The 81,051-nt window shown below is 66.4% G+C and carries 67 protein-coding genes (1 of these 67 running past the window's edge); 34 read left to right on the top strand and 33 right to left on the bottom strand.

All coding sequences use genetic code 11. From position 1 onward, the window contains the following. Together IE191_RS01980 and IE191_RS01975 are read left to right on the top strand one after the other, a co-directional pair. The coding region (locus IE191_RS01980) for a DNA-3-methyladenine glycosylase I (RefSeq protein WP_191322647.1) at positions 1-241 on the top strand (241 nt) is incomplete at its 5' end. Positions 242-259: 18 nt separating this feature from the next. Then, complete coding sequence (locus IE191_RS01975) at positions 260-1,033, top strand: SDR family NAD(P)-dependent oxidoreductase (protein WP_191322646.1); 774 nt, start codon at positions 260-262, stop codon at positions 1,031-1,033. A 46-nt stretch (positions 1,034-1,079) separates the two neighbouring features. Here IE191_RS01975 and IE191_RS01970 read toward each other — a convergent pair whose 3' ends face one another. From IE191_RS01970 to IE191_RS01935, 8 genes are all read right to left on the bottom strand, one after another. Continuing rightward, entirely contained in the window at positions 1,080-3,059 is a 1,980-nt protein-coding gene (locus IE191_RS01970) for an alpha/beta hydrolase domain-containing protein (RefSeq protein WP_191322645.1), read from the bottom strand. Continuing rightward, positions 3,052-3,360, bottom strand: coding sequence for an AtuA-related protein (locus tag IE191_RS01965; protein ID WP_191322644.1), 309 nt, complete (start codon positions 3,358-3,360; stop codon positions 3,052-3,054). Before IE191_RS01965 ends, IE191_RS01970 begins: the two co-directional genes overlap by 8 nt. Further along, a complete protein-coding gene (locus IE191_RS01960; protein WP_191322643.1) occupies positions 3,360-4,685 on the bottom strand; it encodes an acyclic terpene utilization AtuA family protein in 1,326 nt (441 codons plus the stop codon). The genes IE191_RS01965 and IE191_RS01960 overlap by 1 nt, the downstream gene beginning before the upstream one ends. A gap of 11 nt (positions 4,686-4,696) precedes the next feature. After that, complete coding sequence (locus IE191_RS01955) at positions 4,697-6,040, bottom strand: CitMHS family transporter (RefSeq protein ID WP_191322642.1); 1,344 nt, start codon at positions 6,038-6,040, stop codon at positions 4,697-4,699. Then, entirely contained in the window at positions 6,040-6,930 is an 891-nt protein-coding gene (locus IE191_RS01950) for a LysR family transcriptional regulator (protein WP_191322641.1), read from the bottom strand. Before IE191_RS01950 ends, IE191_RS01955 begins: the two co-directional genes overlap by 1 nt. Before the next feature lie 143 nt (positions 6,931-7,073). Continuing rightward, the gene (locus IE191_RS01945; RefSeq protein ID WP_191322640.1) at positions 7,074-9,911 is read right to left on the bottom strand and encodes a TonB-dependent receptor plug domain-containing protein; all 2,838 of its coding nucleotides are present in this window, start codon (positions 9,909-9,911) and stop codon (positions 7,074-7,076) included. Positions 9,912-10,081: 170 nt separating this feature from the next. Beyond that, a complete protein-coding gene (locus tag IE191_RS01940) occupies positions 10,082-11,431 on the bottom strand; it encodes an ATP-binding protein (protein ID WP_191322639.1) in 1,350 nt (449 codons plus the stop codon). Beyond that, positions 11,428-12,099: a response regulator gene (locus IE191_RS01935; protein WP_191322638.1), complete on the bottom strand. Its 672-nt coding sequence runs from the start codon at positions 12,097-12,099 to the stop codon at positions 11,428-11,430. Before IE191_RS01935 ends, IE191_RS01940 begins: the two co-directional genes overlap by 4 nt. A gap of 108 nt (positions 12,100-12,207) precedes the next feature. On the opposite strand from IE191_RS01935, the gene IE191_RS01930 reads away from it, so the two are divergent. Further along, positions 12,208-12,843 carry a hypothetical protein gene (locus tag IE191_RS01930; protein ID WP_191322637.1) on the top strand — a complete coding sequence of 212 codons (636 nt, stop codon included), beginning with the start codon at positions 12,208-12,210 and terminating at the stop codon, positions 12,841-12,843. A gap of 45 nt (positions 12,844-12,888) precedes the next feature. Here the strand turns inward: IE191_RS01930 and IE191_RS01925 are convergent, their stop codons facing one another. After that, a complete protein-coding gene (locus tag IE191_RS01925) occupies positions 12,889-15,000 on the bottom strand; it encodes a TonB-dependent siderophore receptor (protein WP_191322636.1) in 2,112 nt (703 codons plus the stop codon). Between the two features lie 86 nt (positions 15,001-15,086). Between IE191_RS01925 and IE191_RS01920 the strand changes: the two genes are divergently transcribed. Next, positions 15,087-16,250, top strand: a complete 1,164-nt coding sequence (locus IE191_RS01920) for a PepSY-associated TM helix domain-containing protein (RefSeq protein WP_191322635.1) — start codon at positions 15,087-15,089, stop codon at positions 16,248-16,250. On the opposite strand, the gene IE191_RS01915 is transcribed toward IE191_RS01920, so the two are convergent. Then, on the bottom strand, positions 16,229-17,134 hold the full coding sequence (locus tag IE191_RS01915) for a LysR family transcriptional regulator (protein WP_191322634.1): 906 nt from the start codon (positions 17,132-17,134) through the stop codon (positions 16,229-16,231). The genes IE191_RS01920 and IE191_RS01915 overlap by 22 nt on opposite strands. A gap of 89 nt (positions 17,135-17,223) precedes the next feature. Here IE191_RS01915 and IE191_RS01910 point away from each other — a divergent pair, with 89 nt between their 5' ends. After that, positions 17,224-18,174 (top strand): NAD-dependent epimerase/dehydratase family protein, encoded by a 951-nt coding sequence (locus tag IE191_RS01910; protein WP_191322633.1) that lies wholly within the window; start codon positions 17,224-17,226, stop codon positions 18,172-18,174. A 111-nt stretch (positions 18,175-18,285) separates the two neighbouring features. On the opposite strand, the gene IE191_RS01905 is transcribed toward IE191_RS01910, so the two are convergent. Both IE191_RS01905 and IE191_RS01900 read right to left on the bottom strand, forming a co-directional pair. Beyond that, positions 18,286-20,016: a phospholipase D-like domain-containing protein gene (locus tag IE191_RS01905; RefSeq protein WP_191322632.1), complete on the bottom strand. Its 1,731-nt coding sequence runs from the start codon at positions 20,014-20,016 to the stop codon at positions 18,286-18,288. A gap of 192 nt (positions 20,017-20,208) precedes the next feature. Beyond that, a complete protein-coding gene (locus tag IE191_RS01900; RefSeq protein WP_373299210.1) occupies positions 20,209-20,946 on the bottom strand; it encodes a VIT1/CCC1 transporter family protein in 738 nt (245 codons plus the stop codon). 421 nt (positions 20,947-21,367) lie between these two features. Between IE191_RS01900 and IE191_RS01895 the strand changes: the two genes are divergently transcribed. Genes IE191_RS01895 through IE191_RS01880 form a run of 4 tightly spaced genes read left to right on the top strand, consistent with a single transcriptional unit; the run spans position 21,368 to position 26,821 of the window. Then, a complete protein-coding gene (locus IE191_RS01895; RefSeq protein ID WP_191322631.1) occupies positions 21,368-22,933 on the top strand; it encodes a DUF389 domain-containing protein in 1,566 nt (521 codons plus the stop codon). After that, entirely contained in the window at positions 22,930-24,207 is a 1,278-nt protein-coding gene (locus tag IE191_RS01890; protein ID WP_191322630.1) for a cation:proton antiporter, read from the top strand. Before IE191_RS01895 ends, IE191_RS01890 begins: the two co-directional genes overlap by 4 nt. After that, a complete protein-coding gene (locus tag IE191_RS01885; RefSeq protein WP_191322629.1) occupies positions 24,204-25,616 on the top strand; it encodes a DUF2254 domain-containing protein in 1,413 nt (470 codons plus the stop codon). The genes IE191_RS01890 and IE191_RS01885 overlap by 4 nt, the downstream gene beginning before the upstream one ends. Beyond that, on the top strand, positions 25,613-26,821 hold the full coding sequence (locus IE191_RS01880; RefSeq protein WP_191322628.1) for an Aq_097 family APC-type transporter: 1,209 nt from the start codon (positions 25,613-25,615) through the stop codon (positions 26,819-26,821). Before IE191_RS01885 ends, IE191_RS01880 begins: the two co-directional genes overlap by 4 nt. 98 nt (positions 26,822-26,919) lie before the next feature. Here the strand turns inward: IE191_RS01880 and IE191_RS01875 are convergent, their stop codons facing one another. Then, positions 26,920-27,402 (bottom strand): Lrp/AsnC family transcriptional regulator, encoded by a 483-nt coding sequence (locus IE191_RS01875; RefSeq protein WP_168557438.1) that lies wholly within the window; start codon positions 27,400-27,402, stop codon positions 26,920-26,922. A gap of 181 nt (positions 27,403-27,583) precedes the next feature. On the opposite strand from IE191_RS01875, the gene IE191_RS01870 reads away from it, so the two are divergent. Continuing rightward, positions 27,584-28,879, top strand: a complete 1,296-nt coding sequence (locus IE191_RS01870; RefSeq protein ID WP_229815034.1) for an aminotransferase class V-fold PLP-dependent enzyme — start codon at positions 27,584-27,586, stop codon at positions 28,877-28,879. Next, complete coding sequence (locus IE191_RS01865; protein ID WP_191322627.1) at positions 28,876-29,856, top strand: ornithine cyclodeaminase family protein; 981 nt, start codon at positions 28,876-28,878, stop codon at positions 29,854-29,856. The genes IE191_RS01870 and IE191_RS01865 overlap by 4 nt, the downstream gene beginning before the upstream one ends. Positions 29,857-29,933: 77 nt before the next feature. Here the strand turns inward: IE191_RS01865 and IE191_RS01860 are convergent, their stop codons facing one another. Next, positions 29,934-32,201, bottom strand: coding sequence for a TonB-dependent receptor (locus IE191_RS01860; protein ID WP_191322626.1), 2,268 nt, complete (start codon positions 32,199-32,201; stop codon positions 29,934-29,936). A 303-nt stretch (positions 32,202-32,504) separates the two neighbouring features. Here IE191_RS01860 and IE191_RS01855 point away from each other — a divergent pair, with 303 nt between their 5' ends. Then, complete coding sequence (locus IE191_RS01855) at positions 32,505-34,004, top strand: M61 family metallopeptidase (protein WP_191322625.1); 1,500 nt, start codon at positions 32,505-32,507, stop codon at positions 34,002-34,004. Then, a complete protein-coding gene (locus IE191_RS01850) occupies positions 34,001-35,494 on the top strand; it encodes a S10 family serine carboxypeptidase-like protein (RefSeq protein ID WP_191322624.1) in 1,494 nt (497 codons plus the stop codon). The genes IE191_RS01855 and IE191_RS01850 overlap by 4 nt, the downstream gene beginning before the upstream one ends. Here IE191_RS01850 and IE191_RS01845 read toward each other — a convergent pair. The 7 genes from IE191_RS01845 to IE191_RS01815 form a co-directional block, all read right to left on the bottom strand. Continuing rightward, positions 35,425-36,729, bottom strand: a complete 1,305-nt coding sequence (locus IE191_RS01845) for an APC family permease (protein WP_191322623.1) — start codon at positions 36,727-36,729, stop codon at positions 35,425-35,427. The two genes, IE191_RS01850 and IE191_RS01845, sit on opposite strands and share 70 nt — an antisense overlap. After that, positions 36,726-38,222: a S10 family peptidase gene (locus IE191_RS01840; protein ID WP_191322622.1), complete on the bottom strand. Its 1,497-nt coding sequence runs from the start codon at positions 38,220-38,222 to the stop codon at positions 36,726-36,728. Before IE191_RS01840 ends, IE191_RS01845 begins: the two co-directional genes overlap by 4 nt. Then, a complete protein-coding gene (locus IE191_RS01835; protein ID WP_229815033.1) occupies positions 38,212-40,287 on the bottom strand; it encodes an amidohydrolase family protein in 2,076 nt (691 codons plus the stop codon). The genes IE191_RS01840 and IE191_RS01835 overlap by 11 nt, the downstream gene beginning before the upstream one ends. 23 nt (positions 40,288-40,310) lie before the next feature. Further along, the gene (locus IE191_RS01830) at positions 40,311-41,819 is read right to left on the bottom strand and encodes a S10 family peptidase (RefSeq protein WP_191322620.1); all 1,509 of its coding nucleotides are present in this window, start codon (positions 41,817-41,819) and stop codon (positions 40,311-40,313) included. A 14-nt stretch (positions 41,820-41,833) separates the two neighbouring features. After that, positions 41,834-43,591, bottom strand: a complete 1,758-nt coding sequence (locus IE191_RS01825) for a M61 family metallopeptidase (RefSeq protein ID WP_191322619.1) — start codon at positions 43,589-43,591, stop codon at positions 41,834-41,836. Between the two features lie 26 nt (positions 43,592-43,617). Next, on the bottom strand, positions 43,618-44,799 hold the full coding sequence (locus IE191_RS01820; RefSeq protein ID WP_229815032.1) for a pyridoxal phosphate-dependent aminotransferase: 1,182 nt from the start codon (positions 44,797-44,799) through the stop codon (positions 43,618-43,620). A gap of 277 nt (positions 44,800-45,076) precedes the next feature. Continuing rightward, positions 45,077-45,997, bottom strand: coding sequence for a LysR family transcriptional regulator (locus IE191_RS01815; protein ID WP_191322618.1), 921 nt, complete (start codon positions 45,995-45,997; stop codon positions 45,077-45,079). Positions 45,998-46,231: 234 nt separating this feature from the next. Here IE191_RS01815 and IE191_RS01810 point away from each other — a divergent pair, with 234 nt between their 5' ends. The 3 genes from IE191_RS01810 to IE191_RS01800 are packed head-to-tail and all read left to right on the top strand — an operon-like array spanning position 46,232 to position 50,704. Next, positions 46,232-48,418: a TonB-dependent receptor gene (locus IE191_RS01810; protein WP_191322617.1), complete on the top strand. Its 2,187-nt coding sequence runs from the start codon at positions 46,232-46,234 to the stop codon at positions 48,416-48,418. A 28-nt stretch (positions 48,419-48,446) separates the two neighbouring features. Beyond that, the gene (locus tag IE191_RS01805) at positions 48,447-49,463 is read left to right on the top strand and encodes a Rieske 2Fe-2S domain-containing protein (RefSeq protein WP_191322616.1); all 1,017 of its coding nucleotides are present in this window, start codon (positions 48,447-48,449) and stop codon (positions 49,461-49,463) included. Positions 49,464-49,468: 5 nt separating this feature from the next. Then, positions 49,469-50,704 carry an MFS transporter gene (locus tag IE191_RS01800; protein WP_191322615.1) on the top strand — a complete coding sequence of 412 codons (1,236 nt, stop codon included), beginning with the start codon at positions 49,469-49,471 and terminating at the stop codon, positions 50,702-50,704. A gap of 126 nt (positions 50,705-50,830) precedes the next feature. Here IE191_RS01800 and IE191_RS01795 read toward each other — a convergent pair whose 3' ends face one another. From IE191_RS01795 to IE191_RS01785, 3 genes are all read right to left on the bottom strand, one after another. Further along, positions 50,831-52,183, bottom strand: a complete 1,353-nt coding sequence (locus IE191_RS01795; protein ID WP_191322614.1) for an amidohydrolase — start codon at positions 52,181-52,183, stop codon at positions 50,831-50,833. A 14-nt stretch (positions 52,184-52,197) separates the two neighbouring features. Then, positions 52,198-54,513 carry a TonB-dependent receptor gene (locus IE191_RS01790; protein WP_191322613.1) on the bottom strand — a complete coding sequence of 772 codons (2,316 nt, stop codon included), beginning with the start codon at positions 54,511-54,513 and terminating at the stop codon, positions 52,198-52,200. Positions 54,514-54,642: 129 nt separating this feature from the next. Further along, positions 54,643-57,138, bottom strand: a complete 2,496-nt coding sequence (locus IE191_RS01785; protein WP_191322612.1) for a TonB-dependent receptor — start codon at positions 57,136-57,138, stop codon at positions 54,643-54,645. A 139-nt stretch (positions 57,139-57,277) separates the two neighbouring features. Between IE191_RS01785 and IE191_RS01780 the strand changes: the two genes are divergently transcribed. From IE191_RS01780 to IE191_RS01770, 3 genes are read left to right on the top strand one after another with little or no spacing between them, the layout of a single operon-like run. After that, the gene (locus IE191_RS01780) at positions 57,278-57,796 is read left to right on the top strand and encodes an RNA polymerase sigma factor (protein WP_191322611.1); all 519 of its coding nucleotides are present in this window, start codon (positions 57,278-57,280) and stop codon (positions 57,794-57,796) included. Continuing rightward, positions 57,793-58,767, top strand: coding sequence for a FecR family protein (locus IE191_RS01775; RefSeq protein ID WP_191322610.1), 975 nt, complete (start codon positions 57,793-57,795; stop codon positions 58,765-58,767). The genes IE191_RS01780 and IE191_RS01775 overlap by 4 nt, the downstream gene beginning before the upstream one ends. 50 nt (positions 58,768-58,817) lie before the next feature. Next, a complete protein-coding gene (locus IE191_RS01770) occupies positions 58,818-60,137 on the top strand; it encodes a metal-dependent hydrolase family protein (RefSeq protein ID WP_191322609.1) in 1,320 nt (439 codons plus the stop codon). Positions 60,138-60,172: 35 nt separating this feature from the next. On the opposite strand, the gene IE191_RS01765 is transcribed toward IE191_RS01770, so the two are convergent. Then, positions 60,173-60,832 carry a TetR/AcrR family transcriptional regulator gene (locus IE191_RS01765; RefSeq protein WP_229815031.1) on the bottom strand — a complete coding sequence of 220 codons (660 nt, stop codon included), beginning with the start codon at positions 60,830-60,832 and terminating at the stop codon, positions 60,173-60,175. 262 nt (positions 60,833-61,094) lie between these two features. On the opposite strand from IE191_RS01765, the gene IE191_RS01760 reads away from it, so the two are divergent. The 13 genes from IE191_RS01760 to IE191_RS01700 all read left to right on the top strand — a co-directional run bounded on the left by IE191_RS01760 (position 61,095) and on the right by IE191_RS01700 (position 75,128). Next, the gene (locus tag IE191_RS01760) at positions 61,095-62,180 is read left to right on the top strand and encodes an amine dehydrogenase large subunit (RefSeq protein ID WP_229815030.1); all 1,086 of its coding nucleotides are present in this window, start codon (positions 61,095-61,097) and stop codon (positions 62,178-62,180) included. A 26-nt stretch (positions 62,181-62,206) separates the two neighbouring features. After that, positions 62,207-62,668 carry a MauE/DoxX family redox-associated membrane protein gene (locus tag IE191_RS01755; protein ID WP_229815029.1) on the top strand — a complete coding sequence of 154 codons (462 nt, stop codon included), beginning with the start codon at positions 62,207-62,209 and terminating at the stop codon, positions 62,666-62,668. Further along, a complete protein-coding gene (locus tag IE191_RS01750) occupies positions 62,668-63,258 on the top strand; it encodes a redoxin family protein (RefSeq protein WP_229815043.1) in 591 nt (196 codons plus the stop codon). Before IE191_RS01755 ends, IE191_RS01750 begins: the two co-directional genes overlap by 1 nt. A 3-nt stretch (positions 63,259-63,261) precedes the next feature. Then, a complete protein-coding gene (locus tag IE191_RS01745) occupies positions 63,262-63,828 on the top strand; it encodes a methylamine dehydrogenase light chain (protein ID WP_191322605.1) in 567 nt (188 codons plus the stop codon). Further along, positions 63,825-64,298 (top strand): c-type cytochrome, encoded by a 474-nt coding sequence (locus IE191_RS01740; RefSeq protein ID WP_229815028.1) that lies wholly within the window; start codon positions 63,825-63,827, stop codon positions 64,296-64,298. Before IE191_RS01745 ends, IE191_RS01740 begins: the two co-directional genes overlap by 4 nt. Next, positions 64,295-64,762, top strand: coding sequence for a cytochrome c family protein (locus tag IE191_RS01735; protein WP_229815027.1), 468 nt, complete (start codon positions 64,295-64,297; stop codon positions 64,760-64,762). Before IE191_RS01740 ends, IE191_RS01735 begins: the two co-directional genes overlap by 4 nt. 30 nt (positions 64,763-64,792) lie before the next feature. Further along, on the top strand, positions 64,793-66,991 hold the full coding sequence (locus tag IE191_RS01730) for a TonB-dependent receptor (RefSeq protein ID WP_191322604.1): 2,199 nt from the start codon (positions 64,793-64,795) through the stop codon (positions 66,989-66,991). 74 nt (positions 66,992-67,065) lie between these two features. Beyond that, a complete protein-coding gene (locus IE191_RS01725) occupies positions 67,066-68,469 on the top strand; it encodes an aldehyde dehydrogenase family protein (RefSeq protein ID WP_191322603.1) in 1,404 nt (467 codons plus the stop codon). After that, a complete protein-coding gene (locus IE191_RS01720) occupies positions 68,466-70,115 on the top strand; it encodes an AMP-binding protein (RefSeq protein ID WP_191322602.1) in 1,650 nt (549 codons plus the stop codon). Before IE191_RS01725 ends, IE191_RS01720 begins: the two co-directional genes overlap by 4 nt. A 103-nt stretch (positions 70,116-70,218) precedes the next feature. After that, complete coding sequence (locus IE191_RS01715) at positions 70,219-70,491, top strand: PadR family transcriptional regulator (RefSeq protein ID WP_229815026.1); 273 nt, start codon at positions 70,219-70,221, stop codon at positions 70,489-70,491. Further along, the gene (locus tag IE191_RS01710; protein ID WP_191322600.1) at positions 70,488-71,117 is read left to right on the top strand and encodes a hypothetical protein; all 630 of its coding nucleotides are present in this window, start codon (positions 70,488-70,490) and stop codon (positions 71,115-71,117) included. Before IE191_RS01715 ends, IE191_RS01710 begins: the two co-directional genes overlap by 4 nt. Before the next feature lie 46 nt (positions 71,118-71,163). Beyond that, the gene (locus tag IE191_RS01705; protein WP_191322599.1) at positions 71,164-72,753 is read left to right on the top strand and encodes an alpha/beta hydrolase; all 1,590 of its coding nucleotides are present in this window, start codon (positions 71,164-71,166) and stop codon (positions 72,751-72,753) included. A gap of 158 nt (positions 72,754-72,911) precedes the next feature. Continuing rightward, positions 72,912-75,128 (top strand): hypothetical protein, encoded by a 2,217-nt coding sequence (locus tag IE191_RS01700; protein WP_191322598.1) that lies wholly within the window; start codon positions 72,912-72,914, stop codon positions 75,126-75,128. 47 nt (positions 75,129-75,175) lie between these two features. Here the strand turns inward: IE191_RS01700 and IE191_RS01695 are convergent, their stop codons facing one another. From IE191_RS01695 to IE191_RS01685, 3 genes are read right to left on the bottom strand one after another with little or no spacing between them, the layout of a single operon-like run. Then, positions 75,176-76,024, bottom strand: a complete 849-nt coding sequence (locus tag IE191_RS01695; RefSeq protein ID WP_191322597.1) for a ZIP family metal transporter — start codon at positions 76,022-76,024, stop codon at positions 75,176-75,178. A gap of 31 nt (positions 76,025-76,055) precedes the next feature. Continuing rightward, on the bottom strand, positions 76,056-76,571 hold the full coding sequence (locus IE191_RS01690) for a ferritin-like domain-containing protein (protein ID WP_191322596.1): 516 nt from the start codon (positions 76,569-76,571) through the stop codon (positions 76,056-76,058). 1 nt (position 76,572) lies between these two features. Further along, a complete protein-coding gene (locus IE191_RS01685; RefSeq protein ID WP_191322595.1) occupies positions 76,573-77,580 on the bottom strand; it encodes a manganese catalase family protein in 1,008 nt (335 codons plus the stop codon). A 265-nt stretch (positions 77,581-77,845) separates the two neighbouring features. Here IE191_RS01685 and IE191_RS01680 point away from each other — a divergent pair, with 265 nt between their 5' ends. Together IE191_RS01680 and IE191_RS01675 are read left to right on the top strand one after the other, a co-directional pair. Further along, the gene (locus IE191_RS01680) at positions 77,846-78,034 is read left to right on the top strand and encodes a hypothetical protein (protein WP_191322594.1); all 189 of its coding nucleotides are present in this window, start codon (positions 77,846-77,848) and stop codon (positions 78,032-78,034) included. Positions 78,035-78,120: 86 nt separating this feature from the next. Next, positions 78,121-78,798, top strand: a complete 678-nt coding sequence (locus tag IE191_RS01675; protein ID WP_191322593.1) for a hypothetical protein — start codon at positions 78,121-78,123, stop codon at positions 78,796-78,798. A 21-nt stretch (positions 78,799-78,819) separates the two neighbouring features. Here the strand turns inward: IE191_RS01675 and IE191_RS01670 are convergent, their stop codons facing one another. The 5 genes from IE191_RS01670 to IE191_RS01650 form a co-directional block, all read right to left on the bottom strand. After that, a complete protein-coding gene (locus tag IE191_RS01670) occupies positions 78,820-79,053 on the bottom strand; it encodes a hypothetical protein (RefSeq protein ID WP_229815025.1) in 234 nt (77 codons plus the stop codon). Positions 79,054-79,165: 112 nt separating this feature from the next. Next, positions 79,166-79,420, bottom strand: coding sequence for a translation initiation factor IF-1 (infA, locus tag IE191_RS01665; protein WP_191322592.1), 255 nt, complete (start codon positions 79,418-79,420; stop codon positions 79,166-79,168). 4 nt (positions 79,421-79,424) lie between these two features. Then, complete coding sequence (locus tag IE191_RS01660; RefSeq protein ID WP_191322591.1) at positions 79,425-79,631, bottom strand: cold-shock protein; 207 nt, start codon at positions 79,629-79,631, stop codon at positions 79,425-79,427. A gap of 182 nt (positions 79,632-79,813) precedes the next feature. Continuing rightward, positions 79,814-80,389, bottom strand: a complete 576-nt coding sequence (locus IE191_RS01655) for a DUF4142 domain-containing protein (protein ID WP_191322590.1) — start codon at positions 80,387-80,389, stop codon at positions 79,814-79,816. 263 nt (positions 80,390-80,652) lie between these two features. Further along, on the bottom strand, positions 80,653-81,051 hold the end of the coding sequence (locus tag IE191_RS01650; protein ID WP_191322589.1) for an HWE histidine kinase domain-containing protein. It continues 549 nt past the right edge of the window; only the last 399 of its 948 coding nucleotides appear in the window; the start codon falls outside the window, past its right edge; the stop codon is at positions 80,653-80,655.

Genomic DNA, 81,051 nt, shown 5'->3' with positions numbered 1-81,051 from the left:
TACGCCTTGGGAATCCCAAAAATCACACTTCTGCCAAAGTAGTGCTAGGCAGGCTGGGCCTTTTGGCGTTAAACCGGCCAGCCACGCTCGCTCGCTCGCCCTGTCCAAGGACTTGAAACAGAGCGGTTTCGAGGTTGCCGGCGCGGTCACGGTCCATGCGTTCATGCAGGCAGTTGGCATGGTCGATGACCACGCGCTAGCATGCCCGCGCCGGGCGGCATGCCGCGATGCGGCCCACTGAAGCGGGAGAGGTCTGGGCATGGGGGCTTTTTCGTGTGATCTGACCGGGCGGACCGTGCTGGTCACCGGGGCATCATCGGGCATTGGCCGGCGCTTTGCCGTGATCCTGGCGGCCGCTGGCGCCAAGGTGGTGGCTGCCGCGCGGCGTGGCGAACTGCTGGACGCCGTGTGTGCCGAGATCGCGGCTGCCGGTGGCGAGGCGCAGGGCGTGGTGCTCGACGTCAGCCAGGAGGCATCGGTGATTGCCGCGTTTGACGCGGCGGAGGCGCGCTTTGGTCCGGTCGATACCGTTGTCGCCAATGCCGGGATCAGCCTGCCGGGCAGCGCGCTGGGCCTGGGCGTTGACGATTTCGATGCCACGATGGCGGTCAACGTGCGTGGCCCGTTTCTGACTGCGCGTGAAGGCGCCAGGCGGATGGTGGCGCATGGCATTGGTGCGGCGGGGAGAGGGCGGATCGTGCTGATCGGGTCGATCACTGGCCACCATGCCTATCCCGGCATTGTCGCCTATGGCGCGGCCAAGGCGGCGGTTGCGCAAATGGGACGCTTGCTGGCGAAGGACTGGGCCAACAAGGGCATCAACGTCAACACGCTTGCCCCTGGCTACATGGCGACAGACATGACCAGCGCCCTGTGGGACATCGCCAAGGGGCGCCGCCTGCGCGAAAGCTTCGCGCGCCGGCGGATCATGCCGATCGATGCGCTCGACCCCATGCTGCTCTATCTTTGCAGCGACGCCAGCGCACCCGTTACCGGTGGCGTGTTCACCATCGATGATGGCCAGACCCTTTAACGGGCTGACAGGCCACGCAGCGCAGGGCCGCATTGCCCCGCATGTGTCAGTGGCTAGCTGCCAAGACTGCGCTGGCCTCCGCCTCGGCCACCAGCCGCGCGGCATCGTCTGGCAGGAGCCAGCCTTGCCGCACCCGTTCCGCCGCAACGGATTTCACCCGCGCCACAAAACCGGCGTGGCTGCCATAGCGTTCTTCCAGCGACAGGCGTGGGTCGCCCTTGGCCAAGCGTTCCGCCTTGGTCGCGGCAAAGGGAATGAACCCGCCGGCAAAGCCGCAGGGGCCGCCTGCGCCATATCCCTTGGCCAGCACGTTCCAGCCCAGATAGGTGCCCAGCGGTACGAGATGCTGCACCGAGGGTACGCCGCCGCCCGTCTCGTTGCCATCGCGGTCCACGCGCGGCACCAGCGATGGGATCGTGCGGCGAATGGCGGGTGGCTGCTGCGTGATCACGCCAGACAGATCGGGATAGTCGAACCCGGGACCATAATCGTAATCGAGGAGATCGTTCATCTTGCCATCGGGCACAGGCGCGCCGGGTATGGCCGGCCAGTGCATGGCCGCGGCATGGGGCGGGACAAGATCGCCATGGGCCAGGGTGGGATACTGGCTGGGCGGCGGCGCGCGGCCGGTGCTGACCCATTCGACCAGCCGCTTCAGCAGCGCGCGCATGGTGGGCAGCGACGGATTGGGATTGTTGGGCAGGGCGCATACTGGCGCGCCGGGCCAGGGCTTGTCCCCATCGAGCGAGATGCCGCCGGTGTAGGAACCGCCATGCGTCACGCCAGGGAAGTAATAGCGCCGCACATTGGCCGGGATCGGCACATCGGCGCGGGCATCGGTGCCGACCAGTGCGGGCGACAGGCGCAGCCCCCAGAGTTCGGTGGAGCCGAAGGTTTCCATGATCTTGGGGCAGGTCTGCGTTGCCGTGCAGCGGTCGAGCAGGCTGTGCGTGCCCCGGCCGCGCACCCGATCGGCATAGCGGCTCCACCACAAGGTGCCTTCGCTGCCCGGCTCGAACAGGGTTGCTGCCCCGCCCGGCACGGCAAAGCGCAGGTTGAGCGGCACCTGGCGTGCCGCGATATTGGGATTGGCGCCGTCAAACACGCGATGGCCCGCTTCATCCTGGTTGAAGCCCAGGTTGATGAAGCTCTTGACGAAATTGCCCGATTGCGACGTGCCGCTGACCACGCTCCAGCGCACTTGGCCGGCAAGCGGATTGGGCGTGCCATGATCGTCAGCCTTGGCATGGCGCAGGAAGCTGACGAGATCGCGCGTGGCGGCAAAGCCGATGCCCAGAACCAGCGGATCGCGCGCCTGATAGACCAGCGTGTAGGCGAGCGCCGGGTCAAAGCCGCCCTTCAGGCAGATGCGTGCGGGATCGGGCGAGCCGGGAAACGGCACGGTGCGGCAATCGGCAAAGGCCCATTGGCCCGGTGCGATCGGCTCCAGCGGCGCGGCGTCGCTTGCCTGGCGATAGAGCCTGGCATGGGCGGGGTCGAGATCGACCGGAAGCGGCCGCGGCACGGGGCGGCCGATCCCGCCGGTCAGGCTCCAGGTGCTGCCGGAAAGATCGGTCACGCGGGCCAGCGCCGGCCCGGTCAGCCCCTTGGCGACGGGCACGGTGGCGGTTTGCAGGCCGGGCGCTGGCGCGAGGTCACCCTGCCAGCCGCTGATGACGCGGATGTGGCCATCTTCATCGGGCGCCACTTTGCCGTTACCCCGGTTGGGCACGTCGTAGAACAATACCCCGGAGCCGCGCGCCAGGGGGCGGGCGATGGCAAACGTCGCGCTATAGCCGACGCGGTCGTTTGCCCGGCGGGGGGCCTGGGCAATGTCGGTGATGATCGCATCGCGGCTTGGCGATAGGTCACCATCGAATGTGCCGGAGATGATCTCGTAAGGGCGCTCGCCCGGCTTGGTCGGCGCGGGTGTGCGCGTCTCGATATGGATCGCGGTAACCCGCGCCTGCGCGCTGGTGGCCAAGGCGAGCAGCGCAGCCCCGCCCAACAAGCAGAACCTACGCATCGTCGATCTCCATATCCAGCAGTTGCGCGCCCAGCGTCTTGCCATGGGCATCGAGCGCGAGGGAGCGGGTGACGCCGCCCGAAAGCACGCCATGCAGCACGAAATTCACCGCCTGAAGATTGGGCAGCACGAAGCGCTCGATCCGTCGCGGGCGTAGCGTGGCGAGGTGGGAGGCAACCCGCTCGGTTGTCAGGGTGCGCTCCAACTGGCTGAACTGCGCCGGGCCGCGGGCGAAGACGCAAATCTGCGAGGTATCGCCCTTGTCGCCCGTGCGGGCATGGGCCAGATCACGAAGGCGCATCAACTCACTCCATGGACGATGGAGGGCACCACCGCGCCGCGCGGGACAAGGATGGACGCGACCGCGACCACCTCGCGCAGGGTGGTGGTCACGCCCCCGCCACCCGACGGGCCATTGAGGTAGAGCGCCTCGACCTCCGCACCGATCTCGGCGGCCGTGGCACGATCGGCACAGCGGGCGGCAACGCGCGCGCGCACTTCGGCCGGCTCGGGCGCGCGGCCCGTGGCATTGACCGCGTTCACGCCGATGAGGTCATAGCGGATATCATCCACTGCCAGGCGCTGCATCGCCACCCGTTCGGCCACGATATCGAGCGCCAGTTGCCCACGCGCTGCGGCGCCCGGCCCGGCATAGCTGATCTGCCCTTCGCCGATGAAGCCGTCGCGATAGCCGACCGACACCTTGAGAGTGTCGGGGCGGGGGTGGCCGGTGGCGCCCGATACGGCAATGCGATCGGGGCCTGTCTCCGCCAGGTTCAGCGTGGTGAAGTCAGCCACCACATCGGCTTGCAGATAGCGTGACGGATCAAGTATTTCGTACATTGCCTGTTCGCGGGCATTGGCAAGCGAGAGGCGCCCGCCCGTGCCGGCAATCTTGGTGAGCATGGCAGTGCCATCTTCGTTCACTTCGGCCAGCGGAAAGCCCAGGCGGGCAAGGTCGGGCACGTCGTTGTAGCCAGGATCGGCGAAATAGCCGCCGGTCAACTGGCCTGCGCATTCCAGCAAATGGCCAATGGCGGTGCCGCCGGCCAGCCGCGTCCAATCGTCTTCGGCCCAGCCGAAGGCATGGATCATCGGCCCGAGAAACAACGCCGGGTCGCACACCCGCCCGGTGAAGATCACCTGCGCCCCTTCGGCCAGCGCCTGGGCAATGGGAAACGCGCCGAGATAGGCATTGGCCGATATCGGCTTGATATCGGACAGCGAACCCGTGCGGTCCAGCAGCGCGCAGTCTTCGCCCGCGATGCCGGCCAGCACATCGTCACCCAGCACTGCTGCCATGCGGATGCCGGTCAGGCCCTGCTCTCGCGCGACGGCGAGCGCGGCTTCCATGGCGGCGAGCGGGTTGGCCGCGCCCATGTTGGACACGATGCGCACGCCCCGCGCCATGGCCGGGCCGAGCACGGCACGCATGCGTCGCTCCAGCCGGGGATCATAGCCGGCGGCCGGATCGCGCTGACGCGCCAATTGCGCCAGCGCAATGGTGCGTTCGGCCAGGCATTCAAAGCACAGGAAATCGAGTTCGCCCTGCTCGACCAGTTCAACGGCCGGCTCGATTCGATCGCCGGCAAAGCCGGCACCGGCACCGATGCGTATGGATTTCATGAAAGTCTCACTCATAGGCCGATCAGGCCGATGGCCAGCGCCGCCAGAGTCATCACCAAGGTGGCGCCCAGCAGCCAGGGAAAGGCAAACCGCTGGTGCGCGCCCAAATCGATGCGGCTCAGGCCGGCGACCAGGAATGTTGCGGGGGTCAAGGGGCTGATCGGAAAGCCAACGGTGTGCATGCCCAGCAGCGCTGCCTGCGCCACCTGCACCGGCGGCACGCCAAAGTGGCCGGCCACTTGCGCCACCACCGGCAGCACCCCGAAGTAAAAGCTGTCGGGATCGAATACCACGCTCAGCGGCATGCTGGTGACCGCCACCAGCAGGGGCAGGCTGCGGCCCATGCCGGGCGGCACCAGCGCCACGCTGGATTGGGCCAGCGCGTGGATCAACCCCGCACCGTTCATGATGCCAGTAAAGGCGCCAGCGGCAAACAGCACGCCGGCCATCATCATCGCGGGGCGGGCATGGGCCTCGATCCGGGCGCGCTGTTCTTCGGCATTGGGATAGTTGATGGTCAGCACCAGGGCAAAGGCCACCATGAAGATCACTGCCGGTTCAGCCACGCCGCCGACCATCAGGCCGATGACCGCCAGCGTGATGACCAGGTTGAACCAGAACAGACGCGGGCGATGCAGCGGATCGGCGCCGGTAGCGGTTGGTCCCATTCCTGTTGCCACGGCATGTGCCGCCCCATCCTGCGCCAGGGGCAGGGCTGCAAGGCGGCGTTCTTCCCGCCGGCCCAGCCACCACGCCGCGCCGAACACGAATACCAGGCCCACCAATTGAACCGGCAGCATCGGCGTGAAGATCTGCACCGTGGGAATGTGCAGCGCCGCGCTGGCGCGCAGCGTCGGCCCGGTCCAGGGCAGGAAATTGACCCCGGCGGCAAGCGAGGCACAGCAGGCGAGCACGCGGCGGTCCATGCCCAGTTGATCGTAAAGCGGCAGCATCGCCGGCACGGTGATCAGGAAGCAGACCGCACCAGAGCCATCGAGATGGATCAGCAAGGCCAGCAAGGCCGTGCCCATAGTGATCCGCGACGGCTTGCGCCCCACCAGGCGCAGTACCCCGCCAACCAGTGGCGCGAGCAAGCCAGCATCGCTGACCACCCCGAAAAACAGGATGGCAAAGACGAACATGCCGGCAACCGGGGCAATCTTGGTGACGCCGGCCAGGATCCAGCCGGGCACGCCGGCGCCCAGGCCCAGTGTCGCAGCGCCGATTACCGGCACCAGGATCATCGCTGCAAGCGGAGACAGCCGGTTCGTCAGGATGGCGGCGAGCATGACCCCGATGATGGCTAGGGCGCCCAGCGCCAGGGCGGCGGTCGGCAATGCGGCAGCGGCCAGCATCAGCATGCCCCCTTGGCGCAGAGCACGCGCAGCATGTTCTGCGCCGCAGGCGAGGGGCTGCGCGCGGAAAGATGAGCAATACCGATCACGCGGTCGGCGGCACTATCGTCGAGCAGGTGCCATTCCAGATCGTGTGCGCCCACCATCGGGCGGCACGACAGCGGCAGCGCACTGATACCCAGGCCTGCGGCGATGAAGGCGCCCAGCGTGGCGGGCTGCGTGCATTCATAGAGCGGCCGTGGCGCCAGCCCGGCGCGGGCGAATGCGGCGTCGGTGATCTGGCGCACGCTGCTGCTGGGCGCCATCGCGATGAATGGAGCATCGACAAAGCTGTGCCAGCCGGGATCGACCGGCGCGTGCCCTGCGCGGCACACCAGGGCGCAAGGGTCGGTAAACAGGGGCAGAAAGGTGAAATCCTCGGCCGCGTCATCGGGTGGAGTCATGACCGCCAGATCGATCAGCCGCTCGCGCAACTGTTGATAGATGGTCCCTGCCAGCCCCTCGCGCACGGTCACGTCGACACCCGGCCAAGCCTCGCGAAAGCGGCTGAGCACGGCGGGCAGATCGCCCACCGCGTAGGATGGCAGCACGCCCAGGGCAATGCGGCCACGCTGGCCCGACAGGGTCTGGCCCAAGAGATCGAAGGCATCGTCGAAATCGGCGATCAGCCGCTGGGTCAGGCGGAGCAGGTCTTCGCCGGCCGGCGTCAGCGACACGTGGCGGCGGTTGCGGTCAAACAGGCGGGCGCCGAGGTCTTCCTCCAGCAGGCGGATGGTGCGCGAGAGCGCCGGCTGCGAGATATGGGCCAGTTCGGCCGCGCGGCTGAAGTTCGCCGTCTGGGCCAGGGTGCGAAACTGGCGCAGGGTGGAAAGACTGGGAGTGCGGGCCATGCGAAACCTGTGCGCCAGAGGGAACTGCCGATAGGGCTTGGCAGCAGGCGCATGGTGGCGGGCGCCACGCCCGGCGTCCAGCGGGCAGGAGCGCATGGCCCCTGCCGGCACTGTCGCCACGTGTGGAAACCCGCCAGCCACGATCAGAAACGTGCCGCGATGCGGGCATAGACCTGACGGCCGAACGGATCGGCGATCGAGGGCAGATAGCCGTTGTACTTGGCAAAGCCTGGCGCGGTGTTGAAGATGTTGATCATCCCCAGCGTCAGCGCATAGCGATCGTCGTCGCCGAAGTTCAGGCTGTATTGCGCATCGAACACCGAAAACGCGCTGACCTTGCTGGTAACGGCCGGCACGACGGCGCCGGTGCCCGAGGTGTTGAGGCTTTGCCCATAGTCGTCCTTGACGCCGGCGGTATAGCGCCAGGTCAGGGACAGCGTGTGCGGGCCATAGCCGGCATCGATGCCCGCCACGCTGCGCCAGCGCGGCGCGGCAGAGGAGGAAGTGGGCGACTGCACGAATGCGTTGCGATAGCCCACGCCGTCATAGACCACCGAGCCGATGATGTTCCCATTGGCATCGCGGCGCAGAATGCCGGTGTCGACATCATAGGCCAGCAGATAGGTCAGCGTGTCGCGCAGCGTGAGATGCAGTTGCCCGGCGTCAAACGCATATTGACCCTGGATGTCGATGCCCGACGTCTTGGTGCCGCTGGGGGCGTTGAAACTGGTAACGACCACCGATTGCAGCGTGCCGGTCAGCGGGTCGCGCAGAACTGCGGAGCCATTGGGCGCGGTGTTGACCACCTGCTGCGGGTTCTGCGTCGAAATCTGGTTGTTGAACTGATACTTCCAGTAGTCGATCGAGAACCGCGCGCCGCGTGTCGGCACGAAGGTGGCGCCCAGGTTATAGACCGTGGACGACTGCGGCTTGAGATTGGGATTGCCGTAGGTCTGGATCGTGCGGAACGACGTGGTGCCGTCGACCGGATCGGTGACGTTGACCACGTTGGTGCCGATCAGCGAGGCGGAACCGTTGGCCAGCGAAGGTGCCTGGAACGCCTTGCTGTAGGAACCGCGCAGCGAGAACCAGTCGACCGGGTGCCAGTTGGCCGCCACCTTGGGCACGGCCTTGCTGTAGCCACCGGCGTCTTCATAGCGGCCGGCCAGGTTGAGTGTGAGGCTGTCGATCGGCTGGTAATTGGCTTCGGCGAACACGCTCTTCACCTCGCGCGAGAACGCGGTGTTGAGGTGCTTGCCAAGGAACCCGCCATAGCCGGAGAGCAGCAGGTCGGAGTAGTTGGTGGTCGATTTTTCGCGGCGATACTGCGCGCCAAGGGCCACGTTGATCTCGTGTCCGGCAATGCTGGCCAGCGGGCCGTTCACCACCGCTTCGGCAATGTAGTATTCGCGCTTGAAATCAGTGAAGACATCGCTTTGCAGATTGTAGATCAGCGAGGGATCCATCTGCGACAGGTTGGCCTGGAACGGGCTGTAATAGAGGCAACTGCCCTTGCCGGGCACCGAACCGCTGCCGCCACCCAGGAAGTTGGTGTTGCAGTTCGGCCCGCCATAGCCACGCAGCGCGGCCTGGAACATGTTCATGTCGGTATCTCGATCGCGCGCGATCGTTTGCGACGCGGAATAGGTGGCGGTCGCGAGGTACTTCCACCGCCCGACCAGATTGCCGCGCGCGCCGAGCACATAGTGCTGCTGGTTCACCGTATCGCGCATCACGCGATAGTCATATCCGCCCGGAAAACCCTGCGCGCCGATCGCACGGCCATAGAACAGCACGTCAACGCCAAAGGGGTTGTAGGGGTTGGATGCCGGCATCGTGGCATTGCCCGCGTTCTGGGCATAGGACGGCACGCCGAACCGCTCGGAATCCTGGTGGTAATAGCTCAGTTCGGCAAACAGCGTGTTGGCGTCGTTGATATCGAACGTGGTGTCGTTGTGGATGTTGACGCTGCGCGCACGCGGGCGGATCGGGTTCTTCGGCTGGAAATTGTAGAGGCAGTTGCCAAGGCCAAAGGTTGCGCCACCAGTGGGGGAATAGATGCTGTTGGTGCCATCTGCGCCGCAATTGGGATCGACCACCTTGAGCGTGCCGGTGGCAGACTTGTTGGCATCGTAAAGCGCGGTGTAATCGTTGCCGTTGATCACCACGTGGCCGCCCGTGGCGGTGAGCGGGCGGCCGGTCAGCAGATAGCTGCCCGGATAGCCGGCTGCGGTGGGATTGAAGAAATTGGTGACGGCACGGTCGGAGTTCTGGAGATTGTCCTGAAACCGATAGGACGCGGAGAGCACGGTGTGGAAGCGATCGTTGCCCACGCCCATCATCGCCTGCACGTTCCACGCCGGGGAATCGGCGATGCTGGTGAACTGCGCGCTGGTCTTGAATCCGTTGAACTTGGTGTCGGTCAAGACGTTGAACACGCCTGCCACGGCGTCGGCGCCATAGGTCGACGATGCACCATCGAGCAGGACTTCCACCCGCTGGATGGCGATGTCGGGCGTCAGGCTGTTGAGGTTGACATAGTCGTCGCCCGCCTGCGGCGTCACCCGGCGGCCGTTGAGCAGCACGAGTGTGGAGCCCGCGCCCAGGCCGCGCAGGTTGGCCGAGCGGGTATCGCGCGTATCCGCGCCGCCCTTTGACAGGTCCTGCAAGCCGCCGGTGCTGCCCACGTTCTGCGGGATGAAACGGGTGAGATCACCGATCGAGGACGAACCGGTGCGCGCGATCGCGGCGTTATCGACCGCGAGAATGGGCGAGGCGCGGTTTTCCTGGCGGATATTGCCAAGGTAGGAACCGGTCACGACGATTTCCTGCGGCTTGGCTTCCGGCGCGGATTGATCGCCAGCCGGCACTGCCTGCTCCGGCGTCGCCTGTGCCGCTGCCGCGCTGTGCCAGCCCATGGCGCCCATGGCGAACGCCGTGCCGACGAGCAGATTACGCTTTATCCCGTGATAGCCCTTCATGTGCACCTCCTGATCACCATCGGTGGGAAGGCGCAGCCAGGGATGCCGTCGCAAAACGCGGCGTGCCATCGTTGCTCTCCCCACCATGGCGGTGTTTTCTTGTGGAGGCGCAATGGCGGACGGCCACGATCAAGTGAAATACAATTGGTCTATCGTCTTATAACGCAGAGTTATGAATATCCGGCGGAACGCAGCGACAGCTCTACCCGCAGACCTCCCTGGCGCCCTTCCGCCAGGTTCAGTGTGCCGCCGTGCAGCGCCACCAGATCGCGTACGATCGCCAGGCCAAACCCGTCGCCCTGTGGCGCTTCATCGAGGCGCACGCCGGGCTGAAGTGCCAGTTCGCGCAGATCGGCGGCGATGCCCGGGCCATCGTCTTCGATCGCTACACGCGTCCGGTCTCCGTCTGCCCGGGCCGTGATGGCAATGGCCGAGCGGGTATGGCGGGCCGCATTGTCGAGCAGGTTGCCGAGGATTTCCGACAGATCGTGCGCATCAAGCGACACGGCAAGCGCGCCGGGCACATCGATCGACAGGGCCAGGCCGGGGTGAAGCGCGCCGATCACCTGCACCACATCGGCGATCGCCGGGGCGAGGGGCGTGCTGGCGCGATGCGCCACTGCGGCGGTGCGGGCGCGGGCGAGGTGATGGCGAATGACCTCTTCGATCCTGGCAATCTGGGCGGTCGCGTGGGGATCACCGTCCACCGTCAGGGCGAGGGTTGCCACTGGGGTTTTCAGGGCATGAGCAAGATTGGCGGCAGAGGCGCGGGCGGCCTGCAATGCGGCAGCACTTTCATGGGACAGCGCGTTGAGTTCCACCGCTAGCGGTTTCAGCTCGGACGGTTGATCCTCGTCCACGGTGGTGCGCGCACCTTGGCGGATCTGGCCAAGCTGATCCCGCAGCGCGGCAATCGGCCTGAGCGCCAGGCGCAGTTGAAACAGCGCGGCCAGCATGAACAGAACGGCCAGCACCGCGATCACCGATAGCAGCGGAACGAGTGCGGCGCGGATGGGCCGGGCGATCACTTGGGATGGGGCGGCGGCGATCAGGGTTACCGTCCCCCGGCTGGTGCGGATCACGGCCTGCCGGGCATGAACGCGACCGCCGCTATCGCGGCCATCGCGCGGGTCAGGGGCGGATGGCGCGGGCAAAGGGGCGGCTTCCGGCGCGGGCGCGCCGGGGGGCGGCGGCGGTAGCGGAGGAGGAAGCGGTGCCGGATCGAGCGTGGGAAAATCCGAAGAGCCGATTTCGCCATCCGGCCCGATGATCCGCCAGCGCCAGTCGGGGCGCAGCGTCATCACGCCGATCTGGTTGTCGATGCGGGCGCGGTCTATCGTGCCATCGTCACGCACCGCACTGGCCATCACCGCAATCTGCGCGTCTAGCCGCTGGTCCAGCCCTTCGGTCACGAACCGGGTGAGAATGCCGGCGATCGACCATGCCGCGATGACGAGCGCAAGCACGGCAGCGATAGCCGACAGGGCCAGCATCCTGGCCCGCAACGACCGGGGCTTCATGCGGATGCGCCGCTCGCCGTGAGGCGATAACCCCGCCCGCGCACGGTTTCGATCAGGCTGGCGCCGATCTTGCGCCGCAACCGCCCGATGATCACATCGAGCGTATTGGAATCGACGTCGGCATCGCCTTCATAGATGCGCTCGATCAGGTCGAGCCGCTCGACCACGGCTTCGCGCCGCATCATCAGTTGCGACAAGACGCGCCATTCAAACGCGGTGAGCTTGAGCGGCAGGCCGTCCAACTCAAACTGCCCGGTCTGGCTTTCGAACACCAGCGGGCCGCAGACCATCTGCGGATTGGCATGCCCGGCCGAGCGGCGGACGATGGCGCGCAGGCGCATCATCAGCTCCTCGATGCGGAACGGCTTGGTGAGATAATCGTCGGCGCCCGCCTTGTAGGCAGAAACCTTGTCTGCCCAGGCCTCGCGCGCGGTCAGGACGAGGACGGGAACGGTCTTGGCGCCCTTGCGCCATTCGGCCAGCACCGAGGCGCCGGCTTTGCCAGGCAGGCCAAGATCGAGGACAACCGCATCATAGGGTTCGGTCTCGCCCAGGTGCTGCGCATCGATGCCGTTGTCGACCAGATCGACCGCGCAATTCTCGCCGCGCAGCTTGCGGGCAATCGCCTCGCCCAGGTCGGGATCGTCTTCAACAAGCAGGATGCGCATGGCCGCTCCATACCGCCGCAGGTTAAACCGAACATGAAACGCCCGCTTCAGGCTGCGTCGGACAGGGCTGCATAGAACGGGGCCATCGACAACCCAAGGAGTTGAAAGATGGTCGATTGGAAAAATCCGGTTGGGCACATCCCACACCGTGTGAAGCTGGCCAGCGGCATGGCCGTGCTGCTTGCCCTGGGCGGCGCAGCAGGGGCCGGGGCAGTTGCCTATACCCGTCCGCCAGTGGAAATGGCCCCGACCGTGGCGACAGCGATTGCCCAGGTGCCACAGCGCAGCGGCATTACCACGGTGAAGGGCAAGGTCGCCGAAGTCTATGGTGATCGCTTCGTCTTGCAGGATGGCACGGGCCGTCTGCTGGTCGATGTCGGCCGCGATGGTTCGGGCCAGGTCCGCGCGGGCAATGCGCTGATGGTGCAGGGCCGGTATGACAACGGCCAGTTGCGGGCATCCTACCTTGTCGATCCGCAGGGTGGCGTAACCCAGGTCGGGGCACCGCCGCCGCCGCCGCCGCATGGACCGGGCCGTGATGGGCCGCCCCCGCCCCCGCCGCCCAATGGCGCCGGGGCGCCGCCTCCGCCTCCGCCGCCGGCGCCGGGCGATGGTGCGGCTCCCCCTCCGCCGCCTCCGCCGCCCGCCGCCGGTGCGAATGGTGCGCTCGGCCAGCCAAGGCCGGGCACGCCTCCGCCTCCGCCGCCGGTGGCGCCCGTGACGCCCGGCGCAGCGACCAAGTAATCTCGCCGCACAGCCGCGCCCCTTGGTGGCGCGGCTGTCGTGCGGTCAAAAGCTTACGGCGGCTGACAGGCGCAGCGTCCGCGCCGCGCCGACATAGAGTGTGCTGCCGCCGGTTGCCCAATAGCGGGTGTTGGTGACGTTGTCGGCATTGGCGCGCAGCGTCATCGTGCGGCCCGCCGCCAGGGCAAGGCGATAGCTGGTACCAAGGCTGAGCGTCGCATAGGCTGGCAGCACGCCCTGGTTGAGCACATCGGTAAAGCGCTTGCCGGTGTAATAGACGCCTGCGTTCAGCCCCAGCGGCAGCGCACCAACAGGTTGCCAGTTGACGAAGGCCGAGCCGGACCAGCGCGGCGCATTGTCCACCAGCTTGCCGTCTTGCGCGGCCACCCCGGTTTGCCGCTGGCGGGCGACAAGATATTGCCCGGCCAGCGCCACCGACACGGTCGGCACGATCGTTCCCTGGACCGAGGCCTCGATCCCCTGGTGCAGGGCGCGGCCGTTGACGACATAGGTGTTGGTGGCCAGGTCGGTATAGGCAAGGCCGCGGTTGATGCGGAACCAGCCGAGCGAAAGCAGCAGGCCGCCCGCTTCGGCGCGCGCGCCCAGTTCCACTTGCCGGCTGCGCACCGCAGGCAGCACGCTGCCGGCATTGGTCGTGCCATCCGGCGCGGTGCCGGCGCTTTCCAACCCCTCGATATAGCTGAAGTACAGGCTGGTCTTGGGCGTGGGGCGCAGCACGAGTGCGCCGGTGGGGGTCCAGGTGCGCAGGGCGAAATCGGCGCTGCTGGTGCGGGTGCGGTAATCGACGTGTCGCACGCCCGCGATCACCAGCAGTTTTTCCCCGATATGCGCCTGGTCCATGGCATAGAGACCGGTATCGATGTTCACGCTGCCGGCGTTGAGCCGCACTGTGGTGGGCACCAGCGCCGAGAGCGGCAGCGCCAGCGGCGCATAGAGGTTCTGCTTTACCGCTGCATAGCTTTGCGGATGCTGATCTTCCTGCACCTGCCGGTTGCGGGCATAGCCGAGCAGCAGTTCGTGGCGGATACCCAGCGTCTGCGCCTCGCCGGCCAGTTCGGCCCGCCAATAGAGATTGGCGTATTCCTGATCGGGGGTATAGGTCGCCGCGATCGTGCCGGCGCCGGTCGCCAGGTTGTATTTGCCGATATTGGCGATCATGCGCTGGCGGCGGGTGTTGGCATAGCCGCCCTCGACACGCACCGACCAGGTTCCGGCCAGCCGATAATCCATGCGACCCAGGGCATTGGTCACCCATGTGCGATAGGGCGCGTTGACTGGGGCATAGCGGTTGTGCGGGCTGGGGATCGCGGGCAGCGTGATCACGCCGTTGACCGCAGCGGGCAGGGTGATGCCGCCCGGCTCATCGGTCGCGCGGCGATAGTGTTCGACATCGAGCTTGAACGACAGCCGATCGCTCGCCTGCCAGTCAAACGCCCCGCTGGCGAGATAGCGATAGCCGTTGACGCCATCGATCGGCGTTTCGATGTGCGAACCATAGGCGTTGATGCGGATGCCGATGGCATCGCCTGCACCAACCTTGCGGCCGATGTCGAACCCGCCGCCCACGCTGCCTTCGGCATCGCCATCGACATAGAGGCTCGTCACCGGGCGATCGCCAGCGCGCTTGGTCACCACGTTGACGATGCCTGACGGCGTGCTGAGCCCGTAATAGAGCGCGGAAACGCCCTTGAGCAGCTCCACGCGCTGCTTGTTTTCCACCGGGATCGGGCCGAGATTGATGATCTGCAACGCGCCGTTGAGCCGGTAGTTGGTGCGCGCGTTGAGCAGGACGCCGCGTGCGGCAAAGTTGTTGCTGGTGGTCGGGCTGGTCGATTGCTGGGTAATGCCGGGGGTATTGCGCAAGGCATCGTCGAGGCCCTTGGCGCCTTGGTCATCCAGCATCGCGCGGGTGATCACCGCCACATTGGCCGGCGTATCGAGCGCGGACTGGTTGCGGAAGGCGCCCACTTGCACCACCTGCGCGCGATAGGGCGCTTCCTGCCGTCCCGTCACCACGATCTCCTCGTCCAACCGGCGTTCGGCCTGGGGGGCTTCGCCATCCGGCGCAGCAAGGTTGGGAGCAGCGGTGGCGGCAGCGACGCTTGCGGCGGCCGCCGACGCGAACAGAAACGGCATGATACAGGTCCCCTTGGCGAATCCCCCGGGTGGAATTCACCGCTGCCCTAATTGATATTGATATTGGTTTGCAATAATTGATCGCAATGAGATCGACGATTCGCCCTCCGCGCAGCATTGCCCTGCGCAAATGGCTGCAACGGCTGCACAGTTGGCTCGGGCTCAGCCTTGGGCTGGTGCTGGCCGTGATGGGCGCGACGGGCGCCATGCTGTCTTTTCAGGACGATATCCAGGCGCGGCTGATTGCTCCGCTGCCCCTGCGCGGGGGTGAGACGGTGCTGGCGCCGTCGGTCTTGTTGCAACGCGCGGCGCTGGCGCAGCCGGGCAGGGCGATCGCGCGGTTCGTGGTAGAGAGCGATCCCACCGTTCCCGCGCTGATCAGCTTTGTCGACAAGGCAGCCGGCGCCAAAGGGCGCGAGACGGTGCTGCTGGACCGCCGGGACGGGCGCATCCTTGGGCCGCTGCCCGCTGCCCCATTTTTCGATACGGTGGAGCGGGTGCATCGCTGGCTGGCGATGCCCGGCAATGGCAAGGGCTGGGGACGGATCGTGACCGGCAGCGCCGCCATCGCGCTGATCGTGCTGGCGCTGGGTGGGCTCTATCTGCGCTGGCCTGCCAAGCCGCGGGACTGGCGCGCGTGGTTGACCATTCCGCCGGGGCGCAAGGGCCGCTGGTGGTGGCGCGAGGTACATCTGCTGCTCGGCGGCGTGATGATGGCGGTCTATCTGCTCAGCGCGATGACCGGGCTGTGGTGGTCGTTCGATTGGTATCGCAGTGGTGTTCAGCGCCTGTTGGGCGCAGAGCAGGCGGAAAAGGCCAAATCGCGCGGCAAACCCGATTTCGCCCTGGCCTGGCAGGGATTTGATGCGGCAACCGCAGGCCGCTCCTATCGCCGGATCATGCTGATCGTGCCCGAAAAAGGTGCGGCCTTGCGCTTTCGCGCGCTGCCCGTGGCGGCGCGACACGAGCGGGCCGATGATGCCGTGACGATCAACGGGGCCACCGGCAAGGTTCTGGCAACGGACTTTGCCGCGCAACGGCCAGGCGGTGCCGTCATCGTCGCCAGCATGTTTGAAATCCACCGTGGCGCGTTCTTTGGCCTGCCCGGCCGGATCGTGCTGTTCGTGACCAGCCTCAGCCTGCCGTTCTTTGCGATCAGCGGCGTGTGGTTCTACCTTGCCCGCCGCCGCATGAAGCGAAAGGGGCGAGCACGGCGCGTGGAGTTATGTCATCCGATCGCAACGCCCTGAGGAATCCCGTCCAATAGGCCATCCACCAGAGCATCGAACACGGCGCGATGGCGCGCGCTGGATCGCAAGTCTTCGTGCATCACGACCCACAGCGGCAGATCGAACGAAAACGCATCGGGCAGCACGCGGATCAACGCGGCATCGCGCGCGGCCACGGCCACTTGGCAGATGCCGATGCCAAAGCCCGCGCGGATCGCGCCGAGCTGCACCAGCGCGTTGTCGACCCGAAGTGCGAAATCGCCGTGCTCCAAGCCGGGCAAGGCCGTGAGCACGGCGCGGGACAGGTCGCCGATGCTGTCCACCCCGATCAGGTCATGGTGGGCGAGATCGGCCAAGGCCGTGGGCTCGCCATGCTGCGCGAGATAGTCGGCATGGGCATAGAGCCCCAATTTCAGCGCACCGAGCTTGCGCGCGAGAAGGGCCTGTTGCGTCGGAGCGACCATGCGGATGGCGATATCGGCATGGCGTTGCAGCAGGTCATCAATCGCGTCGCTGGCCACCAGTTCGATGCTGAGTTCCCGGTACTGGCGGCGCAGCGCGGTGAGCACTGGCGGCAGATGTTCGGCCGCCACCACCTCGCTGGCGGTCAGGCGAACCGTTCCGGCAATCACGTCTGCGCCCGCCGTTGCGGTCCGCAGCAGCGCGGCCGACGTGGCCAGCAAGGTTTCGGCATAGGGTCGCAGGGCGATGGCCCGGTCGGTGGGCGATAGGCCGCGTTGCGAGCGCAGGAACAAGGTGCCGCCCACCGCCTGTTCGAGTGCCTCGATATGGCGGGCTACGCTGGGCTGGGTGAGCCCCAGGGCGCGTGCCGCAGCCGAGAGCGAGCCTTCGCGAAGCACGGCGGCGAAGGTGCGATAGACATCCCAGCTTGGCTCTCTGTTCATATATTTCCGTATAGCTGGTTGCCGCATTCGGTCAATTTCATGGATCTCACCAGTGCGCCAAACCTGTCGCCGTCAGCAAGGAGAGCGACATGGAACGGATTGCGCTGGTTTTGGGCGTGACGGGTGGCATCGGCGGCGCAGTGGCGCGGCGCCTGGTTGAACGCGGGTGGAGCGTGCGGGCCCTGGTGCGGGCGCACAGCGCGCATCGGGTGCCGCAGGGGGTGTCGGCCGTGATCGGCGATGCGATGGATGGCGCAGCGGTTGCCGCTGCGGCACGCGGCGCAACGGTGATTGTGCACGCCGTCAACCCGCCCGGCTATCGCAACTGGAACACCGTGGTCTTGCCCATGCTGGACAACAGCATCGCGGCGGCGCGGGTCAGTGGCGCGCAGGTTCTGCTGCCGGGCACGGTCTACAACTATGGCCCTGACAGCTTACCCCTGATCGATGAAACCGCGCCGCAGCATGCCGTCACGCGCAAGGGCGCGATCAGGGTGGAGATGGAGCGCCGGCTGCGCGCTGCTGCCGATGCGGGCAAAATTCGCGCGCTGATCGTGCGGGCCGGTGATTTCTTTGGCCCCGGCGCGGCCAATAGCTGGTTTGCCCAAGGCCTGATCACGCCTGGCGGCCGCCCACGGGTTATCCGCAATCCCGCCGCGCGCGGGGTTGGGCATCTATGGGGGTATCTTCCCGACGTGGCCGAAACCATGGTCCGCCTGGTGGAGCATGATCGGGTGCCGGCCTTTGCCAACTATCACATGGGTGGGCACTGGGACGGAACGGGCACCGCGATGGTCGAGGCCATTGTCGAGGCGCTGGGCGCGCCGAAGGTGCGGGTTGCGCCGTTCCCGTGGTGGGCGCTGCGCCTGGCTGCCCCGTTTGCCCACATGCCGCGCGAATTGATGGAGATGCGCTATCTCTGGCAGCAGCCTGTGCGGCTGGATAACGCGCGCCTGGTCGCCACCTTGGGCGAAGAGCCGCACACGCCGCTTCCCCAAGCCGTGCGCGCCACGCTGGCCGCGCTGGGCTGCATGCCTTGATCTGCCCCGGCAGCATTGCCCTGGCCACGGGCCGGGACAACGGCGGCAACCGGCATCTGCGCATCGCGTTGGCTGCCGGTCTGTCATGACGCTGCCACAAGGCAGTTTGGGTCATCTCCCTGGCCAGTTGGGAAAGAACAGCCGCTGGCGATTGGTCTTGAGGCGCCCGGGCTGGGTATATTCGCCCAGCCAGCCATCGCTTTCGTCCAGGAACTTGGCTTCGGTCAGCGGCTTGCCTTCGGCGGCAAGGCGGTCGATCACTTGACGGGCATAGAAGTGGCGGAAGATCCGGTCGAATTCCGTCAGATAGACGTCGGCGACAGCGGTATCGCCGCGGATCAGCAGCATGTTCTCGTCGTTGGCTTCCAGCGATGACGTCGAAAAGTTGGCAGAGCCGGTGCAAACCAGCGGATTGTCGCCCAGCGGATCGATCAGCAGGAACTTCGTGTGAATGAAAAACACGTGCCCCTGCTTGCGGAACAATTCTTCCTTGAGGAACCAAGCGTCGAGGCTTGAGGGCGGGAACGCCTTCTTGCTCTTGGCATAATCGCCCAGGATGGACCCATAGGCCGCCACGACGTCGCGGTCTTGCGCCATCTTGGCTTTCAGCAGCTTGTCCGGTTCATCCTCCAGCAGAATGAAGCGCGCGAATGGGCGATCGATGCCGAACTGGGCAGCCAGCAGTTTGTTCACGCCGAACGCGGCGGTGAACATGACCGTGCCGGTGGCGGCGGCAATCTGGTCGGCATACCACGCCAGCATCACATCGTTCTTGCGGGGGGAGAAGAACGTGGTGATGCCAGGCGGCGCCGTCAGCGCGTCGAGATCGTCCTGAGGTGTCTTGGCCTGGGTCCAGGTGGAGAGTTCCGGCGTGGTCGGATCCTTGGACAGTTCGGTCCAGTATTCGAGGTAGTCCTGCGCGACATCGCGGTGGCGCACGATATGGACCACGTTGGTCTGGCCGATGAAGCCCGAGGCGGTGAAATTGGCCGATCCGGCCAGCACTTCCAGCGCCGCTCCGCCGCGCATCCACACGATGAACTTGTTGTGCGGAATGTTGCGGCGCCGCGTACGCTTGATGAGCCGCAGGTTGGGCTGGTTGGCCAGGCCGAGCCGCTCGATCGCGTTCTTGGCGGCAGTTGTTGCGCTGGTGGGCACTTGCGTGTGGGTCTTTTCGTCAAGCTCGGTTCCCGCCTCGTGCACGATGCGCACGTCCACGCCGCGCCCGGCCGCCTCGCGCAGCGCCTTGAGGATGGGGGTGTAGGTAAATTCATAGGCCGCAACGCGCAGGGAATCCCCGTCTTGCGCCTTGGCGATGAAATCCAGCGCTGCCTGCAACGCCCCGCGCGAGAGCCACTGTACCTCCCGATCGGCGGGATCATCCTCGTCCTGCGGCTTCTGGTTGTGGAAGGTTTCCGCAAACGCCTGGGAGGCGATCGCGCCAAAATTGAAATAGATGCCGTGTGCGCCCGCCGTCGGGTCAATCGTCGATATCGTGATCTCGGCAGCCTCGCCCAGCCTGACCGCCGCCACCGGCCCATAGACCGGGTGCACGCGATAGGTGATTTCCTGCCCAGGGGCGGCGTTGAAGTCTGACCAGATCAGGCTCTGGATAGGGTAGCGGTTGCTGGGATAGCTGTCGGCCGGATCGGGATGCGGCTCCACGCTGGCAAAGACCTTGCGCCCTTGCAGCCAGACCGTTTCCCCGTCTTCCAGCCGGGCAATGGCAAAGCCGAGCAGGCCGTGGCGGGCCTGCTCGGCAATATCGATCGCCAGCAAGACCACGCGGGTGCCGGAAATGGCTCGCAGCCGAAGAGAACCCGCTTCCGTCGTGACCCGCATGCCCTGTCCCCCGCGCTATTGTGCAGTCCACAGTAATATTCAGATCGCGAATCAGAATATCATGAATTGGGCGGCTTGAGTCCACAAATGATGCCAACGTGGAATGTATTGAACAATGCGTTGATTTTTGTGGAAATGATTGGTCAGACGATTGTCATCTTGTTATCAAATTGCCTTGTATGATCCGATCCTTCATACGACTGTTCCCACCAGCCGGCCGATGCCCGCCGTAACGGCCAGCGCCAGCGCTCCCCAAAATGTGACGCGGGCCGTGGCGCGCCACACATTGGCGCCGCCGGTCACCGCGCCGATGGCACCAAGCACGGCCAGAAACAGCAGCGAGCCGGCGATTTCGATCGGGATCAGCCAGGCACGGGGGGCGATGGCCGCGATCAGCACCGGCATGGCGGCGCCGAAGGTGAATGTTGCTGCCGACGTGAATGCGGCCTGGATCGGCCGGGCCGTGTTGGCAATGGTGATGCCAAGCTCGTCGCGAGCGTGCGCGGCCAGAGCGTCCTTGGCCATCAGTTCACGGGCGATGATCCGCGCGGTCGCCTCATCTATGCCGCGCTCGCGATAGATCCGGGCGAGCTCTTCCTGTTCGCCGGAAAAGTCTGCGGCCAATTCGGCCCTTTCGCGTGCCAGGTCGGCCTGTTCGGTATCATGCTGCGAACTGACCGAGACATATTCGCCCGCAGCCATGGACATGGCGCCTGCCACCAGTGCCGCCAGCGCTGCAATCAGGACGCTGGCCCGCGTACCGCCGGCCGCAGCGACGCCGAGGACCAGGCTGGACGTGGAAAGAATGCCGTCGTTGGCGCCCAGCACTGCCGCGCGCAGCCATCCGATCCGGTCGACGAGATGATATTCGCGGCCAGCTTGCTTTGCCATCGATCTTCTCCTGCGTGGCACGAATGCCGTGATAGCCATCCTGAAGGCGCACGCACAGACAAATGCCGACGGTGCAAGTTCGTGCCTCGCGTTGCGCCAAACGTTCGAACCCGCGCGTCCGGAAACCATTGCGGTGCGGGATGGGCGATGCAATAGAGGAGGTGGGTGCTCGCTGGCCAGGACTTGGCGCGGGCAGGCTTTTGCGCTGGTCGGGCCGCCAGCGGGCCCACAGTCGTGTCCGGACGTTTCCCGTGCTGCATGCCCATGACCGTTCCAGCGTTTCAGCGTGGACACACCGCGCGCTTTGCCGCCGGGCCGCAACTCGCCGCTTTCGGCCGGCGCCTGCGCCCTTTTCGCGGCGCCGGATCAACCAGCGCTGGTTGGCGTTGAACCGATCGCGGATGCCATCCTCGCCATATCGGGAACGGCCCTCGGCCTTTGCGCAGACATCGGAGCAAGCATGGAAGTAGCGACGGGACCAACCTTTGGCGCAGGCAAGCGGGTAGGCGCGCGGCTCAGCCGCCTTGCCCTTTACCGCTGGTGGCGCCGCCGGGTCGTGGGGCCGGTCGATCACCAGGCGGTCGTGGCACGGATCTTCGCGGAAAGCTGCTGGTCGCCGCGCTATGCCTTCATGACCATGATGTCGGCCGGCATCGCGATGCTGGGGTTGCTGCTATCGTCGCCCGCCGTGGTCATCGGCGCCATGCTGATCTCGCCGTTGATGAGCCCGATCCTGGGGTTCGGATTCAGCCTGGCGCTGTTCGATTTTGCCGAAATGCGGCGATCGCTGCTGGCCTTGGCGATCGGCGCCTTTGCCGCCGTGGCATTCACGGCCCTGATCGTCACGGCCTCGCCATTGCAGGCCCCCACGGCCGAGATCGTTGCCCGCACGCGCCCGAATCTGTTCGATCTAGGCGTTGCCCTGTTTGCCGCGCTCGCCGGCAGCTTTGCCATCATCCGTGGCCGGGGCGAGACCATTGTCGGCGTGGCCATCGCCACCGCGCTGATGCCGCCGCTCGCCGTGGTGGGCTATGGCCTTGCGACGTGGAACCTGCCGGTGCTCGGCGGAGCCCTGGCGCTGTTTGTCACAAACTTCATCACGATCGCGCTCTCGGCCACCGTGATGGCGCGCTATTACGGCTTTGGGCACCAGCTCTCCAGCCGGCAGAGCTGGACCCAGACCATCTTGCTGCTGTTGGTCTTCGTGGCCATGGCCATCCCGCTCGGCTTCGCACTCAACCGCATCGCGCGCGAGGCGCTCACCGTGTCGGAAGTGCGCTCGCTGCTGACCAAGCGGTTTGGCAGCGCCTCGCGCGTCACGCAGCTTGACGTGGCGTTCGATCGCACACCCAACGTGATCCGCGCCGTGGTCATCACGCCACGTGGCAAGACCCAGAAGACCGTGGTGCTGCAAAAGGCGATCGAACAGGAACTGGGGCGCCCGGTGCGCCTGGATATCGACCAGATCCTGCTCGAACCGGGGGCGGGCGCGATCGATGCCCAGCGGGAGGAACTGCGCCAGGCTGGCGACCAGCCCAATCTGGAGGCCCAGCGCATGGCGGCGATCGCGCAGATGATTGCCCTGATCACCGGGGTGGCGGCCGATGATGTGACGATCGACCGTGATCATCACCGCGTGACGGCGGCGGCGGTGCCGCTGCCGGGCGCAACCGTTGCCACCTATCGCACGCTGGAAGCCCGCGCCGCCGCGCAGACCGACGGCTGGAGCGTGGCCATCGTGCCGCCGCAAGGCCCACTGCCCGAGATCGCTTTTGCCGACAATGCCGATGCGCTGGATCCGGTGGCGCGCGATGCCGTGCTGACATCGGCCTGGGCGGCACGGCGCTGGAACGTGCCCGCACTCGGCGTGCCGGGGCTGCCGGCCGGCACGCCCCCGGCGCGGCCCAGCCTGGCCCAGCGGCGCGCCCTGGCGGTGGCGGCTGTGCTGGCAACCCAGGGCATCGGCGTGCTGCCGACCCCGGGCGGCGGGTCACGGTTCCACTTGTCGACGGGAGAAGGGCAATGATCGCCGGCGTTGCGCTGACGCCGTTCGATGCGGCGGCGATCCTCATCGTGCTCGCCGCCGGGCTGGGCTATTGCAACTACCGCTTCCTCAAGCTGCCCGCCTCGATCGGGCTGACGGTGATGGGCGCCGTTGCCTCGCTGCTGGTCGTCGGCATCGCCCGGTTCGTGCCCGGGGCTGCTTTCGCGCGGGATATCGTCGGTTTCATCGCCGGCATCGATTTCCATACCACGCTGATGGATGGCATGCTGTCGTTCCTGCTGTTCGCCGGTGCGCTGCACGTGGACTGGCATGAGATGCGGCGCGGTCGCTGGCCGATCATCGTGCTCAGCACCATCGGCGTGGCGCTGTCGACCGCCTTGATCGGTGGCGGCTTCCTGCTGCTGGCCCACGCCATTGGCTTTGAACTGCCGGCGATCTGGTGCTTCGTCTTTGGCGCGCTGATCAGCCCGACCGATCCTGTCTCGGTGATGGGCGTGCTCAAGCGTGCCCAGGTGTCGCCCACGCTCGAAGCCACGGTTGCGGGGGAAAGCCTGTTCAATGACGGGGTGGGCGTGGTGATCTTCACCATCCTGCTCGTATCGGCGCTGTCGGGCGAGCCGTTTTCCATCGGGCATGCCGCCAGCCTGTTCGCGGCCGAGGCGGGCGGTGGGGTCGTGCTCGGGCTGGTGATCGGCTGGATCGCGTTTCGGCTGATGCGCTCGATCGATGACTACAAGGTCGAAGTGCTCATCAGCCTTGCCGTGGTCATGGGCGGCTATGCCATCGCGCGGCCGCTGCATGCCAGCGGGCCGGTGGCCATGGCCGTGGCCGGGCTGATCATCGGCAACGCCGGCGTGGCCCATGCGATGAGCGACACCACCCGCGATTACCTGCACAAGTTCTGGGATCTGATCGACGATATCCTCAACACCGTGCTGTTCCTGTTGATCGGGCTGGAAGTCGTGACCATTCCGGGCGACCTGCGCCTGGTGGTGCTGGGCCTTGCCGCCATTCCGCTGGCGCTTGCAGCGCGCTCGATTTCCGTGCTTCTGCCGCTCTGCGCGATCCGGCCGGGGCATCGCTATGGGCTGGTCGCGCCGGTGACCCTGATCTGGGGCGGGCTGCGCGGCGGCATTTCGATTGCCCTGGCGCTTGGCTTGCCCGATGGCCCGGCGCGCCCGGTGATCCTTGCCGCCACCTATCTCGTCGTGCTGTTCTCGGTCATCGGGCAGGGCGGCACCATCAAGGGCGTACTGGAGCGTCTTACCGCGAAGAACGAAGGGACACCGGCATGAAGGCGCGCCTGCTGCGGCTGTCGGCCACCCTGCGCGAAAGCTATTGGTTCGTCCCCACGATCATGGCCCTGGCGGCTCTGCTGCTGGCGCTGACCACGGTCACCATCGACAGCCATGCCGGCACGATGGCCTGGACGACCGGATTGCCCGGGCTCGATGCGGCGCGCGCCGATGGCGCGCGCAGCCTGCTGTCGGCGATCGGCGGTTCGATGATCGGCGTTGCCGGCACGACCTTTTCGGTCACGATCGCGGCGGTGGTCTATGCATCGGGCCAATATGGCCCGCGCCTGCTCAGCAATTTCATGTCCGATCGCGGCAACCAGGTGACCCTGGGCACTTTCATCGCCACGTTCGTCTATTCGCTGGTGGTGTTGCGCACGATCCGCTCGGCGGGGGAGGGCGGCACGGGTGCGGCCGCCTTCGTGCCGCAACTGGCGCTGCTGATCGCGCTTGTGCTGGTACTCTGCTCGATCGCCGTTCTGATCTATTTCATTCACCACGTGCCCATGCGGATCCACATCAACAGCGTGATCGAACAGATCGGCGGGCGGCTGGTGCACGACATCGAGGCGCGCTTTCCGGCAAAGGACGAACCCGCGCCGGCCAACCATGCCGGCGATCTGCCGGTTCCGCAGGCCTTGTCAGCCGATGCCCCCCTCGCCGGGCAGGAGCAGCCGGCACCGATCCTTTCCTACGGGATCGGCTATATCCAGGTGATTGACGAAGGCGCCGTGATCGAGGCGGCGCGCGCGCACGACATGGTCGTCCGCCTGCATCGCCAGCCCGGAGACTTCGTGCACAAGCACAGCCTGCTGATGACGGCTTGGCCGGCCGGCAAGTGCAGCGAACAGGCCGCTGCCGCCTTGCGCCAGGCCTGTGCGCTCGGCTCCCGGCGCAGCGCGCTGCAAGACCTGCGCTTCCTGATCGACGAACTGGTGGAGATCGCGGCGCGCGCGCTGTCACCCGGCGTCAACGATCCCTTCACGGCCAGCAGCTGTCTCGACTGGCTTGGCGCGGCGATGGCAACCCTGGCGCAACGGCGGCTGCCGCCGTGCGAGCGCGTCGACGCCGATGGGCAGTTGCGGCTGCTGCTGCTTCCCGTGACGTTCGACGATTTCATCGAACGCGCGTTTGGCGCCCTCGCGCAATATGCCAGCGCCGACATGATCGCTGGCAAGCGCTTTCTCGATTCACTGGGCGATGTCGCCCACCATTGTGATGATCCGGCGCTCATCGCAACGCTTGCCAGGCAGGCCCGCGCCTTTCGCGCTCTGGCCGCAAACACGCTCGATGGTGCTTGCCGCGATGCCGTGGTCGGCCGCGCCGACAGCGTGCTCGCAGCCCTGGCCCGCGCCACTGGCGAAAGTCTTTGCGCCGGCACCACGGCCCGGATGGAAGGGATCACATGATTGTTGCCGTTGCCCTGGTCGTTGCGCTGCTCGTCACGATCGCGCTGACATTTGGCCGTTTTGCCCGCAGCGACACCTGGCGCGCGACGGTCACGCCATTAGCGTCGATCATCGGATCGGGCTTTCTCATCTGTGGGCCGCTGCTTGCGCGCGAGTTCGGCAGCGCCGCGCTGGGGGCCATGGCGGTGTTGCTGGCTATCGCCTATGCCGCCGGCGCGGTGATCCGGTTCAATATCGTCCATATCGAAGCCTATCTCGCCACGGCCGGGTTCAACGATCCGGTCGCCTGGCTGGCCCGGGTGACGCAGGGCGTGCTGGCGCTGGCCTATGCAGTGTCGGTTGCCTATTATCTCAAGCTGCTGGCGGAATTTTCGCTCAAGCCGATCACCATCGCCCCGGCACTGCAACCGCTTGCCGCGAACATCATCGTGACAGTGCTGATCGTGCTGATGACGCTGCTCGCCCTGGGCGGCAGCCTGCGCAAGGTGGAGCATCTGGCCCATGGCACGGTTTCGCTCAAGATCGGGATCATTGCCGGCCTGCTCGTGGCGCTCGCGCTGTCCTGGGTCATCGGCGGTTCGCACATGGCTCTGCCCCCCGTCCGGCTGTCGTTTGCCAGCGTACCGATGCTGCTGGGCCTGCTGATCACGGTGCAGGGCTTTGAAACCTCGCGCTATCTTGGCCATGCCTATCCGGCCACGCTGCGGGTGCGGACGATGCGGCACGCGCAATGGATTTCCTCGGCGATCTATCTGGCCTTCATCGCGCTGCTCACCCCGTTCCTGTCGCGCGCGGCGGCCACCCAGGGGGTGGCGGGTATCCTCGATATCATGGAACTGATCGCCCCGGCGCTTGGCCTGTTTGTGCTCATCGGCGCGGTGGCCAGCCAGTTGAGCGCGGCGGTGGCGGACTCGATCGGGTCGGGCGGGCTCATCAATGAAGTTTCGCGGCGCACGATCAGCGTCCCGCTGGCTTTCCTGCTGGCTGGTGGCCTGGCGATCGTGATCGTCTGGCTGACGGACCCGTTCGAAGTCGTCGCGCTTTCCTCACGCGCTTTCGCGCTGTTCTACGCCCTGCAATGTGTGCTGGCGCTGATCGTGTCGATCCGCACGGGGGCAGGGACCACGGCGCAGCGGCTCGGCTTTGTCGCCATCGGCCTGGTCTGCCTGATCGCGGCCGCCGTCGGTGCGCCGGCGGAAGGGTGAACACAGCGGCAGCGCCCTCCACCACGGGGCCGGCGCGACAAGTTAGAGGCCAGTGTCGTTGAGCGCCCAAACCCCCGGGCATGGCACGACCGGGATCGTCAGACGCTGGCAAACCCGCGCACGGGAATGGCCGTGGTGTGCTTGAGTTCCGAAAGCGTGACGGTGGAGACGATGTCGATCACGCCGGGCAGCTTGAGCACCACCTTGAAGATGAATTTCTGATACCATTCCAGCGATTGCGCGATCACCTTGATCATGATGTCGCGCTCGCCGAAAATGGTGTGGCACTCCAGGATTTCAGGCGTGATTTCGATCTTGCGCAGGAAATCCTCGCGCTGCTTGTCCGACAGCGCGGCCATCTTGAGCGTGGCGAAGACGATGATTGCATCGCCCAGTTGCTTGCGATCGAGCAGCGCGACCTGGCCCTTGATATAGCCCTCCTCGCGCAATCGTTGCAGGCGCCGCCAGCACGGCGATTGCGAAAGGCCCACCTTTTCGGCCAGTTCGGTGGTGGAAAGGCTGGCATCCTTCTGGATCTGGTCGAGGATCTTGAGGTCGATCGGACTGAGTGGTTCTGCCATGCGAAAATCCTTGTAAACGTCGCAAAATCTATCCAGCATTTGGGTTGGTGCAAGATAACATCGACCAAATGCATGGATTTCCTGCATGAACGGTGCGAGCCTGCATCACCCGGCATGGTTATGCGCAAACGCGCGGCGAAACGGCATGAATTGGCAGCGGCCCGCAGCTATGCTGGGCAGCATGGCATATCGGCAGGGCAAAGAGGCGATGGCGGAAACGGGGCTGACGCGGCGCCAGGCGATCCACGGGCTTGGCGCAGGCGTGGCCGCCGGCATGGCGGTAGGGCCGCACGCCATGGCGGCGCCTGCGCCCATCGCCACCGTGCTGCCGGCTCGCGCTGCGTTTGCGCCGACCAGCCTGGCCTACCTCGACAACGGATCGCAGCACCCGCTGAGCCTGGGCGGTCAGGCCGCGATCGAGGCCTATCTGGCCAAGCGGCGGCTGGACCCCGCCGCGCAAGGGTACGAGTTGGACGAAGAAGGTCTGCTGGCCAAGTTCGCCAGGCTGATCAATGCCGAGCCCGACGAAGTGACCTATGTGCAAAGCACCACGGCGGCGGAACAGATGGTGCTGCGCGCGTTGGAACTGCCAGGCAACGGCGGCGCCCGCGTGGTGACCGACACGCTGCATTTCTTCGGCTCCATTCCGCTGTACGAGGAAATGGCGCGGCAGGGAGTGAACGTCACCTGGGTGCGGGCGGTGGATGGGCGCATCCGCCTGGAGGACATGGCCAAGGCCCTTGAAGAAGGGAACGGGGCCGGTGGAGCGCGGCTGGTGGCGCTTTCGCAGGTGTCCACGATCAACGGGTTCGAGCATGATCTCAAGGCGGTGTGCGACCTGGCCCATGCCCATGGCGCGCTGGTCTATGCCGACATGATCCATGCCGCCGGCTGCGTGCCGGTGGACGTGAAAGCGAGCGGCGTCGATTTCGCCGCCTGCGCTTCGTACAAATGGCTGATGGGCGATTTCGGGCTGGGCTTCCTCTATGTGCGGCGCGATGTGTGGCCGCGCCTCAAGCGTTGCGCCTACGGCTATTACGGCATCGATGCGTTCCAGCCGCATATCTATCCGCTCGATCCGCCGGGGGAGGGGGTGGCCGACTATGCGTTTGCCGACAATGCCACCGGCCGCTTTGCCCTGGGCACCCACAGCCACGCGGTGATCGCGCAATTGCACCATTCGCTCGACTGGATCATGGCCGCGGGGGTGGCGCGCATCCAGGCTCATGCGCAAGCGCTGGTGGCTCGGCTCAAGGCCGAATTGCCCGCGCGTGGATATGCGGTGATGACGCCGCCCGAATGCCGCGCCCCGATCGTGACGGCGATCTGTGCCGATGCCCGCGCCAGGATCGGCCCGGCAATGGCGGCGGCGGGGGTCAAGCTGACGCTTTCGGCCAACCGCTTTCGCCTGACGCCTTCGGTGCAGAACGACGATACCGACATAGACCGGTTCCTGGCGGCCCTGCCGCGCGCATGAAAGAGGCCGAGATGGCGCAAGACCTGGTGTTCATCGATGGCGAGCGCGTGCATCGCCTGCTCGATTATCCTGCCTGCATTGCGGCGATGGAGGCGGCCATGCGCGCGCTTTCGGGCGGCGCAACACGGCAGTTGCCGCGCACCATGATCCACATGGGCGAGGGGCGCACCTTTGCCCAGATGACCGCCAGCCTGGCCGACGATGGCATGTTCGGCGCAAAGCTGATCAGCGTGTTTGCCGATCCTGCCCGGCCGGGCCAGCGCCGCCATCGCGGGGTCATCACCCTGTTCGAGCCGGCGGAAGGCCGCCCCGTGGCGGTGGTCGATGCCGAGGCGGTGACCCATATCCGCACGGCGGCCGCCACGGCCGTAGCCACGCGCGCCCTGGCCCGCACCGATGCGCGCGTGCTGCTGATCATGGGCACCGGCGGGCAGGCCCATACCCATCTGGCCGCACTGCCGCTGGTTCATCGCTTTGACCGCATCCTGATCTGGGGCCGCGATCCCGCCCGCGCCGCTGCGGTGGTGCAGGAATGGCAGGACCGCCTGCCCGTGGCCGTGGCGCCCGACGCGCAAGCGGCGGTGGCGCAGGCCGATGTGATCTGCACGGTGAGCGGCGCGGCCCAGCCGATCCTGCTGGGGCAATGGGTGCAGCCCGGCACCCACGTCAACCTGGTGGGATCGAGTGCGCCCGGCCCGGTGGAAGCCGACACGGCGCTTGTCGCTGCCGCGCGCTATATCGCCGACAGCAAGGCCAATGCCCGCGAGGCGGCCGCCGAATTCCTGGTCGCCCGTGCCGCCGGCGCGGTGGACGATGCCCATATCGTGGCCGAGATCGGCGAAGTGCTGCTGGGCCAGGTGCCCGGCCGCCGCAACGCGCAGGATATCACGCTCTACAAGTCGCTCGGCCATGCCGTGCAGGACATTGCCGCCGCGCAGTTGCTGCTGGAGCGAGTGAGGGCAGGGCGAGCGGCCTGAAACGGCAAATCCGCTGCCTTCCGTGGAATGAAGGCAGCGGACCGTTGCGACCCGAATGTTTTCGGGGAATTGGCCGTTCAGAAGGAACCGGCAAACTGCACGCCGACCGTGCGGGGCGGGATGTAGCGGCCATAGGGCGCGGTGGTGCCGTTGCGGTTGATCGCGTAGAGCACGGCGCGCTCGTCGGTCAGGTTGCGGGCGAAGATGTTGACGCTCCACCCTGCGTCCAGCGTCACGCCGGCCCGCACGTCGAGCTGGCCATAGCTGGGCAGCATCTGGCGCTTGCGGCCCGCTGCGGCGAGGCTGTTGAGGAAATCGCCCGGCCGCTTGCCCGTCCAGGCATAGTTCACGCCCAGCGAGCCGCTGACGCCTTCACCCAGCGGCACTTTCTGATCGAGCCCGATATTGGCGGTAAACCGCGCCGAATTGGGCAGGCGATCGCCCTTGGCGCCGACCAGCGCGGAACCGCCATCGGTGGCCGCCGGCAGGGCCTGGGTCAGCACGGCATCGGTGAACGTGGCGTTGCCGCTGATTGCGCCGCCCTTCCACGGCCGCACCGTTCCGGCCAGTTCCACGCCCCGGCTGCGCGCCTTGGCGCCATTGGTGGTGAACGTCAGCTCGTTGGCCGAGGTGTTCTGCAACTGGATGCGGCTCCAGTCGATCTGGAACACGGAAAGGTCGAAATCGAGCTTGCCATCCAGCACTGAACCCTTGGCGCTCGCTTCATAGTTGACCACGCGGTCGGAGCGATAGGTTCCGGGCACACCATCGGCCAGGGTATTGGTGCCGCCGGGGCGATAGCCGTTGGCCACGCGCGCATAGACCATCACGTCGGGCGTGATGTGCCAGCTTGGCGAAACCAGCCAGGTGAACGGGCTATCCGACGTGCGGTGTTCTTCGCTGCTGGAAAAGCCGAAGATGTATTGCGCAACGCCCGTGGTGGCGACGGTAGAGAGGTTGTCCTGCTTGTTGTGGGCATAGCGGCCGCCCACTTGCAGATCGAGGCCGGGGGCGAGGTGACCGGTGACCGTGCCGAAGGCCGCCAGCTCGCGATAGGTGGAAGGCCCGGCGCCGACGTAAGGCGTGTCGATCAGGCTGCCACTGGCGTTCATCAGCAGCATGGTCTGCGCGATGTTGGCATGCTCGACCGAATAGAACCCGCCGAGCATCCAATCGAGCGCGGTGCCGCTGCCCGACAGGCGCAGTTCCTGCGAAAAGCGCGCGGCGCGATGCGAGTTGGTCAGGAAGACCGAGGACAGACCGTCGTAGTACCGTCCGAGCAGACCGCCGAAGATGCTGGTAAGATCCTGGTAGGGGACGGATTCGTTGACGTTCCACCCGGTGACCGAGGTAACCTGGACTTTGCCCAGATCGAGCACGGCGCGGGCGGAATAGACATCGAACTGGCTGCGGCTGGGCTGGCCCAGCACGCGGGTGACCGAATAGGGATCCGCGTTGACACTGTTCCAGTCCGTGTCTGACTTGAAGTCCACCAATCCGCTGTTCTCGGTGCGCAGGCGCTGGCGAATGGCGCTGAGCGTGATCGTCAGGTTGTCCACCGGGCGCAGCAGCAGGGCGGCGCGGCCGCCCCATTGGCGCTGGTGATTGGCATTGGCCAGGAATTGCCCGGTGTTGCTGTCGGTGTTGTCCACCCAAGCCGGATCGCGGCGATAGAAGCCGCTGACCGACAGGCCGACGCGGTCCTTGATCAGCGGCACGTTGAGCGAGCCACGCAGCGAATTGCCCTGGCCGCCATGGGCCACGGTGGAAACGCCTGCTTCCACCCGCCCGCTGAGTTGCGTGGTGCTGGGGTCTTGCGTCACGTACTTGATGATACCGCCCAGGCTGGACGCGCCATAGAGCGTGCCCTGCGGGCCGCGCAGCACTTCGATGCGCGAGAGGATCGCCGGGTCGAAATCGGGAATGTCGGTATCGCCATTGGCGGTGGCCGAACCGAACGGCACATCGTCTACCAGCACGGCGAGCGTGGGATTGGTGGCGCCGCCAGTAGTAATGCCGCGCAGCGAAAGGCTACGCACCGCCTGGCCGGCATATTGCAGACCGGGCACGCGGTTGAAATAGTCGCGGATGCTGGGAAGATTCTGCTGGGTAAGCGTGCTGGCCGAAATGGCAGAGACCGGGGCGGGCACGTCGATCAGGCGCTGGCTGGTCTTGAGCGCGGTGACGATGATCGTTTCGCCTGGATCATCGGCGCTGGCCTGCGGCGCATCTGGCGCGGCGGTCTGCGCATGGGCGCCAAGGGCCAAGCCGCTCGAAAGGATCGGCGCCAGGGCCAGGGCCAGGGCGGATCGACGGCGGAACGCGCCGGTGGTGTTGGTCTGCATGCATGCCCCCATGTTCTGGTTGGTTCGTTGTCGGCAAGAACACCACAGCGAAGCGGGAATTTTTATTTGGATATGGCGCGGCGCCGGTCACCGGGGGTCATTTTTATGCGTGAAAGCGGCCCGGCGGGGTGTGAGCCGTGCCGTGGTGCCGGGCGCGATTCGTCTTTATCGCTGGCGCTTGCCGCATAATCTATGCCCCCCACGGTCATCGGCGGCGCGCGAAAGACACGGACTGCCCGGGCCGCCTGCGTTACGCTGTGTGGCATCACCACAGCGAGCGCCGCGATGCCCCAGTTTCAATCCTTGCCTTCCATTCGTGCCTGCCTGCCGCTGGCCGCCATCCTGACAATGGGCGCAGCGCCGCGTCAGGCAGACCAGCTTGTCGTCACGCTGCGGCCCGACATGGCCGATGGCGCGGTGGCAGGGGTCGCCGTGGCGATGGGCTTGCCCGCGCCCGCCGATGGCACGCTCCTGCTGGCAGCGCCGGTGGTCTATCCCGGTGCGCCGGGCGTGGCGGACCGGCTCAGCGGCCTGGCCGTGAGCGACGCGCAGGGGGCGGTGCCCTTGGCCGTGAGCGAGGATCCGCCGGTCAAAGGCGGGTTCCCGTGGTATCGGCACTGGCGCGCCACCCGCGCGGTGCACGGGCAAGTGGCGATCCGCTATCGCGCCACGGTGATGCAGGCGGGTGGACCCGGCGGGCCGGCCTTTGGCCTGCGCGCGGTGGGCGGGGGCCTGGCGGCGTCGGGTGGCGGGTTCCTGCTGCTGCCGGAAAACCGCGACGCGCTGCCCGCCCGCTTGCACTGGGATCTTTCAGCCATGGCCAAGGGCGCCAGCGCGGCAATCTCCTATGGCGCCGGTGACGTGGTGGTGCCCGGTGGCGCGCAGGCGCTGGCCGATAGCTGGTTCATGGCCGGGCCGCTGGGCCACTGGCCAGCGACCGGCACGCGCGATGGCTTTGCCGGGACCTGGCTGGGTAAGCCGGTGTTCGACGTCCCCACCGCGCTGGCGCGGGCCGGGGCGGCGCACCGCTATCTGCAAGGCTATTTTCCCCATATGAAAAGCCAGCGCGCCTATCGCATCTTCGTGCAGTTCCGCGATGCGGCGCCCTATGGCGGCGGCACGGCGCTGGACCAGTCGTTCATGCTCTCGCGCGGGCCGCTGGCGCCGGGTGAGCAGGGCGAAATGCCCAGTTCCCTGTTCTTTCACGAGATGATCCACCAGTGGACTGGCCAGATCGAGGCGCCCAGCGGCATTTCCAGTTGGTTTTCCGAAGGGCTGACCACCTATTACGAAGACGATCTGCAATGGCGCGGCGGGTTTGAAAGCGGCGATGCCTATCTCGAAGCGGTCAACCGCCTGGCGCGGCGCTATTTCACCAGCAAGGCGCGCAACATGGCCGCGGCCGACGTCGTCAAGATCGGCTTTGGCGATGAAGAAGTGCGCCACATCGTCTATTACCGCGCGGCGATGTATTTCCATGATCTTGACGCGCGCATCCGCGCCCACAGCCATGGCCGGCGCAATCTGGAGAGCGTGCTGTTCCCGCTGTTCCTGTCGCGCGAGCAGGGCGTGCGGTTTGATACCGAGGCTTGGCTGGCGGCGATCGTGCGCGAACTGGGCGACGAGGGGGAACGCGACCGGTTCAAGCGCCTGATCCTCGACGGCACGGACACGCTCGATCCTCTGCCAGACACTTTCGGCCCCTGCTTTGCCCGCGTGGCGGCGCAGTGGGACACGCCCCATGGGCATGTGAATGGCTGGCAGTGGCAACGGGCCGCTTCACCTGTTGGGGCATGCCGGTGAACCGATCTGCCCTCGCGCTGGCGCCGCTGCTGCTGGCTGCGGCACCGCCTTTGGCGCCTGAGCCGGCGCAAGATGGCCCGATTGCCCCGGCGACCAGCCACCATGCCATGGCCACACCCGCCGGGCGGCTGGACTATGACGCCGTGTTCGAGCAGCAGGTGCTGAGCGGCGCGGATGGGCAGCCGGCGGCGACGATGTCCACGATCGCCTATCTGCGCAGCGGCACGGCCGATGCGGCGCGGCCGGTGATCTTTGCCTTCAACGGTGGGCCGGGGGCTTCGTCTTCTCCGTTGCATATCGAGGCCATGGGGCCGCGCCGACGCGACGCCACCGGCCTGGTGGACAACGTCGAGACCCCGCTCGATCGTGCCGACCTGGTGTTCGTCGATCCCGTGGGCACGGGGTTCAGCCGCCCGCTCACGCCCAGTGGCGGTGCCCCGTTTTGGAGCGTGGCGGGCGATGCGCGGGCCATGGCCCAGGCGATCACCGGCTGGCTGGCCGCGCATGCCCGCGCCCATGCGCCGGTGATCGTGGTGGGGGAAAGCTATGGCGGCACCCGTGCGGCGGCGATGCTGCCCTTGCTCAAGCAGGTGAACCTGGCCGGCCTGGTCCTGCTCTCTCCCGCGCTGGTGATCGGGCCGCAAGGGGACAGCGAGCTGGTCGAGGCACTGCCGGCCACGGCTGTGGCCGCTGCGGCCCACGGCAGGGGCGCGCTTGCGGGCCTGCCCCCGGCACAAGTGGAAGCGCGCGCGGCAGCCTTTGCCGCCGGTCCCTATGCCCGCGCCTTGCTGGCCGGCAGCGCCCTGGCCCCGGCAGAGCAGGCCCGCGTGGCGGCGCAGATGGCGCGGCTGATCGGCCTGCCCCCGGCGACGATCCGCGCTGCGCGCTTGCGGGTTGACGTGGAGATGTTTCGCGCCGCGTTGCTGGCTGATCAGGGCAAGGTGGTGGGCCGGCTCGACAGTCGCGTGGCCGCGCCGCGCCCGGCGCCGGTGGCCGGGCGACCATCGGCGGCCAGCGATCCCGCGCTGGGGCTGGGCGCGAGCAATGTGATCGTGTCTGCCGCGCTGGGCGATTACCTGCGCCGCGAACTGGGCGTGCAGACCGCGCGCGACTATGTTGCGCTGACGCTGGACGTCAATTTCCAGTGGCGCTGGCCGCGTGTGGAGGGGGCAGGCGGGGATGAGGCCGATCGCCTGCCCGATCTGCTCGGCAACCTAGCCCAGGCCATGGTCGATCATCCCGCTCTGGAGGTGACGCTGGTGGGTGGGTATTACGACATGGCCGTGCCACTGATGGCCACGCGCGATGCGCTGCGCCATGCTTGGCTGCCGCCATCGCGGGCGCGGCTGGTGGCGCTGCCGGCAGGGCATTCGGTCTTTGCCGATGCGCCGGGCCGCCGGGCGATGCGCGCCATCATCGATCAGCTCTTGCGCGCGAACGCGAACCACCAGGCCAACCCCACGACGAGCCAGCCGCCCACCAGAAGATAGGGGCGCGGATCGGCTTCGACGCCAAAGGCGGCAATGGCCAGCGCCGCCACCACGCCCGCCAGGCCGACGAGCGTGACCGTAGCAGGCGTCATGCCCAGTGCCGCACGGGCGTGGATTTCGGGGTAATGGCGGGCAACCACCGTTGCCGACCACGAACAAGCGGCATATTTCAGCATGGTCGGCAGATTGACGGCGAGCAGCAGGAACACCAGGCTTTGCGGCAGGAGCATGCCGGCCATGGCGCAGGCCCAGGCCAGCAGCACGGCCACATGCGGCGTGGCAAAGCGCGGGTGGACCCGGCCAAGCGCGGTAGGCAGGGCGCCGCTGCGGCCCATGGCAAAGAGGCTGCGTGAAAAGGTCAGCGCCAGCGCGTTCATCGACTTGACGATGGAGAGGGTGGCGGCGCCCACGATCAGGATCGTGGCGGCCGGGCTGCCCATTGCCACGCGCGCGGCATCGAGCAGCGGCGCCTTGCTGGCTGCCAATCCGGCCGGGCCGACCAGGCCCAGTGCTGTCGCTGCCACGGTGCCATAGACCAGCGCCGTCAGCGCAATCGCCAGGGCAATGCCCAAGGGCATGGTGCGCGCGGGGTTGCGCACTTCCTCCCCGATTTCCACTGCGCTTTCGATGCCCAGGAACAGGCTGATCATCAGCGGCACGGCGGCAAGCACATGGGGCAGCGGCACCGAGAGCGGAGCCCCCATCGTGGCCACGCGCAGATGCGGTAGGCCCAGCGTGACCAGCAGCGCCAGCACCACCAGAAGCAGGGCCATGAGCGCGGTCTGCGCCTTGGCCGCAAGCGCGACGCCGCGATAGTTGAGCGCGAAGACCAGCGTGATCAGCGCCGCCATCGCCGGCAGCGGCGGCAGTGGCACGACCATGCCGAGATAGCCGACCAGCACCTGGCTCAGGATCGCCATGGCGCCCACGTTGGCCACGATGCGCATCCAGGCGATGAGAAAGCCCACCGCCGGATGGATGAAGCGGCGCGGCCATTCATACGATGCGCCCGAAACCGGCAGGGCAGACCCGAGATAGGCATAGGCCAGGGCAAAGATCAGCATCGGCAGGGCGGCCAGGCCGATCGCCGGCAACAGGCCCGCCCCGGCCACTTGCGCCGTCGGCCCCAGGATCGTGAAGATCGACACCCCGATCGCGGTGCCCGCGCCGAACGTGACGACACCGATCAGGCCAACCGATTTGCCGAGCTCACTCGGCGTTTCCGACGCGCTCATCGCAGCGTGCCGGTGATGAAGGCGCGCAAGTCTGCGGCCAGCGCCTGCCGTGCATCGCGGCCCAGATAGGCCATGTGCCCGGCGGGATAGGTGCGGAAGGCAACGCGGTCTGCCGGCGCACCGGAATGGGCCATGGTATCGCGCGCCGTGCCCAGCGGGGTGACCAGGTCATAGAACCCGGTGCCTACCAGCACGCGCAACGCCGGGTTGCGGTTCATCGCCGTGGCAAGGTCGGTGGCATAGTTGCCGGGGGACGAACCATAGTCCCACGCGCCGTTCACATCGCGAAAGGCAATCGCCTTGTAGGGCTGGGGCAGGTCGATCTTGAGCGTATCGCGGGCATAGGCGTCCCAGGCGGCGACGAAGCCGGGCACATATTGCGCCATGGCTGGGTCATCGGCCACCGGGTCTGGCCCGGCGGCGGCCAGCGGCAGGGTGAAGCGGGCATCGTAAAGCCCGGTGCGCCGCCCTTCGCCTGCAAGCAGCAGGCGGGCAAAGGTCGTGCCCGACAGGCGCAAGTCATTGGCCAGGATCGTTTCGGCGGAAACACCGATGAGGCGCGCCATGGCTTGCGCCACGGCAGCGCGGCGCGCGGGGTCGAGACGCGAGCCGGCATGGAGCGCGCCCAGGTAGGTGTCATTGACAAAGGCTTGCGCGGCATCGGCCTGGCCCTGCGGGGTGCAGTCTGGCGCCACCTTGTGGAAATGGCACGCTGTGGCCGCCAGGCTGGGCAGGATGCCGAGATAGCCGCGATCATCGCCCACCCCGCCATGAGCCATGTCCATCGCCTGGCCCAGCAGGATCACGCCGTTCAGGCTGATGCCGTCCATCTGTCCGGTCTGGGTGGGGCCGCCGGCCAGCAGCCGCGCCACCACTGCTGCTCGTACCGTGCCATAGCTTTCCGAGAGGATGTATTTGGGCGCGTTCATCCGGCCGTGGCGGGCCAGCCACTGTTCCATCACCTGCACCGTGGCCACCGCGTCCTGCTCCACCCCATAGAACATCGCCGGGGTGCCATCGGCCAGGATGCGGCTGTAGCCGGTGCCGGGCGGATCGATCAGCACCACGTCTGCCACGTCGAGCGGGCTGTCGGCATTGACCACGGTGTGAAACGGAGCGGTGGTCTGCGGATGATCGGGATCGTCGAAATCGATACGCTGCGGGCCAAGGAGGCCCATGTGCAACCAGAGCGAGGCCGAACCTGGGCCGCCGTTGAACACGAACAGCACCGGCCGGGTGGGATCGGGTTTTGCGGTCTTCCCGCCGGCTTTCAGATAGCTTGTGGCAAAGACGCTGGCCGCCGCCTTGCCATCGGGGCTGGGCAGGATGAATTCCTCTTCGGCCGCTTCATAGGCGACGCGCGTGGTGCCGAACGTGCCCTGGCCCCTGGTGACGAAGGCGCGCGGCGCAGTGTCCTGCGCCTGCGCGGGCAGCGGGGCGGCCAGCGGGGCAAGCGCCAGGGCAGCAGCCAGGATCAGGCGATCAATCGGCATGGTCGGCAATCTCATATCCAAAGGCGGAGCGGGCGGTCAGCCCGGCATCCTGGCTGGCCAGGCTTTCCTTGGCGGGATGGAGCGGCGGCGGCGTGGTGAATGGAGCAATGCCCAGCGCAGCGTAGATCTCGCTGGGGAAATAGGCGACCCCGCCGCGCAGCACCAGGCGGGGGCGGCGGATCGCGGCAATGTCTTCCACCGGATTGCCCGGCACCAGCACCAGATCGGCGAGCTTGCCCCGCGCGATCGTGCCCAGTTGCCCCTCGCGCCCGAAAAAGCGCTCGGCATCCAGCGTATCGGCGCGCAGCGCCTCCGCCGGGGTCAGGCCTGCCTTCACATAGAGTTCCAACTCGCGCTGGACGGCAAAGCCGGTCGCCTCGTCGGTGCCGGGCAGCAGCACGATCCCGGTGCGATGCAACATGCCGATGGTTTCCAGCACTTTGGCAAAGCCGCTGTGATAGGCAGCATCGGTGGCGGCATCGGGCAGGGTGACGAACGAACGCTTGCGGTAGCGCTGGAAGCCGATCGGCATGTGGCCGAGGAAATCCTCCTGCCCTGGCGGCACTTGGCTGGCACGGCTGAGCATCAACTGTTCGAGGATCGAAGCCGTGGTATCGAGCGCCACATGATGCTGCTGCATCAGCCCCACCGTATGCTGCACGGCGGGCGCGGCAAGATCGAGGCTGCCCGCGCGGGCCATGGCCGTCAGGCGCAGGGGCGTGCGGCTGTCTTCGCCTGGCTTGAGAATCCAGCCCAGCATCAACTGGTTGATGTGGGCAATGGAATCATAGCCATCGGCAATCACCCGGTCGGGCGTGTCGAAGGCGGGGACATGGCCGGTCACTTTGAGGCCGAGGCGATGCGCCTCTGCCGCGATGGGCGCCACCCAATCGGGGTTCATCGAGTTGTAGATCTTGATTTCGGCATAGCCGCGCGTGGCGTACCAGCGCACGTCCTTGAGCGCTTCGTCCACGCTGGCGGGAATGAAGCCGAAGCGCGCCGAATAGGGGCTGCGCCCTTCAATGAAGCCATTGGGCACGATGCGCGGCCAGGCCACTTGCCCGGCATCGACGCGGGTGATCAGGTCTTGCAGGAAGGCATTGTCGTTGCCCATGTCGCGCGTGGCGGTGACCCCAGCGGCCAGATAGAGCAGGCCCGAAGGCAGGCTGGAATGCGAATGCATGTCATGCAGCCCCGGATAGACCGTGCCGCCCTGGCCATCGATCACCGTCTCGTCGGCCGGATCGGGCGCAGCGGGGTCTTCGGGCAAGACCTGGGTGATCGTGTCGCGCATCACCACGACGGCCGACAGGGCAGAGCGGGTGCCGCTGACCGGATCGAACACGTGCACGTTGCGGATGCGCAGCGGCGTGGCAAATCGGTGCGCCAGTTGCTGTTGCAGCGCCAGGGCGCGCGCCGTTTCCAGCTCGGTCGCCAGCTTGCCCAGCATGGGCACTTGCGCCTCATGGCCCGCGCGGATCGTGGTGCCATCGGCGCCGGGGCCGAACACGCCCGCCAGCCGCCCCGCGCCATCGAGCAGGACATAGCCGGGGTTGAGCTGCACCCCGGTGATGCGCCAGGCGGTGACCGGCAGGGCCGCCTTGCCGCTGCCCAGCGTGAACTTGCGCACCGCCTGCGCGCAGACCCGGCCCGAGGGCAGCACGGCCAGGCAATGGTTAGGCCGCCCCATGGCCGCGCGGGCATAGAGCGCCAGGGCATAGGGGCTGTCATCGTTGGCGATGTAGAGCGGCGGGCGGGCAGAGGCCTGGCTGCCGGCGTCCGCCTGGCTTTTCCAACGCGCCACCTGGCCCGCATAGGCATAGCTTTCATCCACCGTGCCGCCCATCAGCGAGGTGCCTTTGATCGTCCAACTGGTGGGAATGCCGGTGGGATCGAGCTGCAAGTCCTCGTGATGCTTGGGGCCACGGCCATTGTCGTCCACGCGGTAATCCACGGCCACGCGGTTGCCCTGGGTGTGGATCTTGAGCGAGCCGACGGTCTCGCCGTTCGACACGATGACAAGGTTTTCGTCCGCCGCGCGCGCAGCGAAGGGGGCTGCGACCAAGGCAAGTGCAAGAAGGGCGCGGCTCATCGTGGCGCCTGCCCGGTTTGAACCGGAGCAGTCCTGGAGATCAACATGCGAATGTCGTTCCCCAGGGCCTGGGCCGTGGCGGCCACCGAATAGCCGGTGTGGCCCCCGTCGTAATAGCGCAAGGTCACGCGCTGCGGATCCCAGCCCGATTGCGTGGCCAGCAGTTCGGCCCCGCCCATCGTGGTCTGCGTGTCGTAATAGCCGTTGGCGACCAGCACCTGGAAACGCGGGTTGGCGGCCATCATCGCAGTGATCCCCTGGTAATAGGGCCAATCGGCAAAGGGGCTGGCGCCCGATCCCCAGCCCCACTGGTCGAAGCCTTCTACGGACGCGGAAAGGACATAGGGCTGCGTGTCTGCCACCTTGAGTTCTTCGCGGCGGTAGCGTTCGAACAGGCGGGCCAGGGTGTCGGTGATCGCTTCGGAAGCATCGGGTGCGCCGCCCGTGGCGGGGGCGGGCATGGTGTAGCGCGCATCCATGCGGCCGAGCACCAGGCCCTTGTCCTTGAGCAGTTCGACGCGATAGCGTTCCTTGGATATGCGCAGGTCGTGCGCTAGGTACCAGGTGGCCGGGATCCCGGTGAACGCTGCCAGGCGCGCGGCAACACGGGCGCGATCGGCAAGGGGCGCGGCGCTGCCCTGATAGAGCACGGTCAGGTAATCGCCCTTGGCAAACGCGCGCGCGGCGGCGAGGAATGCGGGCAAGTCCATGCCCTGGAATGCCGGGTCCTGCCGATCCGCCTTGCCATGATACCAGGCGATCGCCGCCAGCGTGGGCAGCGAGGCGACATAGCTGGTGACATTGGCGGGGCGCTGGGCATATTCGATGATGTTGGCCGCCTGGCCATAGAGCACCACGCCGGCCAGCGGCAGTGGATCGGGCCCCTGCGCCAGTTGCCGCGCGATTTCGCAGGCGCGGTTGGTGCCATAGCTTTCGCCCAGCACATAGACCGGAGCTCCCGTCCGCCCATGGGCAGCCAGCCAGGCGCGGATGAAGGCGGCAACTTGCGCAGCATCGGCGCGCACCGACCAGAACGCATGGGGATCGGTGCCCGGCGCCACGGTGCTGAACCCGGTGGAAGCGGGATCGACGAAAACCAGGTCTGCGGCATCGAGCGGCGAGGCGGGATTGTCTGCCAGGGTGACTTTGGCCGGATCGGCGGCGATATCGTCAGGGAATGCCGCCCGGCGCGGACCAAGACCGCCGACGTGGACATAGGCCGAGGCCACGATCGGCCCGCCGTTGAACGCGAACAGCACCGGCCGCGTCGCCGGGTTGGCGCCATCGCGCAGATAGGCAAAGCTGACGAGGCGCGCCGCGCCATCGGCGGTCTTAACCTCGGTAGCCTCGACCCGCGCGGTATAGGCCACAGTCTGCCCGCCGAACGTGCCCTTGTGGTGGGTGATGACCGGCGTTGCCAGTACGGTTGGCGGCAGGGGCATTGCCGTCTGGGCATGAAGCTGGGCGGCGGCGCAGAGCAGGAGCGGAAGCAGCAGGGCGCGCATGGGCAGGGGCTTTCTCAAAGGGTGCAGGCCGTGCCGGGTGCAACGGGCACGCGCTGCCATTGCCAGGCATCGACGGTTTCGCCACGTGGCAGATACGTGACGGTAAAGACACGGCCATCGCGGCGCAGGCGTAGGGTCAGTTGCTGCGTCTGCTCGCCCTGGATGCCATCCTGCGGCACGGGATCGACAATCTCGTCGCCATCGCGCACACCCGCCAGCGCGGCGGCAGAGCCGGGCACCAGGCTGCGCACGACACGCTTGGGCTCGGCCAGAACGTCTGTCGCAAAACCCAGGTCATAGCGGCGCAGGCGAGCAGTCGTGCGGGCAAAGCACGGGCCAAAGGCGTCGGATGCCGGCAGCGGCACCGCGCCATCCAGGAATGCGCGGAAATCGGCCACCGCCTGCGGCCCCAGGTGCCGGGCCAACTGGTCTTCCCAATCGGCGTTGGCGAGAGCGGCACCGGCCTTTTGCCGGGCCAGTAGGGCAAGGACGAGTGTGTCGAGGCTTTCGCGCCCGCCGCTCTTCTTGCGCAGGGCGTGGTCTACCGTGGCGAAATAGAGCATGCCGCGGTCATAGGGCAGGGTGCGGATGCGGGTATCGGCCCAGAACCGCGCCGGCACTTGCGCATTCGGCACGCTGGCCATGGCGCTGGTGTAATAGCGCGCGGCCGTCCAGTTGAGATCGTGCAGGAATGCATCGGCATCGATCATGCCAAAGCGGAACGGCAGGCGCGCCTGGTAGAACGTGGCCAGCCCTTCGCCGAACCACGAGGATTCGAGGCCCTCTGGCCGGGTGATATAGGGCTGGAACGTGTGGAACATCTCGTGCGCCAGCGTGATGCGGATGCTCGCCAGATCGGCCCCGCGCCCTGTGCCGAAGGTGGTGACGAATGCGTTGCGCAGGCCCACCCCGCCGCCTGCGTTGATCGGGTTGTAGCGCAGGAACACGCCATAGGGCGCGGGCCGGGTCTGCCCGAACATCTGCCGGTAATGGCCATGGAGCGCGCCGGTCCACGCCAGCAGCGCGCCGGCATCGAAGGCCGGGCGGCCCTGCCAGGCGCCGAAGAAACCATCTTGCGCATGGGCAGCAGGCCAGGTGCCGATCGGGCCGGCCATGAAGAAGCTTTGCCGCAGGGCGCTGGCATCAAGCGGCTCTGCCGCCGTGACCGTGCCGGCGCCCAGCGAACTGACCCCACGACTGCCCTTGGGCGCGCGCGACAGATCGAAGCCGAACGTGGTGCGCCAGTGCGTGGTGCCGGGGGGCAGCAGCAGGAAGACCTGCCCAGCGGCTGAAACGGCGCCACCATCGGCGCTGAAGGCAAAGGGCGGGGCAGGGCCGCGCGGGGGCAGGCTGGCCTGGGCGGGCACACGATAGGAGACGACGAGCGTACCCCGGATCGCCCGCGGCGCCAGCCATTGCCGTCCTGGCCCACCGCTGACCGCATCGCCATCGGCGCTGTCGGCCAGCACGGCATCGCGCGGGCGCAAGAGCAGCGGCCCGGCCGCATCGTGCGCGCGCAGCGGACCCAGCAGGCTCGCTACGGTATCGACATTGCTGGCCACCAGCGGCAGTTGCAGCACCGGCGCCCCGGCCTTAGCCGCGAGGCCGGAGAGGCGCAGCGTGACTTCCACCGTGCCCACGCGCGCCCGGTCCGCCACATCGGCGCGCGGGGCAAAGGTGACGGCGAGCGCGGGCGACGCGGCGTGAGCCGGGGCCGGCAACAGCGCGGCTGCGGCCACCAGGGCAGGCAGGAAGCGGGGCAAGTGCGGCATTGGCAGAAGATCCCCCTTGCTTGCGATCAGATGCTGGCCTGGCGCAGGGCCGCTTCCAGCGCGGCAAGGCCGGCGTCAAGTTCGGCATCGGGCAGGCAGAAGCCGATGCGGATGTGCCCGGCCTGGCCAAAGAATTCGCCCGGCGCCACGATGACGCCGCTTTGCGCGATCAGCGTTTCTGAAAAGGCGCGGGTATCGGCAATGCCGGGCAGCGCGGGAAAGCAGATGCAGCCCGCATCGGGCAATGCGCCCGCCATCAGTCCGGCCTCCACCATGCGGGCATACCACGCGGCAAAGCGGGGCCGGGCGCGCGCGACATGGCTGCGCCAGTGATCGGCAAAGGCGTCGGCGCGCAGCATCACTTCGGCGGCGACTGCATGCGACAGGGTGGAAACCCCGAATTCAGCGCGTGCGGCATAGTCACGCAGAGTGGCCATCACGCCGGGTGCGCCCACGATCCAGCCACAGCGCAGCACGCCCAGGCCGAAAATCTTGGTCAGGCTCGACAGGCTGATCACCGCCGGCGAGAGCGTGCACGCCGGGCCGGGGCGGCTGGCCTTGTCGGCATAGTCGCCATAGACTTCGTCCACCACCAGCAGCACGCCGCGTGCCTGGGCCAACTGGGCGAGCGCGGCCAGGGTATCGCGCGGGATGCCCATGCCCGAGGGATTGTGCAGGTCAGACACCACGATCAGCCGCGTTTCCGGGCGAAGCGCGGCGGCGACCTGGTCCAAGTCGATGCCGAAATGCGGGGCGGGCCGCGTGAACGTATCCACGCCAATCCCCTGCACTTGCGCGGCGCCAGCAAACAGATCGAAACCGGGCACTTCCACCAGCACGCGATCACCGGGCCGGAGCAGCGCGCGATAGAGCAGGGCGAGGCCGCCAGTGGCGCCGGTGGCGCACAGCACCTGGTCGATATCCACGCCATGGCTTTGCGCCAGCATCGCGCGCACGAAGGGATTGCCATCGCCAAAGGCGCTGACATAGCGCGGCGAAAAATCGGGCTCGACCGTGGCCAGAACAGCCTGGCGCAGCAAGGCGCGCGGTTCGGGCACCGAGCTTTCGAACAGGCTCACGATCGGGCGCGGCGCCTTGCGTGCCAGCGCCACCGCAGCGGCAACCCATTGGGCATAGGCCATCGGCGCGGGGGCGATGGGCGGGGCGGCCAGATCGGGCGAGGCAGCAGGCAGGGCAGTGCAGGTCATTGCGCCGATCCTATCGGCCAGGCGTGGCGCTTGTTATGCGATCTGTGCCCGCCGTGCGGCCCCCAGCGCATAATCCTTGTTGCCATGGCGGCAAAGCCGGTCAAAGCCCCCATGCAAAGACCTTTGAGTGCAGGCATGCCAGATCGCGGCCATGCGGACTGCGCAAGCGGCCGTTCCGTGCTTCCCCTGTCAATTGAGCACCCAGGCAAACACTGGCGCTTCGCATCGGAGGCCATGACCGCGCGGCGTCCTGAGCCCGCTGGGAACGCGCGAGAATTCAGTCCGTTGCGCCCGAATCGGACTGCCCGATGCTGTCCATCAGGTTGCCGATCAACCATTTCAAGCCCGGGTCTTCAGCCCGCGTGCGATGATATTGTACGCATTCGTGCAATGGAGCGATGGGGACGGGAAGGGGCTGCCACGCGATCGGTCTGTGCCGTGCGGCGCGGCGCGCGTATCGTTCCGGAATGATGGCCAGGCAATCGGTGCTCTCCAACAGGTCTGCCACAATGGAAAAATATGCCGCGCCCATGGCAATTCGCATGGTGATGCCGCATTCGGCCAGCTCGTCCGCGGCGAAGGAGCGGCGATCGCGACCGATCTGTGCCGCGATGAACTTGCTGGCCACCAGGGTTTGGCGTGTCACTGGTTCGCGGATCAGTGGATTTTCGCTCCATCCCGCCACGACATGGCGATCTTCGAACAGCAATCGGGCAGGATGCATGGCGCTTAAGAACTGCTGCGGCGAAATGAACAGATCGAGTTCGCCACTATCGAGCAGCCCGAGCGATGCATCGCCGGGGGGACTGACTGTGAACGAGATGTCGGGTGCGATCTTGCGGACGCCGGGGAACCATTCACCGAGAATCGCGGAGGCGACGAAGTCTGACGCCATGATCCGGAAGTTGCGCCGGGATGTCGCCGGTTCGAAGCCCGCCTGTATGGAAACCAATGCATTGGCATCGGAAAGCAGGGCGCGGAGCGGTTCGCGCAGGGCAAGGGCATAGGCCGTTGGCAGCATCTGCTTGCCATTCTGGGCGAGCAGCATGTCTCCGAAATGGTCGCGCAGGCGGCGCAGGGCAGCGCTGATCGCGGGCTGGGTGGTGTTCAACTGCTCGGCGGCGCGGGTCACGTTCTGCCGCTCCAGCAGGACGTCGAGCACGACCAGCAAATTCAGATCGAGACCTTTGAAGCGCATACTCTGCCATGTGGTTTATTTATCAATCCTGATAAAAACATAAGATTTCTCGTATGACAAGCTGCGCCTCATACTCTCCCGCATAAGAAACAAACCAAGGGAGAGACCATGCGTCAGCCATCGCGTTTGCGAGCTGTTTTGCTTGCCTGTTCGATTTTTGCCCCCTCTGCCACGGCGCTTGCGCAAGAGGCCACAGCGCCGCAAGCGCCGACAAGCGGGCTCAATGACATCGTGGTGACGGCGCAGCGGCGGTCCGAAAGCCTGCAACGCGCGGCGCTGGCCGTGAGTGCGGTTTCCGGCGATGCCCTGGCGACAGCGGGGATCACGCGGCCCACCGATCTTGGCACGGTCGTGCCGGTCTTGCAGATTGCTCCGGCGGCCGGCCCCTATACGCTATTTTACTTGCGCGGCGTGGGCAATTTCAACGGCAATGCCTTGTCCGATCCGGCCATCGCTTTCAATTTCGACGGCGTCTACGTCGGGCGGCCCTCGGCCACCACGGGTTTCTTCTATGACATCGATCGCATCGAAGTGCTCAAGGGGCCGCAAGGCACACTCTATGGCCGCAACGCCACGGGCGGCGCGATCAATGTCATCACCACCAAGCCGCGCCTCAATGAAACGTCGGGCGCGGCAAGCGTCGAATACGGCAATTACAACGCCGTCAATGTCGATGCCGCGTTGAACCTGCCGCTGGGCCAGAACGCGGCCCTGCGTGCGGCGGGCACGTTCGTGCGCCACGATGGCTATATGCGCGATGGCACCGACGATCAGAACGATCTCTCCGGTCGCCTGTCGTTGCGGTGGGAGCCTTCGGCGGCTGTTTCCGTCAACATCGTGGCTGATGCCTTTCGCCAGCGCGGGAAAGGGCAGGGCGGCACGCCCGTCGCGCTGGGTATCGATGGGCGTCCAGGCTATCTTTCTGACGAGGGCAAGGCGTTCGTGGCGACGCAGCCCAACCTGCTGCTGGGCCAGTCGATGACGCCGCTCAGCCAGACGCCGTTCCTGCACAACAACTTCTGGGGTGTTTCCGCCACCGTTGACTGGCGCACTGCGCTGGGTACCTTCACGGTGATCCCCGCCTATCGCGAAGGCAGTCTGAACTTCCGGTCGGACGTGCCGGGCTTTTACATCTGGCAGCGCGAACGGGATTACCAGGGGAGCCTGGAAGCGCGCCTGACGTCTGACGACGCGCGGCCGTTGCGCTACCTGCTCGGCGGTTTCTATTATCGCGAAACCAACCGCATCCCGTTCTACTACATCTACCAGCAGGCCAACGTGAACCTGGTGCAATACCGCCAGGACGACGAGAACGCGGCCGCGTTCGGGCGCCTGACCTATGCGGTGACGCCGAGCATTCGCCTGACTGCGGGCGCGCGCTATACCAGCGAGGTCAAGCGGCTTGACGGGACGCTGGCAGGCAATGTCCGGGCCTGCGTGCTGGCCAGTTGCCCCGACGCCGATCCGCTGTCCTTCTCGCTGGCACTGGACCCGCCCAATTTCAATCCGGCTGCCGGCGCCGGCACGGTTACCCTGCCGGTGTTCGTTGACAACAGCGGAGCCAGTGGCCGGCGTGCGCATTTCGATCGTGCCACGTTCCGGCTCGGCGCCGACTGGGATGTGACCGACCGCAACCTGCTCTATGCCAGCTACGAATCCGGCTTCAAGTCGGGTGGTTTCTTCTTCACGTCGGACGAGGGCGTCTATCGCCCGGAAACGATCAGTGCTTTCACGCTGGGGAGCAAGAACCGGTTCTGGGGCCAGCGCATCCAGATCAATGCCGAACTGTTCTACTGGATCTATCGCAACCAGCAGATCAGCCACCTGGTCAACGATTCCGCCGGGCAGGCGATCTTCGCCACGCAGAACGTCGGCCGGGCAACCTACAAGGGCGCGGAGATCGATGCCCGTGCCAGGCTGGCGACCAACACCGAACTGAGCGCCGATATCCAGTATCTCGACGCGCGCTATTCCACCTTCGTCTACGATGCGCCCAACACCAATGGCGGGGTGAGCAACGGCACCGGCTGCCCCAGCCTGGCCGTGAGCACCAATTACACCATCGATTGCTCCGGGTTCCGGCCACCTTATGCGCCGGAATGGACGATCAATCTGGGCGGCCAGCAGACCATTCCGCTCCAGCGCGGCGATCTCGTCGCCGATGTCCACGCGCACTGGCAATCTACCACGTTGACGGGTCTGGAATTCGTGCGCGACGAATACCAGAAGGCCTATTGGCTGGTCGATGCCCAGTTGACCTACCGTGCGCCGGGCGACCGGTTCACGCTTGGGGTCTACGGTCGCAATCTGTTCGATGCGACGACCATCGCCAATTCCGGGCCCACCGCTTTCACCATCTACACCTCGGCGGCGCTCAATCCACCGCGCACCTATGGCGTGCGGGCATCGGTCAAGTTCTGACCAGCGCAGCCTTATTTCGGAGAAAGACATGAGCCGCTTCTTGAAGAACGTCTGGTATCAGGCGGGATGGTCGCGCGAACTCGACGATGCGGGCCAGATCGCGCGCACGATCATCGGGCAACCCGTGCTCGTGTTCCGCAACGCGGATGGAACACCCGGCGCGGTGGTTGACCGATGCCCCCACCGCCTGGCACCGCTTTCGGCCGGACGAATTGCCGATGGGGTGGTGACCTGTGGCTATCACGGGCTGGGCTTCTCCGGCAGCGGCGCCTGCGTTCGCAATCCGCATGGGCCGATTACATCCGCGCTGCATATCGCTGCCTATCCCACGGTGGAGCGCCATCGCGCCATCTGGGTGTGGCTTGGCGATGCGGCCAAGGCAGACCCGGCGCTGATCCCCGATCTCGGTTTCATCGACCAGACCCCTGAAAGTGCCCAGGTTACCTTGGCGATGCCGACGGCAGCCGACTACCGCCTGCTCGTCGACAACATCATGGACCTGAGCCACGCAGACTTTCTGCATGCCACCACGATCGGCGGCATCATGGTCGAGGCGCGCAAGACCAGCCGGGTCGAAGACGGGAAAGTGATCGCCACATGGGATGCGCGCGATTGCGTGCCACCGCCGGCTTTTCGTCCGATGGTCCACCCGGCCGAATGTGCAGATATCTGGACCGAGGTGACATGGCATGCGCCCGCCGCGATGGTGCTGGGCACTTCCGCTGTGCCGGCGGGGCAAACCCAGGCACCGGGTGACATTGCCTGGACCCTGCACAACATGACGCCCGAAAGCGCCACGACGACGCATTACTTCATCTGCTCCACGCGGCCGTTCCTGCTCGACGATGCAGAGTTTTCCCAGATGCTGAACAAGGCGCTGCGCCAGGCCTTCGAAGATGAAGACAAGCCGATGCTGCAACGCCAGCAGCTCAGCATCGGGAACAACGATATCGACGATCTCAATCCGGTGCTGTTGCCGATCGATGCCGCAGCCGTGCGTGTCCGGCGCCAGATGGCTGCCTTGCTCGCGGCAGAAGCCCAGTGAGGGGCATGGGGCGCAAAGGCGCCCGCCTGCCGGGCGGTTCCTGGCCGTTCATTCTGGTGCTCTATGCCCACGGCGTGCTGGCCATCATGTCTGTGGCGATGCTGGCACCGCTGGCGGGGAAACTGGCACGAACCTTTCCGCAGGCGCCGGCGGCGCTGCTCGGGATGGTGATGTCTGCCCCGTTCGTCGCTGGCGCGTTGCTGGCCGCCGTTGGCGCCGGCTGGGTTGGACGGTGGGGCGCCCACCTGGGCTTGCGCCTGGGGACGATGGCGATCCTTGGCGCCGACGCGGCATGTCTCGCGCCGCTCCCGCTCGGCATGCTGCTGGTGGCACGGTTGGCACAGGGCATTGGCGTGATGCTGGTGCTCAATGCGGTACCGGTATGGATCATCGCCGGCACCCGCCCGGAACGCCGCGCGCAGGCTCTCGCCGTGTGGTCGACCTTCACGTCCGCTGCATGGATTCTGGGGCCATTGCTGGCCATTCCCTATCTGGGCGATGCCGGTGGCGGCGCATGGCGCGGCGTGTTCGCAGCCCATGGCTTGATCGCGATTGCGGCTTTGCTGGCGGGGCTGTGGCTGCCTGTTGCCCAAAGCCCGGCGATGCAGACGGACGCTGTGGCAGACCGCCCGTCCGGGGCGATCGAGACGGTGACGCTCGCGCCGCGCCTGGCGCTCGCGCTGGCAATGGGCGGGATGGTTCTGAGCGGGGTGGGCGTCAACATCATGCTGCCTTTCCTGGCCGGAACGCGCATGGGTTGGACCGCGACGCAAGCGGCGGGCCTGGTATCGTTGTTGACCGTCCTGTGTCTGCTTGCAGGCATTGCCATGGGGCGTATGCTGGCCATCACGGCCAGTCCGCGCCGCTGGCTTGGTCCGCTGGTTGCCGTGGGAGTCGCTGCACTGGGCGCTTCCTTTCTGCTGAAGCCGGCAGCACCGTTGCTGCTGGCGGCCCTTGCCGCGTGGAGCGCTGTCCAAGGTGCGGGGCTGGCGCTCGTCATGGCGCAGATCCCCGTGATCGCACGCGACAGGGCCGATCGGTCGAAGCTGGCCGGCATGATCAATCAGGCCGCCAGTCTGGGCGGACTTGTCGCGCCACCGCTGTTCCTCATGGTGCAGGCGCCAGGCGGCCTGACGGCGGTGGGCAGTCTTGCGGTTGCGTGCTGGCTGATCGCGGTGATCGCGGTTTGCCGAGGCCAGGGCGCCGGGATATCGCCGGTGCAGGCACCGACCCCGACTTGAAAAGCGTTGTGTGCCACAACGCCTGCGAGCGTCCGAAACACCCAAGCGGGATGACGAGGTCTTTTGCCGCAGCATGCCGAAGAGCAGGGCTTTCAGGAGGCCCTGCTCTTCGGCATCGTAGTGGGATCAGTTCCCGGCCACGCCGAGCACGGCCAGCACCAGTGTTTCCACGCCGGTGCGGATCGCCGGTTCGGGCTGGGGCGCAAAGAACGGGGAGTGGTTGACCGGTACTGGTTTCCCTTCGCTCTTGAGCCGAGCGAGCATGGCCGGATCGCTTCCGCCCACGGCGAAGAACACCGATTGCGGGACGCCGGCGTTGACGAACTCGGAATAGTCCTCGCTCGCCGTGCCGCCCGGCATGGTGGCCGGCACCAGGGCGACATGGCCGTCGCCCAGCGCGGATTGCAGCACGCCCGCGAGGCGGGCCGCCAGTGCCGGGTCGTTGATCACCGAGGCCGTTCCTTCCGTGTGGGCCACGTCTGGCGCATCGGCGTGGGCCATCGTCGCGACGGCGCGCGCAGTGGTGTCGACCCCATCGAGCAGCAGTTTCCGCACGTCGGCATCATACGACCGCAGCGTCAGCTTGAGCACGGCGGTGTCGGGGATGATGTTGGGGGCAAAGCCGGCATTGAACGCACCCACCGTGATCACGCCGAACTTCTGCGGATCCTTCTGCCGGCTGATCACGGTTTGCACATCGTCGACAAAATGTGCGCCCATGACGATCGGATCGATGCTCTTGTCGGGCATCGATCCATGCGCGCCCTGGCCATGGAACGTGACGATCACGCTGTCCGACGCCGAACTCACCGTACCCTGCTTGACCACCACGTGCCCCGCCACATCGGGCGTGACGTGGGCGGCAAAGGCATAGTCCGGCTTGGGAAACCGGGTGAACAGGCCATCGGCCAGCATTGCCTTGGCGCCGCCGATCTTTTCCTCGGCCGGCTGCCCGATGAACACCAGCGTGCCGTGCCACTTGTCCTTCATCGCCAGCAGCGTCTGTGCTGTGCCGACCCACCAGGTCATGTGGCTGTCGTGGCCGCAGGCATGGTCGGTCGGGGTCAGCTTGCCATCGATGGTCTGCTGGTAATGGCTGGCATAGGGCAGGCCGGTCTTCTCCTCCAGCGGCAGGCCGTCCAGCTCGGTCCGCACCATGACCACCGGGCCATCGCCGTTGCGATAGACGGCGACCACGCCGGTCTGGCCGACGTGCTCGGTAACCGTGAAGCCGATCTGCCGCATCCGCGCGGCAAGCAGTGCGGCGGTGCGGGTTTCCTGGAACCCCACTTCGGGATGCTGGTGGATATCCTTGTAGAGCGCGTCGAGCGCGGGGTAGATCCTGTCGAGCTGCGCGTCGATCGCGCCGCGTGCGGCAGCGGCATCGAGTGGCGCTGCTGCTGCGGGCAAGGCCGGCGCTGCCAGCGCCATGGTCATGGCGCCGGCCAGCAAGCACCTGGCGCGGATGAAGCGAGGCATGGGCGTTATCCTCCTTACAGGCTGAAGCGGGCGTTGAGGCCCCAGGTGCGCGGCTGGATGGAGTAGGTCAGGTTGGTGTAGCCATAACCGCTGCTCACCGCGATCGCCCCCGTCGTGTCGGTCAGGTTGTTGCAGAACAGGTAGAGGCCCATCTGCCCATTCTCGACGCCGATGCGCGCGTTCGCCGTGGCGTAGTTGCCATAAGAGGTGTGATAGGGATCGGACGGGCGGAACGTGCCTTCCTGGTGGCCGGTATAGGCGCCATCGACGCGCACCAAGCCATCGAGGCGGGAGGTGAGCGCCCAGCTATAGCTGGCCGAAGCCGATGCGGTCAGGTCAGGCGTGTTGGGGATCGGATCGCCCGCCTTGCCGGTGGAGGCGGTGATGAGCACGGCCGACGACGACTGGTCCTGCGTGAGATGCGCGTCGGTATAACCCAGCGCCCCGTTGAGCGTGAGACCGTGGAGCGGACGGGCGGTGAGGTCCACTTCAAGGCCGCGAATACGGGCATGGCCGGCATTGGTGAGGAACGCATAGAGCCCGTCGGCAGTGCGCGCCGAAGTCTGCATGTTGCTCCATTCGATGTCGAACAGCGCGCCGTTGAGCACCAGCTTGTCGCCCAGCCAGCTCGACTTCAGGCCCACTTCGTAATTCCACAGGCTGTCGGGCTTGTAGGACACCAGGTTGGCGGCAAGGCCGGGGATATTGTTGGCGCCGCCGGGGCGGAAACCCTTCGATGCGCTGGCGTAGACCATCACGCGCGGGGTGATGCGATAGTTGATGTTGAACTTTTCCAGCCAACCATTGGCCGTGGTGGTTGCCTGGCTGAACGGCGCGGCCAGGGTGCCGGTGTAGTAGTTGGTGATATAGGATTGGCCGCTGGTGGTCTTGCTGTAATCGTAATAGCGCAGGCCGCCGGTGATCGTCAGGCCCGGCAGCGGCTTGAGCGAGACTTCGCCAAATCCGGCCGCCTGGCGAGACCGCGTGGCGACATAGCGATAGACCAGCGGCGTGATCGGCAGGGTGATCGAGCCGTCCGTGGCGTTTTCGCTGATCACGTTGCTGTCGATGTGGTCGTTGCGCTTTTCGTAATAGACCCCGACGGTCCATTCCAGCCACGAGGGCATCTGCGCGGCGTTGGATGCCAGGCGCGCTTCATAGTTCTGCGAATGGACCCAGGCGGGCTGATAGCCGACCGCCGGCAGCAGGGCGAGGCCCGCAGACTGATAGGCGGCGAACTGGTCGCTGGTGCAGGCCGTGCCGCCCTGGGCCTTGGCGCATTGCGCGGTGGAATTGGCGTATGCCCGCACCGAGGGCGTGAAATCGACGGTGCGGATATAGTTGTAGTTGTAATAGCTGGCCGTGCCGGTCAGCGTGGCGAACCCGAGGTCGCGATCGGCCTTCAGGTTGTAAAGTTGCATTTCGGTGTGAAACGGCAGTTGTGCGGGCGAATTGGTCTTGTAGCGGCCGACGCTCGGGTACCAGCCCTGCTGATCCGGTGCGTCGCTCTTCTGGTAGCTGAGCGTGGCAGTGATGGTGGTCAGTTCGTCGGGCTTGAAGCCGATGATCCCGCGTCCGCCCCAGTTGGTGGAACGGTTGATGTTCTGCGTGCCATAGGTGACATTGTCGATCCAGCCGGGCTTGCGCTCGTCATAGCCCACGACGCGCACCGCCAGCTTGTCGCTCACGATCGGCACGTTGACCATGCCGCGCAGGAAATAGCCCGCCGATCCGCCTTCGGTGGTGGTCACCTGGGTTTCGCCGCCCGCTTCCACCTTGTCGTAATCGGGCTTGTGGAAAATCACCCGCAGGGTGCCGGCCATCGAGCTGGCGCCATAGAGTGTGCCTTGCGGCCCGCGCAGCACTTCCACGCGCTCCACGTCGAACAGGTTGAGATCGGCCGCGACCGCGCCGGAATCCTGCGTCGTGCCGGCCGGGCCGGTGACCGGCGTTTCATCGTAATAGAGGCCAACCGTCGCTTCGCCTGCGGCATTGACGCCGCGGATCGAGATGCGGTTCGAACCGGCCACACCGCTGGTGACGTTGAGGTTGGGAATCTGGCGGAAATAGTCGTTGAGCTGGGTCGCGCCGGTCTTGGCAAGGCCATCGCCGGAAATCGCCACGATGCTGAGCGGCGTGGTCTGCACCGTGGAGGTGCGGTGCAGGGCGGTTACCACGATATCGCCGGCGGCGGGGGGGACGTCCTGTGCGGCGGCCTCTTGTGCTGCCGTAGCGGGGGCCGATGGTGCGGCATCGGCGGCGTGGGCCGTTCCGGCCAGCAGGACATGCGCAGTGATCAGGCCGGAAACGGCCAGGATGGCTTTGTTCATGGTGACTCCCTGTCCTCGTATCAGGGGCGCTGCGATGCCGCTTCCCGTGGCGCGTCGCTTCGCGTTCCCCTGCTCGACTAGACGCGGGCGCGGTGCGGTCCCTCATCGGGGTGGCACATTTTTTTCCTCTCAGTGAAATTCAGCGTGCAGCGTCACGCCCATGGTGCGCGGCCGCTGATAGGTAACCAGGTCGGTGCCGCCGATCGTCCCGGCCCAGACGCGGCCCTGGCCATTGGCAATGTTCTGCACGAACAGCCCGGCGCGCCATGGCCCGCGCGCCAGCGCCACATCGGCATCGAGCGTGGCGAAGCCGCCCAGGGCAAGGCGATCGACCACCGTGCTGGCGCGAAAGGCGCTATAGGCGCGCCCGGCATAGTGAACGAACAGCCCGGCATCGGCTTGCCAGGCCGCCGTCTCTGCTCCGGTGGAAAGGCGCCACTGCCGGCGCAGTTCGGCGCTGGCCGCCCATGGTGCCACATAGGGCAGGCGCTCGCCCGCGCGGCCGTCGGTGGTGGCCGTGCCCGAAACCTGGTCATAGACCAGGCGCGCGTCGGTCACCGTGGCCTGGACCTTGGCCTGCCAGCCATGCCCCAGCCCACCCCCCAGTGCGAGCTCCGCCCCGTTGATCCGCGCCGCGCCGATGTTGGTGATGAAGGCATAGCTGCCATCGCTCGACATGGCGGCATATTGCATGTTGGACCAGTGCTGGTGAAAGCCGGTCAGGTCGACATGCCAGGCCCGGTGCAGCGGGGCAAAGCGGGTGCCGATCTCCAGGCTTGTAAGCCGGTCGTCGTGATAGACCGCCAGGCTGTCTGGCAGGCCCGGCACCACGTTGATCCCGCCAGGGCGGAAGCCGTTGGCCACTTGGGTATAGACCAGCAGCCCGGCGATAGGCCGCGCCTCGACCCGCGCACGGCCGACCCACCCCTGCGCGCGATAGCCCAGGTTGAATGCCGATGGGCCGAACGGCCCGGTGAACGGATTGGCCAGGGTGACCACGCTTTGCGTGTCCCGCACATAGTGGAAATAGCGCAAGCCGCTCGACACCGTCAGCCACGGCAGCACGCGCAGGCTGCCATCGCCGAACAGCGCATATTCGGAAAGCTGGCTGGCGAAACGGCGGTCGGATACGGCGACGGTTTCGGGAAGCACCAGGCCGGTGGCAGCGTTCACGCCCAGGCTGCCGCTCTGCCCTGCATCCGTGCGCCGGCTGGCGAACAGTCCGGCTGTCCAGGTCAAGGTCCCTTCTGCCGAAAGGCGCAGTTCTGCGCTGGTGATATCCACCGCCAGGGGCTGCGCCACCAAGGTCGGGCTGTTGGCAAGCAGATAGCGGTTGAATCCGGCCATCTGCGTGGCGCTGCATGACGATGTGCCGATTCCGGCACAAGCGGCGCAAGCCGTGCCATCGCCGAGGTGGTTGAGTTGGCTTTGGGTGAAATCCCAAAAGCGGTGAGGGCGCCACCACGAGCGCGCCAGCGTCGCATCCAGGCTCACCCCGGCGAGCTTGCCATGCAGATCGAGCGCAGCCATCGCGAACGTATCGAAGAATGGCACGATTACCTGGCCCTGCGACTGGTTGGGCAGGGCGCCGGCGGTGGTGCTGTGGGTATTGCCGATCCGGCTGCGTTGCCACACGCCGGTCAGATCGGCCCGCCAGTCGGGCGCAAGCTGCCAGCGCAACGCCAAGCGCCCGCCTTCGCGCACCTGGTCGTCGGTATTGGATCGGCCCAGGCGCGGAAAATCCACGACGCCGCCGGTATATTCGTGCCAGCCCACGGCGCGCAGTGCGATCTGGCCGGGCACCAGCGGCAGGTTCATCGCTGCCGTCACACTGGCGGAAGGGGCGCCGCTGCGGGTCGTGCTGGCACTGCTGTCCAGGCCAAGCGTCCGCTGGTCCAGTTGCGGACCGTTGAACAGCACGCGCACGGTGCCGGCCAGCGAACTGGTGCCGTAGAGCGTGCCTTGCGGCCCGCGCAGCACTTCCACGCGGTCTACATCGGCCAGCACGAGGTCGGGCGTCATCAGACCCGGATCGCTGGTCGAGCCGCCGGGGCCGGCCACAGGAACATTGCCGTAATAGAGGGCGACGGTCGCCTCGCCAGCGGCATAGGCACCGCGCATGGTCAGTCGGTTGAAGCCGGGGCCTGATGATGTGACGGTCAGGCTGGGCGCCAGACGCGCCAGGCCCTCCAGCGACGTGGCCTGGTCATGCATGAGGTCTTCGCCACGCACCGCGACCAGGCTGATCGGCGTATCGGTCAACAGCGTGGGACGGCGCAGCGCGGTGACCATGATGTCGCCCGCGGCCAGGGCCGGCAGGGCCGCCGATGGCGTGTTGTGCGCAAGTGGCACGGTGGGCTGCGGCAGGACCAGCAGGCTGCGTGGGCCGGTGCGCTCCACGGCAAGGCTGCTGCCGGCAAGCAGGCGGCGCACGATCGCGGAGGCATCGCCCGACAGCGTCACTGCCCTTGCGCGGCGGCCCGCCACGGTTTCCGGGGCAAAGGCGATGGTCGTGCCGGTGGCGATCGCAACCGCCCGCAGCGCTTCGGCCAGCGGCGCGGGCGGCAGTTGGCGTGGCGCCGGGATCTGCGGCCTGCCTTGCGCGAACGCCGGCGACCCGGCCATGGCCATAGTGGCCACAGCCAGCAGCAAGCCGGCCGCACCGCGCTGGGCACGGCCTGGCCGGCGCCGACAGGCGCCCGATTTTTCCCTCATTGTCCGGCAGCTTGCCAAAGCGGCCGCGTCTTGGCTAGCTTTCCCGTCCATGTCCTCCAAACGGATCAGCCAGCAGGCCGGCGATGGCCCGATCTCCGCGTTCGAGCGCCATCGCCGCGCGGTGCGCACTTGGCTGGGCCGGCGGTTGCGCAATCCCGCTGACGTCGATGACGCCGTGCAGGACGTGTGGCTGCGCGCGCACGAGCGGCTGGACAGCGGCGAGGTGGCCAATCCGCGAGCCTATCTTTTCACCGCCGCCAGCAGCGTGGTGCATGATCGCGCGCGCCGCGCCGTGGTGCGCAGCGAGGATATGCACCACGGTCTTGAAGAAAATGATCATCCCGTTGAGTGGATCACGCCGGATCGCGTCTTGGAAGGTAAGGAGGCGCTTACCGTCGTCATGAACCGGCTTTCGACCATGCCCGAACGCACGCGCGATGTTTTCGTGCTGCACCGTTTCGAGGGCCTGGCTTATGCCGAGATCGCCCGCCGCATGGGCATTTCGGTCAGTTCCGTGGAAAAGCACATCATGAAGGCGCTGCGCCTGTTGCTGGAGATCGAGGAATGAGCGCGGACCAAGGCGACGCGGCGGGGCGCGAGGGACAACCCGCGCTGGACGCGGCGATTGCCCATTTTGCGGCGCGGCGCGCCGGGCGACCGGTGGCGGCGCCCGGCGATGCACAAACCCAGGCCGCCCTGGCCGAGGTGGAAGCGCTGTGGGCCGGGCTCGATCAGGTTGCGGATCACGAGGCGGTGATCGCGATGCGCGCACAGGCTCTGGCGCGGACGGCGGGCGGCGTGGCTGCACAACCGCGCCGGCGGTGGCTGGCCGTGGCGGCAGCGCTGGGCGTCGTGGCGATTGGCGTGGGCACGGTACTGGCGGTGCGATCAGGTTCGCCGCTTCCATCCGCCGCGCCACAACTGGCCATGCGCACGCTGGAAAATGGCGCAGCCGGGCCGCGTACGGTGAGCCTCGCCGATGGCAGCCAGATCACGCTCGACGCGCAGACGCGCGTGCTGGTGGGCGAGGATGCTGGCCGGCGCAGTGTCGTGCTGGCGCAGGGGCGCGCCTATTTCCGGGTCAAGCATGACGCCGCACGGCCATTTCGGGTGGAGGCCGGGCCTCTGTCTGTGACCGATGTCGGCACGGTGTTCGAAGTGAGCCGGGCAGGGGATGGCGTGGCCGTGTCGCTGGTGGAAGGCGCGGTCGACGTGGGCGCGCCCGGCCTGGCGCCGCGCCGCCTGTCGCCGGGGCAGCACCTGGCCTTGCGCGGGGGCGAGGCCGTGCTGGGCCGGTCGGACATCACCGGCGCGCCGGGATGGCAGGATGGCATGATCGTGGCCGACGCCGAGCCGTTGGCGAGCCTGGTCGACCGCTTCAACCGCTATCTCGCGCAGCCGCTGGTGATCCGCGATTCGCGCACCGGAACCGTGCCGGTCAGCGGCGCTTTCCGCGTCGATGATCCGCAGGCGCTGGTCGATACCGTGGCGGCCATGGGCCATCCCGGCGCGCTGTCGCGCGGCCCGGCAAAGCCATGACATCCCGCTTCACATTGCATTGAAAAACCGTCTCTCAGGGAGTTTGACCAATGAAGAAGTCCTTGCTGGCCAGTGTATCGCTGGCCATGACGATCGCCGCCGCGCCGATCCTGGGAGCACAGGCCCAGGCGCGCGACTATGTGATCCATGCCGGTCACCTGATCGACGGCGTCAACGCCGGGGAACGTGCGAACGTGTCGATCCTGGTCCACGATGACCAGATCACGGGCGTGCAGGATGGCTTTGTGACGCCGGCCGGGGCTGACGTGGTGGACCTGTCGCAAAGCACGGTCATGCCCGGCCTGATCGATGCCCACGTTCACCTTACGCTCGATCTGACCAAGGGCAACGCCCAGCTCCAGAGCGTGACCAAGAGCGGTTATGACGAAACGCTGGAGGGCGTGGGCAACGCGCGGCTGACCCTGCTGGCCGGCTTCACCTCCGTGCGCGACGTGGGCGGGGATACCGCCGTCGTCGTTGCGCTCAAGCGGGCGCAGAAGGCCGGCACCATCCCTGGCCCGCGCATGTGGGTTTCGGGCAGTATCCTGAGCCCCACCGGCGGCCACGGCGACCCGGCCAACGGCTTCGATCCGGCGCTGACCAAGCCGGAATGGCAGGACGGTATTGTCGATGGGCCGGATGAGGCCGTGAAGAAAGTGCGTGAGCACTTCCGCGATGGCGTGGATCTCATCAAGATCGTGCCGTCGGGTGGCGTCGCCAGCGTGGGCGACGATCCCCAGGCCCAGTTGATGACCGATGCGGAAATCAAGGCCGTGGTGGAAACCGCCCATACCCTGCATCTGCGCGTGGCCGCCCATGCCCATGGCGCCCAGGCGATCGACCACGCCAGCGACATCGGCGTGGACTCGATCGAGCACGGCAGCTTTGCCACGCCTGCGAGCTATACCATCATGAAGAGCCACGGCACATACTTGGTGCCCACGCTGATCGCTGGCGCCACGGTGGTGGAATTTGCCCAGAAGCATCCCGAATTGCTCGGCCCGTCGATGGCGGAAAAGGCGCTGGCGGTTGGCCCGATCATGGCCAAGAACCTCTATGCCGCGTGGAAGGCGGGGGTGAAGATCGCATTCGGCACCGATGCCGGGGTCTATCACCACGGCCAGAACGCGCGTGAATTCGAGCTGATGGCCAAGGCCGGAATGCCTGTGGCCGACGTCTTGCGCAGCTCGTGGACCGGTGCAGCGACGCTGATCGGCGAAAGCCGCATCGGCGCGATCAGCCCCGGCGCCTTTGCCGATATCGTCGCCACCGACAAGGATCCGATGGTCGACGTGACCGAGTTGCAGCGCGTGCGTTTCGTCATGCAGGGCGGCCGCATCGTGAAGGATCACAGCGAACCCCGGATTTGATGGGGCTTTTGCCCTCGCGCACGCCGGCCTGAACGTCAGGCTGGCGTGCTGCGCACCAGATCGAGGAAGGATTGCACCGCGATCCGCTCGATCGATGGCATGCGCGGTTCGAACGGTTTGGCGTGGCCGGCAAAGACGGTCATGCCTTCCATGCTGGCCGAAATGAACAGGGCCATATCCTCGCGCAAGGCGGCAGGCAGGTCGGGCCGCATTTCATCAATGATGGCGCGGATCGGCGCGCGGGCGCGCACATAGAGCGCGTGCATCAGGTCGAACACGAAGGGTTCGTGGTTCGACAGGGCCCAGATCTCGGGAAAGAGATGCGTGGTCTTCTTGGTGCGGATGTCTTCCAGGATGAACAGGCACACGCGGCGAAGGCGGTCCTCGGGGGAAGCGCCAGGCATGTGCGCGATGGCCGCGAATTCCACTTCATAAGAGCGGATGACCGCTTCGAGCAGTTCGCGCACCAGGTCTTCGCGGCTGCGGTAGTGATAGGTCAGGTTGCCGAACTTCATCCCGCATTCGGCCGCGACTCGGCGCATCGACATCGCCGGATAGCCATGCTCGATCAGGATGGTCAGCGCCGTGCGCAGGATCAGTTCGCGCGTTTCCCGCCCTTTGAGATAGCCTCCCTCGCGCTCCGGGACGATCAGGTCGGTGACCAGTCGCGGCACACTATCCATCTGATTTGTCATCGCGTCTCCCCCAATTTCAGGAGAGTTTAGCACCTCTCATAAAATAGGTCACTCGACAAATTTAGGTCAATTGACAGTTTTGTGTCTGAAAGGTCATCTTGTGTTGCACAAGGCGAGCCCATCGGCCGCCATGGGGGGACACACGATGCGATCCTTCGCCCTTGCAGCAGGGCTTGCTGCTGCTACTTCGGCCCTTTCGATCCAGGGAAGCGCGCCTGCGCTGGCGGCGCCAAGTGCGGCTTCTGCCGCCTTTCCCAAACCCTTGCCCGAAGAGACCCTGCCCAGCGTCGCCAAGCTGCCGACGCAGTGGCCGGCAAGCTGGGTGCTGATCCACGATTTCCGCTTCCAGTCGATCGTCGATGGCCGCTTGGCGGTGGTGGACACCGCCGATCCGGTCCGCCCGCTCAAGGGCCTGGTGCGCGCGGCGCAGTTTGCCAACATGCTCGTCTCGCGTGAGCGCGGGGAAATCTACACCGCCGAAACGTTCTACAGCCGCCTGTCGCGCGGGGAACGCACCGATGCGATCACCATCTGGGACATGGCGACGCTGGAGCCCAAGGGCGAGATCGTGCTGCCCGGTGGCAAGCGCCAGCAATCGGTGACCTATCCGCACCTGTTCCAGTTCACCAACGACGGCAAGTGGGCGCTGATCGCCAATTTCACCCCGGCCCAGTCGGTGACGGTGGTAGACCTGGCAGCGCGCAAGATATTGAACGAGATTGACCTGCCCGGCTGCGCGCAGATCTATCCCACCGGGGTGCGCGGCTTCACCAGCCTCTGCGCCGATGGCTCCGCCTTCAGCGTGACGCTGGACGACAAGGGCGGGGCGGCCAGTTCCAAAACTGTGGCCAAGGTGCAGGACATCGATCGCCAGCCGCTGTTCGGCACCCCGGCGATTGTCGGCAAGACAGCGTGGTTCGTCAGCTTCTACGGGATGATCCAGGGCTTTGACCTGTCGGGCGAGGTGATCCGCCCGCTGCCCGGCAGTTTCAGCGTCGGCACCGCCGAAGGCGGCGCGCCGGAGTGGCGTCCGGGCGGCTGGGAAGTGATCCACGCCGATGCCGCCGGGCGGCTCTATGTGTTGATGAGCCCCTATGGCAAGGAAGGCAGCCACAAGGACGGCGGCACCGAAGTCTGGGTGATCGATCCTGTGAAGAAGGCCCGCGTGCAGCGTATCGCGCTCAAGGGCCAGAGCGTGGCGATCGGCGTCACGCGCGAGGAGCAGCCACATCTGGTGGCCGCGCGCGCCGATGGCGTGATCGACGTCTATGATGCCGTCAGCGGCGCGTTCGTGCGCACGCTGGGCGCCACGGTGGCGGCCAACCCGATCATGGTCACGGTGCCGTGATGGGGGCGCCTGATCTCTTTTGCGCCATGCTGCTGGCCGCATCGGCGGGGCACAAGGTGCTGGGTCATCAACGCCTGGCTCCGATCGCCGCGCGCCTGTCCGGCAGCGGTGCCGCGCTTGGGCCGGTGCTGCTGCTGCTGGCCGGGGCTGCCGAAATGGCGGCGGCGGTCTTCCTGCTGATCCCGCCGTTGCGGGTGATCGGCGCGGTCCTCGCTGCCGCGGTCTGGGCCAGTTACGCGCTGCTGCTGTGGCGGCAACGCGGCCACACGCTCGATTGCGGGTGCGATCTGGCGGCCCGCGCCAAGCCGGTGACGGCGGCGGTCGTCGCCCGACCGGCTGGCCTTGCAGCCCTGGCCCTTGCTGTTTCCACCCTGCCGGCAGCGCCATTCACGCTCGATGCGCCGTTTGCCGCTGCCGGCTTTTTGGCACTCTACCTGGGCCTGAGCGAGTTGCTCGCCACGCCCCGCCCTGCATGGAGGACCGCGTGATGCTGACCAGCCAGATCCTGCTCTGGACCGCCGTGATCGTCGAAGGCCTGCTGATTGCCGCGCTCGCCCGCCAGGTGGGCGTGCTGCATGAACGCATTGCCCCGGCCGGCGCCTTGACCCTGCACCAGAATGTCGCCTTGGGTGAAAAAGCCACGCCGATGACCCTGGCCGATATCGATGGTGCTCCGGTGGCGATCGGCGGCAAGCGCGCGGGCCGCAGCCAGCTCCTGTTCTTCGCGTCGCCCGAATGCCCGATGTGCAAATCGCTGTTGCCGGTGGTGCGCAGCGCGGCGCGGGCCGAGGCGGGCTGGCTCGACCTGGTCGTGGCCGGCGATGGCAGCAAGGCGGCCTATCGCGCCATGGCGCGTGAGCATGGCCTCGATGGCTTGCCGCTGGTGCTCAGCGAAGCACTCGGCCGCGCTTTCGGCGTCGCCAAGCTGCCCTATGCCGTGCTGCTCGACGAGGAAGGCCGCGTCGCCTCGCTCGGCCTCGTCAACAGCCGCGAACACTTGGAAAGCCTGTTCGAAGCGAAGGAGCGGGGCGTTGCTTCGATCCAGGATTTCCTCGCCCGCCGCCAGAAGGAGGCCTGAGCCATGCGGTTCGACAAACTGACCGAAACCTTCTCGCGTCGCGTGGCGCGGGGCACCAGCCGCCGCTCCATCCTGGCGCTGCTGGGTGCGGGAATGACCGGCGCGGCTGCCTTTCCGGTGCTGCCCGTGGCGCGTGCCGCCAGTGGGGAAGGGGGGCATGGCGCCCACCCCGCAGGCGCGGCGCGGCCGATCATGGCCAGCGGCCTGGACCAGGATCCCGGCGACCAGGCAAGCTGCGACTACTGGCGCTATTGTGCAATCGACGGCTTCCTCTGCTCCTGCTGCGGCGGTACGGTGAACACCTGCCCGCCGGGCACGGAAATGAGCCCGATCACCTGGATCGGCACCTGCACCAACCCGGCCGACGGGCGTGCCTATGTCATCAGCTACAACGATTGCTGCGGCACCTCTTCGTGCGGGCAGTGCCTGTGCAACCGCAACGAGGGCGATCGCCCACAAGTGCGTCCGCAGTCGAACAACGACTACAACTGGTGCCTGGGCTCGCAGAGCAGCGTTTACAACTGCTCGGTGGCGGCGGTGATCGGCGTCGCGCTGGAGAAAGGCAAGTGAAGCGCGCGGCTGTGCTCGGCGCGGTGGTCGCGCTCGGCGGGGCCGCTCTGCTGGCGACCCATCCGCTGCGCGCGGCGCCTGATGGAGCCACGGTCTTTGCCCGCTGTGCTGCCTGCCACACGCGCACCGGGGCCGGCGTTCCGGGCGCCTATCCGCCGCTTGGTGCCGATTTCCGTGCCTTGGCGGCCAAGGATGCCGGGCGGCGCTACATCGTGCTGGCCGTCACGCGCGGGCTGATGGGGCCGATCACGGTGGAAGGGCGGCCCTATGCCGGGGTGATGCCGGCGCAGGGCGGGCTGGATGATGGCGCGGTGGCGGCCGTGCTCAACCATGTCGGCACGAAGATTGCCAAGACCGGCCCGGCGTTCCGCCCGTTCGACAGCGGCGAAGTGGCGCGGTTGCGCCAGAGCGGCGCGTCTCTTGGGCCCGCTGACGTCGCCCGGCTCCACGCCGGAGCCGGCGGCAAATGACCGCCCGGCCGCTCGCCCTGGTGCTGGTGGCCGGCCTTGCCGCGGCGAGCCTCGCCACCGTGTCTTCGCGCGCCACGCCGGCGGCGATGCGCGGCGTGGTCGATCCGGTGCAGGCGCGCACCGATTATCAACTCAAGTGCCAGGGCTGCCACCGCCCCGACGGCAGCGGAGACGGGCATTCCAACCCGCCGATGCGCGGCGTGGTGGGGCAGTTCCTGGGCGTTGACGGCGGACGCGCCTTCATCGGCCGGGTGCCGGGCGTCGCCACGACCGACCTCGATGACCAGCGCCTCGCCAATCTGGTGAACTGGACGCTTTACACATTCGATCCGCAGCACATGCCGGCCGATTTCCGCCCTTATACAGCGCGGGAACTGGGCCAGTTGCGACAGCATCCCCTGCGCCTGGAGCGCGCCGCCATGAGAGCGCGCCTGGTTGCAGGCTTTACTACCAAGCAGGACTGAACAGGGAAACCATACAACGGAGGGAAGTCCATGAGGAATCACGTTTTCGGCGGAGTGGCCCTGGCTGCGATCGCCATGGCACACCCCGTTCGCGCGGCCGAGGCGCCGCCCCCGCAGGACAGTGCATCAGCGCCGGGCGAAATCGTGGTGACGGCGACCAAGCGATCGGAAAACCTGCAATCGGTGCCGATCTCGGTCTCGGCCGTCGGCGGAGACCAGTTGGCCAAGTCACGCATCACCAATGTGGATAGCCTGGTCACCAAGGTGGCCAACCTCCAGTTGACCAGCATCGTGGGTGACAATACCCCGATCTTCGCGCTGCGCGGCGTTTCGATGTCGGACTACAGCCTCAACCAGTCGAGCCCGGTGGCGACCTATTACGACGAAGTCTATAAGGGCAACTTCGCGTTCCTGGGCGTGGCGATGTACGATCTGGAGCGGGTGGAAGTGCTGCGCGGGCCGCAGGGCACGCTCTATGGCAAGAACACCACCGGCGGCGCGGTCAACATCATCAGCCGCGATGCCAAGCTGGGCGAGACCAGCGGCTATTTCAACGCCGGCTATGGCAATTACAACCGGGTGGACCTGAACGGGGCGGTCAACGTGCCGCTGGGGGACAAGGCTGCGTTGCGCGTGGCCGGCACGTTTGCCCGGGCCGATGGCTGGTTCAAGAACGTGGTGCCGGGCATGCCCGATCTGGCCGAAACGCGCGAATGGGCGGTGCGCGGCACGCTGAAGTGGGAGCCGCTCGATGGCGTGCGCTTCACGCTGCGCGCTTCGCACAGTTTCCAGAATCCGCACAACTATGGCATCTATGCCCAGCCCGAGGCGACCAACCGGCCCGGCCTTTCCACCTGGCAGATCGCCAGCGACGTGGCCACGCGCCGCCGCGCCGTGACCAATTCGGTGGCGCTGACCGCCAATATCGACTTGTCCGACGCTCTCGCGCTGACCAGCATCACCAGCTATGACGCAGGCACGCTGTTCTTCCGCGAGGATACCGACGGCACGGCCAGCCGCCTGCTGGAAATCCCCTATTACGACAAGGCCAGCCAGTTTGCGCAGGATCTGCGCCTGACCAGCAATTTCGGCGGGCCGTTCGATTTCATCCTGGGTGCCTATTTCAATCGCGAAAAGGTGTTCAACAGCACGTCGTTCGAAATCGCCACCGACGTGGACGTGAACGAGGATGGATCGATCACGGCGGCCGATTGCGCCGATGGCTTCCCCATCGCCTGCAAGGTGAGCAACCGGTTCGACCAGGTGAAGAAGAGCATCGCGCTTTACAGTGACCTGAAATACAAGTTGACCGATGCGCTCACGCTGCGCGGCGGCCTGCGCTATACCCACGATACCGGCACCCAGAGCGGGTTTACGTCCAACGCCTATGGCTATGACGATGTGCTGGTGATGAACCTCATTCCCAATTCCACCCTGCCTTTTTCCACCGACAACCTTTCGGGCAAGATCGGCGTGGATTACAAGCTGGCGAGTGGCGACCTGCTCTATGCCAGCGTAAGCCGGGGCTATCGCGCGCCAAGCTTCAACGCGCAGGCCTTTTTCGATCCCGCCGAGTTGAGCGTGGCCAAGGCCGAGCAGGTGACCTCTTACGAAGTGGGCGCCAAGACACGGCTGTGGGACCGGCGCGTGACGCTGAACATGGCGGCGTTCTATTATGATTATCGCAACCAGCAGTTCATCAACGTCGATCCCACCACTGCGGCGCAGACCCTGCTCAACATTCCCAAGAGCCGGATCTATGGCGCCGAGGCGGAACTCAATATCCGCGCAAGCGAGGCCCTGTCGCTGCGCGCCGGGCTGGGCCTGCTTTCCGCCCGCATCCAGAAAGGCACGGTCAGCGGCGTCGATGTGGCCGGGCACAAGCTGTCCAACGCGCCTGATTTCTCAGCCAACGCGGGGGTGGACGTGACGGTGGCCAAGGGTGCTTGGGGTGCTTTGTCGCTGCATCCCGAAGTGGCCTATCAATCGGCGCAATACTTTGAAGTGATCAATATCGCGCGGCTGGAGCAGAAGGGCTATGCCCTGGTTGGCGGGCATATCGACTGGGAAAGCGCCGATGGCCGCTATACTGCGTCAGCCTGGGCTAAGAACCTGTCTAACAAGCTCTATTTCACCTCGCGCGTGGATTTGCTGGCCGGCTTCGGCTTTGATTACAACCATATCGGCAATCCGCGCACCTACGGCGTAACGGTGGGCGCCAAGTTCTGATAGACTATCGGCCGGGACGGGTGACGAAAGAGGCACCCGCCCGGTCAACGCGACACGCGATGACGGAGAGAGAGATGTCGGATTTCAAGCTGTTGATCGGCGGTGCATTGGTGCCCGGCGATGCCACGATGGAAGTGATCAACCCCGCCACTGGCCAGCCTTTCCTGACCGTGCCGCGCGCCAGCGTGGCGCAGGCCGATGCCGCGATCGCGGCGGCCAAGGCGGCCCAGCCGGCCTGGGGCGCCACGCCGCTGGCGCAGCGGCAGCAAGCCCTGCTGCGCCTGGCCGACGCGATCGGCGCGCGGGCCGATGAATTCGCCCGGCTGCTGACGCAGGAACAGGGCAAGCCCTTGCCCGAGGCGCAGGGCGAAGTGGCCTGGACGCAAGGGTTTCTGCGCCACTATGCCACGCTGGGCCTGGAAGACCGGGTGATCCAGGACGATGCCGCCGGGCAGATCGTGGTCAGGCACCGGCCGCTGGGCGTGGTCGTGGGCATCATCGCGTGGAATTTCCCTTTGCTGGTGGCGCTGTGGAAGATCGGCCCAGCGACGCTCGCGGGCAATGCCATCGTGCTCAAGCCCGCGCCGACCACGCCGGCCAGCGCGCTCTTGCTGGGTGAAGTCTGCGCGCAGGTGTTTCCGGCCGGCGTGGTCAACGTGATCACCGATGCCAACGATCTGGGGCCGCACCTGACCGCGCACCCGGATGTCGCCAAGATCGGCTTCACCGGATCGACCGCGACGGGCAAGCGCATTGCCGCGAGCGGGGCCGATACGCTCAAGCGAGTCACGCTGGAACTGGGCGGCAACGATCCGGCGATCGTTCTGGATGACGTGGACGTGCGCGAGACGGCCAAGGCCATCTTTGCCAATGCCTTCCTCAATTGCGGGCAGGTCTGCCTGGCGATCAAGCGCGCCTATGTTCACGCCGACATCTATGACGCCATGGCCGCCGAACTCGCCCGCCTGGCGCAAGAGGCGGTGGTGGGCGACGGGCTGGAGCAGGGCACCCAGATCGGCCCGATCCAGAACGCGATGCAGTTCGACAAGATCAAGGGCTTCCTCGACAGTGCGCGGGCCGATGGGGTGATCGTGGCCGGCGGCGCGGCGATGGAGCGCGCCGGCTATTTCGTGCAGCCGACGATCGTGCGCGACGTGACCGACGGCATGCGGATCGTGGACGAGGAACAGTTCGGCCCGATCCTGCCGCTGGTGAAGTTCGACGACGTGGACGACGTGATCGCGCGCGCCAATGCCAGCGACTATGGCCTGGGCGGTTCGGTTTGGTCGGCCGACGTGGACCGCGCTGCCGCCATCGCCGCGCGGATCGAGAGCGGACAGGTGTGGGTGAACCAGCACCTGGCGATCGGGCCGCACATTCCCATGGCCGGTTTCAAGCAATCGGGCCTGGGGGTGGAGCAGGGCGAGGAAGGCCTGGCCGAATATGCCCAGGTGCAAGTGGTGAACATCAAGCGATGAATGCGCCATCGTATGCCAAGGGGCCGGTGGACGAGCCCCTGATCGAGCACACCATCGGCGCAGCGCTGCGGCAGGCGGCCCAGCGCTGGCCCGATGGGCTGGCGCTGGTGTCGCGGCACCAGAGCCTGCGCTGGACCTGGTCGGAGCTGGACGCCGAAGTCGACAGCGTGGCCAGCGGGCTGCTGCGGCTGGGCATCGGCAAGGGGGACAGGGTGGGCATCTGGGCGCCCAACCGCGCGGAGTGGGCGGTGATCCAGTTCGCCACGGCGCGGATCGGCGCGATCCTGGTGACCATCAACCCGGCCTATCGCACCAGCGAGGTGGAATACGCGCTCAACAAGGTGGGTTGCCGCCTGCTGGTGCTGGCGCCGCGTTTCAAGAGCAGCGATTACGTGGCGATGCTGCGCGAACTGGGGCCGCAGCGGCTGCCCATGCTTGAGCACATGGTGGCGCTGGGTGAGGAGACGTTCGCAGGCTTCCTGCCGTGGGATGCGCTGCGTGCGGCGCCGGATCGGGCCGGTCTGGCACAGGCCGATACCATGCTTGACCGGCACGATCCGATCAACATCCAGTTCACCAGCGGCACCACCGGCTTTCCCAAGGGCGCGACGCTGACGCATCGCAACATCCTCAACAACGGGTACTTCAGTGCCCGCGCCATGGGGCTGGGCGAGCAGGACCGGCTGTGCATCCCCGTGCCGCTCTACCACTGCTTTGGCATGGTGCTGGGTAATCTGGCGGCGGCGACCAGTGGCGCGGCGATGGTCTATCCCGGCGAGGCGTTCGATCCGCGCCTCGTGCTGGAAGCGGTGAGCGCGGAAGGGTGCACCGGGCTGCACGGCGTGCCGACGATGTTCATCGGCGTGCTCGCCGAACTGGACGCCGGGGATTATGACGTTTCGACCCTGCGCACCGGGATCATGGCCGGCTCGCCATGCCCGGTCAGCGTGATGCGCGCGGTCATGGAGCGGCTCAACATGACCGAGGTCACCATCGGTTATGGCATGACCGAGACCAGCCCGCTGACCACCCAGACCGCGCGGCACGATCCCCTGGCCGAGCGGGTGGAAACCGTGGGCCGGGTGCATCCCCATGCCGAGGCCAAGGTGATCGGCCCGGACGGCGAGACTCTGCCGCGCGGGGTGCAGGGCGAATACTGCTCGCGTGGCTATGCGGTGATGCCCGGCTATTGGGACGATCCGCACAAGACGGCCGAAGCGATCGACGCGGATGGCTGGATGCATTCGGGCGATCTCGCGACGATGGACGCGCAAGGCTATGTGCGGATCACCGGGCGGATCAAGGACATGATCATTCGCGGTGGCGAGAACATCTATCCGCGCGAGATCGAGGAATTCCTTCTGACCCATCCCCAGGTTCTGGATGCGCAGGTGTTTGGCGTGGCCGACGAGAAGTTTGGCGAGGCGGTCTGCGCCTGGATCATCCCGCGCCCCGGCGAAACGCTGGCGGCCGATGCCGTGCGCCAGCATTGCCAGGGGCGCATCGCCCACTTCAAGGTGCCGGCGCATATCCGCATCGTCGAGCGCTTTGCCATGACCGTCACCGGCAAGGCGCAGAAGTTCGAGATGCGCAAGATGATGGAGGCCGAAATCCGCGCGCAGGCCGGCGAAATGAGTGGTTCCTAAGGCAGCAAATGCACGGGAAAGGAGGCAGGTCGACGCGGCTTGACTCTTAAATCTACATATGTTGAATAAAGTCATGCCTCGGAATCGTCGACCTTCCCGCCAGATGCTCGCGCTGCTTGCCGCGCTTGGCGCGCGGACTCCGGATTGGTGGCACGGGTACGAGCTGATGAAGGAAACCGGCTTGGCCTCTGGCACGATCTATCCGCTGCTGATGCGCATGACGGAGCAGGGGCTGGTCGAGGCCGAGTGGCGCGAGCCAGAGCAGCCGGGACGGCCGCCCCGCCATGCCTATCGTCTCACGGCGGCGGGCCTTGCTCTGGCACGGCAGCAAAATGATCTGCAGGACGCGCCCGGCGGCGCGGCGGTGCCGGCATGACGGGCAGGCTTTCCCGCGTGGTGCTGGCACTGGCGATGCACAGCCTGGGCGCGCAGAACCGGCCATGGGCACAGGCGATGCAGGGTGAATTCGCCGTGGCAGAGGCCGATGGCCGAGCCTTGCGTTTCGCCTGTGGCTGTCTGCTGGGCGCCTGGCGCATGTTGCCCCGGCATGGCGAGGGCCGCTTCACGCTGACCAGCTACGCGCTGTCGCTGGGTGTTCTGTTGCCCATTGGCGTGCTCTTGGCCAAGGCGGCCATGTCCGGCTTTCCTTTCGTGATGGCCAGCGCCGGGACGGCCGGCTTTCTGTGGGGGCAGGGCACGTTCCGCTCGCTGCTCGATCCGGGCACGCAATGCCTTGCGCCTGCGCTGATCGCGCCGATGCTGGCGCTGGCCGCCTGCCATGGGCTGCTTGCCTGGTGGGTGCTTGATCGCGATTGGCCGCGCGTGGTGATGGCGTCTAGGCTGGGGGCGGCGGCGATCACGGCGCTGGTGATCGTCATGGCCTGCGCCGGGCTGAGCCTCGCCACGCTGGCGCCAGCCTGCCTCATTCTCGCCGCCGAATGTGCCGCCGTAACCGCGCTTGCTGCGTGGCAGGCGAAAGGCCTCGGCGAGGAATTGATCTAGCAAAGGCGCCGCTCACGGACCGGCCCCTGTCGATACGGGAGAGGGTATGACGAAATGGATCGCGGCAAGGCGCATGGCCTTGCTGATGGCAGCCTTGTGCCTGGTGGATGCAGGCGGGGCCAACCGGCTTTGGGCTGCATCTGTTTCCACCGCGCGGGCGACAGAGCAGGGGGCTGCCCTGCCGGTTGTCGGAGTGGAGGACTGGGCTGTCTATGGCACAGCCTATAGTTACCAGCACGATGCCGCCGTGCCCGGCGGTGGCGTTGTGATCGTCTCACCTGGCACGAAGCCGGTGGAGCCTTGGTCGAGTGGCGCCACGATGCCCTTGCCGCACGGGATTGTGGCGGGAGAACCTGTTTCCGCCGTGTTCTGGGCGCGGGCCGCGCGCGACACGCGGGTGACGATCGGCTTTCAGGGATCGGCGCCTGGCTATGCCCGCTTCGCATCGCGGGAGGTGATGCTGACCCCGCAATGGCAGCCAGTGACGATCGAGGGTATCGCGCCGCCTGACATCGCGACCAATCCGCAATCGCTGTCCGTGCCGTTGGGCCTGGCCGGTGTCGATGTGCGTCTGGGGCCGGTTGCGTTCCAGCGCGGCAAGGCCGATGCCGCCAAGGCGATGCGGGCCTTTGCCGCGTTTCGCCCGGCGCAGGTGGTGGAAGATGTCCGCATCCCGTCAGAGACCGGCGTGATGCTCGCCGGCACGCTGCATCTGCCGGTCATGCCTGCCCGCGCGCCCTTTCCGCTGGTCCTGCTGATCCAGGGGCATGGTCCCAATGGCCGGGGTGGCTTTCCCGAGATCATCCGCTATCTCACCGCCCATGGCATCGCCGCGCTGGAGTATGACAAGCGCGGCGTCGGCCAGTCGAGCGGCGTCTACAAGGAAGATATCGCGCGGTTGAGCGCTGACGCGGCCGCAGCGGTCGCCGCCATGCGCCGCCGGCCAGATATCGATGGGCGCCGCATTGCGCTGGTCGGTCACAGCCAGGGTGGCGTGATCGCCCCGGCTGTGGCGGCGGCCGATCCCGGCATTGCGGCGGTCGTCACCCTGGCCGGCTCTGTCGGTGATGGCTTGCCGGCGCTGCGCCGCGCCCTGGTCAACCAGATGGTGGCTGCCGGCCGCCCGCGTGATGTTGCGACCGCGGCGATCGATGCTGTCATCACGCTGCTTCAGGCACGGATCGACGGGAAGGACGCGGCCACCGTTGCGAACCTGCGTGCGGCGGTGGTGGCGCGGTTCGAGGCCGCCAGGTTTGCGCGACCCCAGGCCGAAGGCGCGCTGGCGATGATCGACACCGAGGAAGCCCAGGGCGCGAACAAGCTGCATTCGGCGTCTGACCTGCGCGCGATCCACTGCCCCGTCCTGGCGGTCTTTGCCTCGAAGGATCCGCTGGTGATCGCCGCCGATGAAGCGGCGCAGGCCCGCCTGGCGCTGGCAGACAATCCACGTGGGAACGTCGTCGTGCTCGATGGCCTGAGCCACTGGTTCCAGGAAGGCGCAGTGACCGGCGGCGAAGAGGAGATTGCGCGGCTCGGTCCCAATGCCGGTTCGCCCCGCCTGGTGAACCTGGTTGTCGGCTGGTTGGTGCAGGCGTTTGCCGAGGCACGACCGCAGGGTGGCGTCGCGCTTCACTGAACACAGCTTGGTATATACTAACTTCGGATGAAGATTTCCTATCAAGTCCATGAAAAGCCTGTAAAATGATTTGAGTTTCCGTCGTCTTCGAAAGGAAACCGGGTGCAGCCTGTCACGTTCTCGCCGAGCCGCCTGCGTGGACGGCTTGGGGAGCAGGCATGGCAGTTGAAGATCACGCGGACGTATTGACCGAGGCCGTTGCATCGGCGTGCGATATCCTGGTTGGCCGGTCAGGCCTGCTGTTGGCACAGGCCCGGCAGGGCGGGCTGGACATATCCGTCCGCTTTGGTTGCGGGGCGCTGTGGATGGTGGCGCGCCGCGGCGAGGATGGTGGGCTGGCCTTGCGTGTCCCGGTATTCGGCGCTGACGCCACCGCGCGGGTATTGCCATGCGAGGGGCAGATTGCGGCGATTGCATGGCGCTCGGCGATGGCGCAGGGCACGCTTCACGTCGCTGGCGATGGCTTTGGCCTGGAGCAACTGCGCATCCGCCATGACGTGACGCCGCTTGTCGATTTTCGCATGGGGCGGTTGCCGCGCGACCTGGTGATCTTTGATCGGGAGGGGAAGCCCGACGCTGAAGGTTTCACGCTTGAAGCGCAGCAGCGCAAGATGAACACCGGGCTGCTCTATTTCACGCTCGATCGGCCGCAGATGGGCGCTGTGCTCTATGTGCAGAACCTGTCGTCGCTGAACCCCTATTTCAACGCCACGGGTTCAAAACCTGAAAACGCCGTGCGTTGCGACTGGCCCGAACTAGGCTATTCGCCGCCGCTCGATCCAGAAACAGATCAGGCCGTGCTGCGCCAGGGGCAAACGCTGGTGCTCTACGACACCATCCTGGCGGTGCGCGCCTATCCACAGCGGGACGAGGGCGACAGTGCCTGGCAGTTTCTTGACATGATCGGGGCGATCTATCCCTGGCTTGCGCCGCCGCAGGCTGAATTTCGCAACTGGCCGGCGCGGGCAGACGCAACCGTCGAAGACCTGCTGCACGCACCCGAAGCGCGGATCGAGCATTTTGGCCACACCTATTTCCATCCCTATACGGCAAGCGAATATCCCGACGTCATGGTGCAACTGGCGATCGCCTCTGCGGTGGACGACTGGGCGCGTTGGCAGGGGCTGCGCCATCCATTGGTGCGCGCGATCCTTGCCGGCCTTGAGGGGTTTCACGATCGCTCGCTCGGTACGCTACGCCGCTATCTGCCCAATGTTGGCAAGGACAAGAACCCCAACGCGGTGGATAGTTGGTATCTCTATCATCCCATGCTCAATCTGGCGAACCTGGCCCTTGCGGGGCACCAGGACGCGCGCGCCCTGTTCCTCGCCACGATCGACTATGGCATCCGCGCCGCGCGGCACTTTTCCTACCGTTGGCCGATCCTTTATGACATCCGCGATTTCTCGGTGATCCAGGCCGTGGCAGAGGCGGACCAACGCGGGCAGACCGACGTGGGCGGGATCTATGCCTGGGTCATGCTCCAGGCCTTCGAACTCACGCTTGACCGGCGCTATGTGGACGAAGCGATGCGCGCCATCGATGCGGCGAAGGGCATGCGTTTCGAATTGAACTACCAGGCCAATCTCACCGCCTGGGGCGCGGCGGCCTGCATCCGGCTGTGGCGGATCACCGAGCGGAAGGACTATCTCAAGCAAAGCTATGTCTATCTCGCGAGCTTCTTCCACAACAGCCAGATCTGGCAGAGCGAGATCGGCCTGTCGCGCCACTGGCGCAATTTCCTGGGCGTGACCTGCTTGCAGGATGCGCCCTACATGGCGGCTTACGAATGCTTTGACAGCTTTGCCGCGTTCGAGCGCTATCTGGATTACGGCGGGCCGGACCTGATCCCGTCGGTGCGCCTGCTGCTGAGCGAATACTGCCGCCATGCGCTCGATCGCGCCTGGTTCTATTATCCCGATGCTCTGCCCGAAGACGGCGTGGCCGATCACGGCATCCGCAACGGCTACATCAAGCACGACCTCAACTTCCCGCTGGAGGATCTCTATCCCGACGGCCAGAAAGCCGGCCAGGTCGGGCAGGAAATCTATGGCTGCGGAGCGGCCATGATTTATGCCACGCGCGCGTTTCGTCGCATTCCCGGGGTGCCGTTCCTGCTGTGGTGCGACGTATTCGTGCGCGCCTTGCACCAGATCGACGCGCATACGCTGACCTTGCGGATCGATGGACCGGCGGGATCGCAAGCTCGGCTGGCTCTCGTGCCCGAGCATGGCGGCACCCTCACAGCAACGCTCGCACCCCGGTTGATCACGGCAGACGGGCAGGCCATGCCGTTCACCGCCCAAGGCAATCGCCTGGAAGCGCGGCTGCCGGCCGATGCGGCCTTGGTGCTGCGTTGGACGGATACGGACTGACCGCTCGACCTTGCGTTCCGTGGCCACGCGCTGTGGCGAGTCCGCGATCACCCCAGCGTCACATGGAGCACCCCCATGATCGCCATGCCACCGGCAAAGGCATAGGCCGGCAGATCATGCGCGGTCGTGCGCCGGTACGATGGCGTTCGTTCCCGGCGATGGCGGATGATGTCCGGCAGGATCTGGTGCAGCACGATCAGCAGCATCGCCCCGGCGGCGAGTGCCAGTCCCCACGGCAAAAGGCGCTGGACCAAGGCGACCAGCACGGCTCCGCCGGCGCCGGCCACCGGTTCGACCAGGCCGGATGCCGCGCCGCCGAAAAACGCGCGGCGCGAGGGCATGCCGGTGCTGGCCAGCGCACAGGCGACCGCCAGGCCTTCCGGCAGGTTTTGCAGGCCGATCCCGACGGCGGTAGCCAGTCCGCCGCTCGCGCTGCTTTCCGAAAACGCCATACCCACGGCGGCGCCTTCGGGAATGTTGTGCACCACGATGGCCAGGCACAGCACCCACACCGGCCGGGGCAGACCGGGTTGAGACCGGCATGGACCGGTAGAAGTGAGGGCATCGCCGCTGGTGTGGGGCGCCTCGGCAATGCCCTCTGGCGCAGGCAGCCAACGGCCCAACAGGGCCATGGCGCCCGCGCCAATCAGAGTGACCCCCAGCACGGCGGCGGTCGCCGGGGCGGTGCTCATTCCTTGCGCCTGTGCCGCGCGAATTGCAGGCAGGATCAACGAAAAGATCGATGCCGCGAGCATGACGCCTCCAGCAAAGGCCATGAAGGCTCGGTCCCGCACCGCATCGGCCCGCCGCAAGCCAAGTACGGGCATAGCGCCGAGGCCGGTGGCGAGGCCAGTGCCCAGGCTGGCAAGGCAACCGGCCGCCACGGCATTTGCCATCACCGGCTGGCCCCCGTTGCTGCCCGCGGCATCAATGGCTTGCCGTCTCGCCCCCGGCGCGCAGCGCCAGATAGCGACGGATCACCAGCGGCATGGTTTCCTCCAGGAACGCGGCCATGCCCTGTTCCTCTTGCAATGATTGCTCCAGCAGCGGTGTCGCATCGGCAAAGCCGCCTTCCGCTGCCATGACCAGCAAGGCGCTGTACGACGCGATCTCGAAGTTCTCGAACGCGAAGTTGGCCAGGCTGTTCTTGATGATTTCATCAGGGGCCATCATGTGCGCCATGGCCTGGAGGTTGGCACCCAGTTCCATGGTCAGGTCCTTGACCATGCTGGGCCTTTCGCCCAGCCCGGCAAGGATCGTTTCCAGCCGCGCAATCTGCGCCTCGGTTTCGCCGCGATGGCTGCGCAAGCGCGTTTCGACTTCGGCGTAGTGGGCCAGATGCTTGATCTGGCGATCCATCAGCGAAAGGGCCTGATGCTCCATGGCATGGGCGTCACGCAAACCCACCACAAAGATGTGCCGTACGGCATCTCGATCGATCATCTCAGTTTTCTCCCGAAGGCGTGCTTTTTTCATGGCGGGCAGGACGTGCCGCATCGGCGGGATTTTTCGCATCTGCCATGGCACGCGCTTCGGCCATGGATGCGGCACCGCCATAGTCCTGATCATCCACCTTGCCGGCGCCGGGCCCCGCGCCCAGCGTGACCCCGGTCGAAGGATCGATCGCCGGGTTGGACTGGAGTCTGGCCATCATCGCGGCGGTGTTGGTCTGGTCCTGCGCGCCCAGCGTGACGCTGGCCTGCCCGTCGCCGTCGTCCAGCGGCAGGTTGCCGGCCACGTCGTCCAGCCGGTTCCACTGCTCGCCCTGGTTCCACGGGCCAACCGCATCGCCTTCGCCCTGCGATGTGTTGACATAGAGATCGGCATAGGCAGCAAGGCCCGGAAGCTTGCCCGGCGGGAAGTTGTCGGCAATGGAATAGAGCGCCTTTTCAAAGCTCTTCTGGTGGGCGATTTCGCGCGTCATCAAAAAGCCCAGCGCATCCTTGATGCCGGCATCATCGGTGATCGCGATCAGGCGCTCGTAGACGATCTTGGCCCGGCTTTCCGCCGCGATGTTGGAGCGCAAGTCGCAAGTCGGGTCACCCCGGCTGTCGATATAGGCCGCTGTCCAGGGCACGCCGGCACTGTTGGTCAGCGATGGTCCACCGCCATAGAGCAGGGACTCGGTGTGGCTGACGCCGCCCGCGTTCAGCGCCATGAACAGTTCCGCTTCGCCCATTGCCGCTTCGGCCAGGGCGCCCTTGGCGCCTTTGTTGAGCATGGCGACGATCGAGCCGATCACTTCCAGATGGCTCAATTCCTCGGTCGCGATGTCGAGCAGCATGTCCTTGCGGCCAGGATCGTCCTCCGCCAGCCCTTGCGTGAAATAGCGCATGGCGGCGGCCAGTTCGCCGTCCGGGCCGCCGAACTGCTCCAGCAGCATCGCCGCCAGGGCAGGGTTGGGTTCGGCAACGCGCACCGTGTATTGCAGCCGCTTGTTGTGCATGAACATGACGTCGGTCCTCGTCTGGAGTGTCACCGTGCGCCGCTGCAATGCGGCGAGGCTGGGGTGAGCCTTTCGTGGCGGTCCAGCAGGCAATGGGCCGTTGCGCGGCCTGTTCCGTTCCAGGCGACCTGCCGCTTACCTGTGTATGCGGATCGGCCCGTTTCCAGGCCGTGGCGCCTCTGTTTGCCAACCCATGTGGTGAACAGTGGGCCGATCGCGCTGGCCGCGCATTGCCAGCCTGTTGCACTCTTTCTGCAAAGCGAGATCGATCATGAGCAAGGTACACAGTCCGGTGGAAGAGCGGCTTGGCCCGGCCGGGGATGTCATCCCCACCAATGACGGTCGCGATGCCCGCACTGCCGGCGGCGAGCCGCCAGAGCCGGTGGAAAAGCGGCCGAACGTGGGGCAGGTGAAGCCCGAGGACTACCCGCTGGCCGACCGCAAGGCATCCCAGCCCTGAGCCGCGATGGCGCAAGCCACTGGAACCGTTGCCTGGAATGGGCTTTTCTGGTTGGGCTGTCACGGCCCAACTTGCGGAGAAGCTTCATGAAAACAGGGTTGCTGTCTGTTCTTGCCGGCGCGGCGCTGGTAACGCTCGCGCCCGTCGCCAGGGCACAGGATGAGGCAGAGCCGGAAGTGGCACTGACCCCGCAGGCGCTGAGCGATGCGCTGTCGTGCCGCTCTCACGAGGCGCTGGAAGCCTTTGCCGGGCCGCTGTTTCTGGAAGGGAAGCCACCGGCGTGGATGCATGAACTTGGCGAGGATGCCGGAGCCGACAAGGCGACCGAAGGCATGATCGGCCTCTATGGCTACAGGCTGAGCCAACCGGCCCGCTTGTTCGAGGAGCCGGTCGATCGGGTCTATTTTCTGCAAAATTGGGTGGTGACGCTGTGGCCGCGCCAGAAGGTGGAGGCGTTCATCGCCGCGCACAAGCTGGAACGCGCTCCGATCAAGGGGACGGAGCAATACTACCGCTTCGTCGATCCCGACAGCGGCCCGATGATCGGCGTGTTCGAGCCAACCGGCAATGCCACGGCCGCGATGCTCGCCAAGGCATTCGGGGGAGAGGTACCGCCTGCCCCGCCGAGCGACCACCTGTTTGTCGGGTGCAACTATACCGTTGCCTCGCAAACCGAATTTCTTGATGCGGCCCGCCAGTCCGACGCCATTGCGGCGCATTCCGCCAAGAGCCTGGGCGAGGCTGTCAAACCGCATCGCCCATAATGATCGGCATGGGCCAGATAACTAGGGAAGGGAGTGACCGTCGCCGAGGGGAGTGGAAACGTTCGCCTCCGTGAGCTTTTTCTCGATCTCGTTGGCGGCCTTGGCCGCGGCGGTCTTGCCCGCGCGATCGGCCAGGGCCTGCCACGCGGCCTGAGAACGCAAGTGCTTGTCACGCTGGTTGGCCAAGCTGGAATCGCTGGCCGCCTGCGCGCTGATCGCCACTTGGCGAAGATAGAATTCCTGCGCTTCAGACACGGGCGTTTCCTAGAGCATTTTCAAGGCAGGTGGGGTCACCTGAGGAATCGAAAAATGCGGCAAATCAAAATGCTGGAGCGCCGGCTTTGACGTAGTCAAAGTCGCTCGCGCTCTAGCGTCGCTTGCGGAGCGCAGCCGGGCTGCCGCCGATCTTTTCGCGATAGACGATACGACCTTTGGTGAGATCGTAGGGTGTCATCTCGACGCGGACCCGATCGCCCACGATCGAGCGGATGCGGAACTTGCGCATCTTGCCCGCCGTGTAGGCGATGATCCGGTGATCGTTTTCCAGAAGGACGCCAAAGCGCCCGTCTGGAAGGATTTCGTCGATTTGGCCATCCAGGGTCAGCAGATCCTCTTTGGCCATGGGATCAAACCGACTGAAGGTTGACGGCTGCTTCCTTGCCGCGCCGATCGGTTTCCAGCTCGAAGCTCACGCGCTGGTCCTTGTTCAGGGTCGCCATGCCCGAACGCTCGACGGCGCTGATGTGCACGAAGCTGTCGTTGCCGCCGCCATCGGGCGCGATGAAGCCATAACCCTTGTCGGTATTGAAGAATTTGACGGTGCCGATGGGCATGGGTGTTTCCTTTTCACGAAACAGGAGAACCCGCTGGCAAAAGCACCAGCGGAGCTTGTAGCGAGAGAAAGGAAGGATCCACCCAGTTCTGCGGAAATAAAACTTGCCAGCAGTCAAAGGGCATCAAAATCCGTCGCAGGCGACGATAGCAGATAACCTTATGGCACGCTGGCCCTGTTCTGTCAATTTTTTACCGGAGCCGCATCGGGGGCTGTGGCTGTTTGGCTGGCAATCCGGCTCAGCATGTCGGCATGGTGGGCAACGACCGGAACGATGGCATTGGCGGCGGCGCGCAGGGCGGGTTTGTCACCCTGTTCGGCATAGGCACGGTGCAGGGCGAGGGCTGCGGTATGGGCATCGCGCTGGCCCGCCAGGTAGACCTGTTGCGCGGTGGCGCCCTGGGCCTGGCGCAATCCGTCCAATGCCGCCGTCTGCGTAGAATCCAGCGCCGGTGCCGGCATGGCAAGGCCGTCTTGCCGCGCTGCCTGGGCCAGGCGGGCACTGGAGCGGCTATGGTCCTCGATCATCATGCGGGCAAAGGCGGCGACCTGCGGATCGGGGGCCTTGGCCAGAATGAGCCGCGCGGACTCCAGTTCAAAGCGATCACCTGCGGCGGCCTTGGCCAGATAGGTTGCCGCATTGAGTGCGGCACTGGTCGATGCTGCGGGCCGCGCGGCCTCGATCGCGGGTTGCGCGGCGATGGTTTGCGAGCTTGCGGCCAGCGGCAGCAGCACGGCATAAGCGGTGTGGCGGTGCATGGCGTGTCTCCAGCCGTTCAATGGCGCGCACGCGAGGGTGCGATGCGGACAGCGTTTGGCGAAAGCCCCGGCCAGCGGTTGCTGCTGGGCGACGGACGATGATCGTTCCATGGCGAGATGGGTAGGGCGGGCGGTACGACCGGCAGCGCCGGCGGAACGCAAGGCAGATGCGGCATCGAATGTCTCCCATGATCGTTGAATGGCCAATGCGTACCGAGCGGCCGGCGTTTCGCATCGACAACATGGGTAAGCGATTTGCCCCGTCACCGGGGCGCAATGCGGCAGGAAAAGCCGTCGTGCGCAAAGGAGCGTTCGATCACCCAATGCTGCTGGCGTGCGAAAAGACGCGAGCCCAGCCCCTGGCGATCGGGTGGCCTGACGGATGGACCGCCCGTTTCTTGCCAGTCGATCACGCCCGCCTGGTTCCAGCGAATGGTCACCTGGCCGGTGTCGGTGGAAAGGGCGCCATGCTTGAGCGCATTGGTGCACAATTCATGCAGCAAAAGCAGCAGGTGATAGGCGGCATCGCGCTCCAGCGACGCGGGCGGGCCGCGCACGATGAAGGCCTCGGCATTGTGGAAGGGCGCTATGGCCACTTGCACCAGCGCTGCCACAGTCAGGCCAAAGTCCGTACTGTCACTGTCTTTGCGCCTTGCATCAAG

The sequence above is a fragment of the Novosphingobium pokkalii genome (genome assembly GCF_014652855.1).
GTDB lineage: Bacteria > Pseudomonadota > Alphaproteobacteria > Sphingomonadales > Sphingomonadaceae > Novosphingobium > Novosphingobium pokkalii.
This window is presented reverse-complemented; position numbering and strand designations above follow the sequence as displayed.

What these genes read in the sequence shown, in the direction of transcription:
- IE191_RS01815 (WP_191322618.1), bottom strand. Translation starts at nt 45,997, where the DNA reads ATGCGCTTCAAAGGTCTCGATCTGAATTTGCTGGTCGTGCTCGACGTC.
- IE191_RS01700 (WP_191322598.1), top strand. Translation starts at nt 72,912, where the DNA reads ATGGCAGTTGAAGATCACGCGGACGTATTGACCGAGGCCGTTGCATCG.
- IE191_RS01690 (WP_191322596.1), bottom strand. Translation starts at nt 76,571, where the DNA reads ATGATCGATCGAGATGCCGTACGGCACATCTTTGTGGTGGGTTTGCGT.
- IE191_RS01735 (WP_229815027.1), top strand. Translation starts at nt 64,295, where the DNA reads ATGACCGCCCGGCCGCTCGCCCTGGTGCTGGTGGCCGGCCTTGCCGCG.
- IE191_RS01770 (WP_191322609.1), top strand. Translation starts at nt 58,818, where the DNA reads ATGAAGAAGTCCTTGCTGGCCAGTGTATCGCTGGCCATGACGATCGCC.
- IE191_RS01680 (WP_191322594.1), top strand. Translation starts at nt 77,846, where the DNA reads ATGAGCAAGGTACACAGTCCGGTGGAAGAGCGGCTTGGCCCGGCCGGG.
- IE191_RS01675 (WP_191322593.1), top strand. Translation starts at nt 78,121, where the DNA reads ATGAAAACAGGGTTGCTGTCTGTTCTTGCCGGCGCGGCGCTGGTAACG.
- IE191_RS01940 (WP_191322639.1), bottom strand. Translation starts at nt 11,431, where the DNA reads ATGAAGCCCCGGTCGTTGCGGGCCAGGATGCTGGCCCTGTCGGCTATC.
- IE191_RS01775 (WP_191322610.1), top strand. Translation starts at nt 57,793, where the DNA reads ATGAGCGCGGACCAAGGCGACGCGGCGGGGCGCGAGGGACAACCCGCG.
- IE191_RS01840 (WP_191322622.1), bottom strand. Translation starts at nt 38,222, where the DNA reads ATGCCGATTGATCGCCTGATCCTGGCTGCTGCCCTGGCGCTTGCCCCG.
- IE191_RS01935 (WP_191322638.1), bottom strand. Translation starts at nt 12,099, where the DNA reads ATGCGCATCCTGCTTGTTGAAGACGATCCCGACCTGGGCGAGGCGATT.
- IE191_RS01730 (WP_191322604.1), top strand. Translation starts at nt 64,793, where the DNA reads ATGAGGAATCACGTTTTCGGCGGAGTGGCCCTGGCTGCGATCGCCATG.
- IE191_RS01715 (WP_229815026.1), top strand. Translation starts at nt 70,219, where the DNA reads ATGCTCGCGCTGCTTGCCGCGCTTGGCGCGCGGACTCCGGATTGGTGG.
- IE191_RS01975 (WP_191322646.1), top strand. Translation starts at nt 260, where the DNA reads ATGGGGGCTTTTTCGTGTGATCTGACCGGGCGGACCGTGCTGGTCACC.
- IE191_RS01720 (WP_191322602.1), top strand. Translation starts at nt 68,466, where the DNA reads ATGAATGCGCCATCGTATGCCAAGGGGCCGGTGGACGAGCCCCTGATC.
- IE191_RS01725 (WP_191322603.1), top strand. Translation starts at nt 67,066, where the DNA reads ATGTCGGATTTCAAGCTGTTGATCGGCGGTGCATTGGTGCCCGGCGAT.
- IE191_RS01705 (WP_191322599.1), top strand. Translation starts at nt 71,164, where the DNA reads ATGACGAAATGGATCGCGGCAAGGCGCATGGCCTTGCTGATGGCAGCC.
- IE191_RS01860 (WP_191322626.1), bottom strand. Translation starts at nt 32,201, where the DNA reads ATGCAGACCAACACCACCGGCGCGTTCCGCCGTCGATCCGCCCTGGCC.
- IE191_RS01750 (WP_229815043.1), top strand. Translation starts at nt 62,668, where the DNA reads ATGCTGACCAGCCAGATCCTGCTCTGGACCGCCGTGATCGTCGAAGGC.
- IE191_RS01845 (WP_191322623.1), bottom strand. Translation starts at nt 36,729, where the DNA reads ATGAGCGCGTCGGAAACGCCGAGTGAGCTCGGCAAATCGGTTGGCCTG.
- IE191_RS01910 (WP_191322633.1), top strand. Translation starts at nt 17,224, where the DNA reads ATGGAACGGATTGCGCTGGTTTTGGGCGTGACGGGTGGCATCGGCGGC.
- IE191_RS01875 (WP_168557438.1), bottom strand. Translation starts at nt 27,402, where the DNA reads ATGGCAGAACCACTCAGTCCGATCGACCTCAAGATCCTCGACCAGATC.
- IE191_RS01805 (WP_191322616.1), top strand. Translation starts at nt 48,447, where the DNA reads ATGAGCCGCTTCTTGAAGAACGTCTGGTATCAGGCGGGATGGTCGCGC.
- IE191_RS01885 (WP_191322629.1), top strand. Translation starts at nt 24,204, where the DNA reads ATGAAGGCGCGCCTGCTGCGGCTGTCGGCCACCCTGCGCGAAAGCTAT.
- IE191_RS01950 (WP_191322641.1), bottom strand. Translation starts at nt 6,930, where the DNA reads ATGGCCCGCACTCCCAGTCTTTCCACCCTGCGCCAGTTTCGCACCCTG.
- IE191_RS01685 (WP_191322595.1), bottom strand. Translation starts at nt 77,580, where the DNA reads ATGTTCATGCACAACAAGCGGCTGCAATACACGGTGCGCGTTGCCGAA.
- IE191_RS01925 (WP_191322636.1), bottom strand. Translation starts at nt 15,000, where the DNA reads ATGCCGTTTCTGTTCGCGTCGGCGGCCGCCGCAAGCGTCGCTGCCGCC.
- IE191_RS01945 (WP_191322640.1), bottom strand. Translation starts at nt 9,911, where the DNA reads ATGAAGGGCTATCACGGGATAAAGCGTAATCTGCTCGTCGGCACGGCG.
- IE191_RS01870 (WP_229815034.1), top strand. Translation starts at nt 27,584, where the DNA reads ATGGCATATCGGCAGGGCAAAGAGGCGATGGCGGAAACGGGGCTGACG.
- IE191_RS01825 (WP_191322619.1), bottom strand. Translation starts at nt 43,591, where the DNA reads ATGCCGCACTTGCCCCGCTTCCTGCCTGCCCTGGTGGCCGCAGCCGCG.
- IE191_RS01800 (WP_191322615.1), top strand. Translation starts at nt 49,469, where the DNA reads ATGGGGCGCAAAGGCGCCCGCCTGCCGGGCGGTTCCTGGCCGTTCATT.
- IE191_RS01895 (WP_191322631.1), top strand. Translation starts at nt 21,368, where the DNA reads ATGGAAGTAGCGACGGGACCAACCTTTGGCGCAGGCAAGCGGGTAGGC.
- IE191_RS01695 (WP_191322597.1), bottom strand. Translation starts at nt 76,024, where the DNA reads ATGGCAAATGCCGTGGCGGCCGGTTGCCTTGCCAGCCTGGGCACTGGC.
- IE191_RS01865 (WP_191322627.1), top strand. Translation starts at nt 28,876, where the DNA reads ATGAAAGAGGCCGAGATGGCGCAAGACCTGGTGTTCATCGATGGCGAG.
- IE191_RS01795 (WP_191322614.1), bottom strand. Translation starts at nt 52,183, where the DNA reads ATGCCTCGCTTCATCCGCGCCAGGTGCTTGCTGGCCGGCGCCATGACC.
- IE191_RS01745 (WP_191322605.1), top strand. Translation starts at nt 63,262, where the DNA reads ATGCGGTTCGACAAACTGACCGAAACCTTCTCGCGTCGCGTGGCGCGG.
- IE191_RS01785 (WP_191322612.1), bottom strand. Translation starts at nt 57,138, where the DNA reads ATGGCCGGGTCGCCGGCGTTCGCGCAAGGCAGGCCGCAGATCCCGGCG.
- IE191_RS01915 (WP_191322634.1), bottom strand. Translation starts at nt 17,134, where the DNA reads ATGAACAGAGAGCCAAGCTGGGATGTCTATCGCACCTTCGCCGCCGTG.
- IE191_RS01930 (WP_191322637.1), top strand. Translation starts at nt 12,208, where the DNA reads ATGGTCGATTGGAAAAATCCGGTTGGGCACATCCCACACCGTGTGAAG.
- IE191_RS01970 (WP_191322645.1), bottom strand. Translation starts at nt 3,059, where the DNA reads ATGCGTAGGTTCTGCTTGTTGGGCGGGGCTGCGCTGCTCGCCTTGGCC.
- IE191_RS01830 (WP_191322620.1), bottom strand. Translation starts at nt 41,819, where the DNA reads ATGCGCGCCCTGCTGCTTCCGCTCCTGCTCTGCGCCGCCGCCCAGCTT.
- IE191_RS01905 (WP_191322632.1), bottom strand. Translation starts at nt 20,016, where the DNA reads ATGCGGGTCACGACGGAAGCGGGTTCTCTTCGGCTGCGAGCCATTTCC.
- IE191_RS01755 (WP_229815029.1), top strand. Translation starts at nt 62,207, where the DNA reads ATGCTGCTGGCCGCATCGGCGGGGCACAAGGTGCTGGGTCATCAACGC.
- IE191_RS01900 (WP_373299210.1), bottom strand. Translation starts at nt 20,946, where the DNA reads ATGGCTATCACGGCATTCGTGCCACGCAGGAGAAGATCGATGGCAAAG.
- IE191_RS01780 (WP_191322611.1), top strand. Translation starts at nt 57,278, where the DNA reads ATGTCCTCCAAACGGATCAGCCAGCAGGCCGGCGATGGCCCGATCTCC.
- IE191_RS01655 (WP_191322590.1), bottom strand. Translation starts at nt 80,389, where the DNA reads ATGCACCGCCACACCGCTTATGCCGTGCTGCTGCCGCTGGCCGCAAGC.
- IE191_RS01765 (WP_229815031.1), bottom strand. Translation starts at nt 60,832, where the DNA reads ATGACAAATCAGATGGATAGTGTGCCGCGACTGGTCACCGACCTGATC.
- infA (WP_191322592.1), bottom strand. Translation starts at nt 79,420, where the DNA reads ATGGCCAAAGAGGATCTGCTGACCCTGGATGGCCAAATCGACGAAATC.
- IE191_RS01960 (WP_191322643.1), bottom strand. Translation starts at nt 4,685, where the DNA reads ATGAAATCCATACGCATCGGTGCCGGTGCCGGCTTTGCCGGCGATCGA.
- IE191_RS01955 (WP_191322642.1), bottom strand. Translation starts at nt 6,040, where the DNA reads ATGCTGGCCGCTGCCGCATTGCCGACCGCCGCCCTGGCGCTGGGCGCC.
- IE191_RS01710 (WP_191322600.1), top strand. Translation starts at nt 70,488, where the DNA reads ATGACGGGCAGGCTTTCCCGCGTGGTGCTGGCACTGGCGATGCACAGC.
- IE191_RS01920 (WP_191322635.1), top strand. Translation starts at nt 15,087, where the DNA reads ATGAGATCGACGATTCGCCCTCCGCGCAGCATTGCCCTGCGCAAATGG.
- IE191_RS01965 (WP_191322644.1), bottom strand. Translation starts at nt 3,360, where the DNA reads ATGCGCCTTCGTGATCTGGCCCATGCCCGCACGGGCGACAAGGGCGAT.
- IE191_RS01880 (WP_191322628.1), top strand. Translation starts at nt 25,613, where the DNA reads ATGATTGTTGCCGTTGCCCTGGTCGTTGCGCTGCTCGTCACGATCGCG.
- IE191_RS01890 (WP_191322630.1), top strand. Translation starts at nt 22,930, where the DNA reads ATGATCGCCGGCGTTGCGCTGACGCCGTTCGATGCGGCGGCGATCCTC.
- IE191_RS01790 (WP_191322613.1), bottom strand. Translation starts at nt 54,513, where the DNA reads ATGAACAAAGCCATCCTGGCCGTTTCCGGCCTGATCACTGCGCATGTC.
- IE191_RS01660 (WP_191322591.1), bottom strand. Translation starts at nt 79,631, where the DNA reads ATGCCCATCGGCACCGTCAAATTCTTCAATACCGACAAGGGTTATGGC.
- IE191_RS01820 (WP_229815032.1), bottom strand. Translation starts at nt 44,799, where the DNA reads ATGACCTGCACTGCCCTGCCTGCTGCCTCGCCCGATCTGGCCGCCCCG.